Genomic DNA, 115,343 nt, shown 5'->3' with positions numbered 1-115,343 from the left:
CGCGCACGCCGATGTTCAAGGCAATGGCACTGCCGGAGGTACCGGCGCTGTCACTGGACTGCACGCCGGGAATGCGGCGCATCACCTCGCCGATGCTGATGGCACCGGTGCTGTCGATCTCCTGCTTTTTCACCACGGTGCGGGCGCCGGGATAGGTCTTCACGCTGCTCTCCAGGCCAGTGCCGAGCCAGTCGCTGCTGACTTGGATCGGCTCCAGCGCGGCCTGCGTGCCTGGCGCGGCAGGTTGTTGCGCCATGCCAGCCAGCGGAAAACCGAGCATCACCAGCGAGGCGAAGGTTGAGGTGGCGATACGCAGATCGCGTGCATGGTTGAAAGGGGCCTGATTGTTCTTCATTACATTTCGGTCCAATAAAAATACGGGCGAACCTCCGCCGCTCATTGCTTATAAAAAAAGGCTCTTCTGGACTGAGTCAAAAGAGCCGCAATAATAATGATTCGCATTCTGAATTTTATGAATTCCGAGGCATGTCTGTATTTTTTTCAATTGACCTCGAATTTATTTGAGTGCCGGTGCGCAGCCCTGCCGCTCAAACACGGCAATTGACGCCTTGAAAATTCCCCAACCCATCCCTATACTTAGCACTCGTCACGGCAGAGTGCTAACAGCGCCGCCGGACGCAATCCCCTTTTTCATGCGGTGACGTCTGCTGCATTTGGAAGAAAACCGTTGCAGGCATCGCCGCAATCAATGCTAACTTATTGAAAATTAAGGAGTTCTCATGAATCTTCGCCCTTTGCACGATCGCGTTATCGTCAAGCGCCTCGACCAGGAAACCAAGACTGCTTCCGGTATCGTTCTGCCTGACGCAGCGACCGAAAAGCCGGACCAAGGCGAGGTCCTGGCCGTCGGCAACGGCAAGATCCTGGAAGATGGCAAGGTCCGCCAACTGGCCGTGAAGGTCGGCGACCGCGTTCTGTTCGGCAAGTATTCCGGCCAGGCCGTGAAGATCGATGGCCAGGAACTGCTGGTCATGCGCGAAGAAGACCTGTTCGCCGTCGTCGAGAAGTAATTCGGCATCCGGCCTTCCTTTTCCTTCTATATAGATAGCGAAAACATGAAGGCCATCGGCAACAAGACAGCAGCCGGTGCTCCCTGAACCTTCAGGCCCGAGCCCGGCGACATGAACTGAACCGAATTTCTGGAGAATCCAACATGGCAGCAAAGCAAGTTATTTTCGGCGATGAAGCACGCGCCAAGGTCGTCAACGGCGTCAACATCCTGGCCAACGCAGTCAAGGTCACCCTGGGTCCCAAGGGCCGCAACGTCGTGCTGGAGCGCAGCTTCGGCGCCCCGACCGTGACCAAGGACGGCGTTTCCGTCGCCAAGGAAATCGAACTGAAGGACAAGCTGGAAAACATGGGTGCCCAGCTGGTCAAGGAAGTCGCTTCCAAGACCTCCGACAACGCCGGTGACGGTACCACCACCGCTACCGTGCTGGCCCAAGCCATCGTGCGCGAAGGCTTCAAGTACGTCGCCGCCGGCTTCAACCCGACCGACCTGAAGCGCGGTATCGACAAGGCTGTCACCGCCATCGTCGGCGAAGTCAAGAACCTGGCCAAGCCCACCACCACCTCCAAGGAAATCGCTCAAGTCGGCTCGATCTCGGCCAACTCCGACGCGGACATCGGCGACATCATCGCCAAGGCCATGGAAAAGGTCGGCAAGGAAGGCGTCATCACCGTGGAAGACGGCAAGTCGCTGGAAAACGAACTGGACATCGTCGAAGGTATGCAATTCGACCGTGGCTACCTGTCGCCGTACTTCATCAACAACCAAGAGAAGCAGATCGTCGCCCTGGACAATCCCTTCATCCTGCTGTTCGACAAGAAGATCTCCAACATCCGTGACCTGCTGCCGGTGCTGGAACAAGTCGCCAAGGCTGGCCGTCCGCTGCTGATCGTGGCTGAAGACGTCGAAGGCGAAGCCCTGGCTACCCTGGTGGTCAACAACATCCGTGGCATCCTGAAGACCGCTGCTGTCAAGGCCCCTGGCTTCGGCGACCGCCGCAAGGCCATGCTGGAAGACATCGCCATCCTGACCGGCGGCCAAGTGATCGCCGAAGAAGTCGGCCTGACCCTGGAAAAGGCTACCCTGGCTGAACTGGGCCAAGCCAAGCGCGTTGAAATCGGCAAGGAAAACACCACCATCATCGACGGCAACGGCGACGCCGCTGGCATCGAAGCTCGCGTGGCGATGATCCGTACCCAGATCGGCGAAGCCACCTCCGACTACGATCGTGAAAAGCTGCAAGAGCGCGTGGCCAAGCTGGCCGGCGGTGTTGCGCTGATCAAGGTTGGCGCTGCCACCGAAGTCGAAATGAAGGAAAAGAAGGCCCGCGTCGAAGACGCCCTGCACGCTACCCGCGCTGCAGTTGAAGAAGGCGTCGTGCCTGGCGGTGGCGTGGCCCTGCTGCGCGCTCGCGCCAACGTCAAGGACCTCAAGGGCGACAACGCCGATCAGGAAGCCGGCATCAAGATCGTGCTGCGCGCCATCGAAGAGCCGCTGCGCCAGATCGTCTTCAACGCCGGCGACGAGCCGTCGGTGGTGGTGAACAAGGTGCTGGAAGGTTCGGGCAACTTCGGCTACAACGCCTCCAACGGCACCTACGGTGACCTGGTGGAACTGGGCGTGCTGGATCCGGCCAAGGTGACCCGTTCGGCCCTGCAAAACGCTGCCTCCGTGGCCAGCCTGATCCTGACCACCGACGCCCTGGTGGCCGAAGTGACCGAGGACAAGCCGGCCGGCATGCCTGGCGGCATGGGTGGTATGGGCGGCATGGGCGGCATGGACGGCATGATGTAATTGGCCTTCCGGCTGCGGGCCATGCATCGCATGGCCTGTGCCGCAAGCAAAAAACCCGCATCAGCGATGATGCGGGTTTTTTTTATTGATCTGCGCGTTCAGCGGCGCGCAAAAAAAGCCCGCATCCTGACGGATGCGGGCCAAACATCAGGCTCCCACGAGCCCGATGCAGTGCCAGAACTTAGAAGCTGTGGATCAGGCCGGCGTTGATGCCGGTCTGGCTGCGATCACTACCCGGCACACGGTCGCTGGCCAGGCCAACGCTGTACATGTCGGACGAACGCAGGTTGCGCACGACGGCGTAGGTGGAAGTGCGCTTGGACAGCTGGTACTTGGCGCCCAGGTTGACCTGCAGCAGACGGCCGTCGGCGCTGCGTGCGAACTTGGCGCGGGTGTACTGCAGGCTGCTGATCAGCGACAGGGCCGGCGAGACCTGGTAGTGCACGCCGAAGTCCAGCGTGCTGCTGGACTCGTTGTTGTAGCCGCCAATGACGAAGTCGCCGTCGCCTGGCATGTTGTAGAGAGGCGTGTCATGACGGTCCTTGGGATGTGCCAGCGAAGCGAAACTGTAGTCGTGCTTCGGATTGTCGGCGATTTCCGACGGCACCTTGGCCAACGGCAGCTTCACGCGCGAGTAGGAGCCATAGACCCGCGCCGGTCCAAACTGGTACGCGGCCGCCAGCGTCCAGGTCTTCAGGCAAGTGTCGCCCGCCTTGTCGCCGATCTTGTCCTTGCCCATGGCCATCACTGCGCCATTGCAAGCGGCCGCGCCGTTGACGTCGCTGGCGGACTTGCCGCCCATCTTGCTCTGGAAGTAGCCCAGGCCAATGTTCAGCGGACCATTGGCGTAAGTACCACCCAGACCAAAGGATTGGCCGGCGCCGGTGCTGCCAGCCTGCTCGCCGAAGCCATAGATGACACTGCCGGTGAAGCCGTTCAGGTTCGGGGTGTTGTAGCGGATGGAGTTGTTGACGCGCTCGCCATTGGTGCGATCCAGATTGAGCGAGTGAACACGGCTGACCACGCCACCGAAGTCGCCCGGGGAGGTGATGCTGCCCACGTCATCCAACACATCCTTCTGGCGACCGGCCAGTACCGTACCGAAGTTGCCCGACAGGCCCACGGTCGCCTGACGGCCCCACAGCACGCCCTTCTGGCCAGCTTCGCCGGTATCGACGCTGAAACCGTTCTCGATGGTGAACAAGGCCTTGATACCGCCGCCCAGGTCTTCCACGCCCTTGACGCCTAGGCGCGAACCCTTCATCAGGCCGGAATCGAGCGCCATCTGGCCGCCCGTATCCTTGCCGCCAGTGGAGATCTTGTTGGTGTAGGACAGGCTGGCGTCAACCGCGCCGTAGATGGTCACGCCGCTCTGCGCATGCGCCGCGCCGCCGAAGGCCGCCAGCACGGCCAGTGCCAGGATGGACTTTTTCATAGAGTACTCCGTAGTGGTTTGATTGCTGTTGATTGAAGGGCGGTACCGCTGCACGGCAAGCGGACCACCCGGGCTTCCCAATGAAAGTTCAAGAAGTCACGGCAAATCTAAACCGACTTTATTTTCTCAAAAGCATCATTCTTTGAAATGCATTGCTTTATGAGACTATTCTGTAGCTTTATAGCAACCAATGTCGCGCAAACCAGTCGGCCCGCTGACCTGGTACTCAGTAGTGAAAACGGCACTGGTGAATCACGACCCTGCCTGCCACGCGTTCGATGACGAGCCGGTGCTCACCCTGCAGGCGCACCGCATAAAGACCCGGCAAGCGCAGGGGCAAGCCCACCTGGCGGGCTGATGCAATGCAAGCGCCGTCACGCAGCCGGCGCATCAGATGAAGCAACTGGCGCGCAACGCGGCGGTCGTGGCGGCGCCACCAGGCCAGGTCCTCGCGCGCCAGGGGAGACATCCACAGCGGCGTCACGGTGTGTCCTTCTGCGGCAGCAGTTCGGCGCGCAACTGCAGCAGACTGCACAGCAGGCGCTCCGCGTTGAGGTCGTTGCCCAGCAGGTGCAGGGCTTCCTGCACCCCGCGCCAGACCGGTTCGCGCACCAGCACCAGGTTGTCGGCACCCGCTCGGGTGAGGATGACTTCGTCGATATCGGCCAGCTCCAGCAGCGCGTCGAGACGCTCGGCCAGGTCAGTGACGGGAAAGGCGTACATGGGAAGGATTCCGGGGCTTGGCCCGGCGCGCTGCAGCACGCCGGACAAAAAAATTCAGGAAGATAAGCCCTGGCACCGCCACAGATGGCATTCAGTGAAAAAATGAGGTGAACGACAAAACTTATTCGACAACTTTCTCGCTCAACATCGAGTCAAGCGCCGCAGCCCGCTGTGCATATTTGCCCGCAAAGCCGCTCTGCAGGCGGGTTCCCGCCCGATGCTAAGACGCATCGGTTATATGCATAGACGAAAATTTATTTTCCCCATATAACTGTGCCGCCTTAAAATAGCGGCTTCTTATAAAAATATTGATGGCAGTGGAGACCTGAGGTCCTGACCCGCCCGCAGCGTCCCACGATGCCGCGCTGGCACTGGCACCCGGGCGCCCGCTGCCATTCTTCTTTTCCATCATGATCGAAATACAAGCTGTCACCCAGCGGTTCGGCAATGTCGAAGCGGTGCGCAATGTCGATTTGTCGATCCGCAAGGGCGAGATCTTTGGCATCATCGGCCGCAGCGGCGCCGGCAAGAGCACGCTGGTGCGCACCCTGAACCTGCTGAACCGTCCCACTTCCGGGCGCATCGTGCTTGATAGCCAGGACCTGACCTCGCTGTCGGCCTCCCAGTTGCGCGAAGCGCGCCGTGGCATCGGCATGATCTTCCAGCACTTCAACCTGCTCTCCTCGCGCAGCGTCTACGACAACATCGCCCTGCCGCTGGAACTGGCCGGCAAGAGCAAGTCGGAGATCGCCGCCAAGGTCGAACCCTTGCTGGAACTGGTCGGCCTGACCGCCCTGCGCGATCGCTATCCGGCGCAGATTTCCGGCGGCCAGAAGCAGCGCGTGGGCATCGCCCGCGCCCTGGCCAACGATCCCAAGGTCCTGCTCTCGGACGAAGCCACCTCGGCGCTGGACCCGGAAACCACCCGCTCCATCCTCGAACTGCTGCGCAAGATCAACAAGGAGCTGGGCCTGACCATCGTGCTGATCACGCACCAGATGGAAGTCATCAAGCAGATCTGCGACCGCGTAGCCGTGATGGAAGCCGGCCAGGTGATTGAACAGGGCGAAGTGCTGGATGTGTTCCGCCAGCCGCGCCATGAAGTCACCCGCGCGCTGATCGGCGACGTCATCGCCCACGAGCTGCCCAAGGGCGTGCTGGCCCGCCTGCGTGAACGCCTGGCGCGTGCTGACGCTGGCCAGGGCACCGACCACCTGTTCCGCTTCGCCTTCACCGGCAACGATGTGGACCAGCCGCACCTGTCGGAAGCGGTGCGCCGCTTCAACCTGAATTTCAACATCCTGCACGGCCAGATCGACGAGATCCAGGGCCAGGCATTCGGTTCGCTGGCGATCCTCGCCAACGGCACCCAGGACAACATCAACCAGGCCATGCAATACCTGCGCGAGCAGGGCGTGGTCGTCGAGGAGCTCAACCATGTCATCTGAACTGATCGATCTGTTCGTCAGCTCCTTCGGCGAGACGCTGATGATGGTGGTGATTTCGGGCGTGGTCGGCTCACTGCTCGGCATTCCGCTGGGCATCGCCCTGCACATCACCGAATCCAAGGGCGTGCTGCCCAACGTCGCCTTCAACCGCATCGCCGGCCTGCTGGTCAATGCGGTGCGCTCGACGCCTTTCATCATCCTGCTGGTGGCGGTGATCCCGATGACGCGCTTCTTCGTGGGCACCTCCATCGGCACGGCCGCCGCCATCGTGCCGCTGACCATCGCCGCCGCGCCCTTCATTGCGCGCCTGGTCGAGACCGCCCTGCGCGAAGTCGATCACGGCCTGGTGGAAGCGGCGCAAGCCATGGGCGCCACCACCTGGCAAATCATTTACAAGGTCTTGGTGCCTGAAGCATTTGCTGGTATCGTCGCCGGTCTCACGATCACCTTCGTCAGCCTGGTCGGTTATTCGGCCATGGCCGGTGCCATCGGTGGCGGCGGCCTGGGCGACCTGGGCATCCGCTACGGCTACCAGCGCTTCCTGCCGGAAGTGATGCTGGCCGTGGTGCTGATCCTGATCGTGTTCGTCCAGCTGGTGCAATCCCTGGGAGACCTGCTGGTCCGCAAGCTCAGCCACCGCTGAGCGCTACAACTCATAAAAAATGGCAGCTATCGGCTGCCCACCTCAAAGCTCGAAAGGAAAGTCATGAAGCGTCGTCAGTTGATTCAATTCATCGCAGGCCTGGGCCTGGCCGCCGGCCTGGTGTCTGCCCCGGCAATGGCCGAAGACCAGATCAAGATGGGCGTGACCGCAGGTCCCCACGCGGAGATCATGGAACAGGTCAAGAAGCTGCTGGAAAAAGACGGCGTGCAGATGAAGGTCATCGAATTCACCGACTACATCCAGCCCAACGCGGCCCTGTCGGCCGGCGACCTGGACGCCAACTCCTACCAGCACCAGCCCTACCTGGATGCGCAGATCAAGGACCGCGGCTACAAGTTCGTGAGCGTGGGCAGCACCATCACCTTCCCGATGGGCGTGTACTCCAAGAAGATCAAGTCGCTCAACGACCTCAAGCAAGGTGCACGCGTGGGCGTGCCCAACGATCCGACCAACGGTGGCCGCGCCCTGCTGGTGCTACAAGCCAAGGGCGTGATCAAGCTGAAAGCCGATGCCGGCCTGAAGGCAACCCCGCTGGACATCGTGGAAAATCCGAAGAAGATCAAGATCGTCGAACTGGATGCCGCCCAGCTGCCGCGTTCGCTGGATGACTTCGACGCTGCCGTCATCAACGGCAACTACGCCGAATCGGCCGGCCTGTCGCCGACCAAGGATGCGATCGCCGTGGAAGCCTCCACCGGTCCCTACGCCAACGTGATCGCCGTGCGTATCGCCGACAAGGACAAGCCCTGGGTCGCCAAGCTGGTCAAGGCTTACCACAGCCCGGAAGTGAAGAAGTTCGTGCTGGAAAAGTACAAGGGTTCCGTGATCACCTCCTGGTAATCCGCAACGCAACGCCTGACTTGCCTGCATCAACGAAAAGGCCAGCTCATCGAGCTGGCCTTTTTCATTGGACGGGAATCAGCGGCTTTTCGGTGATTTCCCAAAAACTTAGTTTTTGAGATCCGGTTTCTAAGTTTTCCGGAAAGCAAAACTTAGATTCAACGCCCCCGGTGATCCGGAGCGTCTCGCCAGTCGTAGTCCTCGTCGTCTTCCTCGTCATCCTCGGCCTGCAGGGCATCGGGATTGTCGGTGGACTGATAGGTCGCCAGCAGCTCGGCACGCGACTGCGGCGTCTCCAGCGAGATGCGGCCCAATGCACCGCTGCGGTAATCCTGCAGGAAGGTGTGCGCGGCCTTCTCGAAGTCGTACTCGCCGCCCTTGAGACGGAAGCCGCGCTTGGCCGCCACGCCCTCCACCACCGCCACGCCATCCATGCCTTCGGTATTGAAGCCATAGCGCGCCTTGAGCAGCTGCGGATAGCGCTGCAGCAGCAGGTCGGCCAGGAAGGTCGCCACTTCCTCTTCGATCAGCGCATTGCTGCCCACCGCATGGCTGGCCGCCAGCATCAGGCCATCGCTGGGATGCTCGATCTTGGGCCAGAGCATGCCGGGGGTATCGGTGAGCACCATGTTGTTGCCCAGATAGAGACGCTGCTGGGTCTTGGTCACGGCCGGTTCATCGCCGACGGCGGCCACGCGCTTTTTCAGCAGCGCATTCATCAGGGTCGACTTGCCCACGTTGGGGATGCCCATGATCATCATGCGCAGCGGCTTCAAGGCAGTGCCGCGATGCGGCGCCACCTGGATGGCCAGCTTGGGCACGCGCGCCACATCGGAGGGCTTCTTGCAGGACAGGGCCACGGCGGTGACGCCCTTCTGGCTGTTGTAGTAGTCGATCCAGGCTTGGGTGGCCACCGGATCGGCCATGTCGGTCTTGTTGAGGATCTTCAGGCAAGGACGCTGGCGCGCATTGCGCAGCTGCTCGATCATGGGATTGCAGCTGGCCTGCGGCAGGCGGGCATCGACCACTTCGATGACCATATCGACTTTTTCCATGCTCTCCGCGGCCTTGCGGCGGGCGGAGTTCATGTGACCGGGGAACCATTGGATGGACATGCGGAGCTTCTTTCTGATGCGTATTTCGTTGAAGGCGCTATTTTACGGCCCTGCCCCGCCAATCCCTAACAAATCCCCAAGAAAACGGCCTGCCGCGCGCAAGTCGGGGCAGGCCGTTGGACGGGGAACAACACCCGCGCTCACGTGCGGCGCGTCACCCATTGCTCCTTGACAACACCTACGAAGCGCCACACCAGCCACAGGGCGACGCCATAACCCAGCGCCATCACACCGAAGGCCAGCGGATTGCGCAGGTTCCAGCCCTCAATGCTGTGCAGGATCGCGCCCATCAGGGCCACGCCGACCAAGGCACCGATCTGGCGATTGGCATTGAGCGCCGCCGCCGCACTGTTGGCGTGGGCCTTGCCGGCCACCTGCATGACCACCGTGGTCATGGAGGGGATGGCGGTACTGATGCCCAGGTTGGCTGCGGCGCACACCAGGGCCAGCAGCCAGTACGGCGTCTCGGGACGGAAACTCATGGCCACGACGGTGAAGACGGTCCCCACCGACAGGCCCAGCAGCAGCGGCACGCGCGGCCCCCAGTGCGCGGCCATGCGGCCCGACATCAGGTTGCCGAAGAAAACCACAGCCATCATCGGCACCAGTTGCAGGCCGGTCTGCAGGGCATCCGCGCCGCGTCCCTGCTGCAGGAACAGCGCCAGGTAGAACAGGTTGCCATAGATGCCGAAGTTGATCAGAAAGCCAATGCCATTGGCCGCCGCAAACTGCGGGGTGGCAAACAAGGCCTTGGGCAGCAGCGGCGCAATGCCGCGCAGTTCATGGCGCACCAGCGCCACGGCGGCCAGCACCGCCACCGCCAGTGCCGCCAGGATGCGCGGCGAAACCCAGCCATACACCGGTCCCTGGATCAGCACGAAGGAAAGCCCTGCCAACATCACCACCCCGGCCAGGTGGCTGAAGAGGTGCAGCGCACGGGCGTGCCCGGCGACCTCGGGAATGAGCTTGCGCGCCATCAGCAAACCCAGCAGGCCCACCGGCACGTTGATGAGGAACACGCTGCGCCAGCCCAGCCAGTGGATCAGCACGCCGCCCAGCAGCGGCCCGGCAGCCGCGGCCAGGCCGACGGTGGCCGACCAGACGCCCAGCATGCGGGCACGCACGCGGTCATCCTCATACACGTGGGTGAGCAGGCTCAGCGAACTGGGCATGAAGAAGGCCGCGCCCAACCCCTGCAGCAGGCGAGCCGCGATCAGGAAGGGCCCGTTGGGTGCAGCCCCGCACAGCAGCGAGGCCAGTACGAACAGGCACAGGCCGGTCAGATAAAGCCGGCGCGCACCGAAGCGGTCGGCCAGGGCGCCACCCACCAGCAGCATGGCGGCAAAGGTCAGCGTGTAGCCGTCGACGATCCACACCAGCATCGACAAGGGCGCATCCAGGCTGGTGGAGATATTGGACAGCCCGACGTTGACCACCGTCACATCCAGCATGGCCATGACGAAACCGATGGCCAGGGCCACCAGCGGCAGCATGCCGGCATGCGGGGCGGCATCGGCAAGGGGAGGTGCCAGCACCGGGGCTGGCGCACGAGGGCATTGGGTGGAAGACATGGCAACAAGACTTTCTGCACGCAGGGTGCGAGGGAGAACCGCAATCCCGCGACCGGGAAACGCCGGGGCGGGGTTCAATGGGGCAGATTCTAGGCTTGGGCAGTGATGCAATAAAGAGGTATAAAATCAGCGCGCTGATGCAAATTTGCATCACCCTCCCCTCACGCAATCCCCTCTTGCAGCAAAGGCACATCATGGATTGGGACAACGCCCGCATCTTCCTGGCCATCTATCGCGTGGGCACCCTGCGCGGGGCCGCCGAACATCTGGAGATCGACCAGGCCACTGTGGGCCGCCGTCTGGCCTCTCTGGAAAGCTCGCTGGGTGCGCGCCTGTTCCTGCGCACGCCCAGCGGCTATGTGCCCACCCCGGCGGGCGAACTGGCGGCGGCAGCCGCCACCCAGATGGAGCAAGGCGCGGAACAACTGCAACGCCAGATGCAGGGCATGGATGAACGGCTGTGCGGCGTGGTGCGGCTGGCGACCACCGACATCACGGCGCGCCATTTCCTGTTACCGGCCTTGCACCGGCTGCGCCAGGCACATCCGAAAATCCGCGTGGTGCTCTCAACCTCCACCCAGATCACCAACCTGACCAAGCGCGAGGCCGACATCGCCGTGCGCACCGTGCGCCCGGACGCGCCGGACCTGATCGCGCGCCACCTGAAGCGGCTGCATACCGGCATGTACGCCTCGAAAGCCTATGTGAAAAAGCGCGGCCTGCCCGATCCCGGTACGGGCCTGAAGGGACATGACGTGGTGATCTATCCGCGCAGCGTCTCGCCCAGCAAGTCCGAGCAGATCTGCGGCGAATCCATCGCCCACGCCAGCGTGGCCATGGAAGTCAGTACCGGACTGGTCATGTACGACAGCCTGCAGGCCGGTTTCGGCATTGGCGAACTGCCCACCCACGTAGGCGACAAGGCCAGCGGCCTTGTGCGCATCTGGCCGCAGCGGGCCGTGCCTTACGACATGTGGCTGGTGCTGCACAGCGACCTGAACCGCACGGCACGGGTGCGGGCGGTGGCCGATGCGATCATTGCGGCCTATGAGGCCTATGAGCCCCATGAGGCGCATGAGGCACATGAGGCCAATGCGCCTGCCGAGGTTGGATGAAGAATGCAGCGCACGCCGTACAGACTGCACCCTGTGCCCTGTGCATAAAAACAAGGCGCGATAAAAACCTTAGTTTTTATCGCACCATTTCTTAGAAACACCTGTGGAAAATCTAAGATTCATTCCAGGTCGGCCAGCACCTTCAGGTGGGCCACCACGCTGCGCCCCAGCGCAGAGAGGTTGTAGCCGCCCTCCAGGCAACTGACGATGCGGCCCTTGGCGTACTGGTCGGCGATCTTCATGATCTGCCGCGTCATCCAGGCGTAATCCGCTTCCACCAGGCCCATCTGGCCCATGTCATCCTCGCGGTGGGCGTCGAAACCGGCCGAGATGAAGATCATCTGCGGCTGGTGCGCATGCAGCGCCGGCAGCCATTTCTCGGTCACCAGCTGACGCACCGCACTGCCATCGGAATAGGCCGGCACCGGCACGTTGACGATGTGCGATTCGGTCGGCCCGTCGCCCGAGAAGGGATAGAAGGGATGCTGGAAAAAACTCACCATCAGCACCCGCGGATCATGGGCGAAGATGTCTTCGGTGCCATTGCCGTGATGCACGTCGAAATCGATGACGGCCACGCGTTCCAGCCCATGCACGTCGATCGCATGGCGCGCCGCCACCGCCACGTTGTTGAACAGGCAGAAGCCCATGGCCTGGCCGGGTGTGGCGTGATGGCCCGGCGGACGCACTGCGCAGAAGGCATTGTCCAGTTCGCCGGCCAGCACCGCATCGGTGGCGGCCACCGCCGCGCCCGCCGCGCGCAGGGCAGCTTTCCAGCTGTGCTTGTTGAGCAGGGTGTCGCCATCGACCGAATGGTAGTGTTCGCCCGAGAGGCTTAAGGCATGGCTGTGCTCGCGCACGTAATCGACGGCGGCGGCGGTGTGCACCCGCTCCAGTTCGGCCGGATCGGCCAGCGGGGCTTCGCGGCGGTCGAGGAACTGGTCGATGCGGCTCAGAATCAGTTGGTCTTCGATCGCCTCCAGGCGAGCGGGCGTCTCGGGGTGCCAGTCACCCATTTCATGGCGCTGGCAATCGGCGTGCGTATAGATGGCGGTGGTCATTCTTGCTCTTGTTGCAATCTCGTTGCGATCTTGTTGCGATGATATTGCCACCCGGCAAACACCAGCCTAGCCGGGTTGTCTCCTTGGACTAGTGTACATTGGCTGTCGCCTGACGTGGTCAAAGCCGCGTCGGCATCATGCACCAGCGCGGGGCGCGACGGCCGATGCGGTATACTTGCCCGCTTGTCTGGCCTCCCCTGCTGCTCATCCTGCTCATGCCCATTTCCCTGCCTCGCCTGACCGCCCTCGCCTCCACCCTGCTGATGTCCACACTGTGTGCCTTGCCGATGACCGTGCAGGCGCAGGACGGCAAGCCTGTGGACAAGAAAACCCAGAAAAAGGCGGTGGACAAGAAAGACAAGAAAGCGGCAGAGAAAAAAGCCAAGCCGCAAGCCAAGAAGAAGGTGGCCGCTGACGACCAGGGCGAGTTCGTCAACTTCAACGAGTGGAAGGACGTGGCCCGCTTCATGGATGAGATGGCCGAACGCAACCAGTTCCAGCGCGGCGATCTCAACGCCCTCTTCGCCCAGACCCGCTACGTGGACAGCGCCATCCAGCTCATCAAGCCGGCCCCCAGCACCAAGCCCAAGAACTGGGCGGCCTACCGCGCGCGCTTCGTGGAACCGGTGCGCATCAATGCCGGTGTCGATTTCTGGAACACCTATGGCGTGGCCCTGGCCCGCGCCGAGGCGCAATACGGCGTGCCCATGGAAATCATCGTCGGCATCATCGGCGTGGAAACCGTCTATGGCCGCAACACCGGCAACTTCCGCGTGATGGATGTGCTGACCACGCTGGCCTTCGACTACCCCAACACCGCCAACCGTGACGCCCGCATGGCCTTCTTCCGGGGCGAACTGGAAAACACCCTGCTGCTGGCGCGCGAGGCCGGCATCGATCCGATGTCCTTGCGCGGCTCGTACGCCGGCGCCATCGGCTGGCCGCAGTTCATGCCGGGCAGCATCCGCGAATACGCGGTGGACTTCGATGGCGATGGCAAGATCGACCTGCGCAATTCGCCGGTGGACGCCATCGGCAGCGTGGCCCACTACCTGGCCGTGCACGGCTGGCAGCGCGGTGAACCGGTGGCCTTCCCGGTCACGGTCTCGAATGACAACCGCCAGTGGGAAGCCATGCTCAACCAGGGCCTGGAAGCCAAGTACACCGTCGAGGAACTGCAGGCGGCCGGCATCTCCACGTCCGCCCTGCCGGCCGGCCTGCGCTACGGCCTGGTCGACCTGCAGAACGGCACCGGCCCGACCGAGTACTGGGTGGCCACCAACAACTTCTACGCCATCACGCAGTACAATCGCAGCTACTTCTATGCGATGTCGGTGGCCGACCTCGGCCGTGCCGTTGCCTCGGCGCGCAATCGCTGAACTTCCACCCGAACCTCAATGAGGGAGCGTGCCCGGCGCGCTCCTGCTGCTTCCTTTCCACGACAGAACCACGATGAAACGCATTGCACCCCTGGCCTCCACGCTCATGCTGACGCTGGCCGGCACCTCGCTGGGCCTTCCGGCCATCGCCCGTGCGGCTGACGCCGCCGACGACAAGGGCGAGTCCCTGCCCACCGTCAACGTCACCGCCAGCGGCACCGGCCGCGACGCCAGCCGCGTGCGCTCGGCCGGCGTGGCCGGTTTCGACGATGCGCCGCTGATCGATACGCCCGCCTCGGTCGCCGTGGTCACCGCTGCGCAGATGCGCGACCAGCAATCGCGCCTGCTCTCGGATGTGGTCAAGAACGATGCCTCCATCAACGAGAACTATGCCCCGGTCGGTTACTACGAAAACTTCAGCATCCGCGGCATCACCCTGGACCCGGCCAGCGCCTATCGCATCGATGGCCTCACCGTGGCCGGCGAACAGACCATCGCGCTGGAGAACAAGGAGCGCGTCGAATTCCTCAAGGGTGTGGCCGGCCTGCAGGCCGGTGTGAGCAGCGCGGGCGGCATCGTCAATTACGTCACCAAGCGCCCGGCCGATGTGCGTTCGATCACGCTGGGGACCGACTCTTATGGATCGCGCTATCTGGCCACCGACCTGGGCACGCTCTTCGGTGAACAGAAACAGTTCGGCCTGCGCATCAATGCCGCGCATGAAGACATCCACTCCTACGTCAACAATGGCGATGGCTGGCGCGACTTCGCTTCGCTCTCGGCGACCTGGGCGCTGTCATCGAAAACGCTGGTGCAATTCGATGCCGAATACCAGCAGAAGGCCCAGCACTCGGTGGCCGGTTACCAGCTGCTGGGCGGCACCACGCTGCCCTCGGGCGTCTCGCCCAAGACCATGCTGACGCCGCAATCATGGGCGCAGCCGGTGCGTGACAGCTCGCTCAACTACCGCCTGCGGGTGGATACCGATTTCAATGCCAACTGGCATGGTTACGTGCAGGCCGGCCGCAGCCGGGCGGTCATCGATGACTACCTGGCCTTCCCTTACGGCAGCGGTGGCGGGGCTTCCTCGACCTTTGCGGCCAATGGCGATTTCGATGTGTATGACTATCGCGTGCCCAATGACGAACGCCGCAATGATGAAGCCCAAGCGGTCATGATCGGCAAATTCGCGACCGGTTGGCTCAAGCATGAGCTGACCATGGGTGTGGCCATGTCGCGCCGGGTGGTGGATAAATCGGATGGCTTCAGCGTGCAGGTGGGAAGCGGGAATATCTACACCGGCACCGAGCAGCTCGCTCCTGCAGATGCGATCATCCAACCGGCCTACAGAAATCTGGACGGCCGACAGAAGGCACTTTTCTTCAGTGATCGGTTGCAATTTTCTGAGCGCTGGCAGGCCATCGCGGGGGGCCGCCAAGTGTGGCTCCACGAGCAGGCCTTCGGCAACGACGGTAGCGTCACTCGGACCACCTCGCGCAACCTGTTCCTGCCGCAGCTTGCGCTGATCTTCAAACCGATGCCGAACATCTCGCTCTACGGCAGCTATGCCGAGACGCTGACGTTGGGTACTACAGCGCCCTTTTGGACTAACAACAGATTCAAAGTATTACCACCATCAGTTGCTCGGCAACTGGAGGCAGGGATGAAGTACGATGTTTCCCCCGACCTCGCACTGAGCGCCGCCGTATTCCGCATTCGCAAGGCCTACGAATTTCAGCAGCCCGATGACACCCCAGAAGGATTCACCTACGTCCAGCAAGGAAAGCAAACCAACACCGGCCTCGAACTCGGCGCCAGCGGCAAGCTCACCCCGCGCCTGGCCGTGGGTGCCAGCGTGACGGCCACCCGCGCGCGCGCCAGCGACACCGGCACCGCTGCTTACGATGGCCAGCAAGTGGTCAACGTGCCGCGCCTGCGCAGCAGCGTCTATGCCGACTATGCCCTGCCGGGTGTGGAAGGCGTGAACCTGATGGGCAGCTGGCTCTACAGCGCCAGCAAGCCCGCCACCCGCGATGGCAGCGTGAGCCTGCCGGCGGTGCATGTGTTCAATGCCGGCCTGCGCTACCAGTTGCGTATCAGCGGCCACACCGCCACCCTGCGCGCCAACCTCGACAACGTCTTCGACAAGCGTTACTGGAAGGATGCCGGCCAGTACCTGGGCGACGGCTATGTACACCTCGGTGCGCCGCGTACCGCGCGGCTGTCGCTGCAATATGATTTCTGATTTGCCGCCCTGCTGAGTCACCATGGACGCCGCTTCCCATCACCTGACCCGCGTCATCAGCCACGGCATGGGCGTGGAGCCGGTCATCTCCGACTGGCCCGCGCTGACCTCGGCCGAGGTGGCGCGCGTGCTGCGCCATTACCCTGGCGTGGGCCAGCCGCTGCGGCTGGAGTGGCACAGTCCGCGTCCGTTCTCGGCGGCCTGCGTCATGCAGACCGAGAGCGGGCCCATCATCGTCAAGCGCCATCATGCGCGCGTGCGCGACGTGGCGGCGCTGGCCGAGGAGCACCGCTTTGCCGCGCACCTGCAGGCAGGCGGGCTGCCGGTCAGCAACGCCCTGGCCACCGCTGAGGGCGCTACCGCGCTGGCCGACGATTACTGGACCTATGAAGTTTTCCCGCTGGCGCCGGGGGTCGACCTGTATCGCGAGGCGATGTCGTGGACGCCCTTCACCAGTTGCACCCATGCGCATTCAGCAGGACAGATGCTGGCCCGCCTGCACCAGGCCTCGGCCGGTTACGATGCGCCGGCGCGGCCAGCACGTCCGCTGGTGTCGAGCTTCACCATCTTCTCGCAAGAAGATCCGGTCCGTCCACTGCAGCATTACATCGAGCAGCGCCCGGCCATTGCCGACTATCTCGAAAGCCGCCCCTGGCGCGGCGAAGTGGCGCAGCACCTGCTGCCCTGGCATGCCGCACTCAAACCCTATCTGGATGAATTCGTCCCCTTGTGGACGCACAATGACTGGCACGCCTCCAACCTGCTGTGGAGCGATGCCACGCGTGAAGCACAGGTGCAGACTGTGCTCGATTTCGGCTTGTGTGACCGCACCTGCGCCTTGCACGACCTGGCTACAGCCATCGAGCGCAACATCGTCGAATGGTTGGCCATTCCCCAGCGGGCGGTGCAGCTGGTGCACCTGGATCTGCTGGATGCAATGCTCGATGGCTATGCCGCCACCCTGCCCCTGACGGCACGCCAGATGCGCGCCCTGGCGGCCTTGCTGCCGCTGGTGCATGCCGAGTTCGCGCTGGCCGAACTGGATTACTTCCATGGCGTGACGCAGTCGCCGCAGAATGCTTCGCTGGCCTATGACACCTACTTCCTCGGCCATGCCGACTGGTTCCATTCCAGCGAAGGGCAGCGGCTGCTGGGGCATCTGGAACAACGCGCGCAGGCGCTCGACAAAAACTAAGTTTTTACCAGCCGTAGATTAACAACACACGTCCGGGCGACAATCGTCGCCAGCCGGATAGTCGCGCCGTTATTTGGAACCGAATGATTCCGAACAGCGCCGACTGCGATGTATCGATGCGCCTCGAAATTTCTGGTAGGCGCGTCAACAGCAAAAAGCGGCTCGCCGAGGGGAGCCGCTTCCACAAAAAATAATCGCTCCCGCCATAAGAGTGCTTTGATACTTGTAAAATCATGACGGCTTTCCGTAAAGATCAATCAAAAATAAGCATCGGCTGCAACGCCAGCGCATCCGCAAAGAGATGTCGGCAACAGGCAGCCTCTTACCCAGGGGGGAATCATGCAATCGAAGCGCAGCTTCGCTAATGCAAGACCGTTGCCAGTCAGCGCACTGGCAACACTGCTGCTGATCGGCAGCACCGCGAACGCTCAGGTGGCGTCGTGGACCGGCAACGTCGACAACAACTGGACCAACAACAGCAACTGGCAATGGACGGGGGCAGCCCCCACATCCACGGATGCTGCGGTCATCAATGCCTATCCCGGCGTCGATCCGGTGCTTTCCAGCAATACCACCATCCAGGCACTGACCGTCGGCGGCAGTACGGTGGGCAACCTGCAGATACCGGCAGCGGCACCAATGGCAGCGCCAGGCTCAACAGCAGCGGCGATGCGATCGTCGGCCTCAATGGCGTCGGGTCGTTGACGCTTGACGCCGGGGCGGTCGCCAACGTCAGCGGCACCACTTATGTCGGTGGTGGCAGCGGTGGCGTAGGCAACCTCACGATCAATACCGCCAGCAGCCTGATCGGCAACGGCTTGGTCATCGGCAACACCGGGGCGGTCGGCACGATGCAGATCGATGGCGGTGTCGTCAACATGAGCGGCTCGGTGGTGCTGGGTAGCGGCGGCGGCAGCAATGGCAGCGCCAGCCTGATCAACGGGGCGCAATGGCTGATCGGCGACCGCCTCACGATCGGCAGTGGCGGCAGCGCCAGCCTTTCCATCACCGGTGGTTCCACGGTAGATTCCGTCACCGGCGTGATCGGTACCGCCAGCAGCACACTGGCAACGGTCGCTATCAGCGGCGCCGGCAGTCGATGGACCAATACCGGTTCGCTCTTCGTGGGCACGGTCAACAATGGCAACCTCACCATCAGCGGCAGTGCCAATGTCAGCAGCGCCAATACGATAATCGGGCGCCAGGACACCTCCAACAGCAGCGTCAGCGTCAGCGGCACCGGTTCTTCGCTGGCGGCGGGCAACCTCACCGTGGGCGGCGATGCCAGCTCCGGTTCCACTGGCGGCACTGGATGGCTCACCGTCAGCAGTGGCGCCAATGCTACCGCTGCGGTCGTGCATCTGGGTGACGTCACTGGCGCGCGCGGCACGCTCACGGTCAACAATGCCAACTTCACCGCCAGCGATCGCCTGTCAATCGGCTACGGCGACGGCGCCAGCGGCAACCTCAGCATCAGCAATGGCGGCGTGGTCACCGATACTGGCGCTCTGGTCGGCCACCTGGCCGGCAGCAGCGGCAATGTCACCGTGTCCGGCAGCGGCACCAAATGGATCAACACCGGCGTGCTCTACGTGGGCAACGTCGGCAGCGGCAACCTGACCATCTCGGGAGGCGGCAACGTCACCAGCACCGATGGCTATGTGGGAACCGAAGCGGGGTCCAACAGCAGCGCCCTCGTCACTGGCAGCGGCTCGGTCTGGAACCACTCGGGAGACTTCTTTGTCGGGCACAACAATGGTGCTACAGGCAGCGTAGTCATTTCCGGCGGCGGCCGCATCAACGATGTGCAGGGGCTGCTGGGCGACCTCAATGGCGCCTCCGGCACCATGACGGTGACCGGGGCCGGCTCCACCTGGAGCAGCAGTTCGGACGTCAATGTTGGTCGTCTGGGCAACGGTACGTTGACCATCTCCGATGGTGGGCAGGTCACCGGCAACCGCAGCTATATCGCCAACAATGCCAACAGCAACGGCAGCGTGACGCTAACCGGTGCCAACTCGGCCTGGATCACCACCAATTCCTTGCATGTCGGGGCCGGTGGCAATGGCACCCTGACCATCAGCGACGGCGCGCGCGCTACCGCCTCGGTCATCCGCATCGCCACCAGCAGTGGTTCCACAGGTACCCTCAACGTTGGCGCCGCCCCTGGCAGCACGGCAGCCGCGCCCGGCCAGCTCGACACCACATCGCTGGCCTTCGGCGCCGGCAACGGTACGCTGAACCTGAACCACAATGCCAGCGGCAGCAGCAACTACACGCTGGCAGCGGCCATCTCGGGCAACGGCACGATCAACCAGTTGGCCGGCGAAACGGTCTTCAGCGGCAACTCGACCAGCTTCGCCGGCAGCACCAATGTCAATGGCGGCAAGCTCAGTGTCAACGGCGTGCTGGGTGGCACAGTGCGCGTCAACAGTGGCGGCACCCTCTCCGGCACCGGCACGGTGGGCAGCACCACGGTCGCCGCCGGTGGCACGCTGGCCACGGCCGGCACGTCGACGCTGACGGTGCAGGGCAATCTGAACCTGCAGGACGGCGCCACTACCCAGGTCAGCACCAGCGCCGACGGCAGCGGCGGCCTGATCCAGGTCAACGGCAATGCCGCCCTGGCCGGCAGCCTGTCCATCGCCGCCGGCAGCGGCGCCTATGCGCTGAGCACGCCCTATACCATCCTGTCGACCAGCGGCACCGTGAACGGCACCTTCAATGCCGTGCGCAGCGACTTTGCCTTTGTTTCGCCTACGGTCAGCTATACCGGCAATGCGGTGCAACTGACGATGGCGCGCAACGGCAACAGCTATGCCTCGGTCACCACCAACGGCAACCAGGCCAGCGTGGCCAATGCCCTGACCCAGGCCGGCCAGCTGGCAAGCCTGTCCAGCGCCATGCGCGCCAAACTGGCGCTGATCGACGGCCTGTCGGCGGCGCAGGCACGCAGCGCCTTCGAGAGCCTGGGGGGGCGCGCCTATCAGGGCCTGTCCACGCTGGGCCTGATGGGCCAATCGCTGCAGACCCTGGGTAACCGCAACATCGGCGGCGGGTCCGCCTTCTCCGCCGGCAGCGGTCTGGCGATGAGCCAGCTGCAACTGGCCTCGGCCGAGACGGATCGCTATGACTACCAGTACAGCGCCGCCACCATGACCGACAGCAGCAACGGCAGCAGTGGTCTGTGGCCCCTGCGTGTACGCGAAGATGGCGGCGCCTGGGCGCAGGTCGCGGGCGGCCACGGCAATACCCGCTCCGACGGCAACGCCGCCGGCTACACCAGTAACAGCAATGGCCTGCTGATGGGGGTGGAACGGGTGCTGGATGATCGCTGGAGCGTGGGCCTGGCCTATCACTACGACAATACCCGCCTGGCCTACAACACCGCCGGCGACAGCGCCAAGGTCGAAGGCCATCAGGTCGCCGTGTACGCGCAGTACCAGAGCGGTGACTGGCGCTTCAAGGGCATTGTCGGTTATGGCCGCAACAAGTACGCTACCCAGCGCAGCATCGTGATCGGCAATGATGCCTCGCGCGCGACCGGCGACTACCACGGCGATGAACTGGGCCTGCATGCCGAGGCCAGCTATCGTATCGATCGTGGCAGCTACGTGTTCGAGCCGCTGGTCTCGCTGCAAGGCACGCTGCTGCGCCAGGATGCCTTCTCCGAAATCGGTGCCGATGTGCTCGGCCTCAATGCCAGTGCGCAGACTTCACGCTCGGCGGTGTCGATGGTGGGTGCCCGCTGGCACCTGCCCCTGCGCGAAGACGGCAAGCTGCACAGCGAGCTGCGCGCCTTCTGGAGCCATCAATGGCTGGATGCCGGCGGCAGCCTCAATGCCTCGTTCCAGGGCGCGCCGGGCGTCAACTTCCAGGTCGCGGGCCTGCAACAGAAGCGCGATGGCCTGGTGCTGGGTGCGGGCCTGTCCGGCAAGCTGGGCCAGGCGTCGAGCCTGTTCCTGGACTACAACTTGGGCCTCAACGACCTGCAGACCCAGCACGCCGTGGTGGCGGGCTGGCGTTATCGCTGGTAACTCGCTGGCATGGCAGCAGTGCGGATCCATCAGAACAGCAAGCCGCTCTGCTGCCCGCCGGCCGGCGCCTTGGGTGCGGGCCATGTCTTCATCTGCGTCGCCGGGTAGTTCAGCAGCATCGCCGCTGCGTGCTCGGGCGTGCCGGCATCGAGCCACTGCTGATAGTGCGCGCACGGGATGATGACCAGCTTGCGCTTTTCCTCTCCCGGCATGTGAAAACGCTTCATCAACGGATGCTGGTCAGCGTTGATGGTGAACTGCGCAAACGAAAATGCGTAGCCGCCCTCTGCCTCTTCCCAGGTGCGCCAGAGGCCCGCCACGCAGAACGGGTGGTCGTCGACCATGCCGCTGGCCCAGCGCTGGGCGCGGCCGGATTCATGGTTCGGTTCGTGGAAGCACTGCATCGGCAACAGGCAGGTATGGCCCTGGCTCTTGTCGCTTCTGCGCTTGGTTTGAAGCGGCCTGATGCAGACAATCAGGCAAAGTCCTTGATGGTCTCCGGCTCGATCAACACCATGTTTTCATTGGCGCCCAGCCAGATCTGCCCGTCCTGGATCGTGCATTGCAGCTGCATGGTGCGCTGGGCCAGCGCCGCCAGGGCCTGGCTGGCCTCGGCCGGGATGTTGACGACCTTGAGGTTCTTGGCGCGGTCCACGCGGCTGCCGGTCTGGTTCCACCAGATGTGCGAGGTGCTGCTGTAGCTGTAGACCAGCACCTTGTCTGCACGGCCGCAGGCCTTGAGGATGGCGCGGTCATCCGGCTGGCCCACTTCCACCCACACTTCGATGGCGCCGGTCAGGTCCTTTTGCCACAGGTCAGGCTCATCGGTATCGGACAAGCCCTTGCCGAAGGCCAGCGCCTCGCTGGCGTTGAGGGCGAAGGCCAGTACCCGGATCATCATGCGCTCATCAGTCTCGGAAGGATGGCGGGCGATGGTCAGGGCATGCTGCTGGTAATAGTGCCGGTCCATGTCGGAAATCTGCAGGTCGGCCTTGAAGATGGTGGATTTGAGCGCCATGGGAATCTGTTCGTGCGAGAAAAAGGCTGCGGCGCAGCCAGGCCGCGCCGCCAAAGGTTGGCAAGCATAGCCGATCTGGCCCGGCCGTGGGCGATTGTGATGGCGCAGGTCAAACTGGCGACCGGTCATCGTGGTTGGCACCACTGTGGCCGTGCGACAATGCCTGTATGAGCATTTCTTCACCCTCCCCCGCCCCTTGCCCGACAACTCCGAGCGACAACGACGTCGTAGCCCTGACACGCGCCTGGCTGGAGCAGGCCGTGATCGGCCTGAATCTCTGTCCATTTGCCAAGTCGGTCCATGTGAAGAATCAGGTCAGATACCACGTTAGCCGGCATCAGGATTGGGATGAACTTTCAGTTGATCTGGAACAAGAACTGAGCTTTCTCGCACAAGCCGACCCGGAACAGGTGGATACCACCCTCTTCATCATCCCGCTCGCATTAGCCGATTTTTACGAGTACAACGACTTCCTGGACTGGGCCGACCGTCTGCTGGAAAGACTGGAGCTGGACGGGCAATTGCAGATCGCCAGCTTCCATCCGGATTACCAGTTCGCCGATGCAGGACCGGACGATATCGAGAACTACAGCAATCGCTCGCCTTTTCCCATCCTCCATCTGTTGCGAGAAAGCAGCATCGACCGGGCCGTAGCCGCCTATCCCGATGCCGCCGCCATCTTTGAGAAAAACATGGCTACCTTGCGTAATCTGGGGTTAAGTGGCTGGAATTTGCTTCCATTTGTCGTATCAAAAGAACAACGCTAGCAAATGGGCAAAAAATCCTGTTAATATCTGTTACAAATTCGAAAATGAGTTTCTGCAACTATTGTGGAATAGAATTTTCTGACTGCATGAAAAATGTGCAATTATTTCTATATAGACATAGAATTATTGTTGTGCTGCTTCAGGCGCACTAGGTCAGAGAACAGAGAAACTTGAACCGTGTTGTTTTGAAGCCGTTCTTTGATAGGGCTTTCGATATCTTGCAGAAAAAGGCAACCCCTTCTCGGATAACGTCAGTCGCGTTTTGCAGTTTTACAAACAATTAATGCATAGGCGCAAAGCCTTCCACAAACATCTGCATAATGGAACGTCCCGATCATGAATACCCACGATACTGCTGAATCCAACTCGATCACCGATCACGTCAACTACGATCCCAACCATCTGCTCGATGCGCTGATCGAAAAGCTGCACCTGAAGAACGATGCCGCCCTCTCGCGCGCACTCGAAGTGGCGCCGCCGGTGATCAGCAAGATCCGTCACCGCCGCCTGCCGGTGGGCGCATCGCTGCTCATCCGCATGCACGAGGTAAGCGAACTGTCGATCCGCGAACTGCGCGAACTGATGGGCGACCGCCGTGAGAAATTCCGCATCAGCGACAAGCAGTTCAAGCCGAAGCCAGGTGCAGCACCGGGCGCACCGGCAGCCACTGGCGGTACGCCGGAGTAAGCTGGCCTTCCCGCGCAGCACTGCCAGCGGGTGGTGTTGCGCATGGCGAGGCTGACTTAGTTTCTGCGTGGCAAAAAATAAGTTTTCTTTGCGTCTGACCATATAAAAAAACGGAGCCCCTGGCTCCGTTTTTCGTTGCAGCTTGCGGTCGCACTGAGCGTCAGTGCGATCTTGCAGAGCTCACGCCGGGAACACACCGGTGGACAGATAGCGATCACCCCGGTCGCAGACGATGAAGACGATGGTCGCATTCTCCAGCTGATGCGACAGGCGCACCGCCACTTCACACGCCCCGGCGGCCGAGATGCCGCAGAACAGGCCTTCGGTCACGGCCAGCTTGCGGGCCATGTTTTCGGCATCGGCCTGGCTGACCGACTCTACCTGGTCCACGCGGGAGCGGTCGAAGATCTTGGGCAGGTAGGCTTCGGGCCACTTGCGGATACCAGGGATGGAGGAGCCCTCTTCCGGCTGCGCGCCCACGATCTGCACCTGGGCGTTCTGCTCCTTGAGGTATTGCGACACGCCCATGATGGTGCCGGTGGTGCCCATGGCGCTGACGAAGTGGGTGATGCTGCCCTTGGTATCACGCCAGATCTCGGGGCCGGTGGTCTCGTAGTGCGCCAGCGGATTGTCGGGATTGGCGAACTGGTCGAGGATCAAGCCTTCGCCGCTTTTCTGCATCTGCTCGGCCAGGTCGCGGGCGTATTCCATGCCGCCGCTCTTGGGGGTCAGCACGATCTTTGCGCCATAGGCCGCCATGCTCTGGCGACGTTCTTCGGAAAGATTTTCCGGCATCAGCAGCACCATCTTGTAGCCGCGCATGGCCGCCACCATCGCCAGGGCGATGCCGGTATTGCCGCTGGTAGCTTCGATGAGGGTGTCGCCCGGCTTGATCTGGCCGCGCGCTTCGGCACGGGTGATCATGGAGTAGGCAGCGCGGTCCTTGACCGAACCTGCCGGATTGTTGCCCTCGAGCTTGCCGAGGATGAGGTTGTTGCGGCGCTTGGCTTCTTCGCCGCCGATGCGCGGCAACTGGATCAGCGGGGTGTTGCCGATGGTGGATTCGATGGTCGGATAAGACATCTGCTTGGCTTCCTTGCGCAGCCGTGCGCGGGCACGGGGCGATCTTTGGTCGAAAGGGGCATTCTAATATGACTCCCGCGCATGTGCCGGCAGCGCGACCTAACAAGATGCTTATAAGGATATAGCCAAATCATTTAAAGCAATGTTGCCCTGTCTGCCCATCGACGATGCCCTACACTGTATCGGGCACGTCCCCATCACAACTCCAACAGGGCGTACTCATCGGCAAGCGGCTGCGCAACCATGGAGACGACATGCACACCCACGACATCTTCAACCAGGTCCCCGACCTGTGCGACTACAACCTCTACCACAGCGACCTTGCCCTCATCGAGGCAGTGCGCCGCGAAGGCGCGCACTGGCACGATGGCACGCTCTCCTGCCAGGGCGAACTGCTGGGCCGGGCCGAAATGAGCGCACTGGCCGCGCTGGCCAACACGCATACACCGGTGCTGCACACGCATGACCGCACCGGCCATCGCATCGACGTGGTGGAGTTCCATCCGGCCTGGCATACGCTGCTGGAGCAACTGCGCCGCGCCGGCCTGCATGCGCTGCCGTGGATGCAGCCGGGCGACGGCGCACATGCGGCACGGGCTGCGGGCTACTTCCTGCACGCCCAGGTCGAGGCCGGCTCGCTCTGCCCCACTACCATGACCTTCGCCGCCATCCCGGTCTTGCAGCAGGAGCCGGCCTTGTTCGCCCAATTGCAGGGCCGCCTGTTCTCGCGCGAGCACGATGCGCGCGACCTGCCGATGACGCAGAAGCGCTCCATCCTGATCGGCATGGGCATGACCGAAAAACAGGGCGGTTCCGACGTGCGCAGCAATGCCTCCATCGCCATGCCGGCCGATCCGCTCGATGGCGGGCGTGGCAGGGCTTACCTGCTCTCCGGTCACAAGTGGTTCTTCTCGGCGCCGATGTGCGATGCGCACCTGATGCTGGCCCGTACCGAGAATGGCCTGTCCTGTTTCTTCGTGCCGCGCTGGCTGCCCGATGGCACGCGCAATCCGGTCCTGATCCAGCGCCTCAAGGACAAGCTCGGCAATCGCTCCAACAGCAGCAGCGAAGTGGAGTTCGAAGAAGCCATGGGCATCATGGTCGGCGAAGACGGGCGCGGCATTCCCACCATCATCGAGATGGCCAATCACACGCGGCTGGATTGCGTCATCGGCAGCGCTGCCCTGATGCGCCAGGCGCTGGTGCAGGCCATCCACCATGCGCGCCACCGCAGCGCCTTCGGCCGCCGCCTGGCCGAGCAGCCCCTCATGCGCGCCGTGCTGGCCGACCTGGCGCTGGAAAGCGAGGCCGCCACCATGCTCATGCTGCGCCTGGCACATTCGTTCGATGCCCCCGATGATCCATTGCAGCGCGCCTGGAAACGCATCGTCACACCGGCCGCCAAGTTCTGGATCTGCAAGCGTGCGCTGGTCTTCACCGGCGAATGCATGGAAGTCTGGGGCGGCAACGGCTATGTGGAAAGCGGACCGATGGCGCGCCTGTACCGGGAAGCGCCGGTCAATTCGATCTGGGAAGGATCGGGCAACGTGATGTGCCTGGATGTGCTGCGGGCGATGAGCCGCGAGGCCGAAGGCTTTGCGCGGCTGTTGATGGAACTCGACGATGCCGCCAGCGCCCATCCGGCACTGGCACGACAGGTGCGCGCGCTCAAACAGTCGCTGGCTGCACCGGAAGAAGAACGTGAAACCTGCGCGCGCCGGCTGGTGCAGCAACTGGTGCTGGCCTTGCAGGGCATGCTGATGCTGCGCCACGCCCCCAGGGAATCGGCCGAGGCCTTCCTCGCCAGCCGCAGCGATGGCGATGGTGCGCGCGTCTACGGCACTCTGGATAGCACTACTGTGGGCGCGCAGCAGGCCATTCTGGAGCGCGCCTGGCCGGTGGCGTGAACAGCAAGATCAGCCAGGCAGCGAGGGCATCAGCGGGCTGCGGCTGGCCCAGGCCACGAAGAGCTTGCCACGGCGCGTGCGCACGCGGCGCTTCTTCATGGCCGAATACACCAGCTCGGCCAGCGTGCGCTGTTCGGCCGGGCTCATGGTCAGCGACATGCGATACATGCGCAGCAGCATCAGGGCATTGTTCATGAAGGCCGTGTCGGCCGCATCGCTGCGCGCCAACGCGGCCATCTGCGCGGCCAGCGTCAGCGTCTGCGTGCCCTCGGCAACGGCGGCTTGCGCCGGCTGGCGCAGCAGGTAAGGGTCCTGCAGCGCGATGCGTTCCAGCACCATGCGGTAGGACGCTTCCACCGCGCTGGCTTCGCCCGCGGTTTCGCCCATGCCCACCCCGGCCAGGCCCGCCAGCAATTTTTCCAGCGCGCTGAAACTGACAGCGTGGCCACTGAGTTCGCCATCGCGCCAGCCACCGCCGGCAGGATCCAGGAGCCAGGCCAGGAAACCGTGATCGAGCCGCGTCAGGCTGGCCGCGCGGCTGGCCAGCAGGCGCCGCGCAATCGTGGCTTCCTCGCTGCTCATGCGTGCCGCATGGGACAGCACCTCCTCGACTGCTTCCATGCTGCCCGCACGGGCTGCGCCAGCGCCCTGGCCTGCCAGGAGCCCAGCCGAACCGGCACGGGCGCGGCGATAGGCGGCCAGGTCGCGGGCCAGTGCATCGACTTCGTCGAGCGCCATCTCGTGGGCTTGCGCGTAATCGTAAGCTTCGGCCAACAGGCGCCGGTCGCCATAGGCGAGGAAGTCGCGCGCGCTGGTGCCGGCGGCCGCGCGGCGCACCGGTGCCGGCTCATCCTCCCGCCGCCCCACGCCAAAGACCCGCTGCAGCAGCATCAGGTAAGCGCTGTCCTGGGCCGCGTGCGCGCTGTTGTTGACCTGGAGCAGATCGGCCAGGCGCGGTGCGGCGGCGATCAGTTCGGCCAGCGAGGGTCCCAGGCGCGGCAGCATCAGGCCACGGATCACGCCACCGGCCAGCGCCAGCGGACCCAGCGGCAGCACCAGGGTTTCCAGCATGCGCGCCAGGTCCATCTGTTGCTGCGGCGGCAGCGCGCTGGGGGAAGACGGCGACTGCAACTGGTAGAGATCCAGGTATTGCTGCAGCAGTTGCGCGTAGTTGTCCGGATAGGCGGTCTGCTCCAATGCAGACAAGCTGGCGTAGAACACCAGCGCGGCCGTGATGACCGGCTTCCAGTCACCGCTCTCCAGGGCGCGCTGGAACACCGGTGCCCAGAACTTCTGGTCCAGTTCGGTGCGCTGGTTGGCCGCCGCGTAGCGCTCATTGACGGTGTAGGAGCCGCTCTCGTCGTAGATGATGGCCGAGAGCTCGGCGCGCGACTTGTATGCAAACGGATTGTCCGCACGTCCATACAAGGACTCGGTCGCCTGGCGTGCCTGGCGCAGCCGCTGGGGATCGTTGGAGGGTGGCACTTCGGCGTCGGCTGCAGCGATGGCGTCGCTGCCACGGCGTGCGGCCACCAGGCGGGCTTCGATGGCGAAGAGCGTGGCGCGCGTGACGGGACTGGCCGCATCGCCCACCACCCTGGCGACCGCCTGCACGGTAGCCGCCTGCGCCGCTTCGGTGGAATCCACTGCGGCCGTGGTGACCTTGTCCACCGCCGTAGCCAGCGCGGCCATCAGCTTGCCCTGTGCCGACAGCGACAGCGTCACGCCCTCGTCCGGCACGGTGGCCGCCGGCGGCGCAGGCATGCTCAATGCTGCGGGCGCAGCCTCATTGCGCGGCAGGTTTTGCTGCGCCAGCTGCGCGAGCGCTTCGCGGGCGGTGATGACCAGATCGGTTTCCATTGCCATGTTCACTCTCCTGGTTCGGAGTTCTCATGACTTGGTTACGGTAGAAGATCGACAATCTTTACACTTGAAAACCGGCAACAGCCAGGCGGGACGCGGCGTCTCGGTCGATCAGCCGGTCTGCCCCGGCGGCTCCGCGAAGGGCAGGTTCTCCTCGCCCTGCCCTTCGGCGCGCATGCCGAACGTATTGAGGGTCATGGCCACCAGCGCGTAATAGCCCAGCAAGCCAACCAGGTTCACCACCACCTGCAAGCCGAACATCGCGCAGGCTTGCGCATAGGTGGCATCGCTGACCCGCTTGTCGCGGTAGAGCTCGCTGGCGAAGCGCCAGACCACGGCCTCATCCTCGGCCACGAACTGCGGTGACTGGCCCAGCCGGATCTGCTCGGCCAGCGCCGGATCGATGCCGGCCTCGATGGCGATGGGCAGATGGATGAACCACTCCGCCTGGGATTGCCAGCAGGCGGCGGTAGTGAGGATGGCCAGTTCCGACAAGCGCAACGGCAGGCCGGTGTCATAGCGGCAGAACGCGCCCAGGCGCTGGGCCAGTTCGCCCAGCGGCGGGCTGTGGATCCACGCCACGAAAGGTCCGTTGAGATTCTTGCGCGGGCCGGCCAGGATGGCATCGAGCATCGCGGTCTGGTCAGGGCGCATGGCCTCGCGGCTGATCGCGGGCAGGCGTTGGGGAGTAGTCATGCAGGCTCCATGGAAGGCGAACGAATCCGCCAGTGTGCCCGGATTTGTCCGCCTCTGCCGGGCTTGCCGGGGTGGTGGTTCAGGATTTCTCCGATGCCGGCGGCCGCGGCATTGCCCTACAGTAGGCGCCAGACAGGAGAATCCCATGGTCAAAACCTATGCCGTCATCGCCCTGCTGGCTTCGCTGCTGGCACTACAGGCCACCCGCAGCGAGCGGGCCGTGGCCGCCAATGCCGGTGCGCTGGACATTTCAGTGGTGGTGGCCGAGAAATGCCGCGTCGATTTCTCCGAAGGCAGTGCCGACTTTTTCCAGGTCTGCTCGGTCGGCGAAGGTGCCGCAAATGAGCGCGCCCTGCAGATCCTGGGCGCGGCCACGGCGCTGGCGCCGGAGGACGACCCCTACTTCCTGGACCGCGATGCGCAACGTCCCGGGCGCGTGGCCAGCGCAGCTGCAAACCAGCCGGTACCGGCGGCGTCCGCCAACCGGCGCGGACCCAAGGTAGTGGTCATCCATTATTGAACGGCCAGCGTGATGCGGCGCTTGTCCTGGCGCGGGTGGTAGTGATTGGGCGAGCTGCGCAGGGCCTTGCGGAACATGTTGGAAAACGCACTCTGGCTGCGATAGCCCAGTGCCTGCGCCACCACGCCCACGGCGTCGCCGCGCGCCAGCCGCACCAGCGCTTCGCTCAGATGCACCTGCTGCACCCAGTGGCGAAACTGCAAACCCGTTTCCTTCGGAAAGAGCCGGATCACGGTGCGCACGCTGGCCCCGCCCATGCCCGCCTAGTCGGCCAGCGAGAACTGCCGCCCCGGATCCTCCAGGATGGCTTCGCAGATGGCCTGCAGGCGGCGGTCGCGCGGCCACGGGATCGCCACCGGAATGGCGGGCGCACGGGCCAGCTCCGACAGGATCAGTTCGGCCACATGGCCGGCCCGGCTCTGCGCCGGATACTCGCGCGGCTCGGCCAGCAGCGCCAGGATCAGTTCGCGCAGCAGCACCGACACTTCCAGCAGGCGGCATTGCGCACCCAGTTCGCGGCCCTGGGCCTCATCGATGTAGAGCGTGCGCATGCTCACGCGCGTGAGCATCAGGATCTCGTGTTCCACCTGGGGCGGCACCCACAGCGCCCGCAGCGGCGGCACCAGCCACACGCCCTGCGGGGTGCGCACCTGCATGACGCCCTCCACCGCATAGAGCAGCTGGCCGCGCCGGTGCGAGTGGGCGGTGAGCAAGTCGCGCGCCGACAGCTCGCGGGCAAAGGCCACCACGCTGCTGGGCAGGTGCTGGAAGCCATCCACTTCGGCACTGGGGCAGACGGAGGTCAGGTGGGCACGCATGGCATTTAATCGACAACAAGTGTCATCATCATGAATAGGTGCCAATGATACGCTTCGGGTCTTCCTCGTGCTTGCCCTCTTCACACCATGACCAGTGCCACCGACTCCAATGCAGACCTGCCTTCCGGCGCAGCTGTCTCCACCGATTCTCCTGCGGCCATCGCCGCCCAGCCGCTGGTGATGAGCATCATCCTGGCCTGCGGCGGCGCGCACCTGATCAATGACATGATCCAGGCGCTGCTGCCCTCGATCTATCCCATGCTCAAGACCGGCTATGGCCTCACCTTTACCCAGGTCGGGCTGATCACGCTGACCTTCCAGGTCACGGCCTCCCTGCTGCAGCCCTGGATCGGCATGTATACCGACCGCCATCCCCAGCCCTGGCTGCTGCCTACCGGTGCCGTGGCGACTTTGGTCGGCATCGTGCTGCTGGCGCTGGCGGGCAGCTTCGGCGCCTTCCTGCTGGCCGCTGCCCTGATCGGCATCGGCTCGTCCACCTTCCACCCGGAAGCCTCGCGCATCGCCCGCATGGCCTCGGGCGGGCGCTTCGGCCTGGCGCAATCGACCTTCCAGGTCGGCGGCAATGCCGGTTCGGCCTTCGGTCCCTTGCTGGCGGCGGCCATCGTGGTGCCGTATGGCCAGGGCAACGTGGCCTGGTTCGTGCTGCTGTCGGTGCTGGCCATCGTGGTGCTGTCGCGGGTGTCGGCCTGGTATCGCGGCCATCTCGCGGCCACCAAGGGCAAAGGCAAACCGCGCGCGGCCCACGCGCTGCCGGCGGCCACCGTGCGCCGCGCGCTGGTGGTGCTGGCGCTGCTGGTGTTTTCCAAATACTTTTACATGGCCAGCTTCACCAGTTACTTCACCTTCTACCTGATCGAACGATTCCAGATGTCGGTGGCTTCCTCGCAGCTGTATCTGTTCCTGTTCCTGGGGGCGGTGGCGGTGGGCACCTTCGTGGGCGGCCCGATTGGCGACCGCATCGGCCGCAAGCTGGTGATCTGGATCTCGATCCTGGGCGCCGCCCCCTTCGCCCTGATGCTGCCGCACGCCAACCTGTTCTGGACGGCCGTGCTGTCGGTGGTGATCGGGCTGGTGATCTCCTCGGCCTTCGCCGCCATCGTGGTCTACGCCCAGGAGCTGGTGCCGGGCAAGGTGGGCATGATTGCGGGGGTGTTCTTCGGCCTCATGTTCGGTTTCGGGGGCATCGGGGCTGCCCTGCTGGGGCACCTGGCCGACCTCTACGGCATCGCCTGGGTCTATGGGCTGTGCGCCTTCCTGCCGCTGGCGGGGGTGCTGACGGTGCTGCTGCCGGATGTGCGCGAGCGCTGATACGCAGACAGTCCCCGACTGCGCCAGACGTCAAAAGAAAAACCGCGCTGACTGCAAAGCCAGCGCGGTTTTTCCATCAAGAGACTTCGTTGGCGAATCGTCCCTCAGTGCGAATCACTGCCGGGCAGTATCGCGCAAGCGGAACAAGGCCACCACTTCGGCCAGACGCGCCGCCTGCTCCTGCAGTTGCTGCGCCCCGGCGGCAGCCTCTTCGACCAGCGCGGCGTTCTGCTGGGTGGCCTGGTCCATGTGGGCCACGGCGTCGTTGGTCTGCTGGATGCCCTGGCTCTGTTCGCGGCTGGCCGAGGTGATCTCGGCGACCACGTCGCTGACCTTGCGCACGCTCTCCACGACGCTGCGGATGGTGCTGCCGGCTTCGCTGACGGTCTGCTCACCGGCACGCACCTGCTCCACCGAATCGCTGATCAGGACCTTGATTTCCTTGGCGGCCGTGGCCGAGCGCTGGGCCAGCGAGCGCACTTCGGAGGCCACCACCGCAAAGCCGCGTCCCTGCTCGCCGGCACGGGCCGCTTCCACGGCCGCATTCAGCGCCAGGATGTTGGTCTGGAATGCGATGCCGTCGATCACGCTGATGATGTCCACGATCTTCTGCGAGGAGGCATTGATGGCGCTCATGGTCTGCACCACCTGCTCCACCATGGCACCGCCACGGCCGGCGATCTCGGAGGCCGACTGCGAGAGTTCGTTGGCTTGGTGGGCGTTGTCGGCGTTGTGGCGCACGCTGGAGGTCAGCTGCTCCATGGCGGCGGCGGTCTGTTCCAGCGAGCTGGCCTGCGATTCGGTGCGCTGCGAGAGGTCCATGTTGCCGCTGGCGATGTCGCGCGTGGCGGCGTGGATGGTGTGGCTGGCTTCGCGGATGTCGAGCATGACGTGCTCGACCTTGTCCACGAAGCGATTGAAGGCGGCACTGATGCGGCCCAGCTCATCGGTACTGCCGTGGGTATCGAGGCGGCGCGTCAGGTCGCCGTCGCCGTCGGCGATTTCTTCCAGCGCCCGCTGCACCACCGACAGCCGGCGCAGCACCCGCGAGATCAGCGCACCCAGCACCAGTGCCGCCAGAATGGTCACCACCACCGCCATGACGCCGGAGCTGGCCAGCATGGCCGTCAGCGAGGCCAGCGCATCGGCGCGGTCCACCGCCACCACCAGCAGCCAGTCGGTACCGGCCACGCGGGCCGCAAAGAGCATCTGCTTGCGGCCGTCCAGCGCCAGTTCCTGATGGCTGTTGGCGGCCATGGCAGCGGCCAGGGATTGCGGCGTGATGGCCGCATCCAGATCCGACAAGGGCTTCAGGCGCAGCTTGTCATTCGGATGGGCGATGATCTTGCCGCCCAGGTCGACCAGGAAGGCATAGCTGTTGGGGGTGGGCTTGATGGCCACTACATCGGCCACCACACTGTCGAGCAGCACGTCGGCTGCGGCTACGGCGGTGACCTGGCCGTCCTTGGTGATGGCTTCGGCAAAGGTCACCAGCAGCTTGCCGGTACTGGCGCTGGTGTAGGGGGCGGTCAGCACCGGCCCCTTGCTGGAAGAAGCCAGCTGGTACCACGGACGCTTGGTCGGATCGTAGTCCGGCGCGCGGTTGCGCTGCTGGGAGAACACGGCGTGCTTGTCGGCATAGCCGATGTAGGCCAGGTCGAAGCCGCCGGCGGTCTCGGCCGCTTTCACGAACGGCAGCGGCTCGGCGGCATCGGCCGCCTGCTTGATGGAGGAGACCACCAGTTTCCTGGCATCAGCCCATTCGGCAATGGCCGAAGCCTGGCTCTGCGCCAGCTGGGCCATCTGGCCGTCCAGTACGCTCATGGTGCGCGAGCGTGCCGTGATGAAGTTGGTCAGGACAATGGCCAGCATGGCCAGCACGACGATGCCGGCACAGAGGGCAATGAGTCGGGTACGCAGGGAAGAAGAAGTCATGATGTGGTGATCTGGAAAACTGTGGATGATCAAGCAGGCGCCCTCGCCGGCACGCAGCCTGGCTGCGGTCGGACCTGAGGGCAGAATGGAATGTTGTTATGACCCCGGTTTGGCCGGAGTGCGGGGAATGGGCCCGTTCATCATCACGAGCCAGGCCGCTGCCGTGGCTCGTCCCGTTTCTGATGTGACCGGACGCCATGCTCGGATCGTTCCCCCGTTGTAGTCACGCAATCCGAATGCATGCAAGCGTAACAGCGGGCGGCACGGGAATTTCAACAATTCGCGCGGTTCCCGGCAAAGCGGGATGAAGTGATGCGCGCATGCCACGTTGCCATGCGACAACTTGACTCCCGGCGGGCCGCCAGGATTGCGCTGTAATTTTCTTCCGATTTAAGTCTGGCTTAATTTTCGGGGCCTACAGTGGCCACATCGGGATCTCCTCTTTCCCCTTGTCCGCTGCGACGACATCCGGCGGATCTTTCAGCCCGTCCACTCCCCCGGACGGGCTTTTTTTCGTGCGCTGCCGGGGCCGCTTCAAGCCGGCTCAGGCACGCCAGGCAGGCTGGCTGCGGCGAAGGCCTGGTACAGTTCGCGCATTTCGGGCGGACAAGCTTGGCCAGTGCTTTCGAGTGCGACCAGCTCGCGCAGGTCCCGGCGCAAGACCTTGCCCGAGCGCGTGCGCGGCAAGGCTTGCGCCAGCACGATGCGGCGCGGCCTGGCCCAGGCGCCGATAGCGGCGACCACTGCATCTCCCAGCCGATGCTCCAGCAGGCTGCGCTGGTAGCCGGTATCGGGGCGCGGCACCACCACGGCCACCGGCACCTGTCCGCGCAGCGGATGCGGTATGCCGAAGACGGCGACCTCGGCCACGGCATCATCGGCCAGCAGGATCTCTTCCACTTCGCGCGTGCCCAGCCGCTTGCCTGCCACGTTGATGACATCGTCGGCGCGCCCCAGCACCCGCAGATGGCCCTGCGCATCGGCCACGGCGAGATCGAAGGTGGCATAGCGCCACTGGCCTGAGGGCGAAGACGGCTGGGCCTGTTGCGGCAACTGGCTCCAGTAGGTGCGCAGAAACTGCTCATCGCGCTGCCACAGCGTGGTCAGACAGCCCGGCGGCAAGACACCGGCAGCCATCAGCAAGCCCTTGCTGCCCGGCGCACAGCTTGCGCCGCTGTGCTCGTCGCGCACTTCGAGACGGTAGCCCGCCGTCGCCAGGCCCGGCGAGCCGCGCTGGCGGCGCAAGGGCGTGCGGCCATCGAGGTCGGTCAAGGGCAGGCCGATGACGGGGGACCCGGTCTCGGTCTGCCAGTAGTGATCGATGACGGGCTTGCCCAATGCGTCTTCCAGCCAGGCCGCAGTGGGTTCGTCCAGCGGTTCGCCGGCCAGGAACAAACAACGCAGCGCCGAGAGGTCGGCCATGCGGAAAGCCCGGCGTCCGCCCCGCTTGAGCAGGCGCATGGCCGTGGCCGAGGACAGCATCAGGTTCACCCGGTATTTTTCGGCCAGGCGCCACCAGGCGCTGGCATCGGGGCGCATCGGCGAACCTTCGTAAAGCACCGTGCACATCCCCGTCAGCAGGGGCGCGTAGACGCCATAGCTGTGCCCCACCACCCAGCCCAGGTCGGAGGTGGTGAACATGGTCTGCCCCGGCTGCCCCTGGAACAACAGGGCCATCGAGGTCGCCAAAGCCACCGCATGGCCACCGGTGTCACGCTGCACGCCCTTGGGCTGGCCAGTGGTCCCGGAGGTGTAGAGCAGGTAGCTGGGCTCGCCGGACTCCAGCCACACGCAGGGCAGGTCGGCGTCCTGGTATTGCGTGCGCAAGGCGTGATAGTCATGGTCACGCTGCGGCACGGGGGTCCAGGGCAGCAGGCCGCGATCAACCACCAGCACCGGGCAAGTGCAGCCGGCGATGTCCATGGCCTGATCGACCCAGGCCTTGTAGCGGACCGCCACGCCATTCTGGAAGCCGGCATCGGCACACACCACCAGCGCTGGCGCCGCATCGGCAATGCGCGCGGCCAGGCTGGCCGGTGCGAAGCCGCCGAAGACTACCGAATGCACTGCCCCGATGCGGGCGCAGGCCAGCATGGCGATGGCGGCCTCGGCCATCATGGGCAGGTAGACCAGCACGCGGTCGCCGCGCTGCACGCCACGTGCGCGCAGGATGGCGGCCATGATGCTGACCTCCCGGTGCAGTTGCTGATAGCTCAGCACGCGCTCCTGCCCGGTCTCCTGCGATACGCACACCAACGCCGCCTGCTCGCCACGCTCTGCCAGATGGCGGTCCACGGCGTTGTAGCACAGGTTGGTCAGCCCGCCTGCAAACCAGCGGGCAAACGGCGCACGGCGATCGTCGAGGACCTGGTCGAAGTCGCGCTGCCAGTGGATGCGACTGGCCTGCATGCGCCAGAAGGCCTGCGGGTCCTGCCGCGAGAAGGCCATGAGCCGGCCATAGGCGGAGGACCCGGCCTCCACCGGCAAGGGCTGCGGTGCGGGATGCATGGGTGCCTCCGGCGATCAGGCGGCCTGCGACAGCGCCGGTTGCCCGGCCTGCGCACGCAGCGCCGTGATGTGGTCGAACAGGTAGCGCGCGTCGCGGTCGATGCCCGAGAAGCGGCCCGAGCCCCAGGTGTACTGCCACGGCAAACCGAGGAAATACAAGCCCGGTGCGGCAGTCACGCCACGCTCATGTCCCGGATAGCCACGGCCATCGAAGATGGGCTCGGCGATCCAGCTGAAATCGGTACGGAACCCGATGCACCACACCACCGCCGAGACGCCCCGTGCGCGCAGGTCCAGGGTGCGCACTTCCTCGGCAGGGGGCTGCCAGACCGGCACATAGCGCGCCTCCGTCGGGGCCTCGATCTGTTGGGCGGCGATGAACTTGTCGATGCTGTCCTTGATGCTTTCGGAGACCGCATCGGCTTCATCGAGATAGCCCTTGAGGCCGGCACCGAAGCGGACCACCTCGCCGTCGAGGCTGTCGAACTTGCCGTAGAGCTGCATGCCTTCCAGGGCGAACTTGCGCAGGTCGATGTCGCGTCCGCCATCGCGGCCGGTCACGTAGTGGTTGGTCTTCTCGCGCACGCCCGTGCCCAGCGGATGCTGGTCCACCGGCAGGTCGTAGTACTTCATCTTGTCCAGCCACTCCACCACATCCTTGCCGCGATAGGTACGCGCCACACGCGGCGCCTCGCCCACGCCCAGGTGCACGCGCCGTCCGGCCAGGTGCAGGTCTTCGGCAATCTGGCAACCGGACTGGCCGGTACCGACCACCAGCACCTCGCCCTCAGGCAGCGACTGCGCATTGACGTACTGGCTGGAATGGATCTGCACGATATCGGCCGGCAGGCGCTCGGCCGCGCGGGGCACCACCGGGATGTGGTAGCCGCCGACGGCCACCACCACCTGGTCGGCGGTGTAGTCGCCATCGCTGGCGGTGATGTGCCAGCCCTCACCCGTGCGCCAGAGTTTCTCCACCGTCACGCCTTCGCGCACCGGTGGCTGGAAGCTGGCCACGAAGCCATCGAGGTAAGCCACGATCTCGTCCTTCTTCATGAAACCGTAGGGGTCGTCGCCGCGATAGGGATAGCCGGGCAGGTTGCATTGCCAGTTGGGTGTGACCAGACAGAAAGTGTCCCAGCGCTCGTTGCGCCAGGCATGGCCGACCTGGTGTTTTTCCAGCACCAGGTGATCGATGCCGGCCTGTTTCAGGTACCAGCTGATGGACAGGCCGGCCTGTCCGCCGCCGATGATGATGACGCTGTGGTGGCGCGCTGCGCCGGAAGATGGGGTAGCCATGATGTTCCTCTTGTGATGTCGTGTTGATGGAGAGTCAGTGAGATGCCGCTCAGGGCGTAAAGGATTCGACCCGGACCACAGGATCGGGGCTGGCCTCGAAGCGGGCGGCCAGCTCCTCGATCCGGCGCAGCTGATCCAGGGCGGACGAACAGGCGAACCCGTATTTCTCGCGCACCCGCTCGCTGCCGATGTTGAGCGCGGTTGCGCTGCGCTGGACGAACTCGGCCAGCGGGTAGCTGCGACCGGCCTCCAGATGTTCCTTCACCACCAGCGACGGGGAATAGCAATCGGTGACGGTGTCGTCCGGCCAGCGGACGCGAAAGTGCATTTCAGGCATGGTGTTCCTCTTGGAATGACGCTGCCCACGCAGGGCAGCTGATGAAATCTGTATACAGGCCCGCATGCCGCTGTGCCGAGCGCTGCCAAGCGAAGCGCGCGCACACTTCCCGGCCCGCCGCCATCAAACCTGGCCGCGCCGACGGGTCCAGTGCGTGGGCGATGCCGGCGGCGATCGAGGCCGGATCGCAGGGATCGACCCACGCGCAACAGTCGCCATCGAGATATTCAGTAAAGGGCGCGATGCGCGAGACCACCACCGACACGCCGCTGGCCATGGCCTCCAGCACCACCAGCCCGAACCCTTCCTTGAGGGAGGGAAAGACCAGCGCATCGGCGCAGCGGAACAGGGACGGCATGTCCGCGTCCTCCACCTGGCCCAGGATGCGCACGGCGTCGGCCGGCAAGCCGGCGCTCTCCAGTTCGGCCCGGAAGGCCTGCTGGTAGTGCGCGTGATCGAGGACGCTGGCGCCACCGGCGATGATCAGTTGCGCCTGCGGATAGACGCGGCGCAGACGCACGAAAGCCTGCAGGATGCCCAGCGTGTTCTTGCGTGGTTCGACGCCGCCCACGGCCAGCAACAGCGGTGCGCCGGTGAGGCCCAAGGCATGCCGCAAGGCTTGATCGCGGGGCGCCGGCTCAGGCGTATAGCGCTGCATGTCGACCCCGTTGGAGACCAGCGTGGCCCGCACGCCATGCTCGCGCAACAGGATGTCCTGCCAGGTCCGGCTCACGCACAGCACCAGGTCGGCCTCACGGTAGCCGCGTTCCTGCCAGGCGTGCAGGCGTGCATCGTCGAACTGGTCGAGATGATGCACGGTGCGCACATAGCCACCGATTACACCGCGCTCGGCCAGGGTGGCCAGCGCGTTGGCGCTGATGGAATCCTGCGCATGGCAGATATCGAAGCGCCCCATGTCACGCTGTTCGAAGCAGCGCAGGTAATCGTCGATGCGCTGGCGCACCATGCCGGCCACATCGCCGCACTGCACGGGTCCCGGCACTGGCTGGAAATGGCAGGCTGCCGGCCGGAACAAACCCTTGCCGCGTGCATCGGGGGCAAACAGGGTGACGTCGTGGCCCAGGGCTTGCAGGCTCTCGGCCAGTTGCAGGGCGTGTACCACGCCGCCACGCGGATTGACGGAGTGGGTCAGCATGGCGATGCGCAGTGGTGAGGGTAGTACGTCCATTTACAACTCCCGGCGCGGACCGCAACCGATCAGCGCTTCCTCGGCCAGGTTCCAGAAGGGCAGCCGCTGCCCCTGCATGCACAGGTCGAGCTGGCCGCTGTCATCGATGCGTCCGATGGAGGCAGCCGCGATGTCGCGCGAGGCAAAGCGGGACAGCACTTCCTGCAAGTCATCGTCTGCCACGCTGAGCAAAAAACCATAGCTGGGGAAGGCACCCAGCCAGCGCAGGAAATCGGCCTCCGGCGGACGCGGCACGGCATCCAGGTCGATCACCGCGCCCTTGCCGGAACACTCCAGCAGCATCAAGGCGGTGCCGATCACGCCGGCCATGCTGATGTCCTTGGCCGCCCGTACCAGGCCTGCCTCGGCCAGCCCGGGCAGCACTTCGAGGTCGGCGCGCAAGCGCTCGGCGGGCGCACCGGTGCTGGCGTTCCAGTAGGCATAGGGTTCCTGGAAGCGCCCGCGCAGGTCGATGGTCGCCACCAGGTGTTCGCCACTGCGGGCATCGAAACTGGTCAGCAACCGCTTGGCCCGGCCGATAATGGAGACCGACAATTGCTCGCGGTCATTGCGGCGATTGCTGTGTCCGCCCACTACCGGCACGCCGTAGACGCGGGCGCCCTCGGCCAGGCCCTCAAGAATGGGGCGGGCCGCCTCGCCGCCACGGCTCCACAGCGCATCGACCACCGCCAGGGGACGGCCGCCCATGGCATAGATGTCGCTGACGTTGACCATCACGCCGCAGTAGCCGGCAAACCAGGGTTGCTGCTCCACGAACTCGTTGATGAACCCTTCGATGGCAAACAGCAGGTAGCCGTCGCCATCGGGAATGGCCGCACAGTCGTCGCCCACGTCCAGGGTATGGCCCTGGTGCCGGGTCGCGGCCGCCATCGGCAAGGCCTGCATCACCGCGCCGATATCGCGCTTGTGGGCGATGCCGCGCGAGTTGCGCAAGGCCTCGACGATCTGCGCCAGTGCAGGTCCGCCGTGGCGCGCATTCATGGCTTGCGCTCCTGGCGGCCACCCACGATGAAACCGACGTCGCCATCGCTGATGGGCGGATAGAAGGACAGGTCGGCCTGCATCTGGTGATGCGGCAGCCCATGCACTTCGATCTCGGCCAGGGTGTGCCAGTGCAGGCGCCGGAACAGCGGGGCATTCTGGCTCTGCACCTGGGCCAGGAAGGTATGGCAGCCATGCGCGTGGGCGGTGGAGACAGCCAGCTTGATGAGGCCGCTGCCGACCGAGCCGATGCGGCGCGCATGCTGCGCCACGGCCAGCCGGGAACCGTGCCACACGCCTGGCGAAGATTCGTGGATACGCACCGTTCCTACGATTTCCCGCCAACCATCGGCGCGCTCGAGAACGGCCACGATGGGCATGGCGATGCTGTCGATGGCATCGGTGTCGTCCTCCTGGAAAACGCCCTGCTCGGTGCAGAAGACGGCGCGGCGCAGGCGGCGCGCTTCTTCGCGTTCCGATTTGTCCAGCGCCAGCTTGATGCGCACGGTGTGCGGCAGGACCTCAGGTGCCACGGAAATTTTTTCAGCCACGTCGCTCATGTCATTTCCTTTCGAACGAAGACAGCGAGGAACACGCACCGCACTTGCCGCAGCCGGCCTTGGCATCGCCCGATCGCATGCCGGCGTTCTCCAGCATGCCGGCCAGGGGCGCGAGCAGGCGGCGCATCGATGCGGCATCGGGAGAAGGATGATCTTCCAGCGGCGTGCCCGAGATCGGTACGAAAGGCACCACGAAGGGATACACGCCCAGCGCGATGAGCTGCTCGCTCATGGTGAGGATGGCCTCGTCGCTGTCGCCCAGGCCGGCCAGGATGTAGGTGCTGACCTGTCCGCGTCCGAACACCTCGACGGCCGCGGCGAAGGCTTCCATATAGCGCTCCACGGGCACGGTGGCCTTGCCGGGCATGATGCGCTTGCGCACTTCGGGCGTAACCGCTTCGAGGTGCATGCCCAGGGTATCGATGCCGGCGTCGGTCATGCGGCGGAACCAGGCATTGTCGTCCGGCGGTTCGCACTGGCCCTGGATCGGCAGGTTCACCGCCGACTTCACGCCGAAGGCGCTTTCGCACAGCAGTTGCGCGCCGCGATCGGTGGCATTGGGGGTGCCGGTGGTCATGACCATGTGCTTGACGCCATCGAGCAGCACCGCCGCACGCGCCACCTCGCCGAGTTGCTCGGGCGTCTTGCGCAGGATGGTGCGGCCGGCCGCCAGCGACTGGCCGATGGCGCAGAACTGGCAGGACTTGCGGCGGCTCTCGTAACGGATGCAGCTCTGCAGGATTGTGGTGGCCAGCACATCGGCACCATGCAGCGTGGCGATCTTGCCGTAAGGGATGCCATCGAAGGTCTGCATCTTGTAGAAGCGCGGCTGGTGCGGGAACGACACCACGCCCACCTCCACGCCATCGCGCAGGATGCGCGAAGCGCCGTCGGCGCCGGGCTGGGTGGCCACATAGGGCGAGGACCAGGCCCCGGCCGTATGCACCGGGATCATCACGGTGTGCCCGTCGACGGTCACCGCCTTGTGGTCCGACGGCCCTGCCCCGCCCCGGCGGCTCTGTGCGCCGGCTGCGGGATCGTCAAGACGCAGCCCCAAGGACTGCAGTTCCGAGATCAATTCCATGGGAGCCTTGCGGCTCGGACGCTGGGGGTGCAACTGGATGACGGCTGTCTGCATGATGGGGCCTCGTGGAGGAGTGAGTGACAGGAGCAGGCTGTTCGGCCGCGAACAGCGAAGACATGGGAGAAGTGCGGCGATCATCGATCACCAGGTGCAGCAGTTCCGGGCGCGCATAGTGACCCACTGAATCCATCATGCGCTTGCGCTTGGTGACCAGTTCCATGTCCAGGTCGGCCACCAGGATGCCTTCGCCGCTGCGCAGGGGTTCGGCCAGCAGCTTGCCTTCGGGCGAGACGATGGCGGTACAGCAGCCACCGCGCAGCGCCTTCTGCGCCTTCGGGTCGGGCTCGATGGCAGCGATCTGTTCATCGGTGAGCCAGCCGGTGGCATTGATGACGAAGCAGCCCGATTCCAGTGCGTGATGGCGGATGGTCACCTCCATCTGGTCGGCAAAGATCTGCCCCACCATGGAACCGGGAAACTGTGCGCAGTGGATTTCCTCGTGCTGCGCCATGAGGCTGTAGCGCGCCAGCGGGTTGTAGTGTTCCCAGCAGGCCAGCGCCCCCAGGCGACCCACGGCGGTGGGCACCACCTTCAGGCCGCTGGCATCGCCCTGGCCCCAGATCATGCGTTCGTGATAAGTCGGCGTGATCTTGCGGCGCTTCAATACCAGCGTGCCGTCGGCATCGAAGACCAGCTGCGTGTTGTAGAGCGTGCCGTGATCGCGCTCGTTCACGCCCAGCACCACCACCGTGCCGTGCGCGCGTGCGGCCTCTGATACCGCCTGGGTTACGGGACCGGGCACCGTCACGGCCCGCTCATAGAGCAGCAGGTGTTCCGGGCCCGAAGCGAAGGGCGGCCTCACGAACGAGAAGTACGGATAGTAAGGAACGAAGGTTTCCGGAAACACGACCAGTTGCGCACCTTGCGCAGCGGCCTGTGCAATGGCCTGGCAGACCTTGGCCACGGTGCCGTATTCGCTGTCGAGGTCGGGCGCGATCTGTACCGCCGCCGCCCGTACCGTTCTCTTGTGATTGCTCATGGGGCCGCCCTTCCGCTTACAGGGTCCAGGTGTCGAGGATGAAGGCGTTGTCGCGACGATGCAGCAGCACCAGGTCCAGCACGTCCAGCGGATTGATGGGGCGGATGCCCGGGATCAGCGAGGGCTCGCCGTGGCCGTACAGGGCCTGCAGGGCGAAGCGGCAGGCATAGACCTTGCCGCCTTCTTCCATGAACTTGACGATCTGCTTGTTGAAGTTCTGGTGACCGGGGAAAGCCTCATCGCCCAGCGTCGGGAAACCGCGCTGCACGCCCAGCGTCACACCGGGACCGTAGAGCAGGATGGAGGTCTCGAAGCCCTTGCGCTTCAGGCGCGTGGCCTGCAGCAGGTTGACGAAACCGATCGAGCCTTCGAAGGCCACCGTATGGAAGGTCACCAGCGCTTTTTCTCCCGGCTGGGCTTTGACGTCTTCGAATACCTTCTCTTCATAATCCACCAGGAAATCGCCGGGGGCGTGGGCTGCTTTGGTGACTGCGGGCATGGTGATACTCCTCTCGATTGCTGTTGGTCTGCACTTGGGGAAGTGGTCCGGCGACCTCGCCGCGACGCTGGCATTGAATGCATCAGGCGTGCCACCAGCACCCCGTCAATGTGCGAATTGACTGCATAAAAATCCCGTCAATCGCAGCGCTTCGATGCAGACCCCAGCACCTGCGCGGCTTGCCGAATCGTCACCGGCGAAGCGCTTTTTGCGGGCCGTGAAGCAATCCATTCAATCGCTCCATACAATCCGCAAACGCCGCGCAAACCCGCTTGCACCCTGGCGCAGCGCCGTGTCTTGAGTTGGTGCGCGGGCACTGCGGGCAATGTTGCAAGACGGTGCAATCGCATGGCCGCTTCAGCCTGATTGGATGGAATGCAAATTGCATTCAATGAGGCTTTTCGATGCAGTCAATGTTGAACGCCGGAAACGAGGAAGCCGCCATGTCCAAGAACAGCACCCTGTGGATCCCCAAATTGAAGAAGGGCAGCGGACCGCTCTACCTGGCCATTGCCAATGCGATCGCCGAGGATGTCGCCACCGGCCACCTGCAGCCCGAACAGCGCCTGCCGCCGCAACGCAAGCTGGCCGAGTTGCTGGACCTGGACTTCACCACGGTGGCGCGCGCCTATACGGAAGCCCATCGGCGCGGCCTGGTGGATTCGGTGGTGGGACGCGGCACCTTCGTCTGCGGCAAGCGCCGTCCGCGCATTCCGCGCGTGACCGAAGGACGGCCCAATGTGGACATGTCGATGAACATGCCGCCCGAACCGGAGTCGCCGGAGCTGATGGAGTTGATGCAGTCGGGATGGAACAAGGTCAACGGCCGCCTGCGCGACCTGATGCGCTATCAGGACTTCGGTGGATCGCCGGAGGATCGCGAAGCCGGTGCGCTCTGGCTGCGCCGGCGCGCGCTGCTGGTGGAACCGGAACGGGTACTGGTCACACCGGGCGCGCAATGTGCGCTGCTGGCCATCCTCACCATGCTGGTCGGGCCGGGCGGCGTGCTCTGCTGCGAGGACGTGACCTATCCCGGCCTGCGGGCGCTGGCCGGGCATCTCAACATCAAGCTGGTCGGCTTGCCGATGGACAATGAAGGCATCGATGCCGTGGCCTTCGCAGGCGCCTGCGCGCAATACGCGCCCAAGGCGCTGTATTGCAATCCCACGCTGCTCAATCCGACCACCTGCACGACCTCCGTCTCGCGGCGCCAGGCGCTGGTGGAAATCGCCCGCCACTACGAGGTCGCCATCATCGAGGACGATGCCTACGGCTTCCTGCCGCGCAATGCGCCACCGGCCATCGCCAGCCTGGGCAGCGAGCTGACCTACTACGTCACGGGCCTGGCCAAGACGGTGGGCGCTGGCTTGCGCATCGCCTACATGGTGGCGCCGGACGTGGCCTCCGCCGCACGCCTGACCGCTGCCCTGCGCGCAACCACGGTCATGGCCTCGCCGCTCACCTCGACCCTGGCCACGCACTGGATCCGCGACGGCGTGGCCGACCTGGCGCTGGCCAATATCCGCAAGGAGTCGATGGCCCGCCAGAAGATCGCCGCCCGTATCCTGCCCGAGAACAGCTATGCCTCCGAAGCGGAAGCTTTCCACCTGTGGCTGAAGCTGCCCGGCGGCTGGCAGGCCAGCAGCTTTTCCGCCCAGATGCGCAGCAATGGCGTGGCCGTGGTGGGGGTGGACGCCTTTTCAGTCACGGCCGCCCCGGTGCAGGCAGTGCGCGTGTGCATCGGTGGCATCGCCAGCCGCAGCGACATCCAGCATGCCCTGGGACTGATCCGCAGCACCCTGGCCGAGCAGCCGCTGATGAAACCGGCCGTGGTCTGATGTGTCCGGTCGCGGGCAACGGTGGTGCGCGGGAAGCCCGCAACGGCGGGCCATTGCCAGGATGGCAATAATCAGAAACGTTCACATATGCTCATGCATATGAGATGATTAACGACAAGCAATCCTGTCCGCGTACCCTCGGCGCTCCACCGCCTGCGTACGGGAGCGCCATGCCAACCCGTTCCCCGGTGCGCCGGAAAGATGTACGAGAAATGTTGAAAAAAATTAAAACGGAGGATCTGGTCCTCGGGATGTATTTCTGCGGCTTCGAAGCGGCCTGGCTGGACCATCCGTTCTGGAAGAACAAGTTCCTGCTCAAGAATGAGGCCGACCTGAAGCAGGCGCATGCCAGCGGTATCGCCCATTGCTGGATCGATCCGGAACGCGGACTGGATGTGGCCGAAGCGGCCGATCAAGGGGAGCCGCCCGAGGACAGCGCCCCCGCGCTAGCCGAGCCGGCCCACGAACTGCCGCCGGGTCCGGACATCGATACCACCCTGCTGGAAGCCGAAGCCCTGCGCGAGAACGCCAAGAAGGCGACCAAGGCCATGTTCAGCGAAGCCCGGCTGGGCAAGGCGCTGGACGTGGAGCGCTGCGTGACGGTGGTGGAGGAAATTGCCGGCGCCGTCCTGCAAAGCCCCAATGGCACGCTCAGCGTGCTGCGCCTGAAGTTGGCCGATGAATATACTTACCTGCACTCGGTGGCGGTCTGTGCCTTGATGGTGGCCCTGGGCCGCACCCTGGGCCTGGACGAGAAGGCCTGCCGCGAAGCCGGCCTGGGCGGCTTCCTGCACGACGTGGGCAAGGCCTTCCTGCCGCATGAACTGCTCAACAAGCCCGGCAAGCTGACCGAGGAAGAATTCACCCAGATCAAGAAGCATCCCGAACTGGGCTACAAATACCTGAGCCAGGACCCCAACGTGCCCGATTACGCGCGCGATGTCTGCCTGCACCATCACGAGAAGATGGACGGCCAGGGCTATCCGGAACTGCTGCGCAGCGGCCAGATCAGCCTGTATGCGCGCATGGCGGCGATCTGCGACGTCTATGACGCCCTGACCTCGGACCGCCCCTACAAGCGTGCCTGGGATCCGGCCGAGGCCATTTCCACCATGGCCTCCTGGACCGGCCACTTCGACCGCGCCATGTTCCTGGCCTTCGTCAAGACGCTGGGAATCTATCCGGTGGGCTCCATCGTCAAGCTGGAATCGGGCCGCTCCGGCTTCGTGATCCGCCAGAATGCGCAGGACCTCACGCGCCCGGTACTGAAGGTGTTCCGCTACAACGACGACATGGAAATGAGCGACACCGAGATCCTCGACCTGATGGCCACGCCCGAGGCCGATACTATCGTCGCCCGCGGCGGCGAGGAATGGGCACGCCTGAGCCATCTCGACACCATGCAGATGCTCAGCACCGGCTCGCCGACCTGATGCATGCTGGCGGCGCAGCGATGCGCCGCCGCCCGTTCAAGCCGCGCTGACCTGGCGGATGGCGGCTTCCCAGGCGTGAATGCGTTCCTGCGCCTGCTCGCGCGTGAAGCGCGGCTCGAAGGTACGCTCCATGCGCCACTGCGCAGACAGCTCCGACAAATCACGATAGACACCCGTGGCCACCCCGGCCAGATAGGCCGCGCCCAGCGCCGTGGTTTCGGTCACTTGCGGACGGATCACCGGAATGCCCAGCAGGTCGGCCTGGAACTGCAGCAGCAGGTTGTTGGCCGCTGCCCCGCCATCGACGCGCAATTCGGTGATGGGCGAGACTGCATCCCTGACCATGGCATTGAGCAGGGCGGTACTCTGGAAGGCAATCGATTCCAGCGCCGCGCGGGCGATGTGGGCCACCGTGCTGCCCCGGCTCAGGCCGACGATGGCGCCCTTGGCACCCGGGTTCCAGTACGGCGCACCCAGCCCCGTGAAGGACGGCACGAACACCACCCCACCCGAATCTTCCACCGTGCAGGCCAGGCCCTCGACGTCGGTGGAGGTCTTGATGGCCTTCAAGCCATCGCGCAGCCACTGCACCACGGCACCACCGATGAAGACGCTGCCTTCGAGCGCATATTGTTTGCGTTCGTCGACCTGGCAGGCGGCGGTGCTGATGAGGCCATTGTGCGACCTCGCGCACTGGTCGCCGGTATGCAGCAGCATGAAGCAGCCGGTACCGTAAGTATTCTTGGCCATGCCGGGACGCACGCAGGCCTGCCCGAACAGGGCCGACTGCTGGTCGCCGGCGATGCCGCCGATCCTGACCGCCGCGCCCAGGTGCTGCGCATCGATCTCGCCATAGACGTGCGCCGAGGCATGCACCTGCGGCAGCATCGCGGCGGGAATATCGAGCCATTGCAGCAGTTCTTCATCCCAGGCACCGGTGTGGATGTTCCACAGCATGGTGCGCGAGGCATTGGAGACATCGCTCACGTGCAGGCGGCCGCCCGTCAGGTTCCAGACCAGCCAGGAATCGACGGTACCGAACAGCAGCTCGCCACGTTCGGCGCGCGCACGCAGTCCGTCGACGTTATCCAGGATCCAGCGCAGCTTGGTACCGGAAAAATAAGGATCGAGCACCAGCCCGGTCTTCTTCTGGATGGCCTCGCCCAGACCTCGTTCACGCAGCGCTGCGCACACCACTTCGGCGCGGCGATCCTGCCAGACCACGGCGTTGTAGACCGGCTTGCCGGTGGCGCGCTCCCACACCACGGTGGTCTCGCGCTGGTTGGTGATGCCCAGGGCGGTCAGTTCTTCGGCCTTGATGCCGCTTTGCGCCAGCACCTTCTGTGCCGTCTGCAACTGGCTCTGCCACAGGTCCATGGGGTCGTGCTCGACCCAGCCCGGCTGCGGGAAGATCTGCGGGAATTCCTGCTGGGCGGTAGCGACGATGGCGCCGCTCTGGTCGAAGATGATGCTGCGCGAGCTGGAGGTGCCCTGGTCGAGGGCGAGCAGATAGGCCATGACAATTCCTTGCAGACGACTGAACCTCTTGGGTTCAAAAATGGAAAAACACCCTGCGCATTGCGCCAGCAATCAATAGCTGTGCGGCGTCAGGAAGATACCAATAAAGTATCAAAACAGAACTAAGCAAACCATTCCTGCACAAACGCGAAGACGCCACCCCGACACCGGCCGGGATGGCGTCATCTCACGCGTGAGGGCGATCAGGCTGCATCAGCGAACGCGGCCATCCTTCCAGGCTTGCAGCAGCTTGTCGTAGGGGATGGTTTCGCCCTTCGGCTTTTCGTTGGCCAGCTTGGCCCACGGTGCGCCCTTGTCGGAGAGCCAGGTGGCCGGATCCTTCTTCGGGTTCAGCTTGGGCGCGCACTGCTTCATGCCGGCGCGCTGCAGGCGGGCCATGATGCCGTCCATTTCTTCGGCCAGGTTGTCCATGGCGCCTTGCGGGGTCTTCTCGCCGGAGATGGCCGAAGAGATGTTCTTCCACCAGATCTGCGCCATCTTCGGATAGTCAGGCACGTTGGTGCCGGTCGGGGTCCACGCCACCCGGGCCGGGCTGCGGTAGAACTCGATCAGGCCACCGTACTTGGCGGCGTTCTTGGTGAAGTAGTCGGAACGGATGTCGGAGTCACGAATGAAGGTCACGCCGACGATGGACTTCTTCAGCGAGACGGTCTTGGAGGTCGTGAACTGCGCATACAGCCAGGCTGCGGCCATCTGGTCCGGCGGAGTGCTCTTGAGGAAGGTCCACGAGCCGACGTCCTGGTAGCCGTTCTGCATGCCATCCTTCCAGTACGGGCCGTGCGGGCCGGGGGCCATGCGCCACTTGGGGGAACCGTCGGCGTTGACCACCGGCAGGCCCTGCTTGGTCATGCTGGCGGTGAAGGCGCTATACCAGAAGATCTGCTGCGCGATGTGGCCTTGGGCGGGCACCGGGCCGGCTTCGGAGAAGGTCATGCCCAGTGCTTCGGGCGGGGCGTATTTCTTCATCCAGTCCAGGTACTTGGTCAGCGCGTAGACCGCCGCCGGCGAGTTGGTGGCACCGCCGCGCGAGGTCGAGGCACCGACCGGGGTGCACTTGTCATCGGCTACGCGGATACCCCATTCATCGACCGGCAAGCCGTTGGGCAGGCCCTTGTCGGCGGCACCGGCCATGGACAGCCAGGCATCGGTGAAGCGCCAGCCCAGCGACGGGTCCTTCTTGCCGTAGTCCATGTGGCCGAAGACCTTCTTGCCGTCCAGTTCCTTGACGTCATTGGTGAAGAAGGCGGCGATGTCTTCGTAGGCCGACCAGTTCTGCGGCACGCCCAGGTCATAGCCGTACTTGGCCTTGAACTTGTCCTGCAGGTCCTTGCGCGCGAACCAGTCGGCGCGGAACCAGTACAGGTTGGCGAACTGCTGGTCGGGCAGCTGGTAGAGCTTGCCGTCCGGCGCGGTGGTGAAGCTGGTACCGATGAAGTCCTTCAGGTCCAGGCCGGGGTTGGTGTATTCCTTGCCGGGGCCGGCCATGTAGTCGCTCAGCACCACGGTCTGGCCGTTGCGGTAGTGGGTACCGATCAGGTCGGAGTCGTTGACCCAGCCGTCATAGATGGACTTGCCCGATTGCAGGGAAGTCTGCATTTTCTCGACCACGTCGCCTTCCTGGATCACGTCGTGGATGACCTTGATGCCGGTGATTTCCTCGAAGGCCTTGGCCAGGGTCTTGGATTCGTAGGCGTGCGTATCCAGGGTCTCGGAGACCACGTGGATTTCCTTGACGCCCTTGGCCTTGAGCTTGGCGGCCGCGTCGATGAACCATTGCATCTCGGTGACCTGCTGTGGACGCGACAGCGTGCTGGGCTGGAATTCAGCATCCACCCACTTCTCGGCGGCCTTGATGTCGGCCCAGGCATTGCCCGCGATACCGGCCATGGCCATGGCGGCGGCCAGCACGGTCAGTTTGATTTTCCGCATGTTCTGCATCATGTCTCCTCGTCACCTTCCCCTGAGTTGGCGTGCCGGGTAGGGAAGGAGAATCCCCGGACGTCCATTGTGATTACAGATCTGTTGCCTGCTGCCTGAAAACTCGTCTTAGCCCTTGCGCATGATCAGCGCCAGCGCCACGAAACCCAGCGCCGCTGCATACCACTGGTCCATATCGGTCAGCCCGACCCAGGCCAGGTTGATGTAAGCGGCCGTGAGCAGCCCGATGAACAGGCGGTCACCGCGCGTGGTGCGCATGGGCAGGAAGCCCTTGCGCTCGATGGTCGGCGAGCGGATCTCCCACACCGTCATGCCGATGAGCATCAGCACCACGCAGACGAAAAAGATCGCAACCGGTGGCGTCCACGACATCCACGACAAAGCATTTCCCATGATCACACTCTCCCCATTGCGAAGCCCTTGGCGATGTGGTTGCGCACGAACCAGATCACCAGGGCTCCCGGAACAATCGTCAGCACGCCGGCCGCGGCCAGGATGCCCCAATCCATGCCTGCTGCCGACGCGGTACGCGTCATGATGGCGCTGATGGGCTTGGCGTTGACCGAGGTGAGCGTGCGGGCCAGCAGCAGTTCCACCCAGCTGAACATGAAGCAGAAGAAGGCCGTCACGCCCACGCCTGACTTGATCAGCGGCAGGAAGATGCGCAGGAAGAAACGCGGGAAGGAGAAGCCATCGATATAGGCCGTCTCATCGATCTCGCGCGGCACGCCCGACATGAAACCTTCCAGGATCCACACCGCCAGCGGCACGTTGAAGAGCATGTGCGCCAGCGCCACCGCAATGTGCGTGTCCGACAACCCGATGGTGGAATAGAGCTGGAAGAACGGCAGCAGGAACACCGCCGGCGGCGTCATGCGGTTGGTCAGCAGCCAGAAGAACATGTGCTTGTCGCCCAGGAAGCGATAGCGCGAGAAGGCATAGGCAGCCGGCAAGGCCACCAGCAGCGACATGACCGTGTTCATGGCCACGTAGATGATGGAATTGATGTAGCCCGAATACCAGGAGGGATCGGTGAAGATCGTCTTGTAGTTGTTCAGCGTGGGCGCATTGGGCCAGAGCGTGAAGACCGATAGCGTCTCCTCGTTGGTCTTCAACGACGTGTTCAGCAGCCAGTACAGCGGCACCAGCGTGAAGGCGATGTAGACCAGCATCACCAGGGTGCGGGTGAAGGTCTTGTCCTGGGTCTTATTCATGTTGGCCACCCGAAGCATTGGCGTTGTTGCCGGCGCTCTGCATCCAGTTGTAGAGCACGAAGGACAACAGCAGGATGATGAGGAAGTAAATCAGCGAGAAGGCGGCGGCCGGACCGAGGTCGAACTGGCCCACGGCTTTCTGCGTGAGGTACTGGCTCAGGAACGTGGTCGAGTTGCCGGGACCGCCACCGGTGAGCACGAAGGGCTCGGTGTAGATCATGAAGCTGTCCATGAAGCGCAACAGCACCGCGATCACCAGCACGCCGCGCATCTTGGGCAGCTGGATGAAACGGAACACCGCCCAGCGGCTGGCACCGTCGATCTGCGCGGCCTGGTAATACGCGTCGGGAATCGAACGCAGACCGGCAAAGGCCAGCAGCGCCACCAGCGGCGTCCAGTGCCACACGTCCATGAGCAGCACGGTCAGCCAGGCGTCCAGCGGATTGGAGGCGTAGTTGTAGTCGATGCCCAGCAGATTGAGCAGGTAGCCGCCCAAACCGATGTCGGCACGCCCGAAAATCTGCCAGATGGTGCCGACCACGTTCCATGGAATGAGCAGCGGCATGGCCAGGATCACCAGCGTGGCCGAGGACTTCCAGCCCTTGTGCGGCATGGCCAGCGCCAGGCCGATGCCCAGCGGCAGTTGCACCAGCAGCACGCAGAAGGAGAAGATCAGCTGGCGCAGCAGGGCCGCATGCAGCTCGCTGTCGCGCATGACGTCGCGGAACCAGTCCAGGCCCACGAAGACTTTCTGTTCGGGGCTGATGATGTCCTGCACCGAATAATTGACCACCGTCATCAGCGGAATGATGGCCGAGAAGGCCACCGTCAGGAAGACCGGGAGGATGAAGAACCAGGCCTTGTTGTTGTAGGGCTTGTTCATGGCTTAGCGTCCAATTCTCTCGTCGTTGCTGAAGTAGATCGTCTCCGGCTTGGCCAGTCGCAGCCACTGTGCGCCGGTGGCGATCTTCAGTTCGGGCGCCACGCGCGCCTTCACGCTCATGCCCTCGAACTGCGCGGTCACCAGCTGGCTGGTGCCCAGATGTTGCACCTGGGTGACCTCGGCGCTGACGGCACCGGCCGTACCGGGTGCGGCCAGCTCGACGAATTCGGGACGGATGCCCAGCTTGAGGTCACCGCTACTGTTCTTCAGGGCCTGCAATTGCGCGGCCTCGACCTGCAGGCGCTGCTGGCCCAGCAGGACCGCATCGCCTTCCACGCGCACCGGGCAGAAGTTCATGCCGGGGCTGCCGATGAAGTAACCGACGAAGGTGTGATCGGGGCGCAGGAACAGCGCCTCCGGCTTGCCCTGCTGCACCACCTTGCCCTCGGTCATGACCACCACTTCATCGGCGAAGGTCAGCGCCTCGACCTGGTCGTGGGTGACGTAGATGAGGGTCAGCTTCAACTGGTGATGGATTTCCTTCAACTTCTGGCGCAGCTCCCACTTCATGTGCGGATCGATCACCGTCAGCGGTTCATCGAAGAGGATCGCCGCCACGTCCTTGCGCACCAGGCCACGGCCCAGCGAAATCTTTTGCTTGGCGTCGGCCGAGAGGCCGGCGGCGCGCTGCTTGAGGTCGCGGGTCAGGTCGAGCATCTCGGCGATCTCGCGCACGCGGGCCTGCACTTCGCGCTCGGCGATCTTGCGGTTGCGCAGCGGGAAGGCCAGGTTGTCGAACACGCTCATGGTGTCGTAGAGGACCGGGAACTGGAACACCTGCGCGATGTTGCGATCGCGGGTGGCCATGCGGGTCATGTCGCGGCCATCGAAGAGCACCTGCCCTTCGGAAGGCTGCAGCAGGCCGGAAATGATGTTCAACAGCGTGGACTTGCCGCAGCCCGAGGGGCCCAGCAGCGCATAGGCGCCACCGTCTTCCCACACCATGTTCATGGGTTGCAGGGCATAGTCCTTGAGGCTGGCCGGGTTGCTACCGTAGGCGTGGCCCAGGTTCTTGAATTCGATGCGGGCCATGTCAGCGAGTCTCCAGCGGGGCGCTCAGCAGGCGTCCCTGTGTATCGAACAGGAAGGCCTTGGCGGCGGCGATGCTCACTTGCACCGTGCTGCCGATGGCCACTTCATGCACGCCCGACAGCTGCGCCACCAGGGGCACGTCGCCATGGCGCAGGTGCAGGTAAGTTTCGGAACCGGAGAGTTCGGCCAGGGTCACGCTGCAGCCCAGGCTCACGCCGGGCGCAGCGAGCGCTTCCAGGCGCACGTCGTTGCAGCGGATGCCCAGCTTGCAGGGCTGGCCCTCAGACAGGGACAGCGAGCGCCCGGCGATTTCCAGCACGCTGCCATCGTTCATGCGGATGGCGGCCACGCCGTGGGCGGTGGAGATGGCTGTGGCGTCCAGCAGGTTCATCGGCGGATCATTGAAGATCGCTGCCACGCGGGTGGAGGCCGGGCTGTTGAACAGTTCCAGGGTCGGCGCGAATTGCAGCAGGCGGCCCTCGTGCATCACGGCGGTGTGGCCGCCCAGCAGCAGCGCTTCCTGCGGCTCGGTGGTGGCGTAGACCACGGTGGTGTCGCCGGTGGCGAAGAGCGAAATCAGTTCGCTGCGCAATTCCTCGCGCAGCTTGTAGTCGAGGTTGACCAGCGGTTCATCGAGCAGCACCAGCGGGGCGCGCTTGATGAGCGCACGCGCCAGCGCGCAGCGTTGCTGCTGGCCACCGGAGAGCTCCAGCGGCAGGCGCTGCAGCAGGTGCGTGATGTGCAGCTTGTCGGCAATTTCCTTGACGCGCTTGTTGATCTCCTGCTCGGGTTGCTTCTGCAGGCGCAAGGGCGCTGCGATGTTCTCGAACACCGTCAGGCCTGGGTAGTTGATGAATTGCTGGTACACCATCGCCAGGTTGCGCTCGCGCACGCCCACGCCGGTGACGTCCTGGCCATCGACCAGCACGCGCCCTGCGGTGGGCTTGTCGAGCCCGGCGATGATGCGCATGAGCGACGTCTTGCCGGCCTGGGTCGGGCCCAGCAGGACGTTGATGCCGCCTTTGGCAAGATTGAGGTCAAGCGGGTACAGGTGCGTTTCGGCACCGACCGTCTTGGCCACTTGTTTCAATTCCAGGGTCACGCTGTCTCCTCGCTACATTTTTGATTGATCTGCTGTGCGGTGACCTGGCTCAGTGGGGCGCGGCGTCCGGCAAATTCGCCAGCCACGCCTCCAGCCGTCCTCTGTGCTGTGGCCCACAGTGCAGGCCCAGCTTGCTTCGCCGCCACAGGATGTCATCCGCACCGCGCGCCCACTCGTGTTGCACCAGGTAGCGCGCCTCGGCCTCGTAGAGGCCCGGTGTCAGTTCTTCGCCCAGCGCCGCCAGGCTGTCGGCCTGGCCGATGATCTGGTCCACGCGTGAACCATAGCTGCGCGCATAGCGATGGGCAAGCCCGGCCGGCAGCCAAGGAGTGCGTGCCTGCAGCTTGCGCAGGTAGGCTTCGAAGTCGTAGCGCGCCACCATCTTGCCGGGCTGTTCCAGGTCGCCGCCGGGCAGCGGCGCACCGGCCGTCCACGGCTGGCTCGATGCGCCCAGGTGCGGGGCCAGCATGGACAGCGCTTCTTCGGCCAGCTTGCGATAGGTGGTGATCTTGCCGCCCCAGACGTTCAACATGGGCGCGCCGGCATCGTCGCATTCGAGCAGGTAGTCGCGCGTGATGGCCGAGGCATTCTCGGCGCTGTCGTCCAGCAGGGGACGCACGCCCGAGTAGGTCCAGACCACGTCTTCCTTGCCGATCTGGCGCTTGAAGTAACGGTTAGCCATCTCGCAGAGATAATCGATTTCTTCCGCATCGATCTCGACCTTGCCGGCGTCGCCGTGGTATTCGAGATCGGTGGTGCCGATGAGGGTGAATTCTTCCTGATAGGGGATGGCGAAGATGATGCGCTTGTCCGGGTTCTGGAAGATGTAGGCGTAGGGGTGATCGAACAGGCGCTTGACCACGATGTGGCTGCCCTTGATCAGGCGCAGGCTGCGGCCGGTCTTGGCCTGCGGCACCGACTGCGCAAAGCGCGCAGCCCAGGGACCGGCGGCGTTGACGATGGCGCGGGCGCGCACTTCTTCCTGCTGCACGCCGCTGGCGTGCTGGTGTTCCAGCACGGCATGCCAGGTATCGCCTTCGCGGCGGGCGCTGATGCACTTGGTACGGGTGAGGATGCGGGCACCGCGTTCCTGGGCATCCATGGCGTTCAAGACCACCAGGCGCGCATCGTCGACCCAGCCATCGGAATAGACGAAGCCCTTGCGATAGTCGCCCTTCAACGGCTGTCCACCCGGGTGGCGGGCGAGGTTCGCGCCTTCGGAGGCGGGCAGGATCTCGCGCTTGGCGAGGTAGTCGTACATGAACAGGCCGGCGCGGATCATCCAGGCCGGACGCTGGTTGGCGTCGTGCGGCATGACGAAGCGCAGAGGCCAGATGATGTGCGGTGCCGAGCGCAGCAGGACTTCGCGTTCCTGCAGGGCCTTGCGTACCAGCTTGAATTCGTAATATTCGAGGTAGCGCAAGCCGCCGTGGATGAGCTTGGTGCTGGCCGAGGAGGTATGTTGGGCCAGGTCATGCTGCTCGCACAGCAGCACGCGCAGGCCGCGCCCGGCCGCATCGCGCGCGATGCCCGCGCCGTTGATGCCGCCGCCTACCACCAAGAGATCATATTCGAGCGTCATTCGCCGCTTCTCCGTATTGGATCCGTATCGGTTCCGGGTTGAAACTGTATTGGTGCCGTAACAAAACTGTACTGGCCGCGCCAATGACACCGTACTGCTGCCGGGGCTGCCACTGTATTGCTGCCGGGTTTCCGCTGTATTACTGCCGTGTTGGTGCCGTATTGGTGCCGTGTTGCTTGTGTGCGGTAACCGTATTGCCGTCTCAGCGGTTCCGCTGTGTTTGCGTGCAACAGCTGCCGGGCAACCCCGCACTTTCCCGGGAGTTGCCAATGCACCGTAAGATAAGCGACATCCCGAAAGTAAATCAACAATTATTTGTTGTTTTATGTTCGTTTATGTTTTTTAATGTTCATATTCAATCAAAATTGTTTCCCAAAAATCAACGGATTTCGATCACCTCCATGCTCAATCCCAGGCAACAGACGCTGCTGGAATGCGTTCGCAAGCACGGCACCATTTCGGTGGAAGAGCTGGCCCAGCAGTTGAACGTGACGACCCAGACCGTGCGCCGCGACGTCAAGGCGATGGTCGATGCCAGTTTGCTGGCGCGTTATCACGGCGGGGTCGGGCTGCTGTCTTCGACCGAGAACATTGCCTATCCCGAGCGCCAGGTCATGCATGCCGACGCCAAGCGCCGCATCGGCCGCACGGTGGCCGCGCGGGTGCCGGATGGCTGTTCGCTGATCCTGAACCTGGGCACCACCACGGAAGAAGTGGCGCGCGCCCTGCAGCAGCACAAGAACCTGCACGTGGTGACCAACAACCTGAACGTGGCCAATTCGCTGGCCAGCAATCCGGCGCTGGAGGTCATCATTGCCGGCGGCGTGGTGCGGGCGCGGGATCGCGGCATCGTGGGCGAGGCCACCATCGATTTCATCCGGCAGTTCAAGGTGGATATCGGCATCATCGGCATTTCCAGCATCGAGATGGATGGCGTCTTGCGTGACTTCGATGCCCGTGAAGTCAAGGTGGCCCAGACCATCATCGAGCAGTCGCGCCAGGTCTGGCTGGTGGCCGATGCCAGCAAGTTCGGGCGGCAGGCGCTGGTGAAGATGGCGCACCTGTCGCAGATCGACGTGCTCTTCACCGATGCCCCGCCCCCACCGGAACTGGCTACCCTGCTGGCTGAGACGGATGTGGAAGTGGTGATCGCGAAGTAAGCCGGCCGCGCACGCATGCGGCAAGGGCATGCGCGGGTGCACTCCCCCAGTTCCAGTTTTTCAACGATGGGCGACATGGATCAATCCATGCGCAATCATCGATTGTCGTCGTGCGGCACGCGGAGGATATTGACGCTTGCAGGCAGGAACAACAGTTGGCCATTGCAGCACAAGGCCGCGCTCCTGCCCTGGCATCCCGTTGATCCCCCCGAGGAGTGCATATGACGCAAATGATGAAAGCGGCCGTCGTCCGCGAATTCGGCAAGCCCCTGTCGATTGAACAAGTGCCCGTCCCCACGCCGGGTCCGGGCCAGATCCTGGTCAAGTTCGAAGCCAGCGGCGTCTGCCATACCGACCTGCACGCGGCCCATGGCGACTGGCCCGTCAAACCCACACCCCCGTTCATTCCCGGCCACGAAGGCACGGGCTACGTCGCCGCGCTGGGCGCGGGCGTGAAGCACGTCAAGGAAGGCGACCGTGTCGGCGTGCCCTGGCTGCATACGGCCTGTGGTTGCTGCTCTCCTTGCCGCACCGGCTGGGAAACCCTGTGTGCCGAACAACAGAACACCGGCTATTCGGTCAACGGCAGCTTTGCCGAATATGGCCTGGCCGATCCCAACTTCGTCGGCCGCCTGCCTGACGGGCTGGACTTCGGCCCGGCCGCGCCGGTGCTGTGCGCGGGCGTGACCGTCTACAAGGGCTTGAAGGAAACCGAGGTGCGCCCTGGTGAGTGGGTGGTGATTTCCGGCATCGGCGGCCTGGGCCACATGGCCGTGCAATACGCCAAGGCCATGGGCATGCACGTGGTGGCGGCCGACATCCACGAAGACAAGCTGGCGCTGGCCAAGAAGCTGGGCGCCGACCTGACCGTCGATGGCCGCGACCACAATGCGGTGGCCGAAGTCCAGCGCCTCATCGGTGGCGCGCATGGGGCGCTGGTGACGGCGGTGTCGCCCAAGGCGATGGAACAGGCATTCGGTTTCCTGCGTGCACGCGGCACCATGGCGCTGGTGGGCCTGCCACCGGGCGACATCAGCTTGCCGGTGTTCAATACGGTGTTGAAGCGCATCACCGTGCGCGGCTCCATCGTCGGCACGCGCCAGGATCTGGAAGAGTCGCTGGTCTTCGCGGCCGAAGGCAAGGTGGCGGCGCACTTTACCTGGGACAAGCTGGACAATATCAATGCCATCTTTGCGCGCATGGAAGAGGGCAAGATTGATGGGCGCATTGTGCTGGACTTGAAGTAGGCAGTCCCGGCGTACGCAGAACGTTGACGCAATAAAAAATGACGGCTTCTCCGGAAGCCGTCATTTTCGTTGAAGCCGCTGCCTCCTCAAACCGGGCTCGGCTCCTTGGGTTGCCACTGCTTGATGCTAGGGCCTGTTCACATTAAATCTGCGAGTGCGAGGGGTCGCCAAGCGTTGTCTGCCTAGGCGCAGCGACGCGCCGTGGTGGTGCCACGGCAAGGAGCTGCAACAACGGCAGGCGACGCTTGGCGGCCTCTCCCGGAGGGTTGCCCCCAGATGGCGCGCTGGCCGCGTTGCACGTCAGGGCTGGTGGCACCACCACCAGCCCTGACGCGCGCCTTGCCAGCCCGCCTTCTGGGGGCAACGCATCTCGCAGATTTAATGTGAACAGGCCCTCGCCAGCACATCACGCATCTTTTCTCGCGCGACTTCGGTGTCATACGCGACTTGCGCGCGCAGCCAGTATCCGTCGGAGAGTCCGAAGAAGCGTGCGAGACGCAAATCGGTATCGGCTGTTACGGCACGCTTGCCATTGACGATCTCGCTGATGCGCAATTGCGATACGCCGATTTCCTTGGCCAAGCGGTATTGGGTAATAGCGCAGGGCTTCAGAAATTCGTTCTTGAGCAATTCGCCGGGCGATACAGCCTTGATCTCTCGCATGATGCTGGTCTCTCGGAAGTGACGAAGGGAGCAGCATTCTGCACCAGCCGAATCACGAAGCGAAGCAGCATCGCGAACAACAGACGACAATCTGGTTTCGCTTCGATCTCACCGCACTCTCACCAATACCCCAACACCTTCCACCACACCATCCCCACCGTAGCAAACACCAGCAATTCCACCACCGCCATCACGAAACCCACGCCCCACCACTTGCCCATGGAGACGTAACCGCTGCCGAAGATGATGGGCGAAGTGCCGGTTGCGTAATGGGTCAGCGTCATCATCACGCCCGAGCCTGCCGTCATCATCAGCATGAAGGGCGCCACATACTGCGGCGGCAGCAATTGCGCGCCCACCGTGAGGAAGGCCAGCATCATCGCGCTGATGTGTGCCGTGGTACTGGCAAAGAAGTAATGCGACAGCACGAACACCACCAACAGCACGCCGGCCACGGCCATCCAGCCCATGCCGCTGGCGACGATGGCGGCCTTCATGCCTTCCGAGAACCAGGCCACCACGCCGGTCTTGTTCAACTGCTCGGCCAGCATCACCAAGGCACCGAACCAGACCAGCGTATCCCATGCGCTCTTTTCCGAGAGCACATCGTCCCAGTCAATCGTGCCGGTGATGATGAGCACGAACAATCCAACGAACGCCACCACCGTGGGATCGAGCGTGAAGGCCGCACCGAGCAGCATGGCCGGGACGTTGGCCCACAGCAGCAGCAACAGTGCAAAGGTCCCTAGCATCACTTTCTCGCTGGCTCCGAGCCGGCCCATCTTGTCCAGCTCGCTGCGGGCGTAGTCCACCGCGTTGGGCGTGGACTTCAATTCCGGCGGCGAGAGCAGGTAGATCACCATCGGCATGATCAGCAGGCACACCAGGCCGGGCAGCAGCATGCACAGCGCCCAGGTGGTCCATGAGAGTTGCAGCGCATGGCCGGTGGCCTTGGCCACGTAGTTCACCACCAGCGGGTTGGGCGCGGTGGCGGTGAGGAACATGGCCGAGGTGATCGGATTGGCGTGATAGTTGACCAGCGCCAGGTAGGTGCCGACCTTGTTCTGCGTGCCCTTGGCCGGATCGGAATCGAAGGCGTTGGCAATGGACTTCATGATGGGATGCACGATGCCGCCGCCGCGCGCCGTATTGCTGGGCGTGAAGGGTGCCAGCACCAGTTCGCAGATGGCCAGGCCGTAGCCGATGCCCACCGTGCGCTTGCCCAGCAGCGCGATGAACATCAAACCGACACGGCGGCCCAGCCCGGTCTTCTTCAAGCCACGCGAGATCAGGATGGCCACCACGATGAGCCAGATCAGCGGATTGGAAAAACTGGCCAGCGCATCGGCAATCGCGCCTTTGGATGAGGTCGAGGTGACCTGCGACAGCGAGACGATGACGATGGCCATCATCGCCATCACGCCAATGGGCATGACCTTCAGGATGATGGCCACGATGGTGGTGAGGAAGATCGCCACCAGCGCCCAGGCCTTGGGTTCCAGCCCCGCCGGACAGGGTGTGAGCAACAGCAGGATCAGGACCGCCGTGGCGATCAGGGCCGGCCCCAGCTTGAAGGGTACGGCATCGTTGAAATACTTGAAGGTGGCTTTGAGTTGATTGAACATCGCATCATCCTGGAAGACTTGTAAAAGCAAGATGGCCGCACAGCCTGTTGCCGTGCGGCCATCTTGCGCCCAGTATAGTCAGCCGGATCAAAGCGCTGGCGCGCTCATTGCCGATGTTTTGATCTGGGCCAGCATTGGCCGAACTTTAAGCACTTTGGCCTCAGGCCCATGGCGTCCCGCCTCGGTCCGGCACGCCATTTTCCCTGCTGAAGACCTTGCAAATCTGCGACTCGGGAAGACATTCCTTCACAAAAAACTTACAATTTCCCAACAAATGTTAACGATTATCATTTATATTCATCGGCCCGATTGTTTTCCTGGCTGTTTGAATACCGATGATGATGCACCGAGGATTTGCAACTCCCCTTCCCTCCCGCCACACGACCAGCGCCGCGTGGCTGCTGACCAGTCTGCTGGCGGTCGCGCCCCTGGCATGGGCCGACGATGCGGCCACGGCCGCCGGCAGCAATGCAGCGGCCTTGCCCGAGATCAGCGTCTCTGCCGGCCGCGACAAGGCCAGCAGCAGTTACAACGCCACCAGCACCAGCGGTGCCACGCGCACCGATACGCCGCTCATGGAGCTCCCCCAGTCGGTACGCGTGATGACCACCCAGCAGATCGAAGACCTGGGCGCGGTGCGCCTGGCCGATACGGTCGATTACGTCAGCGGCATCAGCCGCCTCAATGACTTCGGCGGCACCTGGGACAACTTCGCCATCCGCGGCTTCAGCAGTACCGACATGGGTTTCCTGGTCAACGGCTTCCCCGGTTCGCGCGGCTACAATCCGCGCCGCGATACGGCCACCATCGAACGCATCGAATTCCTCAAGGGCCCGGCTGCCGCACTCTACGGCAGCAGCGAGCCAGGCGGCACCATCAACATCGTCACCAAGAAACCGCAGTTCACGCGCAAGAACAGCGCCGAACTTAGTGCCGGCACCGGTGGCCTGCGCCGTGCCACGGTCGACAGCACCGGTCCTTTGAGCCAGAACCTGGCCTATCGCCTGATCGCCATGACCGAGGAGGGCGACAGCCGTTCCAGCCTGCTCCACAACCGCCGCTCGCTGGTGGCCCCGTCGCTGGCCTGGGTGATCGACAAGGACACCCTGCTGAACTACGAAGCCGAATTCCTGCAGGCCAGCACGCCGCTGGACCGCGGCCTGATCAATGTGCGCGGCGTGCTGGGTACGCTGCCGCGTGACCGCGTCCTGAACGAACCCTCCGACGGCAACATGGCCATGCGCAGCAACACGCACCAGCTGACGCTGGAGCGCACGCTGTCCGAGCAGTGGCGCGCCAAGCTCGGTGCCAGCTACAAGGAAAGCAGCTTCGACGGCTACTACACCGAAGCGGCACTCTCCAATCCGCTGGCCGCCGACAACCGCACGCTCAACCGCACCCGCACCTGGCGCCAGCTGCCTTCGCGCGACACCTCCTTCCAGGCCGAGCTGCAGGGCAACTTCAACACGGGTGCCATCGGCCACACCCTGTTGATCGGTGCCGAGGCGTCGACGCTGTGGATGAATACGGAAATCCTGCGCTCGGCCAATACGCCCATCGATATCTACAATCCGGTCTATGGCAGCCCGCTGCTGCCGCTGACCAATCGCACCAGCAGCTCGGATGAGCATCAGCGGGTCAAAGCGCTGTTCGTGCAGGATCAACTGAGCCTGTCGCCGCAATGGAAAGTGCTGGCCGGGCTGCGCTGGGACCAATACAACCAGAGCATCCAGAATCGCGTGGGGGGTGTCACCAACACTTCGCAGCAGCAGAGCGCTGTGTCGCCGCGCGCGGGCATCACCTATCTGCCAACGGCCTGGAGTTCGGTGTATGTGACGGCGGGCAAATCCTTCCGCGCCAACAGCGGCGTGGATGCCAGCGGCCGCGCCTTCGATCCGCAGCACTCGACTGCCTATGAAGCCGGCCTCAAGCTGCAGACCACGGATGAACGCCTGGGCGCCAACTTCGCCGTCTACGACATCACCAAGACCAATGTCCTCACCGCCAGCGACATTCCGGGCTTCCAGGTGGCGGCAGGCGAAGCCAAGAGCACCGGCTTCGAGGCCGATGCCTATGGCCAGATCGATGCGCACTGGCGTGTCTCGGCCAACTTCGCCTGGGACAATGCGCGCGTAACCAAGGACAAGACCCTGGCCGCCGGCACGCGCCTGGCCAACATTCCGGCTTACAGCGCAGGTCTGCTGGTGATGCGCGAAGATGCAACGGCCAATGGCGCGCGCTATGGATTGGGCGGCGGCGTGAACTACGTCGGCAACCGTTCGGGCAATACCGCCGACACGTATTCATTGCCGGCGTATGCAACGGTCAAGCTCTTGAGCTACTGGCAGGTGAGCAAGAATGTGCGGCTGTCACTGGACGTGCACAACCTCTTCAACCGCAACTACTATCCCGGTTCGTGGAACAACCTCTACGTGATGCCGGGGGCGGAACGCACTGTCGTGGCGCGCATGAAGATCGACCTGTAAATCGTTTCCACGACGCGATAAAGACAACGCCCCGATCCGCACAGCGCATCGGGGCGTTTTTCATGCATGAAGAAAAGTCATGCTTGCACGTGCATCCATTCCTCGTGCGACTGCTTCAGGCGAGCCACGCCATCGATGATTTCCTGCGGCTGGGCATTGGCGAAAGAAAGTCGCCAATGGCCCGGATCGGATTGCGTGGCGTAGAAGGCGCTGCCCGGCACGTACATCACGTTGTGGCGCACCGCGCTCTGCAACAGCGCCGTGGCATCGGTGCCATCCTTCCAGCTGGCCCAGATGAACATGCCGCCTTCCGGCGCGATCAGCGAAAGACGATCGCCGAAGGCTTCGCGCAGTGACGACAGCATGATCGCGCAACGTTCGCGATAGGTGGCGATGATGTGCGGCAGATGGGCGTCCAGAAGCCCGGCCTGCAGATACTGCGCCGCCACCATCTGCATCCACGGCGCAGTGCACAGGTCGCCGGTCTGCTTGGCGATAACGGCGCGGCGCAGGATTTCCGAGGGGCCGCACATCCAGCCGATACGCAAACCCGGTGCCACGATCTTGGACAGACTCGACAGATAGACCAGCCAGTCGCGCGCCCCCTCGATCTCCTGCGCCACCTGCAGCAGCGGTGGCTCGGCCTGCCCGGAAAATCGCAGCTGGCCGTAGGGGTCATCCTCGATCACGAGGAACTGGTAACGCACCGCCAGCGTGAGCAAATGGCGGCGGCGTGCCAGCGGCAAGGTGGCGCCGGTCGGATTGGCGAAGCTCGGCACCAGGTACAGCAGCTTGGGCCGGGCGCCCGCCTGCAGCAAGGCTTCCAGGGCATCGGTATCCATGCCCTGGGCGTCACCGGGAATCTCCAGCAATTCGGCATGCGCCAGGCGCAAGGCCTGGATCGCCGCCGGATAGCAGGGCCGCTCGATGACCACGCCATCGCCCGGTTCCAGCAGGATGCGCAACAGCAACTCGAAGCCTTGCTGTGAACCGGTGGTGACAATCAGCTCGCCCGGATCGGCACCGCCGATGCGCGCACGCGTGACCTGCTTGAGCACCTGCGCCAGTTGCGCCGCGCCTTCGGTGGCCCCGTATTGCAGGCAGGCCGCCGCTGCGCTGTCGAGCAGGGTGGCGGCGCTCTTTGCCAGCCCTTGCGTATCGAACAGCGCAGGCGCCGGATAGCCGCCGGCAAAGGAGATCATGCCGGGTTGCTGCGTGTACTTGAACAGCTCCCGGATGGGCGAACCCTGGGGCGCCTGGAAGGCCGGATTGAAACGATAGGCTGCGGTCATGATCGATAAAGGCTTATTGCTCGATCATGCGATTCCAGCGGTTGTTCCACTCGGAGCGCTTTTCGTTGACGGTGTCCCATTCCACGGTGTTGAGGTTCTTGGTCAGCACTTCGCTCTTGCCCAGCTTGGCTTGCGCGGCATCCGACAGCGGCACGTTGCGGTTGACCGGAATCGAATTGGCCAGCGCCATGCTCTTGGCCTGCACCGCCGGGGTCAGCAGGAATTCCAGCAGCTTCTGGGCCAGTTCCGGTTCGCTGTTGCCCTTGATGGGGCAGGCGCCGGTCATGAGCAGCACGCCGCCTTCCTTGGGGGTGGCGAATTCAGCGGGGATGCCCTTGTCCTTCAGGTTGGCGATGCCGGTCACGGTCAGCGGGAAGATGGCCGCTTCATTGGTCTGCACCATCTCGGAAATCTTGGCCGAGCTGGAGAGATATTCGACCACGTTGGGGCCCACGGTGCTGCCCCACTTCTTGAAGCCGGGATCGACGTTCTTGTCGGTACCGCCCACCAGGCGGTTGAACATCATGAAGCCATACAGGCCGAAGGTGCTGGCGGAGATCGACTGGAACACCACCTTCTGCTTGTACTTGGGATCAGCGAAATCCATCCACGAGGTCGGTGCCGGCCAGCCCTTCTCGGCGAACAGCTTCTTGTTGTAGCCGATGCCGAGCACGCCCATCTCGATGGCCACGGCCTGGTCGTTGGCCAGGCGCGCGAAGGGATAGACATCCTTGAGCACGGCGGCGTCCTTGACCTTTTCGCACAGGCTCATGTTGATGGCGCGGTACATGATGCCGTCATCGAGGAAGGCCACGTGCATCTGCGGCTTGTCGCGCTGGGCCTGCATCTTGGCGATGATGTCGGAGGAGGTACCGGGCACCACCACCACCTTGACGTTGTTGGCCTTCTCGAAGTCGGGGAAGATCGAGGCGGTGTAGTTCTTTTCCATCGTGCCGCCGTTCATGCCGACGTAAATGGTCTTGGTCTGCGCCTGCGCGCCAGTGGCGATCAGGGTCGCAGCGATTGCACAGGTCACTGCCAGGGTCTTCATCTTCATTACTGCACTCCTTGCCGGTTTGCCGTTGTGGGTCCCGCTTGCGCGGGTGTGGGTCGTGGGATGGCATGCCGGATCCCTGGTGGTGGAGCGGGGATCCGGCAGCGGTGCTGCTTTTTGCTTGGGGTATTGCGCTTGGACGTGGCCGTCGCTCAGTCGATATCGAACTTCACACCCTGCGCCAGCGGCAGGGTCTTGCTGTAGTTGATGGTGTTGGTGGCGCGGCGCATGTAGTTCTTCCAGGCGTCCGAACCGGATTCGCGGCCCCCGCCGGTTTCCTTTTCGCCGCCGAAGGCACCGCCGATTTCTGCCCCGCTGGTGCCGATGTTGACGTTGGCCAGGCCGCAGTCGCTGCCCACGGCCGAGACAAACAACTCGGCTTCGCGCATGTCATTGGTGAAGATGGCCGAGGACAAGCCTTGCGGCACGGCGTTGTTCAAGGCGATGGCGTCGGCCAGTTCGTCGTACTTGACGATGTAGAGGATGGGCGCAAAGGTCTCGTGATGCATGATCGCAGTCTGGCCGGGCATGGTCACCAGTGCCGGACGCACGTACCAGGACTGCTGGCCCATCACGTCCACCCGTTCGCCGCCGGTGACTTCACCGCCCTGACCGCGCGCTTGCGACAGCGCAGCCTGCATGGCATCGAAAGCAGCCTGGTCGATCAGCGGGCCGACCAGGGTATCGCCCTGCAGCGGATCACCGACCTTCACGCTGGCATAGATGCGCTTGATCTGCGCCACCACCTGGTCATGGATGCTGCTGTGGACGAACAGGCGGCGCAGGCTGGTGCAGCGCTGGCCGGCCGTGCCCACGGCCGAGAAGGTGATGGCGCGCAGCGCCAGGTTCAGGTCGGCCGAAGGAGCGACGATCATGGCATTGTTGCCGCCCAGTTCCAGCAGGCTACGGCCCAGGCGTTCGGCCACGACGGTGGCGACCTTGCGGCCCATGCGCACGCTGCCGGTGGCGCTCACCAGCGGCACGGTGGCCGAACGCGAGAGGGTCTCGCCCAGGTCGGCACCGCCGATCAACAGGCCGCACAGTTGCGCCGGCACCAGGTTCGGACGCTGTGCCGAGAAACGCGCCACCGCCTTGGCGAACAGCGCTTGCACCGCCAGCGCCGTGACCGGTGTTTTTTCGGAAGGCTTCCACACCACGGCATTGCCGCACACCAGGGCCAGTGCGGCGTTCCATGCCCACACGGCGACCGGGAAATTGAAAGCCGTGATCACGCCGACCACGCCCAGCGGATGCCAGGTTTCCATCATGCGGTGGCCGGGACGCTCGGAGGCGATGGTCAGGCCATGCAGCTGGCGCGACAGGCCCACGGCGAAGTCGCAGATATCGATCATTTCCTGCACCTCGCCCAAACCTTCGGAGAGGATCTTGCCGGCTTCCTGGGTGACCAGGGCACCGAGTTCGTCGCGATGCTCGCGCAGCACTTCGCCCAGCACGCGCACCAGTTCGCCGCGCACCGGCGCCGGCACTTCCCGCCAGGCCAGGAAGGCCTGCTGCGCGCCGGCGATGGCCGCTTCGGCGTCAGCCGGCGTCTGCGCCTTGAGTTGCGCGATGACCTCGCCATCACGCGGCGAACGGATCACCAGATCGTTGCCGGCGTAGGCCGAGAAGTCGGCACCCAGGGTGGAGAAGATGCGTGGAGAAGACATGGGGTTCCCTTGAAAAGTGGAGTGGGATGGGTCTGGAACGATGGAGTATAAGGACAGCCGCCCCACTTCTTAAAACCAAAAAATTTCACCACATCATGAGTTTTTGGAATGCACTGGCCTGGCGCGCGAGAATGCGCGAGGATGGGCGAGGATGGTGCAGCGCATCACTTCATATCGGCTGCAAGCGGCGTGGCATGGCGCTTCCCGCCGCAGTGCCGGGGCCGCCCGGGTGGCGGCGCGCGACGCCCTCAGGGAATGACGCGTGATGCATCTGCCCGCAAGAAAAAAATGCGCGGCCATGAGTTTTTGTCAGCCTGGGAAATCGCTGCACCGAATCGATGCAGCGCGATGGCAGACCTCAGCCGCCCTGTGCTTCGCTCAGGATCCACTCGCGGAACTTGAGGATGGCCGCCTTGCCGGCGTTCTTTTCGGGATAGACGAGGTAATAGGATTGCGGGCTCTTGACTGCCAGCGGGAAGGGCACGTGCAACTGTCCCAGGCTGATCTCGGTCTCGACCATGAACTTGGGCATGAGCGCCACGCCCATGCCGGCGACGGCGGCCTGGATGACCATGGCCAGTTGCTCGAAACGCGGGCCCGACAAGGCATTGGGGCAATCCACCCCGACATGGCGGAACCAGTCCTGCCAGGCCTGCGGACGCGTGGTGTGCTGGAGCAGCGTGACGTTGGCCAGGTCCCCGACCGAGCCCAGGCCCTCGGCCAAAGCCTTGCTGCAGACCGGCACCACTTCTTCGCCCATCAGCCGCACCATCACGGTATCGGGCCAGTCGGGTTCGCCGAAGTGGATGGCGGCATCGACCTGGCGCGTATTGAAATCGAAGGGCAGCACTTCCGTGCTCAGGTTCAGCAGCACATCGGGATAGGCGGCAGCGAACTTGGCCAGGCGCGGAATCAGCCACTTCACGCCGAAGGTCGGCAGGATCGCCAGGTTGAGCACGCTGGCCAGGCTGTTGTAGGTCATGACCTGGAAGGTGGCCATCTCGATCTGCTTCAAGATGGTGGAGACCTGGGCGGCATAATCGCGGCCGGCTTCGGTGAGGATCAGGCGGCGGTTGATGCGCTCGAACAGCTTGACGTTGAGGTACTCCTCCAGGATCGCCACCTGGCGGCTCACGGCGCCCTGCGTCATGTGCAATTCATTGGCCGCCTTGGTGAACGACATGTGCCGGGCCGACGTATCGAAGGCGATCAGGCAGGACGTTGACGGGATGAAACGGCGCATGGGACGAAGACCGCTGGCTGAAGGCGGGGCAGAAGGTGAAGGAGCCCGCACTATAGCAAATGGCGTGCCCTCCCCTCCAGCGCGTCCCTGCAGGCTGCCCGTCATGTGAAGCGCGTATTGCCCAGCAGGCAGTGCGGATCAAACACGTCTTGCACGCGGCCGGCCAGCGCGCGTTGCTCGGGCTGCGTGTAGCGCTGGTAGTAATGCTGGTTGAAGGGACCGATGCCGTGCTCGGCGCTGAAACTGCCTTGGTAACTTTTTGCAACCAAGTCGTACAGCGCGGTGCGCAAGGCCTCGATGCGCTCCGGCGGGAACTGCGGCTGCTGCGCCGGCGGGATGGCCAGGTTGAAATGCACGCCGCCATCGCCCCAATGGCCGAAGTCGAACACCTCGGCACCGGCGAAGTCCCGTTCCACCAGGGCCAGTGCCTCCGCACGGAAGGCCGGCATGCGCGAGCGCGAGACGGAGATGTCGAAGGCGACGATCTTGCCCTCCTGCTTGACGCTGTCGCTGATGGCATGGCGCAGGCGCCACAGGGTCTCGGGCTTGTCGACCACGGCATCGACGATGGCATCGTCGAAGTGGCGTTCCAGCCAGGCCATGAAGAGCTGGTCGAGATCGAAGTGCTCACTGGCCGCCGACGACGAACTCAGCTCTACCAGCAAGGCATAGTCCGGCAATGGATCAAAGGGTGCATTCACCTGCGGCAGGTGGCGCAAGACCGACGCCAGCGCATTGCGCGAGATACCTTCGAAGGCCGTGAGGAAATCGGCGAACTGCACCTGGGCATCCTGCAGCAGGCGCAAACCCGCTTCCAGCGAGGACGGCACGATCAAGGCGGTGGCGCGCTGGCGCGGCAGCGAATGCGCGCGCAGCACCGCTTGCGTGACGATGCCGTAGCTGCCGGCCGTGCCAATGAAGAGCTGCTTCCAGTCCGGACCGGTATTGTTCTTGTGCAGGCGGTTGCCCATCTCCAGCAGTTCGCCGGGCGGCTGCATCAGCAGCGCCTGCAGGCCCAGCGTGTTGTGGCGCACGTCGCCGTAGCGGATCAGGCGCGCGCCGCCGGTGTTGGCGGCCAGCATGCCGCCCACCGAAGGATCGGCCCCGAGGTCGATGGGGAAGCACAGCCCGTGCGGGGCCAGCGCCTGGTTCAGGTCCGACAGGCGGGTGCCGGCCCAGGCCTGGATCACGCCATCGACCGGATCGATATCGATCACGCCCTTGATGCGCTCCATGCTGAGGATAAGTTGCAAACCCGAACTATCAGGCGAAGCCGCGCCGACCAGGCCGGTGTTGGCTCCCTGCGGGACGAGCCGGATATTTTCGGCTGCGCACAGGCGCATCAGCTCGGCGGCTTCGGCCACATTGGCCGGACGCGCCACGCACAGCGCCTGCCCGGCCCCGTAGCGCGGGCCGTGCTCATAGGGCTGGCGCTCGGGCGCGGAGGTGATCAGGCCGGCGCTGCCCAGCAGGTCCTGCAGACGCGCCAGCGTGGCCTCAGCAGACACTGGCCGCCTCGCCGCCGGCTGCGCCGGACGCCACCGCCTCGGTCATCTTGAAGATGCCTTGCGCGTTGCCGCTGTCGAAGGTCAGGTCCAGCTTGCGCTGGCCGGCCTCGTCGGCGAAATAATCGCGCGAGATGAATTCGTAGAAGGAACCCGGCACGGTGACGGCGACCGGCTGGCCATCCTCGCCCTGCAGTTGATAATCGACCTTGACCGCACGGAAGGCGGTCTGGCGCACACGGCCATTGCGCGAGACTTCGACCTGGTCCTTGATGGGACGTCCCAGCTGGCGCTGGCGTTCAGCGGTAGCCACCACGTCGGAGACCCGGTCGGTGGCGTGATTGAAAGCATTGCCTTCGGTGGAAATCCAGGCCATCTCGGCGGACTCGGCCTTGAGCGTTTCGTATTGCGCCAGGGTCGGCAGGTCATGATGGCGGGCGAAGCACTTGAGCATGGCGGGCAGCAGGCGCTTGGCCTCATCCATGGCCAGCTTGCCTTGTGCGGACAGCTTGGCCAGCAGGGCCAGCACCTCATCGGAGAGCGGATTGCGCGACGTGGCCAGCACGGCGTCCACGGTCTGCTGGAATTGGGGCGAGAACTGTTCAGGATGCAGTTCGCTCACGAAGAATTGGGCGATCTGCTCGGCGTCGTCGATGTGGGTATAGACGCGCCCGGTCATCTTGATGCGCGCCAGCGGATAGGTGCCGGTCTGCTGGTAGCCCAGCGGCAGCAGCACGCTGGTGAAAAGTGTCTCGCCATCGGGGAAGCCGCTGTCGCGGCCCAGGCGCACGGTGCGCACGGCACCATGGTCGAAGCAGATCTTCACGCCCTCGCGCTCGGCATCGGCCACGTAGTCACGGCCGGTGGCGACCTGTTGCAGCAGGCCTTCGAAGAGCAGCATGTTCAGGGCCTGCGTCAGCTCCAGGCGCGAGACCTCTTGTGCTGCCGGACGCAGGGTCGAGGCGGGCACTTCCAGACGCGCGAACTGGCGCTGCACCAGGGCTTCGTCGCCGTAGTGGGAAAGCAGGAGTTGATGGAGATTGCTGTGGTGCGCGGAGATCGTCATTTGCGTGCCTTTGACCGGGTGACTATGAGATAGCCTCATGGTAAGGGCAGCGCGGGGTCCGGATAAAACGATAAATTCTGGGGCTTCGATGCCTTTTACTCATGCAAGGCCGGAGCCAGCCCGTTAAGAAACGCAGATGCCAATGTCGATCACGATGCCGAGCAGATGCCTGACCTGTCCATTGACGGCCGTCCCTGAAAGGGAAGTCGGGTGCATCCAGCGATTGTCGGCATCGCCCCCTCCCCTCTGCAGTGCTGCGGCACCGAACACCCCCTCCGCGGTGACGCAACGCCGGCGCGAGCTGGTCGCCCGCAGTGCCCCCCGACACATTACCGGCAGGGAACGGCAGGGATCACTGTATTACAAGCAAGACCTTTTGATTAGCCGTCGGCTGGCGAACGATCTCGTTAATCAGATTGAACAATGCGAAAGCCGCCGGGCCATGCCGCACAGGAACATCCTCATGCCGGGGGCGGGTGGCGGCGCGCGAAATAGTCCTGGATCCGGGCGATGCAGGCCAGGATCTTGGCCGGCACGGGGTCCCGGTGGCGGGTCGTGATGAAGGCGCAAAAGCCCTCCAGCGACCAGTCCGGCAAGACTTCCACCAGGCGTCCGGACTTAAGATCATCTTGCACTTTACTGCGCAGGAAGCGGCCGACGCCATGTCCCTGCACGGCCAGCTGCCGCAATGAGCGCGCATGATTGGCCGTGATGCGCGGGGTCAGGCGCAGCTGTGCGCACTGCCCGGCGCGGTCGCGCAGGATCAGCTCCACGGGCGCGGCCGGCCCGTGCGGGCTGAAGAAGAGCAGTTGCTGATGGAGCATGTCCTCGGGCCGGCGTATCGGCGGATGAGCCTGGAGGTAAGCCGGTGCGGCACACAGCACGGCCTCCATGCGCGCCAGCGGGATATCTCCCGGGCCGGGCTCCCGGCCTACGCGCAGGGCCAGGTCGACGTTGTGGTCCATGAGGTCGATGTTGTGATCGCACACGTCGATGCTGATGCGCAACTGCGGATGATTGCGGATGAAATCCTCCAGGGCGGGCACCAGGTATTCGGGCGCCATGAAGCTGGAGGCGGCAATGCGCAGCTCTCCCACCAGCTCGGTATGCAGGCTCTCGGTGGCATCGCGCGCCTCGTTGGCCAGTGCGACGATGCGGGCGCAATGGGCATAGAAACCCTGCCCGGCTTCGGTGAGGCTGAGCTTGCGGGTGGTCCGGTGTAGCAGGGTGGTGCCGAGGATGCTTTCGAGCGCGCTGATGTGCTGGCTCACCGAGGAGGAAGTCAGCCCCAGTTCGCGTGCCGCCTTGGAAAAGGCGCCCAGCTCGACGACGCGGGAGAAGATCACCATGCGGGGCAGGTAATCCATGGCATTGTTTTTCATCGTTGCGCAGAAGTGGTCGAAGGGGCAGCTTCGACTATAGCGCGGGCAGTGGCGTGATGAGCAGACGAGCTAGTCTGCAGAAACCGGCTTGTTTCTTGTTTTATTGGAGCGAGTGAATATCCGTTGAGCGAGTACAGACCTGGAGACGACACTGTCTGCCAGGCCTGCACCGCGCTTTGCTACATCCATCTCCTGGCTAACGTTCAGGCGCGGCCGCTCTCCCGACGCAAATTCAAGAGAATGAAGTCTTTCTTTTCAGCGCGAGGCTGATCGAGCATTTGTTCAAGCTTTCCAATTTTCGAGAAGGAAACCACGGATTTCCTGCCATCGACAGCGATGGGAACCTCCTGCTGCTGCCGCAGCACTACGGTTTTAGCGCCAATCAGGTTCCTATCTCGGCCAAGCTGCAACTCTGCCCTTCTTTTATCACAGGGACCGTCCATCGCTGAAGAGGAGCGCTCCCGCCCACAGGACGAAATTCAGTATGTTCACGAGGCGTCTCCCTCATTTGAGCGAGACGGCCAGCCTGACACGTCCCTTATTGTTTCCATAGAAATTCCACGCATCATTGGCATAAGCATAGAAGTAGCCTGAGCGCTGGGGCGTCACAGTGTATCCATCACCAATGAGGAACGTCTGGTTTTCCTTCCAGGCACCGTGGTCGTCTAACCCGACGGCATTGGCGATTTCGCCCACCAGAGCGAACCACGGCATGGCCTCCTGTCGTTTGCTCATCCAGAAGTTCGCCTGGGTGTTGTGGGTCAAGGACTTGTAGAGCGTTTCCATTTTGCCGAGCAGACTGCCGAACATCTGAGCAAGTTCACCCAGCTGAAACTGGCCATCATCGCAACCAGCCGGTCCGGATTTGATCGAAGCGTCCATCCATTGGCCGGTAGCCCTGAGCTCGTAGCATTTCCCCTCTTCCATCCAGATCCCGGTGTCATTCCATTGCTGGGCAGCAAAGATATCGACTTCGGCCGGGAGGGAGAGCTCGCGACCATGGCGGTAAGGGGATTGGTCAATGGGCGGATTTTGATAGCGGTTCAAGGCTGACTCGTGAATGGCTGTACTCTGCGTCACGCGCGGGATGCTGCGCGGCCGGGTCGGCAAGACGGAGAAAATGCCCTCGCAGGAGTCATGCATGACGTCGCGGAAGTTAGGCTGCAATTGAGCCACCATGTCAGCGCTCAGGCCCAGGCCGCAGGATTGGGCCTCCTCCATCATCCACTTCAGCGCGGCATCGGCCAAGCCTTTCTCGCGGTAGCCACCGCCAACGTCCGAATGCACACCTGGGAACCAGCACTCCTTGACGTCCTGCCGTGCACTTTCAAATGAGGTCCAGAGCGTAGGACGAAAGCTGGCGCGCCGCTCGTCGAGGGAAACCGCATGACGTGCCGATTCGACCATGGCACTGAGCCCCGTGTCGTGGAAGGTATAGTTCTGGAAGCTGTCGAGCAGATTGAGTAGCGCAAAATCATCGGGAATGCCTAAAGCTCCGACCGTATCCCATACGCCCAAGAACCGGATCGGGATGTCCTTGCTCTGTGGTCCATGGAGAAACGCCCAGTTCCTGGCGGCGAAATCCTCTCTTTTCAATACGCGTTCGCGATACCCGTGCTGGAAAATCGCGTCGATGCGCGACCAGACTTCCGTCGACGAAAGCTCGCGCGGGTCCAGCAATCCGAAGCGCGATACCATCCCGGCCAGGCTGCGTACCGTATAAGCCCCACGGCTGAAGCCCACCATGAAGATTTGATCGCCGGTTTCGTAGTAATCGCAGAGCTCGCGATAGGCGCTCATGATGTTCGCGTTGAGTCCGCTGCCCGTGCCCCCCCCGATGGTCTTGTTGATCCAGCCGCCATCAGTACCGACGCCGGCATGATAGTAAGGATGCTGTGCAACGCCATTCTTTGTCACCGTGGAGACGGCGCTGCGAAACCTTGCCACGTTGCTTGGAGCCGGCACCCCCTTGTCTTTTTCTTCTGGCGTGTTCCAAGTTCCATCACAGCAAATGACGATATTTTTCATGGTTTCCCCGTAGATTTCTTTTTTGATTGCGGGCAGTCGCTCTCGCAGTTCTGCCCACCCAGAACTACTCATTGCCAGACTGAAGATGCGGCGGCGCATATGACTGTTGCCCCCGCAAGGGTGTGAAGATACGTCGAAAGAAGCGGTCCTCCCCAGTGTGATGTGATGGCTGAAAATATCCACGATATGCGGATATCCCTTCCAGGCGTATCCCCCGATACGCCAGATGCCTGTGTCAAAAAAAACCCTGGTCTCCTGCCGGGAAATCCAGGGCAATACAAACAGCAATCCTCCATGCTCACTGCATAACACGAGCGCTTTGCTCAATATAGCAGCGTGCTCGGCAATGACAAGGTCCGGGCTGGCCAACACTCACGAAGATGGGCCGACGTCCGCTGCGGTGACTTCGGCTTGCTGCTTGCTCCCCGATCGCGTGATCAGTAACGCGGCCACCGCGAGGCTGGCAGCGACACAAAGCATTGCCCCGCTGAAAGCATGCGCCAGGGAAGACGGCGTATGGCTGCGGCCGGCCAGGCTGAAGAACACGCTGCCGACGACGGCCACGCCCAGTGCGCTGAGGTCGACCTTGTGATCGCACCCGTCGATGCTGAGGCGCAACTGTGGATAATTGCGGATGCCCCCTCCAAGGCAGGCACCAGGTATTCAGGCGCCATGATGTTTTTCTCGCTTCACGGGAGGTGTGGAGGTATCGCTCGCGTGGTTTTCCTGGAAAGCGGAGACCGCTGCTCTTGTGCGGCAGGTCTTCTGCGGTGGCATCGGGAGCGTGCTAGGGGCGCGCTCCCGATGCCATGGGTGAGCTTGATGTCCGCTCAGATTTGGGACAAGCCGCCGTCTACCGTGAGTTCAATCCCGGTGATGTAGCGCGCATCCGCAGAGGCCAGGAACAATCCGGCACTGGCGATTTCGGCCGGGTCGGCCATGTAGCCCAGCGGGGTGATCTGAGCGACATGCTCTTTCAGTTGAGCGATCTGGGCTTCGTCCAGTTTGAGGCTGTTGTCCATCAAGGGCGTGCGGGTGAAGCCCGGGCTGAGCGCGTTGACGCGAATCTTGCGCTCGCGCAGGTCGTTGGTCCATGTGCGCGCGAAGGAACGCACTGCGGCCTTGGAAGCGTTGTAGACGCTGAGTTCGGCCATGCCGTTGCCGGAGCAGATCGAGGACGTCAGCACCACGGCGCCGCCATCACGCAGCAGGGGCAGCAGGGTCTGCACGGTGAAGAAGACGCCTTTGACGTTGATATCGAAGCTGCGGTCGTAGTCGGCTTCGGTGGTGCTTCCGAAGGGGTGTTTTTCGCAAATGCCGGCATTGGCGAAGATCGAATCGAGACGATCGCCGCGCTGCTCGATCTCAGCCCTGAGACGTTCCAGATCTGCCAGGCTGGAGACGTCAGAGACGACGGCCACCGCGGCCTCCCCCAGCAAGGCAACGGCCCCCTCCAGGGACTGGCGGGAGCGGCCTGTCACGTAGACCCGCCGGGCGCCTTCGGCCAGCAAACCCTGGGCAATGGCCAGGCCAATTCCGGTGGAGCCGCCAGTGACGACGGAGACGTGGTTCAGAAATTTCGAAGACATCGGGTGTTCCTCTCTTGGTTGAATCGGAATGTTCAAAATGAACCCCTTCACCGGGCGACGCCCTGCCCGGCCCGACCAGGGGTGTCATGCGGATGGGTCGGAGTTGGCACCGGTGACTGCGTCTTGTTGTGTGTGTGCCGAGCGCGCCACCAGCAGCGCGGCCACCGCCAGGCTGGCAGCGACGCAGAGCATGGCCCAGCTCAAGGCATGCGCCAGGGAAGACGGCGTATGGCTGCGGCCGGCCAGGCTGAAGAACACGCTGCCGATGACGGCCACGCCCAGTGCGGCGCTGATCTGCAGGGCCGAATTGACGATGCCGGCCACCATGCCGGAGCCGCCTGCGGGCGCTCGCTCGATCACCGACCGCACCAGGGTCGGTACGGCGATACCCTGCCCAACACCGATCAGTCCGAGTGCGACGATGACTCCCGCAAGCGCCGGTGCTTGACCATCCGGCGCCATCGCCACCACGGCACTGAGCAGCAACGCGCCGATGACCTCCAGGCTCATTCCCATTACAGGTGTCCAGCGGCCAAAGCGGCGGGCTGCAGCGGGTGTCATCAGCGGTCCGAGGAAGAAGCCCAGGCCGCAGGGAATGAACATGAGCCCGGTGGCCAGGGCACTCATCCCGATGGCCTCTTGCAGATAGATGGAAAAGGTCAGGAAGAAGGCCGAGACCACATAAAAAAACAGCACGCCCACCAGCCCGACCACCAAGCCCGGCGCACGCGCCAGCTGCGGACTGACCAACGGCGTTGCACCACGTTGCGTGAGGCGCTGCTCATGGCGCCAGAACGCCATGGCAAACAAGGGCGAGGCGATCAGCATCAGGCAGGTCCACCAGGGCCAGCCGTCCTCCGGCCCCTTCACCAGCGGGACCACCAGCAGGCCGAGCGTGAGTGCACACAGCAGCACGCCCATCCAGTCCAGCCGCGCGGGATGGGGACTGCGGGTATCCGGCAAGAGGGGAATGCCGACCAGGAACACGATGGCCACGATCGGCAGGTTGATCAGGAAGATGACGCGCCATTGCAGGTCGTCGAGATTGGCCGCAATCAGCAATCCACCAAAAGCTTGCGCGGCAATTGCGGCCAGTCCTATGGTCGCACCGTACAGGCTCAAGGCCCGTGCCCGCTCACGCTCGGGGAAGAGCGCATGAATCGATGCCAATCCTTGCGGTGCCATGATCGCTGCGCTCAATCCCTGCAGCAGCCGTCCGGCGATCAGCATCGCCGGCGACGACGCCGCGCCACACAGTGTTGAAGCCAGGCCGAAGCCGGCCAGCCCGGCGAGAAAGACCCGCTTGCGTCCCAGCAGGTCGCCCAGGCGGCCGCCAGTAATGAGGAACACGGCATAGACCGCTGCATAACCGGAGATGACCAGTTGCACTTGCGCCGGGTCCGCACCGAGCCCGCTGCGTATGGAGGGAAGTGCCACGTTGACGATGAAGAAGTCCAGCGGCGGCAGGAATGCGCCCACCAGCAACACGGCAAAGGCCAGCCACCGGCGTGGATGCGCAGCGCCCTCGGCGCGCGTGGATGAAAGGGAAGAATTCATTTATATATGAACCAAACGGTTCCAAATTAGCCAAAAAAATTTCAGTCGAGCAATCGCATCGCCTGGTCGACCACGGCGCGCATTTGCTTGTCGATCGCATCGACCTTGCCGAGGGTGCGCATGCCGTGGGTGAAGCAGACGATCAGGGTAGCCAGGGCTTGCGGGTCGTGGTGCGCAGCGATTTCACCGCTGGCCTGGCCGCGCCGGATGGCATCGGCGTAGGCCTTGCGGATGCGGTCGACCATGGCCTTGACGCGTTCTGCGACCTGCTCATCGTGAGACACCATTTCGGTGGCGGTAGCCACCAGCAGGCAACCGCGGCGGCCCTCTGTGCGGCAGGACATCTCGGCCAGGCCCGTCAGGGTCTTGCGGATGGCGGCCTTGGCTGATCCGGGCTGCTGGAGCGTGCCCAGCAGGCGTTCCAGCGACTGCGCAATGTAGCGGTCCAGGGCGTCCAGGAACAAACCATGCTTGTCGCCGAATGCCTTGTACAGGCTGCCGCGCGAAAGGCCCGTGCCATCGATCAGGTCGACCAGCGATGTGCCGTGGTAGCCGCGCGTCCAGAAGACCTGCATCGCGGATTCAACGGCAGCATCGATCTCGAATTCGCGCGGACGGCCTGGACCTGAGGAGTGATCGGGTGTGCTCATGATTTATTTGGAACCGAATGATTCCAAATAATACCTTCCAGGCCAGTGTTGTGCAAGCAGGCCAGACGTAGCGGGAAAACAGCATCGATGAAAGAAGCTTTGACATTCTACCTATTAGAAGGTAGCCTCCTCTCCGTCACGCCCTGCCCTCCTTCGAGGGCTTTCTCTTGATAAAGTCCCCTACCTACTAGTAGGGCCGTTTAATTCGATACGCATTTTCTTGTTGGTTTTTGGAGAAGGAAATCACATGTTTGGCATCTCCCCTTTAGGCTGGCTTCACACCCTTGGAAGTCTTCCGGCCATTCCCCTGGCGATCTACATGTTCGCTCGCCACGGCCGCATCACCCCGCGAAGCAACGCAGGCGTTTTTTATCTCGCCTCGATGGTGACCGGCGCGGTCACCGTTTTCCTGGTGGCGCATCAGCCGATCAGTTACGCCATTGCGATCGTGACGCTGGTGTTTCTGCTGGTGGGTTATGCTGCGAAATCCCTGGCCTTCCTGGGACGTGCGGCCGACTATGTAGAGACCATCGCGCTGACGGTCACGGTGTTCTTGCTGATGGTGCCGACCGTGTCGGAAACCTTGCGCAGGGTGCCGGACGGCCATCCGTTCGTGACCGATCTCAAGTCGCCGGTACTGCTGGGATTCCATGCAGGCTTGCTGGTGATGCTCATCGTTGGCCTGGGCGTGCAGGTCATGGTCCTGAGAAGGCAGCGCAAGGCAGTTGCCCCGGCTATACGCTGAGCCCGGGGTTCCTCCACGTCATCATCCAAGGAAACCATCATGGCCCGCAATCCAGTCACACCGGTTCTTCCTGTTGACCCGGTCGGTGCAGTCCGGCCGGTCGACAGCGGCTCGACCTATTTCAGGCATCTGGAACAATGGCAGATCATGTCCGAGGTCAATGCGGCAGAACGCCGCCGCAAGCTGAAAAAGAAGGAGGCCGAACAGCGGGCCGATGATGGCGAATTCAAGAAGGCGCTCAAGGAGAGTGAACGAGGGAGCCAGTGAGGGAGCCAATGAGCGCCTGGTGAAAGCGCAATGGAATATGCCCGGCGTTGACCGGGCTTTATTTCTTTGCGCTCAGGCGGGCAAGCTGCGTATCCATGATGGTGCCGAAGATCTCTGCGTCCCCATAGGCGCGCGCCGAGAGCATGGCGCCATGGACGGTCGCCATCAGTACCTCTGCTTCGACGTGGGGGGCGTGCGTGAGTTTGAGCGATTTGTTGGCCAGGCCGCGCTCCAGCACGGCGGTCAACCAGCCTGAGAGGAAACGGAAATAGCCGCGCACCTGCTCCGCCACTTCTTCCGGGAGGATGGGCATTTCACTGGCCAGCAGGGCGGCCACACAAAACGGGGCACTGGCGTCTTCGATGCAGGCCTTCCAGTGATCCACATAGGCACGCAGCTGATCGCGCGGCGCGGTAATGACGCGCGCAAGATTCTCCACGCCAAGCTCGGTCTGTGCGCGATGCGTTTCCACCAGCTTTTTCACGAGATCGGCCTTGCTGGGGAAGTGGTGGTGGATACTGGGCTTGCGTATGCCCACCACGTCGGCGATGTCGGCGTAACTGAAACCGTTGTAGCCGCCCGCGATGATCAGCGAACGGGCGCAGGCAAGGATGTCGTCAGCGGTAGAAGTCGATTTATTCATTCCCAGCATTCTACCTTCCAGTAGGTTCATTCACAACGCGCGTTGTTGCGCTGGTGCGCTGTTGGGTGCGAATGGCCCGGTGTGGTAGTGCATGAGCAAATTTCGATTGTTGAATTGCAGTGAAATCTGCCCCACTCCATCCATCCGGGGTACGAGACAACCCGATCAACATGAACGCCAAGCTACTGGCCTCTCACTCATAGGCAGACTTGTGACTCATGATGAAAGTCCACATCACCGCGGCACCTACGGTCTCCCCATACGACATCGGAAACCCATCCAGCCTTGCCCGCCAGCCCTCCTCGGTGGGCTCGACCGTCAGACGCCTCGTCTCGGCCAATTCCTCACACCAGGCAACCATGAGGCGATCCTCTTCCATGTTCATCGCAGCACCTCCGAAAGGATTGGGCATGACGTTTCCGATAGTCAGAACGGCTTGTTGGGCAGGAACTTGCCATCCAGGGTGATCACCGCCCGCGAACCGCCTTCGGGATCGTCGACCTTCTTGATGTCCAGCTTGAAGTTGATGGCGCTGATGATGCCGTCGCCGAATTGCTCGTGCACCAGTGCCTTCAAGGTCGTGCCGTAGATCTGCACCATTTCGTAGAAGCGATAGATCGTCGGATCGGTGGGCACGCCGCCAGGGATACTGCCGCGCAGCGGAATGGCCTGCAATTGGCGGACATCGCCGGCGTCCAGGCCGAGTCGGCCAGCAACCAGCTCGGCCGCTTCCCGGGGCAGGGCATGCTGTCCCAGCAGCGCTGCGGTCACGTAGGCCACGCGCAGGCCGGTGCCTTCGGCGAGATCGCTGAAGCTCAGGTCCTTGCTGGCCTTCGCTTCGATGACACGGGCGGTAAGTTCGACGCGTGCATCCTGGGTCACATTCGATTGAATCACGGTAAGGCTCCTTTTATGGTTGGGGAAAACTCATGCAGCTTTGCGCTGCTCGGGATAACTGCAGGCCACGGCGTCGGGATAATCGGCCAGGCTGACGAAGAGATCCAGCTTGCCGTCGAGGGCATTGATGGCGCCGGTTTCGATGTCATACACCCATCCATGCAGGGACAGCTTGCCCTGCTTCAGGGCCAGGGCAACGGTGGGATGCGTGCGGATATTGGTCAGCTGCGCAATCACGTTGGCGTACACCATCGCGCTGACCTTCGCCTCGGGGCTATCGTGACGATGCGCCTCGTTGACGGCCTTGGCGGCATCACTGTGACGCAACCAGTTCGCCACCGCCGGCAGATGGTCCAGGCAGGTGTGCTTGGCCACGGCGGTCATGGCGCCACAGTCACTATGGCCGCAGACCACGACATCGGTGACACCCAGCACCCCCACCGCGTACTCCACACTGGCCGTGACGCCGCCAGGTTCCGCTGTGTAGGACGGCACGATGTTGCCGGCATTGCGAATGACGAACACGTCACCGGGCTGTTGCTGCGTCAGGAGTTCAGGCACGACACGGCTGTCTGAACAGGCAATGAACAGCACCCCCGGATTCTGATTGGTGGCCAGTTTCTGAAACAGACCCGACATTGCCGGAAAGACGTTATCCTGGAACTTCATTGCACCTTCGATGAACGGTTTCATGTGCTGGCTCCTCGTTGCGATGAGTCCATCATCCTGCCTTTTAGCTATTGTTACCAAGACCAATTTTTTATAGAATCCATTGGTGTTACCAATAGTTTGCGTGGCGCATCCGGGTGTTTCTGAAGTCGCTGAAAACGACCCGGCATGTGGAAATACGCGACATCTCTGGAGGGCAATGTGCAGCTTCGTCATATCCGCTATTTGCTGGCCGTTGCCGAGCACGGCAATTTCACGCGTGCCGCCGAGGCGCTCCATGTGTCGCAGCCGACGCTGTCGCAACAGGTCATTCAACTTGAGGAGTCGCTTGGCGTGGTGCTGCTTGACCGCAGCGGCCGCACGGTCAAGACGACCGACGCAGGCCGCGTCTATATCGAGCACGCGCGTAAAGCCTTGCTCGAATTGGATGTGGGACGGCGTGCCATCCTGGACGTGCAGGAACTTGAACGGGGGGAACTGCGCCTGGCCACCACGCCGACGTTTACCGCCTATCTGGTGGGGCCGCTACTGGCTGCATTCCAGACGCAGTATCCGGGGATTACGGTACGGCTCAAGGAAATGTCTCTCGACACGATAGCGGCCGCGGTTGCCGCCGATGAGGTTGATCTGGGCATCGCGTTTCGGGTCTCGCGCCCCAACGAAGAGATCGAGTGTGAGACGCTGCTGAAGGAGCGCTTGAGCGTGGTGGTGGGCCGGCAGCATGATTTCTTCAAGCGCAAGGGCGGTATCACACCGCCGATGCTGGCCTCGGAACGGCTTTGCCTGCTGAGCGCGGATTTCGCCACGCGAGATCATGTCGATGACTACCTGCGAGCGCAGAAGATTTCGCCGGCCATCGTCATCGAAGCCAATACCATTGGCGCGCTGATCGAAGTCGTCAGGCGCAGCAATCTGGTGACCATTCTTCCCGAGGCCATCGGCGAGCAGCATGCCGACTTGCGCAACATCGCCATCTCCCCGGCGCCCAAGCCACGTAGCGCTACCCTGCTGCGTCGCCGGGATGCTTACCAGTCTGCAGCTGCCCTGGCTTTCACGCGATTGTGCAGGCTTGCTCATGCCTGACTTCGCCCAAGGAGGAACGCAATCGATCGCGGGCCGAGCCGGGCTTCACCGCTGCAAGGAGGGCTATAACTCCGTCACCAGCCGATGCAGCGTCTCCGCCGTCTCAGTCGGCCGGGAGAGAAATGGCGAATGCCCGCTATCGATTTCCTTCACGCGGCTGCAACCGGCGCGGGCGGCCATGACCCGCTGCAGCACCGGATCAAGCACGCGGTCCCTGGTACAGACGACGTAACTCTTGGGGAGTTTTCCATAGCGTTCTTCGGTCAGTTGTACCGGACTGAGGATGGGTGCAACCGCCTGGGCCCGGAACTGCGGCGCGGCCCACGCGGCAATGGCATGGGGTGTGTCGTGCATGAACCTGGCCACCCGCTTGTCGGCCTGCGTATCGACGATCTGATGATCGTCTTGCATGCCCAGGATGACCGCCTCCTTGTCGAGCACCACGTCCGACAGTGAATCGATGGATTCACCGTCGCTCGGCACATAGCCACCCAGGTAGATGATGCGCGCTACGTCCTGCGCATTTTTCTCTGCGGCAGCGGCCACGGCAATGCCGCCCAGGCTGTGGCCGACCAGCGTGACGCGCTTTCCTATGGAGACGATGGCCTTGCGGATGGCTTCGGCATATCTTTCGAGGGTCACCTCGCCAAAGGGGGTGGTGTCTTCGCCACTTCCCGGCATGTCGATCGCATGCACTTCATGCCCGCGCATGGTCAGTTCGGCACTGACTGCGGGCCAGATCCACTTGCCTTGCCAGGCGCCATGAACCAGTAAAAAGTTGGCCAATCGATTCTCCTTGTCGTGCGCTGGCGGAGGCAATCGCCTGCTCAGTCAGATGCTTGGGTATACCCCACGGTGCGTTGCATGCTAGCCCCTGCGCTTTACAAAGACAATCCAGACAACAACCATACATCAATCCCGCAACGACGGAGATCGGTAACGGGCTCACTGCCTCACTGGCTAAACGTTACCGACGCACGGCAATACTTCCAGTCCCGCGCCCATCCATCAGCACATCATCACGGCTGGTTTTAAAGACACTCACCAGCCGTTCAAGATGTCTTGCTTGCGTATCCAGGGCCCCTGCTGCCGCAGCCGATTCTTCGACCAGCGCCGCGTTTTGTTGCGTCACATCGTCCATACCGGACACTGCCTGGAACGTGTCAGAAATTGCGCGATTCTGATCACCCGAAGTTTCGTTTATTCGTTGCATCAATGCGCTGACCTCACGGATAGCATCAATGATTTCATTCATTGTCGTCCCCGATTGAGCCACGAGTTGTGCCCCCTCATCTACGCGCCCCAGGGAATCATCGATCAATCCCTTGATCTCCTTGGCGGCCTGAGAACTACGCTGAGCCAATGTCCTCACCTCAGTTGCCACAACAGCGAAACCACGTCCCTCCTCACCTGCTCTTGCTGCTTCGACCGCAGCATTGAGCGCGAGGATATTTGTCTGGAATGCGATTGCATCGATCACTGAGATGATCTCCGATACTTTGCGAGAGCTGTCGGTAATGCCGCTCATGGTCTTCACTACTTCAGAGACCACTTTGCCCCCCTGCTCCGCAATTGTTGAAGTTTTTTTGACAAGAGCATCGGCCATCGCCGTCTGATCTGCATTACGCTGGACCAGACTTGTCAACTGCTCCATGTTGGCCACCGTTTGCCCCAGGGTCGCAGCTTGTTCCGATGTGCGCATGGCCAAGTCGTTATTCCCGGCAGCGATCTGAGAGGAAGCCGAAGCGATACTCTCTGCACTGCGCCGAACCTCATTGACTGCGCTCGACAAGTGTTTCTGCATGCTCTTCATTGCGAAGACAATGCTGCTTTGATCTTGCTCAGCCGCCTTGATAGGTACAGTGAAATCACTTCCTGCAATACGTAGCGCAATAGCGGCAACTTTCTCTGGGTCACCGCCAATCGTCCAGCGCAGACGACGATTCAATAACGTGACCAGCAAGACCAAAAAGCTACAGATGATGATCAACACCCCGCCGGAGTAAAACAAGGAATCCCTGAAGGCTCTATTGATGTCGTCGACGTAGACTCCTACGGTGAGCACCCACCCCCAGGGTTGATATGTTGCAACTCGCGTCAATTTCGGCAAGGCCCGCTCTTCACCCGGACGAGCCCACAGGTAGCTCACAAATCCGGTGCCGTCCCCACTTTTGGCGGCCGCAATAATGTCCCGGTAGAGGGGATAACCACTCGGATCCTTGAATCCCATCATATTTTTCCCATCCAGCTCGGCTTTTATGGGATGCATGACCGTCACACCGTCCGTATTGGTGATAGTGATGTAGCCATCCTTCCCATAGCGCATGTACCGGATCGCACTTCTCGCTCTCTCCTGTGCTTCGACAAGACTGAGCTTTCCTGCCTTGACCTGCTCATCAAATTGGCGAATCTGATTAAGCCCCACTTCGGCAAGATTGGTGAGATCCTGCTTGCGCTCGTCAATTCGGATTGAACGCATCTGAATCGCATCTATAACGAAGACGCCTGCGATACACAGCAGGCTAAGGATAAGCGGAAGCCAAAGTGTTTGACGAAAAGTAAGCTTCATAATTGGTTGGGATTTTGATCGATGCGCAAGACAGCCTCCAGGACGCGAGAGATAAATGCCAGGCATTTTCGCTAAATGGGCTTAATGCTGCTTTGACGCAAGGCGTTTAAATGAGATAAATAAAGACACAATATATATCGAAAGTAGCGATGCGCGCTGACGGCCTCGATAGGATAGGTATTGAAGCTAACTACGCATCCAACTCTCAATCCGGGAAATCACTCGCTGCCTGGACATCTCCCGCAATACGGTTCGCCGTTATATTCGGTCAGACGCGATCAAACCAGCATACCCAGCAAGGTATTAGCCTGGTTGTCTTGATGAATTTTTTCCTTGGCTCTCCGCTTGGCTCAATCCGTAAAAGCTCGCAAGCAACGAAGAACCCTGAAACAGGTGTTCCTGGATCTGAGAAAACAATGATGTGAGGGGTCGTACGACCGTGTGGCTGCCTTTGGCAGGGGTGGAAGGTGGAAGGTGGAAGGTGGAAGGTGGAAGGTGGAAGGTGGAAGGTGGAAGGTGGAAGGTGGATCACATGGAGAGGGTCAACTCCGTTAATGCAGCGATACGATTCGTGCGTCAGAGTTTTAGCTCCCTCAGGTAGCTGCGCAGTTTGTCTCTCCAATAATCCGGATAATGGAAAACATAGTGCCCATCGTGACCGGTTGTCGGGCTGATAAATAGCGTCGCTTTTCCGCCCGCGCGTGTAAAGGCGTCATAGCAAGCATTGATGGTGGCCACAGGATAGCGGCTGTCTTGTTCCGCGAATATCCAAAGCATCGGCGCTTTAGTCGTCTTCCCGGCTTCTTCAAAGCCATTGATCATTGTTGTGATCAAGTAGCTGGCACCGTTCCCCCAATTGTCCGTACGTCCGCCGGAGAAATTGATTGCGCCAATCACTCCCGGGATGTTCTGGCTTGCGATATACATCGTGCTATAACCACCAGCTGATTGACCGCTCACGAGCATGCGCGAAGCGTCGATGGCCGGATGGTGCTTCAAGACGTCAAAGGCAGGCAAGATATCCATCGCATGGCGACGCGCGGAATAAAGTGGATCCCCATCAAAGCGACTTGCCGAACCTTGATAAAGACCTTCAGACATCCCGATACCTCGGCGTGCCGGAAAGGCTACGGCAATTCCCTGACTGAGGAACTCCTTGGCAACCACCGTATCGCGAAATCGTTGCTTGAACCGGATATAGACGCTATCCATTTCAATGTCACCATGGTTGAACACCACCACAGGAAATGGCCCGTCGCCATCCGGTCGCAACAGCGTCATTTCGATGCGCGGCCCGCCCGATGGAACCTCATAGGTCAATACCTCTTCATGCCAAGCGATTTCTGCATGATCGGCGCCGATGCTCTCCGGCGCTGCCTGGTTAAACAACAGCGCAGCCGTGGCGTTCGCAAATGGCTCCTCCAATCCTGTCAACACAACCTGAGAACCTCGCTTGCATGAGACAGCAGTTTCTGCTTGCGCATAATTTGCTTGAATCAGCCTCAGATGACTATGAAGTGCAACCCATTGGGCCTCGAAAAAAGGCCCTATATCGCATTTGGCACTCGGTACGTGGATCAATGTCGCCCGGCCGGCGAGAGACTGCCAGTTTTCCATTCGCGCGCGGCTGAAGTTTCCGGACACGACGATGACCTTATCGATCAGCGCGCCGTTATTCTTGGCGAAATTGAGCGCAGGTATTGCAGTGCTTTGGTAGGACCCGACGGAGATGGCGGCGGCAGGGAAGCGGTTATGCAGGTAGGTGCTTGCCTCCTGCAAGTCCCTGGCCATCTCGACCTGCCGGCGAAGCGGGTCACGATTCTTGGCATCGCTGGGCACATCCAGGTAGATCACTTGAATGCCTTTGCGCGCCAATATCCCCGCGGCACGCACCCAAGGTGAAAAGGAATTCAATTTCCCGTTACGAACATTCGGAGTAGAAGCGGGCGATGGTACCAGTACGATTTTTTCAGGTACCTGATGCATGCCGTATAAGGCCATTGACGTCTTTTCGGGGCTTCCGTCTTTTCCTCTTAACGGCACCTCCTCAATGACCCACTTCCCGGCATCGGGGATTTCATCGTCGGCTTGCGGATTTTCTTGCGCGCAGACCAATGGGCCAATAAACAGCAAGGACAGCACGCTGGAGACAAACCCGGCTTTAATCAACTTGCGCGTACTCATCACCCCTCCGTTGGGCAACCTGTCGAAAACGTCTCAATCACTCATTTTGCAAACTATCGGTTCATCTCTATCACGTCTTCATCCGACAGGGTTCCGGCTGAAGCCCTCAGTTTCAGACTTTGGATAAGAACCTCGTAGTTGGCTTTCACCGAATCTCGCTGGGCAGTATAAAGCTGCTGCCGTGCATTGAGCACGTCTGCGATAAGGGGGGGGGCCTGGACGATTTCCAGCCTGGTTCGCTTTGAGGGCGTTTTGGCAGGACTCCACTGCCGCCTTCATCGCCTCATAACCGGGGAAATGCTACTAGATTGAGCACAACTGGATACATAGGGCTTACATCGACAAAAAACAAAAGGGTTACAAACCTCATCGGTCTGTAACCCTTATATAAACTGGTGGCCCCCCCGTGAGTCGAACACGGCACCAACGGATTATGAGTCCGCTGCTCTAACCAAGCATGAGCTAGGGGGCCAAAAAATCAGCCGGCGATTTTAACATCTCGCCGGCCAATCCTGACTCACCCTTAAGATCAATTCCCTTCCAGGAAGCTCTTGAGCTTGTCCGAACGCGAAGGATGGCGCAGCTTGCGCAATGCCTTGGCTTCGATCTGGCGAATACGCTCGCGGGTCACGTCGAACTGCTTGCCCACTTCTTCCAGCGTATGGTCGGTCGACATCTCGATACCGAAACGCATGCGCAGCACCTTCGCTTCGCGCGGGGTCAGGGAATCCAGGATGTCCTTGACCACGTTGCGCATCGAGGCATGCAAGGCCGCATCGGCCGGCGCCAGCGTGTTGTTGTCTTCGATGAAGTCGCCCAGATGGGAATCGTCGTCGTCACCGATCGGCGTTTCCATGGAGATCGGTTCCTTGGCGATCTTCATGATCTTGCGGATCTTGTCTTCCGGCATTTCCATCTTGATCGCCAGGGTCGCGGGATCCGGCTCGGCACCGGTTTCCTGCAGGATCTGACGCGAGATGCGGTTCATCTTGTTGATCGTCTCGATCATGTGCACCGGAATACGGATGGTGCGCGCCTGGTCAGCGATCGAGCGAGTGATGGCCTGACGGATCCACCAGGTCGCATAGGTCGAGAACTTGTAGCCGCGACGATATTCGAACTTGTCCACCGCCTTCATCAGACCGATGTTGCCTTCCTGGATCAGGTCCAGGAACTGCAGGCCACGGTTGGTGTACTTCTTGGCGATCGAGATCACCAGACGCAGGTTGGCCTCGGTCATCTCACGCTTGGCCATGCGCGCCTTCTTCTCGCCAGCGCCCATCTTCTTGTTGATCGCACGCAGGTCCGGCAGCGGCAGTACCACGCGCGCCTGCAGGTCGATCAGCTTCTGCTGCAATTCCTTGATGGCTGGCACGTTGCGGCTCAGCACGGTGCTGTAGTCATGGTTGGCGGCGACTTCGCCATCCACCCAGTCCAGGTTCACTTCATTGCCCGGGAACACCTTGATGAAGTGCGCGCGCGGCATGTTGCACTTGTTGACGGCCACATCCAGGATCTGGCGTTCCACGGTACGCACTTCGTCCACCTGTGCACGCAGGGTGTCGCACAGCTTCTCGACGATCTTGGCGGTGAAGCGGATGCCCAGCAGCTCGTTGGAAATGATTTCCTGTGCCTTCACGTAAGGCTTGGAGTTGTAGCCTTCCTTCTCGAAGGCCTTGCGCATGTTCTCGAACTGGGTGCCGATGACGGCGAACTTGCCCAGCGCGTCGCGCTTCAACTGTTCCAGCTGTTCGGCGGAGAAGCCGGCAGCGCCCGAGCCGCTGCTCTCGCTTTCCTCTTCTTCTTCGTCTTCTTCCTCTTCTTCCTCTTCCTCGTCGTCCTCATCGGAGTCGGAAGCGGCGGCCTCGACCTGCTGTTCGCTCTCGTTGGGATCGACCAGGCCGTCGACGATTTCGTCGACCTTGATCTCATCCTTGGAGATGCGGTCAGCCGCGGCCAGGATCTCGGCGATCGTGGTCGGGCAGGCGGAGATGGCCTGGATCATGTCCTTCAAGCCATCTTCGATGCGCTTGGCGATTTCGATTTCGCCTTCGCGGGTCAGCAGTTCGACCGAACCCATTTCACGCATGTACATGCGCACCGGGTCGGTGGTACGGCCGAAATCGGAATCGACGGTCGACAGCGCGGCTTCGGCTGCAGCTTCGGCGTCGTCATCGCTGGCCACGTTGGCCACGTTGTCCGACAGCAGCAGGGTTTCCGCATCAGGAGCGTGCTCGTAGACCGAGATGCCCATGTCGCTGAAGGTGCCGATGATGCCTTCGATGGCTTCCGGATCGACGATGTTTTCCGGGAGGTGGTCGTTGATTTCCGAGAAGGTCAGGAAACCACGTTCCTTGCCCAGCTTGATCAGGGTCTTCAGCTTCTGGCGACGGCGCTCCAGCTCTTCTTCGCTGGCTTCGGTATCGGAAGAGAAGGCGTCCTTCAGCAAGGCCTTTTCCTTGGCCTTGCGATCCTTGGCCTTGGCCTTGTCGGCCGCCTTCAGTTCGGTACGCTCGATGGTGTTCAGTGCGGCAACTTCATCGCTCTCGGGCTGGAATTCCTTGGGCTTGCGGCCACGGCGGCCCGGCACCTTGACGCTCGGCAGCACATAGCCGGACGTGTCGATGGCTGCCAGGGCAGCGGCATCAGTGGTTTGGCTTACGCTCGACGCAGCAGTCGCGCTGACGTCTTTGCCTTCCACCTGTGCGGCTTTGGTGGTCTTGGCGGTCTTGGTTTCGGGTTTCTTGGTGGTCACGGAAGTCTTCGTCGCTTTCACAGAAACCGCTTGTTCGGCGGCTTGAGGTAACTTGTTGGCTGGCGTTGCAGTCGCTTTGGGCGATGCGGCGCGGGCCGGCTTGGCGGCAGTTGTCTGGGCTGCCGTCTTTTTCGGCGTCGCTGCTGCTGCAGTCTTGGCCGTGGGTTTTACGGTGACAGCAGCCTTCGCCGTCCCCTTGACTGGCGATTTGGCGGCTACCGCCTGGGGGGTCTTGGCCGCGACGGTCGATTTTACCGCCGCTGCCGTCTTGCTGCTCTTTGCCGACGCTGCTGGAGTTTTCGCGGGTTTCTTCATTGCATTTGCCATAGAATCAACTGCCAATTGAGAATTCACTCATTGCGCCAATCAAGTCATGCTAATGATGCAACTCCGGTACCGGTTTCCCGGTAGACTCCGGCTGCACGCGCAACGTTCCTTTTACCGGCGGGCCATCGATCGCGTGCAGCAGGCAGTCATGCCGCTTGCAATCCGGCAGGCGGTACCGCTGTCTGCCGTCCTTCCTCCCGATGCGCCGGGGTGAAGGCATGTCGCCGCAGGGTGGGGATGCAAGAGCCATCCGGCGGAACTAAAGCCCTCTATTATAGCACAGATGGGGCTCTTTTCCCGGGGATCAAGCCGCGATATTCGGCCATCCGCCAGCGATCCGGTGCGTAAAACACGACAATTTGCAGTGCTTTACCGGGTTTTCCACACCGGGCCGATTCTTGCGCTCCTGCTCCTGCCCACTCTTCAGATCGGGTCACGCGAAATCCACGCAAGACCCTCCCTGCCGATTCTTCATTCCGCCCTCCCCGTTTGCCCGGGAAAGCCGATCCTCAACCTGCTGCGACCGCACCACCGGTCTGGCGCTTGAGCCATTCCTTGCGCTGCATCAGCTCGCGATAGCGATTGCGCTCTTCCTCGGTGCGCAGGTTGGAGGCCACCAGCATCTGCATCTCGTCATCGAGGGCGCGGATCCTGGCCTGGCGGATGGCGCCGGCCATCTCGGCCCGCACCACATCAAATTCGGATTCCGACTCGGCCGCGATTTCCGCGATCATCGAGTCAAACTCGGGGCCGCCCTCGCGCAGGTGCTCGACCAGCGCGGCGAAATTGGCCTGCTCGCCCATGCCCTGGGCCACACCGACCAGGTGCGCCAGCAGTTCAGCCTGGTCTGGCGCGATGCGGGCGATGGCTTCCAGCGCGGCGGCATCGAGGTCGGCCGAGAGTTGCGGATGCGCTACCAGCAGTCGCATGATCTGGCGCTCCAGCCCGACGGGGGCGGTGCGCTTGGTGCGCGGCGGGGCGCTGCGTACGCGCGCCACCGGCTTTTCCAGCTCAAACAGCACTTCCAGCTCGGCCGGCGTGGTCTGCGTGGCCTGGGCCACGCTGCGCACGATCTGCAAACGCAGGCCGGAAGCCGGCAAGGCCTGCAGCAGCGGCTTGGCGGCAAACTGCGCATGGGCGCGGCCTTCGGGCGTACGCAAGTCGTTCTCGCCGATGATTTCCTTCAACAGGAACTGAGACAGCGGCATGGCTTCGCGGATCTGCTCTTCAAAGGCCGGCGCGCCCATCTCGCGTACGTAACTGTCGGGGTCGTGCTCCTTGGGCAGGAACAGGAACTTGATGGTCTTGTTGTCCGACGCATGCGGCAGGCAGGCCTCCAGCGCGCGGCGGGCGGCGCGGCGGCCGGCGTTGTCGCCGTCGAAGCTGAAGATCACTTCATCGGTCTGGCGCACCAGCTTTTGCACGTGGATAGGCGTACACGCCGTTCCCAGCGTGGCCACGGCCTGCGGGAAACCCAGCTGGGCCAGCGCCACCACATCCATGTAGCCTTCGGTCACCAGCACATACCCTGCCTCACGGATCGCCTGGCGCGCCTCGAACAGGCCATATAGCTCGCTGCCCTTCTGGAACAGCGGCGTTTCGGGCGAGTTCAGGTACTTCGGTTCACCGCCATCCATCACACGGCCACCAAAGCCGATCACCTGGCCCTTGGTATTGCGGATGGGGAACATGACGCGGCCACGGAAACGGTCATAACGCTTGCGATGGCCACCGCCCTCTTCGCTCTTGTCGATCACGAGGCCGGACTCGACCAGCACTTCGTTCTCGTAGTCAGGGAAGACCTGGCGCAGGCTGTCCCATTCGTCCGGCGAATAGCCCAGGCCAAAGCGGGCAGCGACTTCGCCGGTCAGTCCGCGTCCCTTGAGATAGGCAATCGCCGGCTGGGCACTGCGCAGCTGATGGCGATAGAAATCGTTGGCGCGCGTCATCACGTCCGACAGGGCCATGCTCTTGGCCTGCTTTTCCTGGCGCTGTGCCAGGGGGATGTTGTCTTCGCGTTCGGGTACCACCATGCCCACGTTCTGGGCCAGATCCTTCACTGCTTCCACGAATCCCATGCCCGAATACTCGATCAGGAAACTGATCGCGGTACCATGCGCGCCGCAGCCGAAGCAGTGATAGAACTGCTTGGTCGGGCTGACGGTGAAGCTGGGGGATTTCTCGTTGTGGAAGGGACACAGGCCCATGAAGTTGGCGCCACCCTTCTTCAGCTGCACATAGCGGCCGACCACGTCGACGATGTCGACGCGGTTGAGCAGGTCCTGGATGAACGACTGGGGAATCACCTGGGCAGCGGGGCGTTAGGCAACGAGGCGAAGGGTCTGCTTACGCAGCCAGCGCGGCCTTGACCAGGGCGGACACGGCCGTCATGTCGGCACGTCCGGCCAGCTTGGGCTTCAAAACGCCCATGACCTTGCCCATGTCCTGGGGACCCACGGCACCGGTGGCAGCCACGGCAGCCTGGACTTCAGCCTTGATTTCGTCATCCGACAGGCTGGCCGGCATGTAGGTGGCCAGCACGGCCAGTTCGGCCTTTTCGATGTCAGCCAGGTCCTGACGGCCGCCGGCTTCGAATTGCGAGATGGAATCCTTGCGCTGCTTGACCATCTTGTCGATGATGGCCAGCACGTGGGTGTCGGTCAGTTCGACGCGCTCATCGACTTCCTTCTGCTTCATCGCAGCGGTCAAGAGGCGGATGGTGCTCAGCTTGCCCATGTCCTTGGCACGCATGGCGGCCTTCATGTCTTCCGTGATCTGCTCTTTCAAACCCATGGGGTACTCCGAAGATGAGGTGGATGAGTATTCTGCGATCTGGCGCCATCCCGCATCCAGTATTCCGGGCAGCAACAAAGCAGGGCCCGGTCTTGGCATCGTAGAACATGGATGGGCTTATCGCCAGCCCGAAATGGTGCTTTCCTTCCTATTTGGGGCTGCCAACAGGAAAAACCAGGCCAGCCAGCCGCCCGGAGAAAACACCACGACAAATCGGGAATAAATGCGAAAACCCGCTGCGGACCAACACCGGAGCGGGTTTACACATCGGCCGCACGAGTGCGCGGCGAGAAATTCTTAGTACAGCTTCTTCGGCAGCTGTTGGCTGCGGATACGCTTGTAGTGACGCTTCACGGCAGCAGCCAGCTTGCGCTTGCGCTCAGCGGTCGGCTTTTCGTAGAACTCGCGTGCGCGCAGTTCGGTCAGCAGACCGGTCTTCTCGATGGTGCGCTTGAAGCGACGCATTGCAACTTCGAACGGCTCGTTCTCTTTAACGCGAATAGTGGTCATGTAAATTCAAACCAGAAAGGTTAGGTTGGATTAGCAAAGAAAGCGATTGTAGCAGTACTGGCACCCGATTGGAAGGCCAAACGTGGCATTTTTTCCACCACCGTGGTAAAAAACAGCTAAGAATCAGGCACTTATCACAGTCAAGGTGATCCTTCACCTGAAGTCAAGGGCACATGAAGGAAAAAGTCCAACACCTGCCTCGCAGACCGGCCTCACACCGCGGAACCCGCCGCCACGCCTGAGGCCCAGGCCCACTGGAAATTGTAGCCGCCGAGCCAGCCGGTCACGTCCATGGCCTCGCCGATGAAATGCAGTCCCGGCACCTTGTTGGCCATCATGGTCTGCTGGGACAGTTCGCGCGTATCCACGCCGCCCAGGGTGACCTCGGCCTTGCGATACCCTTCCGAGCCACTGGGCAGGATCACCCAGCGATTGAGCGAATCGCCCAGTTTCTTGAGGGACTTGTCGGGCATATCGGCAATGCGCGCACCCGCATCGAAGCCATTGATCTTGAGCCACCCTTCGGCCAGGCGGTTGGGCAGCCATTGCGCCAGCAGGTTGCCGAGATTTTTCTTCAGCGTGCCCTTGCCCTCGATGAGCGTGTCGGCCACATCGAGTTGCGGCAACAGGTTCAGCGTCAGCGGGGTGCCGGGTTTCCAGAAACTGGAGATCTGCAGGATGGCTGGCCCCGACAGCCCGCGATGGGTGAACAGCAGGTCTTCCAGGAAATGCCCGCGCTCCTTTTTGACGCCAGTCTCCACCTCTACCTCCAGCGCTATGCCGGCCAGCTCGGTGAGCGATTGCCAGGCTTTGCCGTCGAAGGTCAGCGGCACCAGGCCGGGACGCGTCTCCACCAGCTTCAGGTCGAACTGGCGTGCGATGCGATAGGCGAAATCGGTGGCCCCGATCTTGGGAATGGACAAGCCGCCGGTCGCAATCACCAGACTGCTGGCCTCAATCTCGCCGGCACTGGTGGCAATGCGGAACTGCTCCCCGCTCTTGCCGACCTCCTGCACGGTGCAGGGCATGCGCCAGCTGACGTTGCCCGCCTCACACTCGGCCTTGAGCATGGCGATGATGTCTTCGGCGGAGTCATCGCAGAAAAGCTGTCCCTTGTGCTTCTCATGGAAACCGATGCGATGGCGCTTGACCAGCCCGATGAAATCCTGCGGCGTATAGCGCGACAAGGCGCTGCGGCAAAAATGCGGATTCTGCGAGAGATAGTGCTGCGGCCCCGCCCCCACATTGGTGAAATTGCAGCGGCCGCCGCCGGAGATGCGGATCTTCTCGGCCAGCTTGCCGGCATGATCGATAAGCACCACGCGCCGTCCGCGCTGGCCGGCCACGGCGGCGCACATCATGCCGGCCGCACCGGCACCGATGATGGCGACGTCAAATTGATTGGGGTTGTTCTTGCTCATGCTTCCTCCGGCACGCAACTCGGTGCAGCCCGAGGCCGCTTCAAAGCCGTGATTGTCCGCGATCCCGGCCCGAAAACACAAGAGCCAGGAAACAACGCGCCCTGGACCAGCCACAAAGACGAAGGGCCGGCATCTTGCGACACCGGCCCTTCGCCTTCTTCCTCCCATCATCCCGCGCGCTCTGCAAACACGCGGCATGCCAGGTTCCTCAACTTTGATGCAAATTTAACTTAACTAAAATTTTATATCATTTATACCGTTCATTGGAAATACGGCGGCGGCTCCACCCCCATCCACAGTTCCGAGGACAAGCGCATCATGTCATTGAGCGAGCCCCGCTGCGCAAACATCTGGCGCAGCCAGGCGGCATCTGACAGGCGATCATGCGCGATGCGGCGCAGGCGCGTGATGGTCTGCTGCTCGGCCTCGTTGGCGACATAAGGTTCCAGCAACTGCAATTGCTGCAGCAGGTGTTCATAGATGGGCAGCTTGCGCGATTGCGAAGGCGTAGCACCATGCAGGGCCAGTTGGCCATTGAGCCCGAAGCGGCTGGCCTCGAACCGGTTGAACTGGTACAGCAGGTAGAAATCATCATCCACCACGAACGGCCGCTCGGTCAGGATCCAGCGCGCCAGCAATTGCGCATAGGCACCCAGGTGCGCCGCATGCTCGATGGTCAGCGGCGTATCGCACACGCGGATTTCCACGGTGCCGTATTCCGGCTTGGGACGGATATCCCAGTAGAAATCCTTCATGCTGGCGATGATGCCCATCTGGTGCAGTTCATCGTAATAGGTTTCGAACTCGGCCCACTTGGTATGCACCGGCGCCGTGCCCGACAGCGGGAACGCCCGCACCACGTTGCTGCGCGAGGAATCGAACTTGGTATCTGCGCCCTGATAGAAGGGCGACGCCGCCGACAGCGCGATGAAGTGCGGCACGTAACGCGAGAAGCCATGCGTGAGATACAGCGCATCATCGCCATTCTCCACACCGATGTGGATGTGCTGGCCGAAGACGGTAAAGGTCTTGGCCAGGTAGCCGTATTTCTCGTGCAGGTAATGGAAGCGCTCGCTGGGCGTGATGCGCTGCTCGTTCCAGTGCTGGAAGGGATGCGCGCCACCGCCGGAGACATCGATGTTGAGATATTGCGCGCCACGGTTCAAGGCGCCGCGCAAGCCCTTCAGTTCCTCGATCAGTTCATCCACGCGGGTGTGGATGCCGGAGTTGAGCTCGATCATCCCCTGCGTCATTTCCAGCTTGATCTGCTTTTGCAGGTCACGCGGCTCGATCCAGTTCAGCAGATCGACCGCATCGCTGGCCAGGTTGTAGTTGCGGCGGTTGACCAGTTGCAGTTCCAGCTCGATGCCCATGGTAAAGGGCGTGGAGGAACCGAACGGCAGGATGCCGGCGCTGCCCTGGGCACCGGCCACATGGGCCTGGATGCCGGGGGACTCGTGTTCATTGCGGATCAGTGTCTCGGTATTCATTCGCGTCCACTCTCTCCAGATTTGATCAGGGCAAACTGCGTTGCCACCGGCCCCAGGAATTCCAGGACCACCATGCTGCCCGCCAGCAGCGGCAAGACATTGGCCGTGGTGTGCGGATACAGCGACGAAACCGTTTGCATCAGCCCCACGCCGACTTCGGTCATCGGCAAGGTACCCAGCGTGAGCAGGCCGGCCTGACGCCAGTTCATGCGGGCAAAGCGGGCAAACAGGAAGATGCCCAGACCCATCGCCAGGAAGCGCGCCGCGATCAAAATCAAGACCGAGAAGCCCAGCAGACTCAAGTCCGACAGCTTCATCGACGCGCCCACGGTGACGAAGAGCATCACCACGAACAGCTCATTGGCCACGCCAAACTCCAGCTCCATCAGGTCGAACTGGCGATCCAGGTTCTTGGAGAGGATGGCGAAGATCAGCATGGTCAGCATCACCGGCAGATGCAGCGCATGCGCCACGCCGATGGCCAGGGCGATCACCGAGATCACCAGCACGAACTGCGAGCTGTTTTCGCGGCCCAGCAGGCGCGCCAGCGGCATCATCAGCCAGTAGGTCAGATAGGCCAGGACGGCCGAGCCGACCAGCGAATACAGGGTGTGCTGGATCAGGGTCCAGACGGGCGTGCCGGCCTCATGGGCGATCACCGGCAAGAGCGCATAGGCCGCCAGCACGGCCACGAAGTTGTTGAGCGCGGTCATGGCTGCCAGGCGGCGCGTGACCTGGCCTTCGGCCTTGAGGTCGCGCAGCACCACCAGCACCACGGCCGGTGCGGTGGCAATGGCCATCACGCCACCCAGGAGCGCCATCACCGAATCGGTACCGAACCAGGTGAGCGCAATGCTGACGAAACCGAAACACAGCACGGCCGAGACGGCCACGGTGATCATCAGCCATTTTTCGCGGCGCAGCCAGCCGATGTCGACGTAGCGTCCCAACTGATACACCACCAGCGCCACGGCGATGTCAGCAAAGATGTTGGTGACCTTGAGGACTTCACCGGAAAGCAGATTGAAACCGCCGGCGCCCAAGAGGAAACCGACCAGCAGATAACCCGTGATGCGTGGCACCCATGGGGACTTGGAAACTACGTAGCCCGCGATCAGCCCGAAGAGCAGCAGGCCGCCGAATACCAGCAGGGCATTCCATTGCAGCGTCTGTGCGAGGGTGAACGACGGAAGAGCCCACTCCATATCTCCTCCTGTAACGATGTGGTGTTGAACCGCAGTGGCACGCCATCCCATCAGGTGACGGTGACATGCAGGTTGCGGATCGCGTGAGCAACATGCGGGACATGTTGCGCGCAAGCTGCGACACCGTAACGGCAGCAGCTGCCCGACGACATCGGGCCCGATTTCAGCAAGAAGATTATTGAAGAAAAAATCCCTCATCCAAAACCGGAGCACAGAAGATATCACTCTTGCTCTACGCGATGATCTTTTTTTTAACCTACAACGGAAATCTGCATTTCCTGATTTGATATTTATTGAATTTCTGGAAGTTATCCGAAGCGCATTGAGAAGATGAAGGTGGTTAGGGGAGCCTCAATGTTCGGTCAGGATGCCGTCGGCGGTAATCAGAGCAGACCTGATTCGCTTGTCAGAAAAGACTGACACGAGGGCGCTGCGATAGCGTGCCAGCTGCGCTGCATAATCGGCGCGCTCGCTATCGAGCAGACGGCGTTTGTAATCGATTACCCAGACTTCGTCGTCGAACATGACCACGCGGTCCAGCCGCATGACGCCAGACGGGGCGACGATTTCCATTTCATTGCGCGCCCAGCGATGCAGCGACGGATTGAAGAAGCGCTCCAGTTGCGGCTGTGCCAGCACCAAGCGTGCCTGCGCATGCACGACCTGCGCCATCTCCGCAGAGATGCCCAGCCAGCGCACCAAAGCAGGGGGCGAAGGCAGGTGCAGCGGCCATGCGTTGCCATGCGTGAGCCGCTCCAGCAGCGCATGCAGGGCCACACCTTCATCGATGGCTTCGGTGCTGACCAGCGTGCCATCGGCATCCACCTCGGGCAGCGCATCGTCCTCCTCCTGCGCCGCGCCGAAGAGCGACATCGGCACCGGCCTGGGATCGAACAGCGCCAGCGAGAATTGCTCCTCGATGGCGGCGGCATCGGCACCGTGAATCGCTTCCTCGCTGATCTCGCGCACCGGCGCATCGCTGGCGAAGAGACGCTGATACCAGCTGCCTTCCACTACCCCGCCCTCGCCCGCCCCGCGATTACCGGCCACGCCCGAGACCAGCAGCAATTGCTTGGCGCGCGTGACGGCGACGTACAGCAGGTTCCAGTCTTCCTGGGTCTTCAGGCTTTCTTCTTCCTGGAACAGATCCTCCCGTGCGCAGCCGCGTTCGCTGCGCCGGCCAAAGGCCGAGAAGTGTGTGGGGGCATCCTGGTCCTGCGGCCAGGCGCAGAGGATGCCGAGATTGTCTTCCACCGAATCGCTGTGATTGGCATCGAGGATGGCCACCACCGGGGCTTCCAGTCCCTTGGCGCTGTGCACCGTGAGGATGCGCACGGCATCGGCGCTGGCATCCACGCTCGCCTCGTCCGGCGCATCGCCACCCGAGGTACGCTGCAGGACGCGCAAGGCATCGATGAATTTGGGCAGGCTCGGATAGCGCCCGGCATCCATGTTCAGCGACAACTCCACGAAGGCTGCAATGTTGCCCAGGGTCTGGCTGCGCGTGAGCGGCGACGCATGCTGGGCGTAGCGCGCCACCAGTTCGCCCTGATGCAGGATCATGTCCAGCAGGTCATGCACCGGCAGGTGTGGTGCGGCCTGCAGCCAGCGCTGCAGCAGGGTCACGGCACGCACCAGAGCGGCCGAAGCGCTGCCCTCCTCCTGCATGCCTTGCAGATGCTGCCACCAGTGCCCGCCCTCGGCTTGCGCCACGCGGCGCGCGATCTGCACCAGGTCCTCATCGGCCGCGCCGATGATCGGGCTCTTGAGCACATGGGCCAGCGCGCGCGTGTCGTTGGGCGTGATGAGGAAGGTCAGCAGCGCAATCAGGTCGGCGATTTCCAGCGATTCGAGCAGGCCGCCGCGCTTGTCTGAAATGAAGGGAATCCCGGCGGCGCGCAAGGCACTCTCATAGGCCGCCAGGTGCGTGCGCTTGCGCACCAGCAGCATGATGTCGCCCCACCGCATGGAGCGCGTACCCCGGCCCTCAACCACCGGCACTTCGCGCCAGGCTTTGAGCAAAGCCTGCGCCAGCGCCTGCCCTTCCAGCAGGCGGCGCGCATCATCTTCCTCGCCGCGCGGCGTGGTCAGCGGGTTGCGCCAGGGGATGATGTCTTCAGCGTTTTCCGTGGACTCGGGAGAGGCCGATTCTTCGGCGGTTTCAGGCGCAATGACGTTTTCTGCATCCTCGTCCTGCCGCGCCAGGGGAAGCCGCCAGACCTCGCCCCCCGCAAGGCCCAGCGTGGTCTGCTGCGCGAACAGCGGATTGCCGCCCATGACGAATGAACGATTCAGTACATCGACCACGGCCGAGGCATTGCGGCGCGTCTGGTTGGCGCGCAGGATGGCGGCGCCCTGCGCGCGCAGCATCTCGCGCGCGGCCACGAACACGCGCGGCTCGGCGCGGCGGAAGCGATAGATGGATTGCTTGGGGTCGCCCACCACGAAGACGCTGGGCTGGGCCGCATCGCCGCCATAGGCATCGAGCCAGCAGCGCACGATGCACCATTGCAGCGGGTTGGTGTCCTGGAATTCGTCCAGCAGGATGTGCTTGTAGCGCGCATCCAGCCGGGTCTGCAGATAGGCAGCGCTGGCCTCGTTGCGCAGCAGGCGGTAGGCCTGCCATTCGAGGTCGGCGAAGTCCAGCACGCGCTGTTCGGATTTCACCTCCTGATAGCAGGCCAGGTAGGTGCGGCCGGCCGTGAAGAGGGCGCGATTGAGTTGCAGGACCGCCTTTTCCTTGCTGCGTCCCTGCAGCTTGCGCAGTGCGTGGCCGATGGCGTTGAACTCTTCTTCAAAGGCCGTCAGCGCAGCTTCCTCGCTGCTGCCGAAGTGCTGCACCAGCGCGGCCAGCAGCGACTTGACCTTGCCGTTCTTGCGCGGCTTGTCCTTGTCATCGAAGAACTGGCTGTAGAGGGCGTCGAAGTTCTCCAGCGTGGAACCTGCCGTCAATGCCGACTCGATGGCCACCGCGCGCGTCTTGTTGGCGCTGCCTCCTTGACCGAGCAGGATCGCGATCTGGCTGGCACGTGCTACCAGTGCGGCATCGTCCCACAGCGACAGGCGCGCATCGCGCTGCGCATCGGGGCCGCACAGCGTTTCCAGCCAGCGCAGCGGCGAGGACATGTCGGCTGACTCTTCGCCCTCCTCGCCATCGTCGTCCTGCGTGGCCGCCCACCATTCGGCGCGCTTGTCGATGAAGGCGTCGAGCAACTGTCGCGCATTGAAGTCGCCCGCCAGTTCATAGAGTTCCAGCAGTGCCGCCTTGACGGGCGCGCCCTCGGGCTCGCGCAGTTTCTGCATGAAGCGGCGGTAGGCTTCATCGATCAGCTCGCCATTTTTTTCGGTCAGGGTATAGCCGTGCGGCACGCCCGAGGCCAAAGGGGCAATCTGCAACAAACGGGCGAACCAGCTGTGGAAGGTGTCGATGGACAGACTCTGTTCAGACGAGAGGATGCGCTCGTAAAGCCCGCGCGCCACCGGCAGCAGCCGGGGCAGGTCGGGCTCGGCCACGCCGCGTTCGCGCAGCAGCGTGGCCGCCTGCGTATCGTCGGCCAGGGCCAGTTCGTGCAGCAGTTCGAGCAGGCGTTCGCGCATTTCCTGCGCGGCCTTGCGGGTGAAGGTGATGGCCAGCAGTTCCGGCGCCTGGGCCCCGGCCAGCAGCAGGCGCAACATGCGCGCCACCAGCAGCCAGGTCTTGCCGCTGCCGGCGCAGGCCTCGACCACCACCGAATGGCGCGGATCGCAGGCGGCACGCGTGAAGACCGCCGCCTCGACCGCTTCGCCATTGACCTCATAGGCCGCCGGTTGCTTGTCGGCGGCGCTCACAGCCAGGCTCCCTTGCGGCACAGGCCGCGCATCTCGCAATACTGGCAGACGGATTCGATGCCGTTGGCCGGCAGCGCCGCGCCGTGGGCAACGGCCTGCATGGTGGTGGTGATCTGTTGCTGGAGCATCTTCTGTTGGCGTGCGAAATCGGGGGCGGCGGCGTCGCCGGTTTTCTTGTCAGGGCCCAGTTCGAGGGCGACGTAGTGCGCGTGTTCCACTGCGCCACCGGCCAGCAGGCCATAGAAGGCCAGCTGGTGGTCATCTTCTTCCTTGACCTTCTGCCTGAGGCTGGCGGCGGTGCGGGTCTTGTAGTCGAGCACGGCGCGCTCGCCCTCGGCATTGCGGTCGACCCGATCCAGGCGGCCGTACAATTCGATACCGCCATCCTGCCATTGCAGGGCGTGTGACTGCGACTCTTCACCGAACGCGAATTGCCAGCCCTCGGCTTCGCGCTCGTTGGCCCACAGCAGATAGGCCGGCATCACCTTCTGCCAGCGCGCATGGAAGGCCAGCGCGGCCGGATGGCGCTGCATCTCGCGCTGGAAGACTTCCTCGGAAAGCTGCGCCAGCAAAGGCGCGCGGGCCGGTAGCGGGGTGTCGTTGTCGCGCAGGTGGGCGTGATAGCGGTAAAGAATTTCGTGCAGCCAGCTGCCGTAGTCGCGCTTCTCGGGCATGTCCGACAATTCATCCATCACCGCCACGCGCAGCATGCGTTGCGCAAAGAACTGATACGGGCAGGCCAGGAAGCTGCCGAAGCCGCTGGCCGACAACGACGCCGGCAACAGATCCGGCGCACTCGGCATCGGCATGGAGGAAAGCACCGCACGCAGTGATTTCATCGGCGGCGGCAGCGTCACCCGCTCCAGTGGGGCGGCACCCTGCTGCGCCAGCTTCAGTTCGAGGCGCTGGATCCACGGGCTCACGGGATTGGGCTCGCCATCCTGATGGGTCTGCCAGCACAGCACCACATCCGGATTCACGCACAGCAATTCGGTGAGGTCGCGCAGCTGCTGGCGCTGGCGCGTGGCGCGCGTGGCCAGGTTCAGTTCGCGCCGCACGGCATTGGAGAAGAACAGGGTTTCCTGCGGAGGTGAAGGCAAATGCGCGGCATCCGCACCGATCACCAGCACCGCCTCGAAACGCCGCAGCCGCGCGCCGTTCAGGGGCAGCATCACGACCCGCCGGTCCTTGATGGGCGGCATGAAGGAAGTCGCATCCAGGCGCAAATTGAGCAGCGCGCGCCATTCCGCAAAACTGAAGGTATCGCTCAATCCACCCTGCTCGGCGGCGATCTCGTCGAGCATCAGCAGGCATTGTTCACCGGCGCCATCGGCGCGCAGCGCAGCCTCCATGCCCAGCGCCTGGCACAGGCCGCGCTGCGCCTCGCACCATTGCGCCAGCGTCTTGCGGCCGCCGAAGCGCGCGGCCTGCTTGGCCAGCGTGATGATGCAGGCCAGGTCATCGGCCTGCCCGGCGTCGGCGAAGGCCGATTGCAGCGCCTGCCAGTCGCCGGCGATATTGGTACGGCGCAGTCGGGCTTCGATGCGCATGACGCGGTCGCTGCGGTCGGCATCATCGGGGAAGACGAAGGGCGACTTCAACAGGTCCAGCAGCGCATTGGTTTCACCCCGGGCCGAGACCAGGTCATTCCACGCGGCCAGCGCAGCGGCGGCGCGGGTGGTGGAGAGCTTCCAGCCGGTCTCGTCGGCCACGGCCACTTCGGCGCGTTCCAGCAAGGCGCGCAGGCGGCGTGCGGTGACACGGTCCTGGGCCACGATGGCGATGTCGGTCTTGCCCTGCTGCAGCCAGCGCAGCACGATCTGCGCGCTTTGGATGGCGGCGTTTTCCAGGTCGCCCGCCGGACACAGGCGCGGCAGCGCGATCGGGTGCGCCGGGGCGCCAGCAGCCTGGTCCGCCTCCATCGGCAGCGCTTCATCGTCGCGCACCAGCTCTTCCCACGCCGAGAGATACAGCGGATGCAACGGCGCGATAGCCGCGCGGCTCCAGTCCAGCGTGACGATGCGCACCGGCTGGCGCTGTGCGTAGGCCGACAGGAAGGCCGCATCCAGCGGCTCCGGTTCGGTCGGACTGACCCACACCAGCGGCAGGCTGGCCTGGCCGGCCAGTGCCAGCATCGCGTCGAAACGTTGCACGATGCGGTCATGGACATCGAGCTGGGTCTTCCACACCTGCCACACCAGCGCGGCTTCGTCGGAGAGCATGCCGTGCGCCGAAGGAGCCAGCGGCTCCAGCAGTTGCGCCAGGGCCTGGGTCCAGCGGCCCACCGCGGCCTCTTCGCCATCCGCATTGGCGCGGATCTCCGGCAGCAGCGCCAGGGTCAGCTCATCGGACAAGGACAAGAGCGTCTGTGCCAGCGGCAGCAGGTCGGCATTGCGGCGGGCGGAAAACATTTTCTTGAGCCAGCCATGTTCGCGCAGTTGCGCATAGAGCTGCATGAGCCGCTCGCTCTCGGAGGGCGGCGCACTCTCGCCCGGCGGCTGCATCGCCAGCAGGCCGGAGAGCGTATTGATGCGCGGGGCGATGTAGGGCCGACGCAGTTCGCGCGACAGCGCCGCCTTGAAATTCTGGGCGTGGGAAAACGCTGGGACCATCAATTGCACGCCCGAGAAATCCAGCGCCCCTTCCTGTTGTGCCTGCAGCGCCTGCCCCAGCGGCTGGCCCTCGCGCAGCAGCGCGCGCACGGCCTGTTGCCAGAAATCGGGAGTGGGCGGAATCGGTACGGTGGCAAGCAGCATGCGTTCTCTGGCGTCAGTGAGGGCTGGTGAGGATAGCGCGTATGGACACGGCCGGGGCGGCACAAGAGCCCCAGCGGCGCGCGCGGTCATTGTATTTTTCTCTTGCTCCGACAGATTTTTTCAATCGCGCCGGGGCAGGCCATGCTGCGCATTGTATGCCAGACGGCCCCCTGGCGGCCCTCCGGGTGCAGCGGGCAAAGCCGCGCCAGTGCTCGCGCAGCGCTGCAATGATGGTGATGAGGACGGGTGACAACAAGCCCCGCCTCGCGCGTCCACACTTTCTTTCAAAATGGGTTATGATTGCCCCTGTACCCCGCCGCTTACCTCAGCCGCGCTTCAATTACAACTTGAATCAGCGCGCAACGACTCCACGTAGACCTAGCAACTCCGGAAGCGTTGATGGCTCACGCCAGGCCTGATGGTATGTGTCCACCGGCGCTGATTGACTAATTACACCACTGCCTCATACCGAGGAAATGCCATGAGCGAACATATCAAACATATTACTGACGCCTCCTTCGAAGCCGATGTGCTGAAGTCCGACAAGCCCGTGCTGGTTGATTTCTGGGCGGAATGGTGCGGTCCCTGCAAGGCCATCGCCCCGATCCTGGAAGAAGTCGCCAAGGAATACGACGGCAAGCTGCAGATCGCCAAGCTGGACGTGGACTCCAACCAGGCCATCCCGGCCAAGTTCGGCATCCGCGGCATCCCGACCCTGATCCTGTTCAAGAACGGCGCAGCCGCTGCCCAGAAGGTCGGCGCACTGGCCAAGGGCCAGCTGGTCTCGTTCATCGACAGCAACATCTGATTCTGATGTAACATCCGACGGCGGCGCGCTCGCGCTGCCGTCCGCCCGGCACAAGGTGCCCGGCTTTATCCAGATCCACACCACGCAATTCCCTCCCCCACCTTTATTTATCCCGTCCCGGGACACTCATATGCACTTATCAGAACTAAAAGCGATGCACGTCTCTGCCTTGCTGGAAATGGCCATCAGCCTGGACATCGAGAATGCTGCGCGCCTGCGCAAACAGGAGCTGATGTTTGCCATCCTGAAGAAGCGCGCAAAATCAGGAGAACAGATTTTTGGCGATGGCGCCCTTGAAGTGTTGCCTGACGGCTTCGGCTTCCTGCGCTCGCCCGACGGCAGCTACATGGCGTCCACCGACGACATCTACATCTCGCCTTCGCAGATCCGCCGTTTCAACCTGCACACCGGCGACTCCATCGAAGGTGAAGTGCGCACGCCCAAGGATGGCGAGCGCTATTTCGCCCTGGTCAAGGTCGACAAGGTCAACGGCGAACCGCCGGAAGCCTCCAAGCACCGCATCCTGTTTGAAAACCTCACGCCCCTGCACCCCAACAAGCTGCTGCAGCTTGAGCGCGACATGCGCGGCGAGGAAAACATCACCGGCCGCATCATCGACCTGATCGCCCCGGTCGGACGCGGCCAGCGCGGCCTGCTGGTGGCTTCGCCCAAGTCGGGCAAGTCGGTGATGCTGCAACACATCGCCCACGCCATCACCACCAATCATCCGGATACCGTGATGATCGTGCTGCTGATCGACGAACGTCCGGAAGAAGTGACCGAAATGCAGCGCTCGGTGCGCGGCGAAGTGGTCGCCTCGACCTTCGACGAACCGGCCACGCGTCACGTGCAGGTCGCCGAAATGGTGCTGGAAAAGGCCAAGCGCTTAGTCGAAATGAAGAAGGACGTGGTCATCCTGCTGGACTCGATCACCCGCCTGGCACGCGCCTACAACACCGTGATCCCGGCCTCCGGCAAGGTGCTGACCGGTGGTGTGGATGCCAACGCGCTGCAACGCCCGAAGCGTTTCTTCGGCGCTGCGCGTAACGTCGAAGAAGGCGGCTCGCTGACCATCATCGCCACCGCCCTGATCGAAACCGGCTCGCGCATGGATGACGTGATCTACGAAGAATTCAAGGGTACCGGCAACATGGAAGTGCACCTCGAACGCCGCCTGGCCGAGAAGCGCGTCTACCCCGCCATCAACCTCTCCAAGTCCGGCACCCGCCGCGAAGAGCTGCTGATCAAGCCGGACCAGCTGCAAAAGATCTGGGTGCTGCGCAAGCTCATGTACGACATGGATGAGATCGAGGCGATGGAATTCATCCTCGACAAGATGAAGTCCACCAAGAACAACGCCGAGTTCTTCGACATGATGCGCCGAGGCAACTAAGTTCGCAAAAGCAACTAAGTCCTCCGCAGGTTCGGAAAACGGCATGTCCCTCAGCGGGCATGCCGTTTTTTCATTGCCCCACAGGAAGCGACGGGGGCGCATTTTCATCTGAAATACCACGCTGCACCGGAGCGGCCGGCCATCCGCCTTGACCCAAGCCCCTGATTGCACTGTATAATTTCGGACTTTTCCAAACCGGCAAGTGATCATCAATCGGGTCAAGAAGCAGGGCGACCGACGAAGTGGCGATTGGCTACCAAACTACTCTTGAGGCAATCATGAAAGAAGGCATCCACCCGGATTACCGCGAAGTCCTGTTCCACGACATGTCGAACGACTTCAAGTTCATCACCCGCTCCACCATCGGCACCCGCGAAACCGGTGAGTTCGAAGGCAAGCAATATCCCCTGGTGAAGATCGAAGTTTCTTCCGAATCGCACCCGTTCTACACCGGCAAGCACAAGATCGTCGACACCGCTGGCCGCGTCGAGAAGTTCCGCCAGAAGTTCGGTTCCGTCGGTTCGAAGACTGCTGTCTCGAAGGCGTAATCAGTACTTCCTCCAAAAAAGGCAGCTCCGGCTGCCTTTTTTGTTTGGTTCACCCGTGGTGCATGACCAGGGGCCCGCACCAGCATGTAGCAGACAGAAACAACTATTTACCGGGTTTTCCTGCACAATAGGGCCTGCTAAAAAAACCAGCCAAAAAATACCCGCCGCCGACAACGGCGAGCGCGCGGCCAAGGCCACCCCAGCCCGCGCATCACCCAACACGCAGCACAGAACAAGAGCAACAAGATCTTGATGAAGCCAGTCCGTCTTCCCGCCGCCGCGACCAATGCGCTTCCGCGCATGGCCCTGCTTGCGCTCGCCCTCCTCTACATCCTGCCGGGCCTCATCGGCCGCGATCCCTGGAAGAACGAGGACGCCACCACCTTTGGCGTCATGTGGACCATGGCCCACGGCACCCTCACCGACTGGCTCACCCCCAATGTGGCCGGCCTGCCGCTGCCGGCCGAAAGCCCGCTGGCCTACTGGTTTGGTGCAATTTGCATCAAACTCTTCGGCTGGCTGCTGGGCGACCCGCTGGCCGCGCGCATCTCGGTCATCGGCTGTTTCCTGGTGGGTTCGCTCTCGATCTGGTACACCACTTACCTGCTGGGCCGCCGCGCCGAAGCGCAGCCCCTGAAGCTGGCCTTCGGCGGCCAGCCCGAACCCAAGGACTTCGGCCGCACCCTGGCCGATGGCGCCTTCCTGATCTATCTCGGTTTCCTCGGCCTGCTGCTGCACAGCCACGAGACCAGCCCCAAGACCCTGCAGATCGCCCTGGTGGCCTATGCCATGTTCGGCGCGGCCCGGGTATTCGATGCCGGCAAGCTGCGCCATGGCCTCTGGCTGGGCGCAGCGCTGGGCATGCTGGTACTGACCTATGGCTGGCTCCTGCCGGCAGGCGTATTGATCGCCCTGGTGCTGCTGGCCGCGCTGCGCAAGGATGGCCGGGCGCTGGGCCTGCTGCTGTTGCTGTCGCTGCCACTGGCCCTGCTCATGAGCGCCGCGTGGGTGATCTCCCTGCACCAGCTGATCCCGGCCGAAGCGGCCAGCCAGGTCGAACTGTGGATGAGCTGGAACATCTACCAGTTGAACCGTCCCACGCTGGCCACCGTGGCCTTCCTGGGCAAATACGGTGTCTGGTTCGCCTGGCCCGCCTGGCCCTTCGCCGGCTGGGCGCTGTACGCCTGGCGGCGCCAGCTGGGTTCGCTGCATATCGCGCTGCCGCTGGCCTTCCTGATCCCCATCACGCTGCTGATCCTCATCAACGTGCATCGCGAAGAAGGCATGCTGCTGCCGCTGCTGCCGGCGCTGGCGATCCTGGCCGCCTTCGGCCTGCCCACCATGAAGCGCGGCGCCATCAATGCGGTGGACTGGTTCTCGGTGATGACGCTGACCACTGCGGCGGCCTTCATCTGGATCGGCTGGATCGCCAAGGAAACCGGCTGGCCGGCCAAGATCGCGCGCAATGCCTACAAGCTCGCGCCTGGCTTCAAGCCCGGCTTCGAATGGATCTCTCTGGCCATCGCGGTGGCCGCCACCATCGCCTGGATCGTGGTGGTGCACTGGCGCATCTCGCGCCGTCCCTCGGTGCTGTGGCGCGCCGTGGTGCTGTCGTCGGGTGGCGTGATCCTGTGCTGGGTGCTGCTGATGACGCTGTGGCTGCCCTGGGTCAACTATGGCAAGAGCTATGCGGGCGTGGCCGAGCAGATCGAAGCCAGGCTGACCTCGGTCAAGCAGTGCGTACAGACCAATGTGGGGCCGGCCCAGCGCGCTTCCTTCGCTTATTTCGGGCACGTGCGCTTTGCCGATGAGCGCGACCAGAGCTGCGATTACCTGCTGCTGCAGGATGACATCAGCAACCAGGACGCCACGCTCCTGCTGCGCCAATACCCCGGCAACTGGCGCATGGTCTGGGAAGGCCGCCGTCCCTCCGACCGTGACGAGCGCTTCCGTCTCTATCGCCGTGCCGGCCGCTGATCCGGGGTGGCTTCTCGCGTGACCACTGAACTGCCCGCCCTCTCCTCCCGCCATCACGCCGGCCGCATTGCGCGGCTGGCCTGGCCGCTGTTGATCGGCCAGCTGGCCATCATCGCCAATGGCGTCATCGATACCGCCATGGTCTCGCGCTTTTCCGCGCTGGACCTGGGTGCGCTGGCGCTGGGGGTATCGATCTACGTGAGCGTGTTCGTCGGTTTGTCCGGCGTGCTGCAGGCCCTGCAGCCCACCATCGGCCAGCTCTATGGCGCCGGCCGCGTCGGCGAGATCGGCCACGAGGTCAAGCAGGGCATGTGGCTGGCGGTGCTGCTGTCCATCGTGGGCTCGCTGATCCTGATGTTCTCGCCGCTCTTCCTGGCCGTCGCCAAGGCCTCGCCGGAACTGGTCGAAAAAGCCACGCTGTATTTGCGCATCGAGGCCCTGGCGCTGCCGGCCACACTGTTCTTCCGCGTCTACTCTTCGCTCAACACGGCCCTGGCCAAACCCAAGATGGTGATGGCCCTGCAGCTGGGCGGCCTGCTGCTCAAGCTGCCCCTGAATGCGCTGCTCATCTTCGGCGGCCTGGGCCTGCCTGCCTTCGGCGGCCCCGGCTGCGCCATCGCCACCACGGTGATCGCCTGGCTGATGATGATTGCGGCCTGGCTGCTGGTGGCGCGCCTGCCGCTGTATCGTCCGCTCAAGCTCTTCGGCAGCGGCTTCGTGGCGCCCTCCTGGACCAGCCAGCGCACGCTGCTGCGGCTGGGCATTCCGATCGGCATGTCCTATTTCATCGAGGTCACCGCCTTCACCTTGATGGCGGTCTTCATCGCCCGCCTGGGTGCGGTCCCGGTGGCCGGCCACCAGATCACGGCCAACGTCGGCACGGTGCTCTACATGCTGCCGCTGTCCATCGCCAGCGCCACCAGCACCCTGGTGGCACAGGCCATCGGCGGCGGCAACATGGCCGAGGCCAAGAAGATCGGCCGCGCCGGCATCCGCCTGGCCGTGTCGCTGTCGGTGGTGATCGGGGTGATCGTGTGGTTCCTGCGCGAGCACATCATTCGCGCCTACACGCCCGACCCGGTCATCGTGGGCGCGGCGCTGCCGCTGTTCCTCTACATCGCCTTCTACCAGCTCTTCGATTCCATGCAGGTGACTACCGCCTTCGTGCTGCGCGCCTACAAGGTGGCGGTCGTGCCCACCGTCATCTACGCGGTCACACTGTGGGGCGTCGGATTGGGCGGCGGCTATCTGCTGGGACTCGACCCGCTGGGCATGACCCCGCCCGCCTTGCGTGGCCCGTCCGGCTTCTGGCTGGCCAACAGCCTCAGCCTGGGCATGGTGGCCGTGGGCCTGCTGGCCTACCTGCGCGTGATCCAGGGCCGCGCAGCGCGCGGCGAACTCAGCGTTTGATCAGGCCGCCCGCGGCGAACAGGTCGTCATTGCTGGCATTGACCAGGCCGGGCACGCTGAGCGCCGCATCCGGGCGGCCCAGCAAAAAGCCCTGCACCTGATCGCAATGCAGCAGCTGCAGCTCGCGCAGCTGCCCTTCCGTCTCCACGCCCTCGGCCACCACTTCCATCTGCAGCGCGTGCGCCAGCGCGATGATGGCGGCCACGATGGCGCGTCCGGAGTGATCGTCTAGGTCCAGGCGCGAGGTGAAGAAACGGTCGATCTTGACCTGCCGGCAGTGGAACTGCGCCAGGTAGGCCAGGCTGGAATAGCCGGTGCCGAAGTCGTCGATGGCGATATCGAAACCCAGCGACTGCAGCTCCCGCACCACCCGCGTGGTGCGCTCCACATCCTTCATGGCGGCCGTCTCGGTGATCTCGAACATCAACCGCTGTGGCGCGATCCCGGCTGCGCTGACCACCTTGATGATGCTGTCCACCAGGTCGCTGCGCATCTGCAGCGGTGACAGGTTCAGCGCCACCTTGACCGGTTTCATGCCGGCCGCATCCCAGCAGGCGATCTGCTCGCAAACGGCCTGCAGCACCCAGTCGCCGATGCACAGGATCTGCCCCGAGCGTTCGGCGATGGGGATGAATTCGGAGGGCGCCATCTCGCCCAGCTCGGGATGATGCCAGCGCAGCAGCGCTTCCAGACCGGTCAGTTCCTTTCCGCCGCCGCGATACTTGGGCTGGAAGTGCAGCCGGAACTGCCGGCCGTCGATGGCCTGCTGCAGCGCCTGGCGCACCTGCAGGTGGCGCATGGCGCTGGCATGCATGGCCGGCTCGAAGAATCGATAGGTATTGCGCCCGCTCTGCTTGGCCTCGTACATGGCGGCATCGGCGTTCTTCATCAGGGCATCGACCGATTCGCCGCTGTTGGGATAGACGGCAATGCCGATGCTGGAGGTCACGCGCAGCGTGGCGTCCTCGATCTGGAAATCCTGGCGCAGCGCAGAGAGGATATTTTCCGACAGCTGCTCCACCACTTCAGGCGAAGAGAGGTTACTCATCACCACCACGAATTCATCGCCACCGATGCGCGCCACCATGTCCTCGCCGCGGATGCAGGCACGGATGCGCTGCGCCACCGCCACCAGCAGGCCATCGCCCACGGCGTGGCCGAGCGAATCATTGATGGCCTTGAAGCCGTCCAGATCCATGAACAGCACCGCAAACGGTTTGCCATTGCGGCGCGCCACTTCCACCGCATGCTGGATGCGGTCGGACAGAAGCGCGCGGTTGGGCAGGCCGGTGAGCACGTCATGGGTGGCGAAGTGCAGCAGCTTGTCGTTGGTGCGCCCGACGATCTTTTTGAGGACTTCATTGCGCTGCACGCCGCTGACCACCAGCGCCATGGCCATGGCCAGGAAGGCGAGGAACACCAGCCCATTGACCAGGTGCTCGCGCGTGATGCCGTCGGCCACCACGCTCTGTGCCTGCGGCGCGACCAGCAAGGCGCGCAGTCCCGCTGCGGCCGAAGAGACCAGCCCGGCGCCCACCAAGAGCGCGGCCAGCACCCGCCGTGCCTGCTGCGAATTGAGCGAACCCGTCATGGGCTTGCGCCCGTTGCTGGCAGAAAAGAGCGTAACGATGAACACCGCCACCACCTCCGAGACCACCAGCGCCACCAGCAGCAAGGGCGTGTGATACAGCAGGGGCGGCACCAGCGCCATGGACTTGAGCGCGATGTGGAAGGCGGCATTGAAGGCCGCGCCGATGGTCAGCCCACCGATCACCAGCCGCGTCGGATGGGGCCGCCGCATGCCCGTCAGGTGCATCAGGTAGAAGGCGCTGCCCAGGCACAGCAGCAGGGCCAGCACCACCATGCGTGCATCGAAGGCAATGGTGAAGGGGGCATCCAGCGACGCCACGGTGAGCAGCATGGCGCCCCACACGCCCAGGCCGAACACCACCGCGCCTACCGAGAGCCATACGCGGCGGTGCTGGGCTTCCTGCAGCACGATGCGCTCGGAGACCTCCAGCGCGGCATAGGCCGACAGGCTGGCCACCAGCAGGGCGAAGGCCAACAGCAGGAAATGAAAGGAAGCTGACATTGTCGAACCTGGGCTCGGGTGCGCACCTTCCTCGCGGGCGATCGCTGGGAGCCCGCAGGAAAGGACGCCTGCTCGGTATCGCGGCCGTTCCGTCCCGGCGGCTTGCACGCTGGCAACGTGGCCCAGCGTGCCGCAGGACGTCAGTCGATCGCCGTTGCATGCCAACGGGTCGCCGCGTTCCATCCTGGAACAGAGGCAGGCGCATCGCACCCGGCAAGAACGCATGCCGCAGTCACGACGCACACCGGCGCCATTCCGGGAACCTCAAAAAGTTACGTAACCAAAACGTACCACAGGGATGCTGCTGACTTCTTTGATTTGTTCGATTTGATTCAACCAGCGTGCTGCTTGTGTGACTGCCCGGCAAGATCCGGGTCGGTGATGCCCCTGAAAAGGAGAGTGCCCATTTTTCTAACTAATTTCCATCCTCATGGGACGGGAAATATATCGGCTATTCATCCACCGGATGACCGGTGCCCCTTTTGATATCCCGCTATTCTAGCGCGCTTCGGGCCGGAAATACTGCAGCGCGCCAATGCTGGAACGCCGTGTCTCGTTGTCTCGCCTCGGACACAGGCCTTAAATAATTGTGGGTCGAGCACGCACACGAAAGGCATCTGGACCGACAATGCAGGCATCACAAGACCGGACTCTCCTTGCTCTTCGCTGGCGATGGAGCCACCGGTTTCCAACTTCCCCCCCCTCCCGGACGACGCACTTGAACTGGCCTGATGACCTGACATCTGCGCACCCAAGCATGTGCCGGATGCAGCCACACCATGGACCGGAGACCGCACTGGAGACCTGCTCGTGAACGCTTTCCCATCGTACGGAAACGCTGGCCGACATGGCTTCGGCGAGCTTGCGCATGCTGCGTTGAAGCCGCGATGGCGGGCCTTTTCCGGCCAGTGAGCATAAATCACGTTTGCTGCGTAACTCACCTCAAAGACAAACGTACCCCGGAAAGCGCTACCTCAAAGTACCTTCGAAATCATGGAAACCGCCAATCAAAAATTCGCAAAACGCCTGCGCGCTGCGATGGAAAAAGCTGGATACGAACCCAAGCCCGCCGTTCTGGAACGGGAATTCAATCTGCGTTACTGGGGCAAGCCGATGACCTTGCATGGCGTACGCCGCTGGTTGCTGGGAGAATCCATGCCCAAGCAGGACAAGCTGGAAACGCTGGCCGAATGGCTCATCGTCCCCCCCCAGCACCTGCGCTTCGGCGAGGAGATCAGCAAGCGCATCGACAAGCGCCGCGCCCGCTGGGAAGAAGCCATCGGCTACCGCGAGCGCGAAGCCTTCGAAGCCTTCATCAACCTACCCGCCCCCCAGCGCAAGATCGTCAAGGAAGTGATCTTCGCCTTCTCCCAGGTTGCCACCCACGCCGCCGAAAAGGCCCCGGCTCCCGCCAAGACGGCTACCACCACCCGCCGCCGCACGCGCAGCTGAGACACTCTCCCGCAGCATTTGCTGCTGCAATTTCCCCCGCGTTTTTCCCCTGCAGAATCACGATCCCGCGCCCCTTGGGATCCTGTTTCCTTCGTTTTCTGCTCACCTTCCAGATGCCTGCACACACGCGCAAGTGCTGCCTGCTGCGCGCGTGCTGCCTGTCAGCCTGTCAGCTTCCCGCTGGCCGGGAGCGACTGTGGCCAATCGTCCACGCAGCAGGCCCTCAGCGGCCCACGCGTGCAGCGACGGCGACGCAGTGATCGACCTGCTCGGCGATGGCTTGCGGCACCGGCCGCCTGCCCTCCAGTACCTCATGGATCCAGGCGGCGGTGGCCACGGCATCCTGGCCCTCGGGCAGGTCGGGCAAATCTTCGGCCACGCTTTGTTTTTCGACCAGCACGGTGCGCGTACCGTGGCTGAACCAGTCGATGCGCTGGGCGCGCCGCGCATTGGCCACGGTCTCGCCTTCGGTGCCGCGCATGAGGAAGGCGTCACCGCGATCGTGGGGGGCGGCGTGACTGAAGTAGTCGGTCAGCATCTCCAGGTATTCGGGATGGGTGTACGACGTCAGACGCAGTGCCGGCTGCGCAAACGGCTGCATGATCTTGACCAGGGTGTGGGTGGAATTGCGTACGCCCAGGATGGCCCGCATGCCCAGCAGGCGAGCGATGGCCGGTGCCAGTGCGGCGATGGGAATGAAGGCCGGCTGGCCAGCCGCCATCAGTGCCTCGGCCTGCGCCGCCGACCCGGCATGGGCCACGCCCAGTGCACTGAATATCTCGGCACTGGTGACACGCTGGGGATCGTGGGTGACCCCGTGCATGAGCACCGGCACGCCGCGGCGTACCAGCAGCATGCACAGCAGCGGCGTCAGGTTGGCCATCTTGCGCGAGC

Annotated in this window: 95 protein-coding genes, 1 tRNA gene and 1 pseudogene (2 of these 97 only partly in view); 32 read left to right on the top strand and 65 right to left on the bottom strand. The window is 63.0% G+C overall.

Annotation, left to right across the window (positions count from 1 at the left end):
- Nucleotides 1-355, bottom strand: partial view of a TonB-dependent receptor family protein gene (locus ACLRDN_RS04465; RefSeq protein WP_413459134.1) — the 5' end (the start) only. Its footprint begins 1,757 nt before the window's first position; only the first 355 of its 2,112 coding nucleotides appear in the window; it begins with the start codon at nt 353-355; its stop codon lies beyond the left edge, outside the window.
- Nucleotides 356-740: 385 nt separating this feature from the next.
- Here ACLRDN_RS04465 and groES point away from each other — a divergent pair, with 385 nt between their 5' ends.
- Nucleotides 741-1,031 carry a co-chaperone GroES gene (gene groES / locus ACLRDN_RS04460; protein ID WP_008115200.1) on the top strand — a complete coding sequence of 97 codons (291 nt, stop codon included), beginning with the start codon at nt 741-743 and terminating at the stop codon, nt 1,029-1,031.
- A gap of 143 nt (nt 1,032-1,174) precedes the next feature.
- Nucleotides 1,175-2,824, top strand: a complete 1,650-nt coding sequence (gene groL, locus ACLRDN_RS04455) for a chaperonin GroEL (protein ID WP_413459133.1) — start codon at nt 1,175-1,177, stop codon at nt 2,822-2,824.
- Between the two features lie 181 nt (nt 2,825-3,005).
- Here groL and ACLRDN_RS04450 read toward each other — a convergent pair whose 3' ends face one another.
- From ACLRDN_RS04450 to ACLRDN_RS04440, 3 genes are all read right to left on the bottom strand, one after another.
- Nucleotides 3,006-4,259 (bottom strand): porin, encoded by a 1,254-nt coding sequence (locus tag ACLRDN_RS04450; RefSeq protein WP_413459132.1) that lies wholly within the window; start codon nt 4,257-4,259, stop codon nt 3,006-3,008.
- A gap of 226 nt (nt 4,260-4,485) precedes the next feature.
- Nucleotides 4,486-4,743 (bottom strand): type II toxin-antitoxin system YoeB family toxin, encoded by a 258-nt coding sequence (locus ACLRDN_RS04445; protein ID WP_413459131.1) that lies wholly within the window; start codon nt 4,741-4,743, stop codon nt 4,486-4,488.
- Nucleotides 4,740-4,982: a type II toxin-antitoxin system Phd/YefM family antitoxin gene (locus tag ACLRDN_RS04440; protein WP_413459130.1), complete on the bottom strand. Its 243-nt coding sequence runs from the start codon at nt 4,980-4,982 to the stop codon at nt 4,740-4,742. Before ACLRDN_RS04440 ends, ACLRDN_RS04445 begins: the two co-directional genes overlap by 4 nt.
- 410 nt (nt 4,983-5,392) lie before the next feature.
- Between ACLRDN_RS04440 and ACLRDN_RS04435 the strand changes: the two genes are divergently transcribed.
- From ACLRDN_RS04435 to ACLRDN_RS04425, 3 genes are all read left to right on the top strand, one after another.
- A complete protein-coding gene (locus tag ACLRDN_RS04435; RefSeq protein ID WP_413459129.1) occupies nt 5,393-6,430 on the top strand; it encodes a methionine ABC transporter ATP-binding protein in 1,038 nt (345 codons plus the stop codon).
- Nucleotides 6,420-7,073, top strand: a complete 654-nt coding sequence (locus ACLRDN_RS04430) for a methionine ABC transporter permease (RefSeq protein WP_034333917.1) — start codon at nt 6,420-6,422, stop codon at nt 7,071-7,073. The genes ACLRDN_RS04435 and ACLRDN_RS04430 overlap by 11 nt, the downstream gene beginning before the upstream one ends.
- Before the next feature lie 63 nt (nt 7,074-7,136).
- Nucleotides 7,137-7,934, top strand: coding sequence for a MetQ/NlpA family ABC transporter substrate-binding protein (locus ACLRDN_RS04425; protein WP_088754782.1), 798 nt, complete (start codon nt 7,137-7,139; stop codon nt 7,932-7,934).
- A 158-nt stretch (nt 7,935-8,092) separates the two neighbouring features.
- On the opposite strand, the gene ylqF is transcribed toward ACLRDN_RS04425, so the two are convergent.
- On the bottom strand, nt 8,093-9,049 hold the full coding sequence (gene ylqF / locus ACLRDN_RS04420) for a ribosome biogenesis GTPase YlqF (protein ID WP_083859647.1): 957 nt from the start codon (nt 9,047-9,049) through the stop codon (nt 8,093-8,095).
- Nucleotides 9,050-9,189: 140 nt separating this feature from the next.
- Complete coding sequence (locus tag ACLRDN_RS04415) at nt 9,190-10,620, bottom strand: MFS transporter (RefSeq protein ID WP_413459128.1); 1,431 nt, start codon at nt 10,618-10,620, stop codon at nt 9,190-9,192.
- Nucleotides 10,621-10,814: 194 nt separating this feature from the next.
- Between ACLRDN_RS04415 and ACLRDN_RS04410 the strand changes: the two genes are divergently transcribed.
- Nucleotides 10,815-11,735 carry a LysR family transcriptional regulator gene (locus ACLRDN_RS04410; protein ID WP_413459127.1) on the top strand — a complete coding sequence of 307 codons (921 nt, stop codon included), beginning with the start codon at nt 10,815-10,817 and terminating at the stop codon, nt 11,733-11,735.
- Between the two features lie 119 nt (nt 11,736-11,854).
- Here the strand turns inward: ACLRDN_RS04410 and ACLRDN_RS04405 are convergent, their stop codons facing one another.
- Nucleotides 11,855-12,796: a histone deacetylase family protein gene (locus ACLRDN_RS04405; protein WP_413459126.1), complete on the bottom strand. Its 942-nt coding sequence runs from the start codon at nt 12,794-12,796 to the stop codon at nt 11,855-11,857.
- Between the two features lie 215 nt (nt 12,797-13,011).
- Here ACLRDN_RS04405 and mltB point away from each other — a divergent pair, with 215 nt between their 5' ends.
- The 5 genes from mltB to ACLRDN_RS04380 all read left to right on the top strand — a co-directional run bounded on the left by mltB (nt 13,012) and on the right by ACLRDN_RS04380 (nt 21,652).
- Entirely contained in the window at nt 13,012-14,175 is a 1,164-nt protein-coding gene (mltB, locus tag ACLRDN_RS04400) for a lytic murein transglycosylase B (protein WP_413459125.1), read from the top strand.
- A gap of 73 nt (nt 14,176-14,248) precedes the next feature.
- The gene (locus tag ACLRDN_RS04395) at nt 14,249-16,420 is read left to right on the top strand and encodes a TonB-dependent siderophore receptor (protein WP_413459124.1); all 2,172 of its coding nucleotides are present in this window, start codon (nt 14,249-14,251) and stop codon (nt 16,418-16,420) included.
- Between the two features lie 22 nt (nt 16,421-16,442).
- Nucleotides 16,443-17,615, top strand: a complete 1,173-nt coding sequence (locus ACLRDN_RS04390; RefSeq protein WP_413459123.1) for a phosphotransferase enzyme family protein — start codon at nt 16,443-16,445, stop codon at nt 17,613-17,615.
- Between the two features lie 339 nt (nt 17,616-17,954).
- The gene (locus tag ACLRDN_RS04385) at nt 17,955-18,320 is read left to right on the top strand and encodes a hypothetical protein (protein ID WP_413459122.1); all 366 of its coding nucleotides are present in this window, start codon (nt 17,955-17,957) and stop codon (nt 18,318-18,320) included.
- Nucleotides 18,317-21,652, top strand: a complete 3,336-nt coding sequence (locus ACLRDN_RS04380; protein ID WP_413459121.1) for an autotransporter domain-containing protein — start codon at nt 18,317-18,319, stop codon at nt 21,650-21,652. The genes ACLRDN_RS04385 and ACLRDN_RS04380 overlap by 4 nt, the downstream gene beginning before the upstream one ends.
- Nucleotides 21,653-21,681: 29 nt before the next feature.
- On the opposite strand, the gene ACLRDN_RS04375 is transcribed toward ACLRDN_RS04380, so the two are convergent.
- On the bottom strand, nt 21,682-22,065 hold the full coding sequence (locus tag ACLRDN_RS04375; RefSeq protein ID WP_413460341.1) for an SOS response-associated peptidase family protein: 384 nt from the start codon (nt 22,063-22,065) through the stop codon (nt 21,682-21,684).
- Between the two features lie 62 nt (nt 22,066-22,127).
- Nucleotides 22,128-22,670, bottom strand: a complete 543-nt coding sequence (locus ACLRDN_RS04370; protein ID WP_413459120.1) for a YaeQ family protein — start codon at nt 22,668-22,670, stop codon at nt 22,128-22,130.
- Between the two features lie 167 nt (nt 22,671-22,837).
- On the opposite strand from ACLRDN_RS04370, the gene ACLRDN_RS04365 reads away from it, so the two are divergent.
- Both ACLRDN_RS04365 and ACLRDN_RS04360 read left to right on the top strand, forming a co-directional pair.
- A complete protein-coding gene (locus tag ACLRDN_RS04365; RefSeq protein ID WP_413459119.1) occupies nt 22,838-23,437 on the top strand; it encodes a DUF1415 domain-containing protein in 600 nt (199 codons plus the stop codon).
- Between the two features lie 336 nt (nt 23,438-23,773).
- Nucleotides 23,774-24,124 carry a hypothetical protein gene (locus ACLRDN_RS04360; RefSeq protein WP_413459118.1) on the top strand — a complete coding sequence of 117 codons (351 nt, stop codon included), beginning with the start codon at nt 23,774-23,776 and terminating at the stop codon, nt 24,122-24,124.
- A gap of 180 nt (nt 24,125-24,304) precedes the next feature.
- On the opposite strand, the gene cysM is transcribed toward ACLRDN_RS04360, so the two are convergent.
- Nucleotides 24,305-25,207, bottom strand: a complete 903-nt coding sequence (gene cysM, locus ACLRDN_RS04355) for a cysteine synthase CysM (protein WP_413459117.1) — start codon at nt 25,205-25,207, stop codon at nt 24,305-24,307.
- 254 nt (nt 25,208-25,461) lie between these two features.
- Here cysM and ACLRDN_RS04350 point away from each other — a divergent pair, with 254 nt between their 5' ends.
- Nucleotides 25,462-27,114, top strand: coding sequence for an isovaleryl-CoA dehydrogenase (locus ACLRDN_RS04350; RefSeq protein WP_413459116.1), 1,653 nt, complete (start codon nt 25,462-25,464; stop codon nt 27,112-27,114).
- 9 nt (nt 27,115-27,123) lie between these two features.
- On the opposite strand, the gene ACLRDN_RS04345 is transcribed toward ACLRDN_RS04350, so the two are convergent.
- Both ACLRDN_RS04345 and ACLRDN_RS04340 read right to left on the bottom strand, forming a co-directional pair.
- On the bottom strand, nt 27,124-28,980 hold the full coding sequence (locus ACLRDN_RS04345) for a hypothetical protein (RefSeq protein WP_413459115.1): 1,857 nt from the start codon (nt 28,978-28,980) through the stop codon (nt 27,124-27,126).
- A gap of 108 nt (nt 28,981-29,088) precedes the next feature.
- Entirely contained in the window at nt 29,089-29,673 is a 585-nt protein-coding gene (locus ACLRDN_RS04340; protein WP_413459114.1) for a carboxymuconolactone decarboxylase family protein, read from the bottom strand.
- Nucleotides 29,674-29,818: 145 nt separating this feature from the next.
- Here ACLRDN_RS04340 and ACLRDN_RS04335 point away from each other — a divergent pair, with 145 nt between their 5' ends.
- Nucleotides 29,819-30,193 carry a hypothetical protein gene (locus ACLRDN_RS04335; RefSeq protein ID WP_413459113.1) on the top strand — a complete coding sequence of 125 codons (375 nt, stop codon included), beginning with the start codon at nt 29,819-29,821 and terminating at the stop codon, nt 30,191-30,193.
- Here the strand turns inward: ACLRDN_RS04335 and ACLRDN_RS04330 are convergent.
- Nucleotides 30,187-31,011, bottom strand: a pseudogene (locus ACLRDN_RS04330) (AraC family transcriptional regulator). The gene ACLRDN_RS04335 and the pseudogene ACLRDN_RS04330 sit on opposite strands and share 7 nt — an antisense overlap.
- A gap of 87 nt (nt 31,012-31,098) precedes the next feature.
- Here ACLRDN_RS04330 and ACLRDN_RS04325 point away from each other — a divergent pair.
- Nucleotides 31,099-32,340, top strand: a complete 1,242-nt coding sequence (locus ACLRDN_RS04325) for an MFS transporter (RefSeq protein ID WP_413459112.1) — start codon at nt 31,099-31,101, stop codon at nt 32,338-32,340.
- Between the two features lie 114 nt (nt 32,341-32,454).
- On the opposite strand, the gene ACLRDN_RS04320 is transcribed toward ACLRDN_RS04325, so the two are convergent.
- From ACLRDN_RS04320 to ACLRDN_RS04275, 10 genes are all read right to left on the bottom strand, one after another.
- Nucleotides 32,455-34,275: a methyl-accepting chemotaxis protein gene (locus tag ACLRDN_RS04320; protein ID WP_413459111.1), complete on the bottom strand. Its 1,821-nt coding sequence runs from the start codon at nt 34,273-34,275 to the stop codon at nt 32,455-32,457.
- A gap of 534 nt (nt 34,276-34,809) precedes the next feature.
- Nucleotides 34,810-36,783 (bottom strand): AMP-binding protein, encoded by a 1,974-nt coding sequence (locus ACLRDN_RS04315; RefSeq protein WP_413459110.1) that lies wholly within the window; start codon nt 36,781-36,783, stop codon nt 34,810-34,812.
- Nucleotides 36,784-36,798: 15 nt separating this feature from the next.
- Nucleotides 36,799-38,082 carry an MSMEG_0569 family flavin-dependent oxidoreductase gene (locus ACLRDN_RS04310; RefSeq protein WP_413459109.1) on the bottom strand — a complete coding sequence of 428 codons (1,284 nt, stop codon included), beginning with the start codon at nt 38,080-38,082 and terminating at the stop codon, nt 36,799-36,801.
- 49 nt (nt 38,083-38,131) lie between these two features.
- Nucleotides 38,132-38,419 (bottom strand): MSMEG_0570 family nitrogen starvation response protein, encoded by a 288-nt coding sequence (locus ACLRDN_RS04305; protein WP_088754762.1) that lies wholly within the window; start codon nt 38,417-38,419, stop codon nt 38,132-38,134.
- A complete protein-coding gene (locus ACLRDN_RS04300) occupies nt 38,412-39,608 on the bottom strand; it encodes an MSMEG_0565 family glycosyltransferase (RefSeq protein WP_413459108.1) in 1,197 nt (398 codons plus the stop codon). Before ACLRDN_RS04300 ends, ACLRDN_RS04305 begins: the two co-directional genes overlap by 8 nt.
- Nucleotides 39,609-40,610, bottom strand: coding sequence for a sll0787 family AIR synthase-like protein (locus ACLRDN_RS04295; protein ID WP_413459107.1), 1,002 nt, complete (start codon nt 40,608-40,610; stop codon nt 39,609-39,611).
- Nucleotides 40,607-41,170: an MSMEG_0567/Sll0786 family nitrogen starvation N-acetyltransferase gene (locus ACLRDN_RS04290; protein WP_413459106.1), complete on the bottom strand. Its 564-nt coding sequence runs from the start codon at nt 41,168-41,170 to the stop codon at nt 40,607-40,609. The genes ACLRDN_RS04295 and ACLRDN_RS04290 overlap by 4 nt, the downstream gene beginning before the upstream one ends.
- Before the next feature lies 1 nt (nt 41,171).
- Entirely contained in the window at nt 41,172-42,254 is a 1,083-nt protein-coding gene (locus ACLRDN_RS04285) for an MSMEG_0568 family radical SAM protein (protein WP_413460340.1), read from the bottom strand.
- Nucleotides 42,211-43,293 carry a Nit6803 family nitrilase gene (locus ACLRDN_RS04280; protein WP_413459105.1) on the bottom strand — a complete coding sequence of 361 codons (1,083 nt, stop codon included), beginning with the start codon at nt 43,291-43,293 and terminating at the stop codon, nt 42,211-42,213. The genes ACLRDN_RS04285 and ACLRDN_RS04280 overlap by 44 nt, the downstream gene beginning before the upstream one ends.
- Before the next feature lie 16 nt (nt 43,294-43,309).
- Nucleotides 43,310-43,792 carry an MSMEG_0572/Sll0783 family nitrogen starvation response protein gene (locus tag ACLRDN_RS04275; RefSeq protein ID WP_006463016.1) on the bottom strand — a complete coding sequence of 161 codons (483 nt, stop codon included), beginning with the start codon at nt 43,790-43,792 and terminating at the stop codon, nt 43,310-43,312.
- Between the two features lie 443 nt (nt 43,793-44,235).
- Between ACLRDN_RS04275 and ACLRDN_RS04270 the strand changes: the two genes are divergently transcribed.
- Entirely contained in the window at nt 44,236-45,630 is a 1,395-nt protein-coding gene (locus ACLRDN_RS04270) for a PLP-dependent aminotransferase family protein (protein ID WP_413459104.1), read from the top strand.
- Nucleotides 45,631-45,842: 212 nt separating this feature from the next.
- Nucleotides 45,843-47,063, top strand: coding sequence for an HD-GYP domain-containing protein (locus ACLRDN_RS04265; RefSeq protein WP_413459103.1), 1,221 nt, complete (start codon nt 45,843-45,845; stop codon nt 47,061-47,063).
- Nucleotides 47,064-47,099: 36 nt separating this feature from the next.
- On the opposite strand, the gene glpK is transcribed toward ACLRDN_RS04265, so the two are convergent.
- The 8 genes from glpK to glpD all read right to left on the bottom strand — a co-directional run bounded on the left by glpK (nt 47,100) and on the right by glpD (nt 56,413).
- Nucleotides 47,100-48,581, bottom strand: coding sequence for a glycerol kinase GlpK (gene glpK / locus ACLRDN_RS04260; protein WP_413459102.1), 1,482 nt, complete (start codon nt 48,579-48,581; stop codon nt 47,100-47,102).
- A gap of 213 nt (nt 48,582-48,794) precedes the next feature.
- Nucleotides 48,795-50,543, bottom strand: a complete 1,749-nt coding sequence (locus ACLRDN_RS04255; RefSeq protein WP_145605313.1) for an ABC transporter substrate-binding protein — start codon at nt 50,541-50,543, stop codon at nt 48,795-48,797.
- Nucleotides 50,544-50,648: 105 nt separating this feature from the next.
- The gene (locus tag ACLRDN_RS04250; protein WP_413459101.1) at nt 50,649-50,933 is read right to left on the bottom strand and encodes a DUF2160 domain-containing protein; all 285 of its coding nucleotides are present in this window, start codon (nt 50,931-50,933) and stop codon (nt 50,649-50,651) included.
- Nucleotides 50,934-50,935: 2 nt separating this feature from the next.
- Complete coding sequence (locus ACLRDN_RS04245; RefSeq protein ID WP_088754752.1) at nt 50,936-51,754, bottom strand: carbohydrate ABC transporter permease; 819 nt, start codon at nt 51,752-51,754, stop codon at nt 50,936-50,938.
- The gene (locus ACLRDN_RS04240; RefSeq protein ID WP_310840341.1) at nt 51,747-52,637 is read right to left on the bottom strand and encodes a sugar ABC transporter permease; all 891 of its coding nucleotides are present in this window, start codon (nt 52,635-52,637) and stop codon (nt 51,747-51,749) included. Before ACLRDN_RS04240 ends, ACLRDN_RS04245 begins: the two co-directional genes overlap by 8 nt.
- A gap of 3 nt (nt 52,638-52,640) precedes the next feature.
- Nucleotides 52,641-53,729: an ABC transporter ATP-binding protein gene (locus ACLRDN_RS04235; protein ID WP_286870037.1), complete on the bottom strand. Its 1,089-nt coding sequence runs from the start codon at nt 53,727-53,729 to the stop codon at nt 52,641-52,643.
- A 1-nt stretch (nt 53,730) separates the two neighbouring features.
- Nucleotides 53,731-54,831: an ABC transporter ATP-binding protein gene (locus tag ACLRDN_RS04230; RefSeq protein ID WP_413459100.1), complete on the bottom strand. Its 1,101-nt coding sequence runs from the start codon at nt 54,829-54,831 to the stop codon at nt 53,731-53,733.
- Nucleotides 54,832-54,880: 49 nt separating this feature from the next.
- On the bottom strand, nt 54,881-56,413 hold the full coding sequence (glpD, locus tag ACLRDN_RS04225; RefSeq protein ID WP_209567911.1) for a glycerol-3-phosphate dehydrogenase: 1,533 nt from the start codon (nt 56,411-56,413) through the stop codon (nt 54,881-54,883).
- Nucleotides 56,414-56,814: 401 nt separating this feature from the next.
- On the opposite strand from glpD, the gene ACLRDN_RS04220 reads away from it, so the two are divergent.
- Entirely contained in the window at nt 56,815-57,573 is a 759-nt protein-coding gene (locus tag ACLRDN_RS04220) for a DeoR/GlpR family DNA-binding transcription regulator (protein ID WP_034331224.1), read from the top strand.
- A gap of 221 nt (nt 57,574-57,794) precedes the next feature.
- The gene (adhP, locus tag ACLRDN_RS04215) at nt 57,795-58,820 is read left to right on the top strand and encodes an alcohol dehydrogenase AdhP (protein ID WP_413459099.1); all 1,026 of its coding nucleotides are present in this window, start codon (nt 57,795-57,797) and stop codon (nt 58,818-58,820) included.
- 378 nt (nt 58,821-59,198) lie between these two features.
- On the opposite strand, the gene ACLRDN_RS04210 is transcribed toward adhP, so the two are convergent.
- Nucleotides 59,199-59,483, bottom strand: coding sequence for a HigA family addiction module antitoxin (locus tag ACLRDN_RS04210; protein ID WP_413459098.1), 285 nt, complete (start codon nt 59,481-59,483; stop codon nt 59,199-59,201).
- A gap of 119 nt (nt 59,484-59,602) precedes the next feature.
- The gene (locus ACLRDN_RS04205; protein ID WP_413459097.1) at nt 59,603-61,108 is read right to left on the bottom strand and encodes a DASS family sodium-coupled anion symporter; all 1,506 of its coding nucleotides are present in this window, start codon (nt 61,106-61,108) and stop codon (nt 59,603-59,605) included.
- A 335-nt stretch (nt 61,109-61,443) separates the two neighbouring features.
- Between ACLRDN_RS04205 and ACLRDN_RS04200 the strand changes: the two genes are divergently transcribed.
- Nucleotides 61,444-63,594, top strand: a complete 2,151-nt coding sequence (locus ACLRDN_RS04200; protein WP_413459096.1) for a TonB-dependent siderophore receptor — start codon at nt 61,444-61,446, stop codon at nt 63,592-63,594.
- A 77-nt stretch (nt 63,595-63,671) separates the two neighbouring features.
- Here ACLRDN_RS04200 and ACLRDN_RS04195 read toward each other — a convergent pair whose 3' ends face one another.
- The 13 genes from ACLRDN_RS04195 to ACLRDN_RS04135 all read right to left on the bottom strand — a co-directional run bounded on the left by ACLRDN_RS04195 (nt 63,672) and on the right by ACLRDN_RS04135 (nt 78,627).
- Nucleotides 63,672-64,886: a PLP-dependent aminotransferase family protein gene (locus ACLRDN_RS04195; protein WP_413459095.1), complete on the bottom strand. Its 1,215-nt coding sequence runs from the start codon at nt 64,884-64,886 to the stop codon at nt 63,672-63,674.
- Nucleotides 64,887-64,899: 13 nt separating this feature from the next.
- The gene (locus ACLRDN_RS04190) at nt 64,900-65,937 is read right to left on the bottom strand and encodes an ABC transporter substrate-binding protein (protein ID WP_413460339.1); all 1,038 of its coding nucleotides are present in this window, start codon (nt 65,935-65,937) and stop codon (nt 64,900-64,902) included.
- A 155-nt stretch (nt 65,938-66,092) separates the two neighbouring features.
- Complete coding sequence (locus ACLRDN_RS04185) at nt 66,093-67,607, bottom strand: aldehyde dehydrogenase family protein (protein WP_413459094.1); 1,515 nt, start codon at nt 67,605-67,607, stop codon at nt 66,093-66,095.
- 358 nt (nt 67,608-67,965) lie between these two features.
- Nucleotides 67,966-68,850, bottom strand: a complete 885-nt coding sequence (gcvA, locus tag ACLRDN_RS04180) for a transcriptional regulator GcvA (protein ID WP_209532264.1) — start codon at nt 68,848-68,850, stop codon at nt 67,966-67,968.
- A gap of 101 nt (nt 68,851-68,951) precedes the next feature.
- Nucleotides 68,952-70,358 carry an FAD-binding oxidoreductase gene (locus ACLRDN_RS04175; protein ID WP_413459093.1) on the bottom strand — a complete coding sequence of 469 codons (1,407 nt, stop codon included), beginning with the start codon at nt 70,356-70,358 and terminating at the stop codon, nt 68,952-68,954.
- A complete protein-coding gene (locus ACLRDN_RS04170) occupies nt 70,348-71,421 on the bottom strand; it encodes a DUF1338 domain-containing protein (protein ID WP_413459092.1) in 1,074 nt (357 codons plus the stop codon). The genes ACLRDN_RS04175 and ACLRDN_RS04170 overlap by 11 nt, the downstream gene beginning before the upstream one ends.
- Nucleotides 71,422-71,882: 461 nt before the next feature.
- Nucleotides 71,883-72,788, bottom strand: a complete 906-nt coding sequence (locus ACLRDN_RS04165; protein WP_413459091.1) for a LysR substrate-binding domain-containing protein — start codon at nt 72,786-72,788, stop codon at nt 71,883-71,885.
- Between the two features lie 218 nt (nt 72,789-73,006).
- Nucleotides 73,007-73,246: a hypothetical protein gene (locus tag ACLRDN_RS04160; RefSeq protein ID WP_413459090.1), complete on the bottom strand. Its 240-nt coding sequence runs from the start codon at nt 73,244-73,246 to the stop codon at nt 73,007-73,009.
- Between the two features lie 61 nt (nt 73,247-73,307).
- Nucleotides 73,308-75,158: a DUF2235 domain-containing protein gene (locus tag ACLRDN_RS04155; protein WP_413459089.1), complete on the bottom strand. Its 1,851-nt coding sequence runs from the start codon at nt 75,156-75,158 to the stop codon at nt 73,308-73,310.
- A 45-nt stretch (nt 75,159-75,203) separates the two neighbouring features.
- Nucleotides 75,204-75,449 (bottom strand): hypothetical protein, encoded by a 246-nt coding sequence (locus tag ACLRDN_RS04150; RefSeq protein WP_413459088.1) that lies wholly within the window; start codon nt 75,447-75,449, stop codon nt 75,204-75,206.
- A 212-nt stretch (nt 75,450-75,661) separates the two neighbouring features.
- The gene (locus ACLRDN_RS04145; RefSeq protein WP_413459087.1) at nt 75,662-76,420 is read right to left on the bottom strand and encodes an SDR family oxidoreductase; all 759 of its coding nucleotides are present in this window, start codon (nt 76,418-76,420) and stop codon (nt 75,662-75,664) included.
- A gap of 84 nt (nt 76,421-76,504) precedes the next feature.
- Complete coding sequence (locus tag ACLRDN_RS04140; RefSeq protein ID WP_413459086.1) at nt 76,505-77,977, bottom strand: MFS transporter; 1,473 nt, start codon at nt 77,975-77,977, stop codon at nt 76,505-76,507.
- Between the two features lie 41 nt (nt 77,978-78,018).
- A complete protein-coding gene (locus ACLRDN_RS04135; protein WP_413459085.1) occupies nt 78,019-78,627 on the bottom strand; it encodes a TetR/AcrR family transcriptional regulator in 609 nt (202 codons plus the stop codon).
- 247 nt (nt 78,628-78,874) lie between these two features.
- Between ACLRDN_RS04135 and ACLRDN_RS04130 the strand changes: the two genes are divergently transcribed.
- Nucleotides 78,875-79,372, top strand: a complete 498-nt coding sequence (locus ACLRDN_RS04130) for a hypothetical protein (protein WP_413459084.1) — start codon at nt 78,875-78,877, stop codon at nt 79,370-79,372.
- 39 nt (nt 79,373-79,411) lie between these two features.
- Nucleotides 79,412-79,639, top strand: a complete 228-nt coding sequence (locus tag ACLRDN_RS04125; RefSeq protein WP_413459083.1) for a hypothetical protein — start codon at nt 79,412-79,414, stop codon at nt 79,637-79,639.
- 58 nt (nt 79,640-79,697) lie between these two features.
- Here the strand turns inward: ACLRDN_RS04125 and ACLRDN_RS04120 are convergent, their stop codons facing one another.
- The 4 genes from ACLRDN_RS04120 to ACLRDN_RS04105 all read right to left on the bottom strand — a co-directional run bounded on the left by ACLRDN_RS04120 (nt 79,698) and on the right by ACLRDN_RS04105 (nt 81,872).
- Nucleotides 79,698-80,282, bottom strand: coding sequence for a TetR/AcrR family transcriptional regulator (locus tag ACLRDN_RS04120; RefSeq protein WP_413459082.1), 585 nt, complete (start codon nt 80,280-80,282; stop codon nt 79,698-79,700).
- A gap of 193 nt (nt 80,283-80,475) precedes the next feature.
- Nucleotides 80,476-80,694, bottom strand: coding sequence for a hypothetical protein (locus ACLRDN_RS04115; protein WP_134137310.1), 219 nt, complete (start codon nt 80,692-80,694; stop codon nt 80,476-80,478).
- A 14-nt stretch (nt 80,695-80,708) separates the two neighbouring features.
- Nucleotides 80,709-81,179, bottom strand: a complete 471-nt coding sequence (cynS, locus tag ACLRDN_RS04110) for a cyanase (protein WP_413459081.1) — start codon at nt 81,177-81,179, stop codon at nt 80,709-80,711.
- Nucleotides 81,180-81,209: 30 nt separating this feature from the next.
- Complete coding sequence (locus ACLRDN_RS04105; RefSeq protein ID WP_413459080.1) at nt 81,210-81,872, bottom strand: carbonic anhydrase; 663 nt, start codon at nt 81,870-81,872, stop codon at nt 81,210-81,212.
- Nucleotides 81,873-82,016: 144 nt separating this feature from the next.
- Here ACLRDN_RS04105 and cynR point away from each other — a divergent pair, with 144 nt between their 5' ends.
- Nucleotides 82,017-82,931, top strand: coding sequence for a transcriptional regulator CynR (gene cynR / locus ACLRDN_RS04100; RefSeq protein ID WP_413459079.1), 915 nt, complete (start codon nt 82,017-82,019; stop codon nt 82,929-82,931).
- Nucleotides 82,932-82,994: 63 nt separating this feature from the next.
- On the opposite strand, the gene ACLRDN_RS04095 is transcribed toward cynR, so the two are convergent.
- Both ACLRDN_RS04095 and ACLRDN_RS04090 read right to left on the bottom strand, forming a co-directional pair.
- Nucleotides 82,995-83,717 (bottom strand): alpha/beta fold hydrolase, encoded by a 723-nt coding sequence (locus tag ACLRDN_RS04095; protein ID WP_413459078.1) that lies wholly within the window; start codon nt 83,715-83,717, stop codon nt 82,995-82,997.
- A gap of 181 nt (nt 83,718-83,898) precedes the next feature.
- Nucleotides 83,899-85,410 (bottom strand): methyl-accepting chemotaxis protein, encoded by a 1,512-nt coding sequence (locus tag ACLRDN_RS04090; protein ID WP_413459077.1) that lies wholly within the window; start codon nt 85,408-85,410, stop codon nt 83,899-83,901.
- Between the two features lie 286 nt (nt 85,411-85,696).
- On the opposite strand from ACLRDN_RS04090, the gene ACLRDN_RS04085 reads away from it, so the two are divergent.
- Nucleotides 85,697-85,807, top strand: coding sequence for a helix-turn-helix domain-containing protein (locus ACLRDN_RS04085; RefSeq protein WP_413460338.1), 111 nt, complete (start codon nt 85,697-85,699; stop codon nt 85,805-85,807).
- Nucleotides 85,808-86,076: 269 nt separating this feature from the next.
- Here ACLRDN_RS04085 and ACLRDN_RS04080 read toward each other — a convergent pair whose 3' ends face one another.
- From ACLRDN_RS04080 to rpoD, 3 genes are all read right to left on the bottom strand, one after another.
- The gene (locus ACLRDN_RS04080) at nt 86,077-87,684 is read right to left on the bottom strand and encodes a dienelactone hydrolase family protein (RefSeq protein WP_413459076.1); all 1,608 of its coding nucleotides are present in this window, start codon (nt 87,682-87,684) and stop codon (nt 86,077-86,079) included.
- Between the two features lie 393 nt (nt 87,685-88,077).
- Nucleotides 88,078-88,156: transfer RNA gene (locus tag ACLRDN_RS04075), tRNA-Ile, on the bottom strand.
- A gap of 57 nt (nt 88,157-88,213) precedes the next feature.
- Nucleotides 88,214-90,439, bottom strand: a complete 2,226-nt coding sequence (gene rpoD, locus ACLRDN_RS04070) for an RNA polymerase sigma factor RpoD (RefSeq protein ID WP_413459075.1) — start codon at nt 90,437-90,439, stop codon at nt 88,214-88,216.
- Nucleotides 90,440-90,491: 52 nt separating this feature from the next.
- Here rpoD and ACLRDN_RS04065 point away from each other — a divergent pair, with 52 nt between their 5' ends.
- On the top strand, nt 90,492-90,785 hold the full coding sequence (locus ACLRDN_RS04065) for a hypothetical protein (protein ID WP_413459074.1): 294 nt from the start codon (nt 90,492-90,494) through the stop codon (nt 90,783-90,785).
- Nucleotides 90,786-91,275: 490 nt separating this feature from the next.
- Here ACLRDN_RS04065 and dnaG read toward each other — a convergent pair whose 3' ends face one another.
- The 8 genes from dnaG to ACLRDN_RS04025 all read right to left on the bottom strand — a co-directional run bounded on the left by dnaG (nt 91,276) and on the right by ACLRDN_RS04025 (nt 104,769).
- A complete protein-coding gene (gene dnaG, locus ACLRDN_RS04060) occupies nt 91,276-93,072 on the bottom strand; it encodes a DNA primase (RefSeq protein ID WP_413459073.1) in 1,797 nt (598 codons plus the stop codon).
- 40 nt (nt 93,073-93,112) lie between these two features.
- Nucleotides 93,113-93,559: a GatB/YqeY domain-containing protein gene (locus ACLRDN_RS04055; RefSeq protein WP_413459072.1), complete on the bottom strand. Its 447-nt coding sequence runs from the start codon at nt 93,557-93,559 to the stop codon at nt 93,113-93,115.
- Between the two features lie 297 nt (nt 93,560-93,856).
- A complete protein-coding gene (gene rpsU / locus ACLRDN_RS04050; protein WP_006462949.1) occupies nt 93,857-94,069 on the bottom strand; it encodes a 30S ribosomal protein S21 in 213 nt (70 codons plus the stop codon).
- 212 nt (nt 94,070-94,281) lie between these two features.
- A complete protein-coding gene (locus ACLRDN_RS04045) occupies nt 94,282-95,490 on the bottom strand; it encodes an NAD(P)/FAD-dependent oxidoreductase (RefSeq protein ID WP_413459071.1) in 1,209 nt (402 codons plus the stop codon).
- A 260-nt stretch (nt 95,491-95,750) separates the two neighbouring features.
- Nucleotides 95,751-96,980, bottom strand: coding sequence for a YbdK family carboxylate-amine ligase (locus tag ACLRDN_RS04040; protein WP_413459070.1), 1,230 nt, complete (start codon nt 96,978-96,980; stop codon nt 95,751-95,753).
- Nucleotides 96,977-98,185, bottom strand: a complete 1,209-nt coding sequence (locus ACLRDN_RS04035; RefSeq protein ID WP_413459069.1) for a cation:proton antiporter — start codon at nt 98,183-98,185, stop codon at nt 96,977-96,979. Before ACLRDN_RS04035 ends, ACLRDN_RS04040 begins: the two co-directional genes overlap by 4 nt.
- Nucleotides 98,186-98,536: 351 nt before the next feature.
- Nucleotides 98,537-102,013 (bottom strand): UvrD-helicase domain-containing protein, encoded by a 3,477-nt coding sequence (locus ACLRDN_RS04030; protein ID WP_413459068.1) that lies wholly within the window; start codon nt 102,011-102,013, stop codon nt 98,537-98,539.
- Nucleotides 102,010-104,769: a PD-(D/E)XK nuclease family protein gene (locus ACLRDN_RS04025; RefSeq protein WP_413459067.1), complete on the bottom strand. Its 2,760-nt coding sequence runs from the start codon at nt 104,767-104,769 to the stop codon at nt 102,010-102,012. The genes ACLRDN_RS04030 and ACLRDN_RS04025 overlap by 4 nt, the downstream gene beginning before the upstream one ends.
- A 481-nt stretch (nt 104,770-105,250) precedes the next feature.
- Here ACLRDN_RS04025 and trxA point away from each other — a divergent pair, with 481 nt between their 5' ends.
- The 5 genes from trxA to ACLRDN_RS04000 all read left to right on the top strand — a co-directional run bounded on the left by trxA (nt 105,251) and on the right by ACLRDN_RS04000 (nt 110,905).
- Nucleotides 105,251-105,577 carry a thioredoxin TrxA gene (gene trxA, locus ACLRDN_RS04020; protein WP_006462943.1) on the top strand — a complete coding sequence of 109 codons (327 nt, stop codon included), beginning with the start codon at nt 105,251-105,253 and terminating at the stop codon, nt 105,575-105,577.
- Nucleotides 105,578-105,707: 130 nt separating this feature from the next.
- Entirely contained in the window at nt 105,708-106,970 is a 1,263-nt protein-coding gene (rho, locus tag ACLRDN_RS04015; protein ID WP_413459066.1) for a transcription termination factor Rho, read from the top strand.
- Nucleotides 106,971-107,248: 278 nt separating this feature from the next.
- Nucleotides 107,249-107,518: a type B 50S ribosomal protein L31 gene (locus ACLRDN_RS04010; protein ID WP_034331092.1), complete on the top strand. Its 270-nt coding sequence runs from the start codon at nt 107,249-107,251 to the stop codon at nt 107,516-107,518.
- Between the two features lie 252 nt (nt 107,519-107,770).
- Nucleotides 107,771-109,495 (top strand): ArnT family glycosyltransferase, encoded by a 1,725-nt coding sequence (locus tag ACLRDN_RS04005; protein WP_413459065.1) that lies wholly within the window; start codon nt 107,771-107,773, stop codon nt 109,493-109,495.
- Between the two features lie 18 nt (nt 109,496-109,513).
- Entirely contained in the window at nt 109,514-110,905 is a 1,392-nt protein-coding gene (locus ACLRDN_RS04000) for an MATE family efflux transporter (RefSeq protein WP_413459064.1), read from the top strand.
- Here ACLRDN_RS04000 and ACLRDN_RS03995 read toward each other — a convergent pair.
- Complete coding sequence (locus tag ACLRDN_RS03995) at nt 110,895-112,997, bottom strand: putative bifunctional diguanylate cyclase/phosphodiesterase (protein WP_413459063.1); 2,103 nt, start codon at nt 112,995-112,997, stop codon at nt 110,895-110,897. The two genes, ACLRDN_RS04000 and ACLRDN_RS03995, sit on opposite strands and share 11 nt — an antisense overlap.
- Before the next feature lie 993 nt (nt 112,998-113,990).
- Between ACLRDN_RS03995 and ACLRDN_RS03990 the strand changes: the two genes are divergently transcribed.
- On the top strand, nt 113,991-114,449 hold the full coding sequence (locus tag ACLRDN_RS03990) for an XRE family transcriptional regulator (RefSeq protein WP_413459062.1): 459 nt from the start codon (nt 113,991-113,993) through the stop codon (nt 114,447-114,449).
- A 223-nt stretch (nt 114,450-114,672) separates the two neighbouring features.
- On the opposite strand, the gene ybiB is transcribed toward ACLRDN_RS03990, so the two are convergent.
- A protein-coding gene (gene ybiB, locus ACLRDN_RS03985) for a DNA-binding protein YbiB (protein WP_413459061.1) crosses the window boundary here: on the bottom strand, nt 114,673-115,343 show its 3' portion. It continues 349 nt past the right edge of the window; 671 of the gene's 1,020 nt are visible here — the last part of the coding sequence; the start codon falls outside the window, past its right edge; its stop codon occupies nt 114,673-114,675.

It is taken from the genome of Herbaspirillum huttiense (genome assembly GCF_047300815.1).
Lineage (GTDB): Bacteria > Pseudomonadota > Gammaproteobacteria > Burkholderiales > Burkholderiaceae_D > Herbaspirillum > Herbaspirillum huttiense_A.
This window is presented reverse-complemented; position numbering and strand designations above follow the sequence as displayed.

Bases quoted from the DNA above. Each gene is read 5' to 3' on its own strand.
- groES (WP_008115200.1), top strand. From the start codon at position 741: ATGAATCTTCGCCCTTTGCACGATCGCGTTATCGTCAAGCGCCTCGAC.
- groL (WP_413459133.1), top strand. From the start codon at position 1,175: ATGGCAGCAAAGCAAGTTATTTTCGGCGATGAAGCACGCGCCAAGGTC.
- ACLRDN_RS04450 (WP_413459132.1), bottom strand. From the start codon at position 4,259: ATGAAAAAGTCCATCCTGGCACTGGCCGTGCTGGCGGCCTTCGGCGGC.
- ACLRDN_RS04440 (WP_413459130.1), bottom strand. From the start codon at position 4,982: ATGTACGCCTTTCCCGTCACTGACCTGGCCGAGCGTCTCGACGCGCTG.
- ACLRDN_RS04435 (WP_413459129.1), top strand. From the start codon at position 5,393: ATGATCGAAATACAAGCTGTCACCCAGCGGTTCGGCAATGTCGAAGCG.
- ACLRDN_RS04430 (WP_034333917.1), top strand. From the start codon at position 6,420: ATGTCATCTGAACTGATCGATCTGTTCGTCAGCTCCTTCGGCGAGACG.
- ACLRDN_RS04425 (WP_088754782.1), top strand. From the start codon at position 7,137: ATGAAGCGTCGTCAGTTGATTCAATTCATCGCAGGCCTGGGCCTGGCC.
- ylqF (WP_083859647.1), bottom strand. From the start codon at position 9,049: ATGTCCATCCAATGGTTCCCCGGTCACATGAACTCCGCCCGCCGCAAG.
- ACLRDN_RS04415 (WP_413459128.1), bottom strand. From the start codon at position 10,620: ATGTCTTCCACCCAATGCCCTCGTGCGCCAGCCCCGGTGCTGGCACCT.
- ACLRDN_RS04410 (WP_413459127.1), top strand. From the start codon at position 10,815: ATGGATTGGGACAACGCCCGCATCTTCCTGGCCATCTATCGCGTGGGC.
- ACLRDN_RS04405 (WP_413459126.1), bottom strand. From the start codon at position 12,796: ATGACCACCGCCATCTATACGCACGCCGATTGCCAGCGCCATGAAATG.
- mltB (WP_413459125.1), top strand. From the start codon at position 13,012: ATGCCCATTTCCCTGCCTCGCCTGACCGCCCTCGCCTCCACCCTGCTG.
- ACLRDN_RS04395 (WP_413459124.1), top strand. From the start codon at position 14,249: ATGAAACGCATTGCACCCCTGGCCTCCACGCTCATGCTGACGCTGGCC.
- ACLRDN_RS04390 (WP_413459123.1), top strand. From the start codon at position 16,443: ATGGACGCCGCTTCCCATCACCTGACCCGCGTCATCAGCCACGGCATG.
- ACLRDN_RS04385 (WP_413459122.1), top strand. From the start codon at position 17,955: ATGCAATCGAAGCGCAGCTTCGCTAATGCAAGACCGTTGCCAGTCAGC.
- ACLRDN_RS04370 (WP_413459120.1), bottom strand. From the start codon at position 22,670: ATGGCGCTCAAATCCACCATCTTCAAGGCCGACCTGCAGATTTCCGAC.
- ACLRDN_RS04365 (WP_413459119.1), top strand. From the start codon at position 22,838: ATGAGCATTTCTTCACCCTCCCCCGCCCCTTGCCCGACAACTCCGAGC.
- ACLRDN_RS04360 (WP_413459118.1), top strand. From the start codon at position 23,774: ATGAATACCCACGATACTGCTGAATCCAACTCGATCACCGATCACGTC.
- cysM (WP_413459117.1), bottom strand. From the start codon at position 25,207: ATGTCTTATCCGACCATCGAATCCACCATCGGCAACACCCCGCTGATC.
- ACLRDN_RS04350 (WP_413459116.1), top strand. From the start codon at position 25,462: ATGCACACCCACGACATCTTCAACCAGGTCCCCGACCTGTGCGACTAC.
- ACLRDN_RS04345 (WP_413459115.1), bottom strand. From the start codon at position 28,980: ATGGCAATGGAAACCGATCTGGTCATCACCGCCCGCGAAGCGCTCGCG.
- ACLRDN_RS04340 (WP_413459114.1), bottom strand. From the start codon at position 29,673: ATGACTACTCCCCAACGCCTGCCCGCGATCAGCCGCGAGGCCATGCGC.
- ACLRDN_RS04335 (WP_413459113.1), top strand. From the start codon at position 29,819: ATGGTCAAAACCTATGCCGTCATCGCCCTGCTGGCTTCGCTGCTGGCA.
- ACLRDN_RS04325 (WP_413459112.1), top strand. From the start codon at position 31,099: ATGACCAGTGCCACCGACTCCAATGCAGACCTGCCTTCCGGCGCAGCT.
- ACLRDN_RS04320 (WP_413459111.1), bottom strand. From the start codon at position 34,275: ATGACTTCTTCTTCCCTGCGTACCCGACTCATTGCCCTCTGTGCCGGC.
- ACLRDN_RS04315 (WP_413459110.1), bottom strand. From the start codon at position 36,783: ATGCATCCCGCACCGCAGCCCTTGCCGGTGGAGGCCGGGTCCTCCGCC.
- ACLRDN_RS04310 (WP_413459109.1), bottom strand. From the start codon at position 38,082: ATGGCTACCCCATCTTCCGGCGCAGCGCGCCACCACAGCGTCATCATC.
- ACLRDN_RS04305 (WP_088754762.1), bottom strand. From the start codon at position 38,419: ATGCCTGAAATGCACTTTCGCGTCCGCTGGCCGGACGACACCGTCACC.
- ACLRDN_RS04300 (WP_413459108.1), bottom strand. From the start codon at position 39,608: ATGGACGTACTACCCTCACCACTGCGCATCGCCATGCTGACCCACTCC.
- ACLRDN_RS04295 (WP_413459107.1), bottom strand. From the start codon at position 40,610: ATGAATGCGCGCCACGGCGGACCTGCACTGGCGCAGATCGTCGAGGCC.
- ACLRDN_RS04290 (WP_413459106.1), bottom strand. From the start codon at position 41,170: ATGAGCGACGTGGCTGAAAAAATTTCCGTGGCACCTGAGGTCCTGCCG.
- ACLRDN_RS04285 (WP_413460340.1), bottom strand. From the start codon at position 42,254: ATGGAATTGATCTCGGAACTGCAGTCCTTGGGGCTGCGTCTTGACGAT.
- ACLRDN_RS04280 (WP_413459105.1), bottom strand. From the start codon at position 43,293: ATGAGCAATCACAAGAGAACGGTACGGGCGGCGGCGGTACAGATCGCG.
- ACLRDN_RS04275 (WP_006463016.1), bottom strand. From the start codon at position 43,792: ATGCCCGCAGTCACCAAAGCAGCCCACGCCCCCGGCGATTTCCTGGTG.
- ACLRDN_RS04270 (WP_413459104.1), top strand. From the start codon at position 44,236: ATGTCCAAGAACAGCACCCTGTGGATCCCCAAATTGAAGAAGGGCAGC.
- ACLRDN_RS04265 (WP_413459103.1), top strand. From the start codon at position 45,843: ATGTTGAAAAAAATTAAAACGGAGGATCTGGTCCTCGGGATGTATTTC.
- glpK (WP_413459102.1), bottom strand. From the start codon at position 48,581: ATGGCCTATCTGCTCGCCCTCGACCAGGGCACCTCCAGCTCGCGCAGC.
- ACLRDN_RS04255 (WP_145605313.1), bottom strand. From the start codon at position 50,543: ATGATGCAGAACATGCGGAAAATCAAACTGACCGTGCTGGCCGCCGCC.
- ACLRDN_RS04250 (WP_413459101.1), bottom strand. From the start codon at position 50,933: ATGGGAAATGCTTTGTCGTGGATGTCGTGGACGCCACCGGTTGCGATC.
- ACLRDN_RS04245 (WP_088754752.1), bottom strand. From the start codon at position 51,754: ATGAATAAGACCCAGGACAAGACCTTCACCCGCACCCTGGTGATGCTG.
- ACLRDN_RS04240 (WP_310840341.1), bottom strand. From the start codon at position 52,637: ATGAACAAGCCCTACAACAACAAGGCCTGGTTCTTCATCCTCCCGGTC.
- ACLRDN_RS04235 (WP_286870037.1), bottom strand. From the start codon at position 53,729: ATGGCCCGCATCGAATTCAAGAACCTGGGCCACGCCTACGGTAGCAAC.
- glpD (WP_209567911.1), bottom strand. From the start codon at position 56,413: ATGACGCTCGAATATGATCTCTTGGTGGTAGGCGGCGGCATCAACGGC.
- ACLRDN_RS04220 (WP_034331224.1), top strand. From the start codon at position 56,815: ATGCTCAATCCCAGGCAACAGACGCTGCTGGAATGCGTTCGCAAGCAC.
- adhP (WP_413459099.1), top strand. From the start codon at position 57,795: ATGACGCAAATGATGAAAGCGGCCGTCGTCCGCGAATTCGGCAAGCCC.
- ACLRDN_RS04210 (WP_413459098.1), bottom strand. From the start codon at position 59,483: ATGCGAGAGATCAAGGCTGTATCGCCCGGCGAATTGCTCAAGAACGAA.
- ACLRDN_RS04205 (WP_413459097.1), bottom strand. From the start codon at position 61,108: ATGTTCAATCAACTCAAAGCCACCTTCAAGTATTTCAACGATGCCGTA.
- ACLRDN_RS04200 (WP_413459096.1), top strand. From the start codon at position 61,444: ATGATGATGCACCGAGGATTTGCAACTCCCCTTCCCTCCCGCCACACG.
- ACLRDN_RS04195 (WP_413459095.1), bottom strand. From the start codon at position 64,886: ATGACCGCAGCCTATCGTTTCAATCCGGCCTTCCAGGCGCCCCAGGGT.
- ACLRDN_RS04190 (WP_413460339.1), bottom strand. From the start codon at position 65,937: ATGAAGACCCTGGCAGTGACCTGTGCAATCGCTGCGACCCTGATCGCC.
- ACLRDN_RS04185 (WP_413459094.1), bottom strand. From the start codon at position 67,607: ATGTCTTCTCCACGCATCTTCTCCACCCTGGGTGCCGACTTCTCGGCC.
- gcvA (WP_209532264.1), bottom strand. From the start codon at position 68,850: ATGCGCCGTTTCATCCCGTCAACGTCCTGCCTGATCGCCTTCGATACG.
- ACLRDN_RS04170 (WP_413459092.1), bottom strand. From the start codon at position 71,421: ATGACGATCTCCGCGCACCACAGCAATCTCCATCAACTCCTGCTTTCC.
- ACLRDN_RS04165 (WP_413459091.1), bottom strand. From the start codon at position 72,788: ATGGATTACCTGCCCCGCATGGTGATCTTCTCCCGCGTCGTCGAGCTG.
- ACLRDN_RS04160 (WP_413459090.1), bottom strand. From the start codon at position 73,246: ATGGACGGTCCCTGTGATAAAAGAAGGGCAGAGTTGCAGCTTGGCCGA.
- ACLRDN_RS04145 (WP_413459087.1), bottom strand. From the start codon at position 76,420: ATGTCTTCGAAATTTCTGAACCACGTCTCCGTCGTCACTGGCGGCTCC.
- ACLRDN_RS04140 (WP_413459086.1), bottom strand. From the start codon at position 77,977: ATGAATTCTTCCCTTTCATCCACGCGCGCCGAGGGCGCTGCGCATCCA.
- ACLRDN_RS04135 (WP_413459085.1), bottom strand. From the start codon at position 78,627: ATGAGCACACCCGATCACTCCTCAGGTCCAGGCCGTCCGCGCGAATTC.
- ACLRDN_RS04130 (WP_413459084.1), top strand. From the start codon at position 78,875: ATGTTTGGCATCTCCCCTTTAGGCTGGCTTCACACCCTTGGAAGTCTT.
- ACLRDN_RS04125 (WP_413459083.1), top strand. From the start codon at position 79,412: ATGGCCCGCAATCCAGTCACACCGGTTCTTCCTGTTGACCCGGTCGGT.
- ACLRDN_RS04120 (WP_413459082.1), bottom strand. From the start codon at position 80,282: ATGAATAAATCGACTTCTACCGCTGACGACATCCTTGCCTGCGCCCGT.
- ACLRDN_RS04115 (WP_134137310.1), bottom strand. From the start codon at position 80,694: ATGCCCAATCCTTTCGGAGGTGCTGCGATGAACATGGAAGAGGATCGC.
- ACLRDN_RS04105 (WP_413459080.1), bottom strand. From the start codon at position 81,872: ATGAAACCGTTCATCGAAGGTGCAATGAAGTTCCAGGATAACGTCTTT.
- cynR (WP_413459079.1), top strand. From the start codon at position 82,017: ATGTGGAAATACGCGACATCTCTGGAGGGCAATGTGCAGCTTCGTCAT.
- ACLRDN_RS04090 (WP_413459077.1), bottom strand. From the start codon at position 85,410: ATGCGTTCAATCCGAATTGACGAGCGCAAGCAGGATCTCACCAATCTT.
- ACLRDN_RS04080 (WP_413459076.1), bottom strand. From the start codon at position 87,684: ATGAGTACGCGCAAGTTGATTAAAGCCGGGTTTGTCTCCAGCGTGCTG.
- ACLRDN_RS04055 (WP_413459072.1), bottom strand. From the start codon at position 93,559: ATGGGTTTGAAAGAGCAGATCACGGAAGACATGAAGGCCGCCATGCGT.
- rpsU (WP_006462949.1), bottom strand. From the start codon at position 94,069: ATGACCACTATTCGCGTTAAAGAGAACGAGCCGTTCGAAGTTGCAATG.
- ACLRDN_RS04045 (WP_413459071.1), bottom strand. From the start codon at position 95,490: ATGAGCAAGAACAACCCCAATCAATTTGACGTCGCCATCATCGGTGCC.
- ACLRDN_RS04040 (WP_413459070.1), bottom strand. From the start codon at position 96,980: ATGAATACCGAGACACTGATCCGCAATGAACACGAGTCCCCCGGCATC.
- ACLRDN_RS04035 (WP_413459069.1), bottom strand. From the start codon at position 98,185: ATGGAGTGGGCTCTTCCGTCGTTCACCCTCGCACAGACGCTGCAATGG.
- ACLRDN_RS04025 (WP_413459067.1), bottom strand. From the start codon at position 104,769: ATGCTGCTTGCCACCGTACCGATTCCGCCCACTCCCGATTTCTGGCAA.
- trxA (WP_006462943.1), top strand. From the start codon at position 105,251: ATGAGCGAACATATCAAACATATTACTGACGCCTCCTTCGAAGCCGAT.
- rho (WP_413459066.1), top strand. From the start codon at position 105,708: ATGCACTTATCAGAACTAAAAGCGATGCACGTCTCTGCCTTGCTGGAA.
- ACLRDN_RS04010 (WP_034331092.1), top strand. From the start codon at position 107,249: ATGAAAGAAGGCATCCACCCGGATTACCGCGAAGTCCTGTTCCACGAC.
- ACLRDN_RS04005 (WP_413459065.1), top strand. From the start codon at position 107,771: ATGAAGCCAGTCCGTCTTCCCGCCGCCGCGACCAATGCGCTTCCGCGC.
- ACLRDN_RS03995 (WP_413459063.1), bottom strand. From the start codon at position 112,997: ATGTCAGCTTCCTTTCATTTCCTGCTGTTGGCCTTCGCCCTGCTGGTG.
- ACLRDN_RS03990 (WP_413459062.1), top strand. From the start codon at position 113,991: ATGGAAACCGCCAATCAAAAATTCGCAAAACGCCTGCGCGCTGCGATG.